The organism is Micromonospora sp. RHAY321, from assembly GCF_023896955.1.
In the GTDB taxonomy this organism is placed as follows: Bacteria; Actinomycetota; Actinomycetes; order Mycobacteriales; family Micromonosporaceae; genus Micromonospora.
The window spans coordinates 339,536-454,878 of the sequence record NZ_JAMHIW010000004.1 but is presented as its reverse complement, the minus strand read 5'-3'; the positions used below and the strand labels follow the sequence as shown (position 1 = coordinate 454,878).

General features: G+C 72.7%; 103 protein-coding genes and 1 pseudogene (2 of these 104 running past the window's edge). 76 read left to right on the top strand and 28 right to left on the bottom strand.

Features of this window, described 5'->3' with window-relative positions; genetic code table 11:
- From M8C17_RS13205 to M8C17_RS13175, 7 genes are all read left to right on the top strand, one after another.
- Window positions 1–550 carry the final stretch of an ammonium transporter gene (locus M8C17_RS13205; RefSeq protein ID WP_252416720.1) on the top strand. 863 nt of this gene lie to the left of the window's left edge, so only the last 550 of its 1,413 coding nucleotides appear in the window; the start codon falls outside the window, past its left edge; it ends in the stop codon at window positions 548–550.
- Between the two features lie 25 nt (window positions 551–575).
- Window positions 576–914: a P-II family nitrogen regulator gene (locus M8C17_RS13200; protein WP_174537509.1), complete on the top strand. Its 339-nt coding sequence runs from the start codon at window positions 576–578 to the stop codon at window positions 912–914.
- Between the two features lie 17 nt (window positions 915–931).
- Window positions 932–3,262, top strand: coding sequence for a [protein-PII] uridylyltransferase (locus M8C17_RS13195; protein WP_252416719.1), 2,331 nt, complete (start codon window positions 932–934; stop codon window positions 3,260–3,262).
- A gap of 266 nt (window positions 3,263–3,528) precedes the next feature.
- Window positions 3,529–4,695 carry a sensor histidine kinase gene (locus M8C17_RS13190; RefSeq protein WP_252416718.1) on the top strand — a complete coding sequence of 389 codons (1,167 nt, stop codon included), beginning with the start codon at window positions 3,529–3,531 and terminating at the stop codon, window positions 4,693–4,695.
- Window positions 4,692–5,348, top strand: a complete 657-nt coding sequence (locus tag M8C17_RS13185) for a response regulator transcription factor (RefSeq protein WP_252416717.1) — start codon at window positions 4,692–4,694, stop codon at window positions 5,346–5,348. Before M8C17_RS13190 ends, M8C17_RS13185 begins: the two co-directional genes overlap by 4 nt.
- Before the next feature lie 159 nt (window positions 5,349–5,507).
- Entirely contained in the window at window positions 5,508–7,067 is a 1,560-nt protein-coding gene (gene ffh, locus M8C17_RS13180; RefSeq protein WP_252416716.1) for a signal recognition particle protein, read from the top strand.
- A 59-nt stretch (window positions 7,068–7,126) separates the two neighbouring features.
- Window positions 7,127–8,206 (top strand): amidohydrolase family protein, encoded by a 1,080-nt coding sequence (locus M8C17_RS13175; protein ID WP_252416715.1) that lies wholly within the window; start codon window positions 7,127–7,129, stop codon window positions 8,204–8,206.
- Between the two features lie 135 nt (window positions 8,207–8,341).
- On the opposite strand, the gene M8C17_RS13170 is transcribed toward M8C17_RS13175, so the two are convergent.
- Complete coding sequence (locus M8C17_RS13170) at window positions 8,342–8,944, bottom strand: TetR/AcrR family transcriptional regulator (protein ID WP_252416714.1); 603 nt, start codon at window positions 8,942–8,944, stop codon at window positions 8,342–8,344.
- A gap of 142 nt (window positions 8,945–9,086) precedes the next feature.
- Between M8C17_RS13170 and proS the strand changes: the two genes are divergently transcribed.
- The 12 genes from proS (at window position 9,087) to M8C17_RS13110 (ending at window position 17,357) form a co-directional block, all read left to right on the top strand.
- Window positions 9,087–10,493: a proline--tRNA ligase gene (gene proS / locus M8C17_RS13165; protein ID WP_252416713.1), complete on the top strand. Its 1,407-nt coding sequence runs from the start codon at window positions 9,087–9,089 to the stop codon at window positions 10,491–10,493.
- A 49-nt stretch (window positions 10,494–10,542) separates the two neighbouring features.
- Window positions 10,543–11,163: a DUF402 domain-containing protein gene (locus M8C17_RS13160; RefSeq protein WP_252416791.1), complete on the top strand. Its 621-nt coding sequence runs from the start codon at window positions 10,543–10,545 to the stop codon at window positions 11,161–11,163.
- Window positions 11,164–11,405: 242 nt separating this feature from the next.
- The gene (rpsP, locus tag M8C17_RS13155; protein WP_252416712.1) at window positions 11,406–11,909 is read left to right on the top strand and encodes a 30S ribosomal protein S16; all 504 of its coding nucleotides are present in this window, start codon (window positions 11,406–11,408) and stop codon (window positions 11,907–11,909) included.
- On the top strand, window positions 11,884–12,144 hold the full coding sequence (locus tag M8C17_RS13150; RefSeq protein WP_172862164.1) for an RNA-binding protein: 261 nt from the start codon (window positions 11,884–11,886) through the stop codon (window positions 12,142–12,144). Before rpsP ends, M8C17_RS13150 begins: the two co-directional genes overlap by 26 nt.
- Window positions 12,144–12,704, top strand: coding sequence for a ribosome maturation factor RimM (rimM, locus tag M8C17_RS13145; protein ID WP_252416711.1), 561 nt, complete (start codon window positions 12,144–12,146; stop codon window positions 12,702–12,704). The genes M8C17_RS13150 and rimM overlap by 1 nt, the downstream gene beginning before the upstream one ends.
- 19 nt (window positions 12,705–12,723) lie before the next feature.
- A complete protein-coding gene (gene trmD / locus M8C17_RS13140; RefSeq protein WP_252416710.1) occupies window positions 12,724–13,497 on the top strand; it encodes a tRNA (guanosine(37)-N1)-methyltransferase TrmD in 774 nt (257 codons plus the stop codon).
- A 143-nt stretch (window positions 13,498–13,640) separates the two neighbouring features.
- On the top strand, window positions 13,641–13,997 hold the full coding sequence (gene rplS / locus M8C17_RS13135) for a 50S ribosomal protein L19 (protein ID WP_007456548.1): 357 nt from the start codon (window positions 13,641–13,643) through the stop codon (window positions 13,995–13,997).
- Between the two features lie 181 nt (window positions 13,998–14,178).
- Window positions 14,179–15,048: a signal peptidase I gene (lepB, locus tag M8C17_RS13130; protein ID WP_252416709.1), complete on the top strand. Its 870-nt coding sequence runs from the start codon at window positions 14,179–14,181 to the stop codon at window positions 15,046–15,048.
- A 10-nt stretch (window positions 15,049–15,058) separates the two neighbouring features.
- The gene (lepB, locus tag M8C17_RS13125) at window positions 15,059–15,694 is read left to right on the top strand and encodes a signal peptidase I (protein ID WP_252416708.1); all 636 of its coding nucleotides are present in this window, start codon (window positions 15,059–15,061) and stop codon (window positions 15,692–15,694) included.
- A gap of 48 nt (window positions 15,695–15,742) precedes the next feature.
- Entirely contained in the window at window positions 15,743–16,231 is a 489-nt protein-coding gene (locus M8C17_RS13120) for an NUDIX hydrolase (RefSeq protein ID WP_252416707.1), read from the top strand.
- The gene (locus M8C17_RS13115) at window positions 16,225–17,037 is read left to right on the top strand and encodes a ribonuclease HII (RefSeq protein WP_252416706.1); all 813 of its coding nucleotides are present in this window, start codon (window positions 16,225–16,227) and stop codon (window positions 17,035–17,037) included. The genes M8C17_RS13120 and M8C17_RS13115 overlap by 7 nt, the downstream gene beginning before the upstream one ends.
- Window positions 17,034–17,357: a DUF2469 domain-containing protein gene (locus M8C17_RS13110; protein WP_007075222.1), complete on the top strand. Its 324-nt coding sequence runs from the start codon at window positions 17,034–17,036 to the stop codon at window positions 17,355–17,357. Before M8C17_RS13115 ends, M8C17_RS13110 begins: the two co-directional genes overlap by 4 nt.
- A gap of 54 nt (window positions 17,358–17,411) precedes the next feature.
- Here the strand turns inward: M8C17_RS13110 and M8C17_RS13105 are convergent, their stop codons facing one another.
- Window positions 17,412–18,590 carry a sulfite oxidase gene (locus M8C17_RS13105; RefSeq protein ID WP_252416705.1) on the bottom strand — a complete coding sequence of 393 codons (1,179 nt, stop codon included), beginning with the start codon at window positions 18,588–18,590 and terminating at the stop codon, window positions 17,412–17,414.
- A gap of 71 nt (window positions 18,591–18,661) precedes the next feature.
- Complete coding sequence (locus M8C17_RS13100; RefSeq protein WP_252416704.1) at window positions 18,662–19,294, bottom strand: class I SAM-dependent methyltransferase family protein; 633 nt, start codon at window positions 19,292–19,294, stop codon at window positions 18,662–18,664.
- 142 nt (window positions 19,295–19,436) lie between these two features.
- Between M8C17_RS13100 and M8C17_RS13095 the strand changes: the two genes are divergently transcribed.
- Entirely contained in the window at window positions 19,437–20,105 is a 669-nt protein-coding gene (locus M8C17_RS13095) for a murein hydrolase activator EnvC (protein ID WP_252416703.1), read from the top strand.
- Here the strand turns inward: M8C17_RS13095 and M8C17_RS13090 are convergent.
- The 5 genes and pseudogenes from M8C17_RS13090 to M8C17_RS13070 form a co-directional block, all read right to left on the bottom strand.
- The gene (locus M8C17_RS13090; protein WP_252416702.1) at window positions 20,039–21,220 is read right to left on the bottom strand and encodes an aminotransferase class V-fold PLP-dependent enzyme; all 1,182 of its coding nucleotides are present in this window, start codon (window positions 21,218–21,220) and stop codon (window positions 20,039–20,041) included. The two genes, M8C17_RS13095 and M8C17_RS13090, sit on opposite strands and share 67 nt — an antisense overlap.
- 140 nt (window positions 21,221–21,360) lie before the next feature.
- Window positions 21,361–22,413: a tyrosine recombinase XerC gene (locus tag M8C17_RS13085; RefSeq protein WP_252416790.1), complete on the bottom strand. Its 1,053-nt coding sequence runs from the start codon at window positions 22,411–22,413 to the stop codon at window positions 21,361–21,363.
- 96 nt (window positions 22,414–22,509) lie between these two features.
- Window positions 22,510–23,835 (bottom strand): annotated as a pseudogene (locus M8C17_RS13080) (DNA-processing protein DprA); the annotation flags it as partial.
- Entirely contained in the window at window positions 23,745–25,265 is a 1,521-nt protein-coding gene (locus M8C17_RS13075) for a YifB family Mg chelatase-like AAA ATPase (protein WP_252416701.1), read from the bottom strand. The gene M8C17_RS13075 and the pseudogene M8C17_RS13080, both read right to left, overlap by 91 nt.
- A gap of 48 nt (window positions 25,266–25,313) precedes the next feature.
- Window positions 25,314–25,673 carry a YraN family protein gene (locus M8C17_RS13070; RefSeq protein WP_252416700.1) on the bottom strand — a complete coding sequence of 120 codons (360 nt, stop codon included), beginning with the start codon at window positions 25,671–25,673 and terminating at the stop codon, window positions 25,314–25,316.
- Window positions 25,674–25,968: 295 nt separating this feature from the next.
- Between M8C17_RS13070 and M8C17_RS13065 the strand changes: the two genes are divergently transcribed.
- The 8 genes from M8C17_RS13065 (at window position 25,969) to M8C17_RS13030 (ending at window position 35,095) form a co-directional block, all read left to right on the top strand.
- A complete protein-coding gene (locus tag M8C17_RS13065; RefSeq protein ID WP_252416699.1) occupies window positions 25,969–27,162 on the top strand; it encodes a hypothetical protein in 1,194 nt (397 codons plus the stop codon).
- 275 nt (window positions 27,163–27,437) lie between these two features.
- Complete coding sequence (gene rpsB, locus M8C17_RS13060; protein ID WP_252416698.1) at window positions 27,438–28,328, top strand: 30S ribosomal protein S2; 891 nt, start codon at window positions 27,438–27,440, stop codon at window positions 28,326–28,328.
- A gap of 135 nt (window positions 28,329–28,463) precedes the next feature.
- Window positions 28,464–29,291 carry a translation elongation factor Ts gene (gene tsf / locus M8C17_RS13055; RefSeq protein WP_252416697.1) on the top strand — a complete coding sequence of 276 codons (828 nt, stop codon included), beginning with the start codon at window positions 28,464–28,466 and terminating at the stop codon, window positions 29,289–29,291.
- Window positions 29,292–29,452: 161 nt separating this feature from the next.
- The gene (pyrH, locus tag M8C17_RS13050) at window positions 29,453–30,220 is read left to right on the top strand and encodes a UMP kinase (protein ID WP_252416696.1); all 768 of its coding nucleotides are present in this window, start codon (window positions 29,453–29,455) and stop codon (window positions 30,218–30,220) included.
- 88 nt (window positions 30,221–30,308) lie between these two features.
- Window positions 30,309–30,866 carry a ribosome recycling factor gene (gene frr / locus M8C17_RS13045; RefSeq protein WP_252416695.1) on the top strand — a complete coding sequence of 186 codons (558 nt, stop codon included), beginning with the start codon at window positions 30,309–30,311 and terminating at the stop codon, window positions 30,864–30,866.
- 368 nt (window positions 30,867–31,234) lie between these two features.
- Window positions 31,235–32,638, top strand: a complete 1,404-nt coding sequence (locus tag M8C17_RS13040) for a phosphatidate cytidylyltransferase (RefSeq protein ID WP_252416694.1) — start codon at window positions 31,235–31,237, stop codon at window positions 32,636–32,638.
- Window positions 32,639–32,742: 104 nt separating this feature from the next.
- A complete protein-coding gene (rlmN, locus tag M8C17_RS13035; RefSeq protein ID WP_252416693.1) occupies window positions 32,743–33,903 on the top strand; it encodes a 23S rRNA (adenine(2503)-C(2))-methyltransferase RlmN in 1,161 nt (386 codons plus the stop codon).
- A gap of 31 nt (window positions 33,904–33,934) precedes the next feature.
- Window positions 33,935–35,095, top strand: a complete 1,161-nt coding sequence (locus M8C17_RS13030) for a DivIVA domain-containing protein (RefSeq protein ID WP_252416692.1) — start codon at window positions 33,935–33,937, stop codon at window positions 35,093–35,095.
- Between the two features lie 85 nt (window positions 35,096–35,180).
- Here M8C17_RS13030 and M8C17_RS13025 read toward each other — a convergent pair whose 3' ends face one another.
- A complete protein-coding gene (locus M8C17_RS13025; RefSeq protein WP_252416691.1) occupies window positions 35,181–35,402 on the bottom strand; it encodes a DUF2631 domain-containing protein in 222 nt (73 codons plus the stop codon).
- A 198-nt stretch (window positions 35,403–35,600) separates the two neighbouring features.
- On the opposite strand from M8C17_RS13025, the gene M8C17_RS13020 reads away from it, so the two are divergent.
- Together M8C17_RS13020 and M8C17_RS13015 are read left to right on the top strand one after the other, a co-directional pair.
- Window positions 35,601–37,181: a Rieske 2Fe-2S domain-containing protein gene (locus M8C17_RS13020; protein WP_252416690.1), complete on the top strand. Its 1,581-nt coding sequence runs from the start codon at window positions 35,601–35,603 to the stop codon at window positions 37,179–37,181.
- A 9-nt stretch (window positions 37,182–37,190) separates the two neighbouring features.
- A complete protein-coding gene (locus M8C17_RS13015; protein WP_252416689.1) occupies window positions 37,191–37,889 on the top strand; it encodes a TMEM175 family protein in 699 nt (232 codons plus the stop codon).
- Here M8C17_RS13015 and M8C17_RS13010 read toward each other — a convergent pair.
- Window positions 37,878–39,473, bottom strand: coding sequence for an NAD(P)/FAD-dependent oxidoreductase (locus M8C17_RS13010; RefSeq protein ID WP_252416688.1), 1,596 nt, complete (start codon window positions 39,471–39,473; stop codon window positions 37,878–37,880). The genes M8C17_RS13015 and M8C17_RS13010 overlap by 12 nt on opposite strands.
- A 111-nt stretch (window positions 39,474–39,584) precedes the next feature.
- On the bottom strand, window positions 39,585–40,424 hold the full coding sequence (locus M8C17_RS13005; protein ID WP_252416687.1) for a YhjD/YihY/BrkB family envelope integrity protein: 840 nt from the start codon (window positions 40,422–40,424) through the stop codon (window positions 39,585–39,587).
- Between the two features lie 51 nt (window positions 40,425–40,475).
- On the opposite strand from M8C17_RS13005, the gene M8C17_RS13000 reads away from it, so the two are divergent.
- The 6 genes from M8C17_RS13000 to ispG all read left to right on the top strand — a co-directional run bounded on the left by M8C17_RS13000 (window position 40,476) and on the right by ispG (window position 49,626).
- Complete coding sequence (locus M8C17_RS13000; RefSeq protein WP_252416686.1) at window positions 40,476–41,027, top strand: GNAT family N-acetyltransferase; 552 nt, start codon at window positions 40,476–40,478, stop codon at window positions 41,025–41,027.
- A 438-nt stretch (window positions 41,028–41,465) separates the two neighbouring features.
- Window positions 41,466–45,389 carry a CARDB domain-containing protein gene (locus M8C17_RS12995; RefSeq protein WP_252416685.1) on the top strand — a complete coding sequence of 1,308 codons (3,924 nt, stop codon included), beginning with the start codon at window positions 41,466–41,468 and terminating at the stop codon, window positions 45,387–45,389.
- A 142-nt stretch (window positions 45,390–45,531) separates the two neighbouring features.
- Window positions 45,532–45,939: a Uma2 family endonuclease gene (locus M8C17_RS12990; RefSeq protein WP_308209418.1), complete on the top strand. Its 408-nt coding sequence runs from the start codon at window positions 45,532–45,534 to the stop codon at window positions 45,937–45,939.
- Window positions 45,940–45,982: 43 nt separating this feature from the next.
- Window positions 45,983–47,194: a 1-deoxy-D-xylulose-5-phosphate reductoisomerase gene (gene dxr / locus M8C17_RS12985; protein WP_252416683.1), complete on the top strand. Its 1,212-nt coding sequence runs from the start codon at window positions 45,983–45,985 to the stop codon at window positions 47,192–47,194.
- On the top strand, window positions 47,194–48,444 hold the full coding sequence (locus M8C17_RS12980; protein ID WP_252416682.1) for an RIP metalloprotease: 1,251 nt from the start codon (window positions 47,194–47,196) through the stop codon (window positions 48,442–48,444). Before dxr ends, M8C17_RS12980 begins: the two co-directional genes overlap by 1 nt.
- 9 nt (window positions 48,445–48,453) lie before the next feature.
- The gene (gene ispG, locus M8C17_RS12975; RefSeq protein WP_130408231.1) at window positions 48,454–49,626 is read left to right on the top strand and encodes a flavodoxin-dependent (E)-4-hydroxy-3-methylbut-2-enyl-diphosphate synthase; all 1,173 of its coding nucleotides are present in this window, start codon (window positions 48,454–48,456) and stop codon (window positions 49,624–49,626) included.
- 108 nt (window positions 49,627–49,734) lie between these two features.
- On the opposite strand, the gene M8C17_RS12970 is transcribed toward ispG, so the two are convergent.
- Window positions 49,735–50,316 (bottom strand): PadR family transcriptional regulator, encoded by a 582-nt coding sequence (locus M8C17_RS12970; protein ID WP_252416681.1) that lies wholly within the window; start codon window positions 50,314–50,316, stop codon window positions 49,735–49,737.
- Between the two features lie 109 nt (window positions 50,317–50,425).
- On the opposite strand from M8C17_RS12970, the gene M8C17_RS12965 reads away from it, so the two are divergent.
- Together M8C17_RS12965 and M8C17_RS12960 are read left to right on the top strand one after the other, a co-directional pair.
- Entirely contained in the window at window positions 50,426–51,649 is a 1,224-nt protein-coding gene (locus M8C17_RS12965; RefSeq protein WP_252416680.1) for an MFS transporter, read from the top strand.
- 57 nt (window positions 51,650–51,706) lie between these two features.
- Window positions 51,707–52,546 carry a DUF4081 domain-containing GNAT family N-acetyltransferase gene (locus tag M8C17_RS12960; RefSeq protein WP_252416679.1) on the top strand — a complete coding sequence of 280 codons (840 nt, stop codon included), beginning with the start codon at window positions 51,707–51,709 and terminating at the stop codon, window positions 52,544–52,546.
- 102 nt (window positions 52,547–52,648) lie between these two features.
- Here the strand turns inward: M8C17_RS12960 and M8C17_RS12955 are convergent, their stop codons facing one another.
- A complete protein-coding gene (locus M8C17_RS12955; protein WP_252416678.1) occupies window positions 52,649–53,212 on the bottom strand; it encodes a hypothetical protein in 564 nt (187 codons plus the stop codon).
- Window positions 53,213–53,798: 586 nt separating this feature from the next.
- On the opposite strand from M8C17_RS12955, the gene M8C17_RS12950 reads away from it, so the two are divergent.
- The 4 genes from M8C17_RS12950 (at window position 53,799) to M8C17_RS12935 (ending at window position 61,029) form a co-directional block, all read left to right on the top strand.
- Window positions 53,799–54,575: an ATP-binding cassette domain-containing protein gene (locus M8C17_RS12950; RefSeq protein ID WP_252416677.1), complete on the top strand. Its 777-nt coding sequence runs from the start codon at window positions 53,799–53,801 to the stop codon at window positions 54,573–54,575.
- Complete coding sequence (locus M8C17_RS12945) at window positions 54,572–56,806, top strand: YhgE/Pip family protein (protein ID WP_252416676.1); 2,235 nt, start codon at window positions 54,572–54,574, stop codon at window positions 56,804–56,806. The genes M8C17_RS12950 and M8C17_RS12945 overlap by 4 nt, the downstream gene beginning before the upstream one ends.
- Window positions 56,807–56,816: 10 nt before the next feature.
- Window positions 56,817–57,410: a TetR/AcrR family transcriptional regulator gene (locus M8C17_RS12940; protein ID WP_252416675.1), complete on the top strand. Its 594-nt coding sequence runs from the start codon at window positions 56,817–56,819 to the stop codon at window positions 57,408–57,410.
- 94 nt (window positions 57,411–57,504) lie between these two features.
- The gene (locus tag M8C17_RS12935; protein WP_252416674.1) at window positions 57,505–61,029 is read left to right on the top strand and encodes an ABC transporter ATP-binding protein; all 3,525 of its coding nucleotides are present in this window, start codon (window positions 57,505–57,507) and stop codon (window positions 61,027–61,029) included.
- Between the two features lie 46 nt (window positions 61,030–61,075).
- On the opposite strand, the gene M8C17_RS12930 is transcribed toward M8C17_RS12935, so the two are convergent.
- The 4 genes from M8C17_RS12930 to M8C17_RS12915 form a co-directional block, all read right to left on the bottom strand.
- Window positions 61,076–62,143, bottom strand: coding sequence for an NADH:flavin oxidoreductase/NADH oxidase (locus M8C17_RS12930; protein ID WP_252416673.1), 1,068 nt, complete (start codon window positions 62,141–62,143; stop codon window positions 61,076–61,078).
- A 74-nt stretch (window positions 62,144–62,217) separates the two neighbouring features.
- Window positions 62,218–63,522 (bottom strand): dicarboxylate/amino acid:cation symporter, encoded by a 1,305-nt coding sequence (locus tag M8C17_RS12925; RefSeq protein WP_252416789.1) that lies wholly within the window; start codon window positions 63,520–63,522, stop codon window positions 62,218–62,220.
- A gap of 201 nt (window positions 63,523–63,723) precedes the next feature.
- Window positions 63,724–64,419 carry a DUF998 domain-containing protein gene (locus tag M8C17_RS12920; RefSeq protein ID WP_252416672.1) on the bottom strand — a complete coding sequence of 232 codons (696 nt, stop codon included), beginning with the start codon at window positions 64,417–64,419 and terminating at the stop codon, window positions 63,724–63,726.
- Entirely contained in the window at window positions 64,412–65,377 is a 966-nt protein-coding gene (locus M8C17_RS12915; protein WP_252416671.1) for a glutathione S-transferase family protein, read from the bottom strand. The genes M8C17_RS12920 and M8C17_RS12915 overlap by 8 nt, the downstream gene beginning before the upstream one ends.
- Before the next feature lie 106 nt (window positions 65,378–65,483).
- Between M8C17_RS12915 and pcaF the strand changes: the two genes are divergently transcribed.
- The 10 genes from pcaF to M8C17_RS12865 all read left to right on the top strand — a co-directional run bounded on the left by pcaF (window position 65,484) and on the right by M8C17_RS12865 (window position 80,860).
- The gene (gene pcaF, locus M8C17_RS12910; protein ID WP_252416670.1) at window positions 65,484–66,689 is read left to right on the top strand and encodes a 3-oxoadipyl-CoA thiolase; all 1,206 of its coding nucleotides are present in this window, start codon (window positions 65,484–65,486) and stop codon (window positions 66,687–66,689) included.
- Between the two features lie 152 nt (window positions 66,690–66,841).
- Window positions 66,842–67,654 carry an SAM-dependent methyltransferase gene (locus M8C17_RS12905; RefSeq protein ID WP_252416669.1) on the top strand — a complete coding sequence of 271 codons (813 nt, stop codon included), beginning with the start codon at window positions 66,842–66,844 and terminating at the stop codon, window positions 67,652–67,654.
- A gap of 4 nt (window positions 67,655–67,658) precedes the next feature.
- Window positions 67,659–69,821 (top strand): EAL domain-containing protein, encoded by a 2,163-nt coding sequence (locus M8C17_RS12900; protein WP_252416668.1) that lies wholly within the window; start codon window positions 67,659–67,661, stop codon window positions 69,819–69,821.
- A 108-nt stretch (window positions 69,822–69,929) separates the two neighbouring features.
- A complete protein-coding gene (locus M8C17_RS12895) occupies window positions 69,930–70,430 on the top strand; it encodes a DUF456 family protein (protein WP_252416667.1) in 501 nt (166 codons plus the stop codon).
- 367 nt (window positions 70,431–70,797) lie between these two features.
- The gene (locus M8C17_RS12890) at window positions 70,798–72,384 is read left to right on the top strand and encodes an amino acid permease (RefSeq protein ID WP_252416666.1); all 1,587 of its coding nucleotides are present in this window, start codon (window positions 70,798–70,800) and stop codon (window positions 72,382–72,384) included.
- 157 nt (window positions 72,385–72,541) lie between these two features.
- Window positions 72,542–73,906 (top strand): glutamine synthetase family protein, encoded by a 1,365-nt coding sequence (locus tag M8C17_RS12885; RefSeq protein ID WP_252416665.1) that lies wholly within the window; start codon window positions 72,542–72,544, stop codon window positions 73,904–73,906.
- Between the two features lie 54 nt (window positions 73,907–73,960).
- Window positions 73,961–75,373, top strand: a complete 1,413-nt coding sequence (locus M8C17_RS12880) for an aldehyde dehydrogenase family protein (protein WP_256482541.1) — start codon at window positions 73,961–73,963, stop codon at window positions 75,371–75,373.
- A gap of 5 nt (window positions 75,374–75,378) precedes the next feature.
- Window positions 75,379–76,146, top strand: coding sequence for a 3-oxoacyl-ACP reductase (locus M8C17_RS12875; RefSeq protein ID WP_252416663.1), 768 nt, complete (start codon window positions 75,379–75,381; stop codon window positions 76,144–76,146).
- Window positions 76,143–76,898 carry a gamma-glutamyl-gamma-aminobutyrate hydrolase family protein gene (locus M8C17_RS12870; protein WP_252416662.1) on the top strand — a complete coding sequence of 252 codons (756 nt, stop codon included), beginning with the start codon at window positions 76,143–76,145 and terminating at the stop codon, window positions 76,896–76,898. Before M8C17_RS12875 ends, M8C17_RS12870 begins: the two co-directional genes overlap by 4 nt.
- Before the next feature lie 302 nt (window positions 76,899–77,200).
- On the top strand, window positions 77,201–80,860 hold the full coding sequence (locus tag M8C17_RS12865) for a SpoIIE family protein phosphatase (RefSeq protein ID WP_252416661.1): 3,660 nt from the start codon (window positions 77,201–77,203) through the stop codon (window positions 80,858–80,860).
- Between the two features lie 57 nt (window positions 80,861–80,917).
- On the opposite strand, the gene M8C17_RS12860 is transcribed toward M8C17_RS12865, so the two are convergent.
- The gene (locus M8C17_RS12860) at window positions 80,918–81,232 is read right to left on the bottom strand and encodes an STAS domain-containing protein (RefSeq protein ID WP_252416660.1); all 315 of its coding nucleotides are present in this window, start codon (window positions 81,230–81,232) and stop codon (window positions 80,918–80,920) included.
- Between the two features lie 95 nt (window positions 81,233–81,327).
- On the opposite strand from M8C17_RS12860, the gene map reads away from it, so the two are divergent.
- Together map and M8C17_RS12850 are read left to right on the top strand one after the other, a co-directional pair.
- The gene (gene map / locus M8C17_RS12855; RefSeq protein WP_252416659.1) at window positions 81,328–82,185 is read left to right on the top strand and encodes a type I methionyl aminopeptidase; all 858 of its coding nucleotides are present in this window, start codon (window positions 81,328–81,330) and stop codon (window positions 82,183–82,185) included.
- A complete protein-coding gene (locus M8C17_RS12850) occupies window positions 82,182–82,895 on the top strand; it encodes a VIT1/CCC1 transporter family protein (RefSeq protein WP_252416658.1) in 714 nt (237 codons plus the stop codon). Before map ends, M8C17_RS12850 begins: the two co-directional genes overlap by 4 nt.
- A 6-nt stretch (window positions 82,896–82,901) precedes the next feature.
- Here M8C17_RS12850 and M8C17_RS12845 read toward each other — a convergent pair whose 3' ends face one another.
- The 7 genes from M8C17_RS12845 to M8C17_RS12815 all read right to left on the bottom strand — a co-directional run bounded on the left by M8C17_RS12845 (window position 82,902) and on the right by M8C17_RS12815 (window position 89,495).
- Window positions 82,902–83,639, bottom strand: coding sequence for a nucleotidyltransferase domain-containing protein (locus M8C17_RS12845; RefSeq protein ID WP_252416657.1), 738 nt, complete (start codon window positions 83,637–83,639; stop codon window positions 82,902–82,904).
- Window positions 83,640–83,788: 149 nt separating this feature from the next.
- Window positions 83,789–84,289, bottom strand: coding sequence for a nitroreductase/quinone reductase family protein (locus tag M8C17_RS12840; RefSeq protein ID WP_252416656.1), 501 nt, complete (start codon window positions 84,287–84,289; stop codon window positions 83,789–83,791).
- A 71-nt stretch (window positions 84,290–84,360) separates the two neighbouring features.
- Window positions 84,361–87,135, bottom strand: coding sequence for an FtsX-like permease family protein (locus M8C17_RS12835; protein WP_252416655.1), 2,775 nt, complete (start codon window positions 87,133–87,135; stop codon window positions 84,361–84,363).
- Between the two features lie 11 nt (window positions 87,136–87,146).
- On the bottom strand, window positions 87,147–87,881 hold the full coding sequence (locus M8C17_RS12830) for an ABC transporter ATP-binding protein (protein WP_252416654.1): 735 nt from the start codon (window positions 87,879–87,881) through the stop codon (window positions 87,147–87,149).
- Window positions 87,878–88,480, bottom strand: coding sequence for a PadR family transcriptional regulator (locus tag M8C17_RS12825; protein WP_252416653.1), 603 nt, complete (start codon window positions 88,478–88,480; stop codon window positions 87,878–87,880). Before M8C17_RS12825 ends, M8C17_RS12830 begins: the two co-directional genes overlap by 4 nt.
- 53 nt (window positions 88,481–88,533) lie before the next feature.
- Window positions 88,534–88,971 (bottom strand): DUF4439 domain-containing protein, encoded by a 438-nt coding sequence (locus M8C17_RS12820; protein ID WP_252416652.1) that lies wholly within the window; start codon window positions 88,969–88,971, stop codon window positions 88,534–88,536.
- Window positions 88,968–89,495 (bottom strand): hypothetical protein, encoded by a 528-nt coding sequence (locus tag M8C17_RS12815; RefSeq protein WP_252416651.1) that lies wholly within the window; start codon window positions 89,493–89,495, stop codon window positions 88,968–88,970. Before M8C17_RS12815 ends, M8C17_RS12820 begins: the two co-directional genes overlap by 4 nt.
- Before the next feature lie 154 nt (window positions 89,496–89,649).
- Here M8C17_RS12815 and rimP point away from each other — a divergent pair, with 154 nt between their 5' ends.
- From rimP to M8C17_RS12730, 17 genes are all read left to right on the top strand, one after another.
- Window positions 89,650–90,339, top strand: a complete 690-nt coding sequence (rimP, locus tag M8C17_RS12810; protein WP_252416650.1) for a ribosome maturation factor RimP — start codon at window positions 89,650–89,652, stop codon at window positions 90,337–90,339.
- On the top strand, window positions 90,336–91,379 hold the full coding sequence (gene nusA, locus M8C17_RS12805) for a transcription termination factor NusA (RefSeq protein WP_252416649.1): 1,044 nt from the start codon (window positions 90,336–90,338) through the stop codon (window positions 91,377–91,379). The genes rimP and nusA overlap by 4 nt, the downstream gene beginning before the upstream one ends.
- Window positions 91,380–91,395: 16 nt before the next feature.
- Entirely contained in the window at window positions 91,396–91,728 is a 333-nt protein-coding gene (locus tag M8C17_RS12800; RefSeq protein WP_252416648.1) for a YlxR family protein, read from the top strand.
- Window positions 91,729–91,821: 93 nt separating this feature from the next.
- The gene (gene infB / locus M8C17_RS12795) at window positions 91,822–94,839 is read left to right on the top strand and encodes a translation initiation factor IF-2 (RefSeq protein ID WP_252416647.1); all 3,018 of its coding nucleotides are present in this window, start codon (window positions 91,822–91,824) and stop codon (window positions 94,837–94,839) included.
- A gap of 90 nt (window positions 94,840–94,929) precedes the next feature.
- Complete coding sequence (locus M8C17_RS12790; protein WP_252416646.1) at window positions 94,930–95,226, top strand: DUF503 domain-containing protein; 297 nt, start codon at window positions 94,930–94,932, stop codon at window positions 95,224–95,226.
- Window positions 95,227–95,352: 126 nt separating this feature from the next.
- Complete coding sequence (rbfA, locus tag M8C17_RS12785) at window positions 95,353–95,838, top strand: 30S ribosome-binding factor RbfA (RefSeq protein ID WP_252416645.1); 486 nt, start codon at window positions 95,353–95,355, stop codon at window positions 95,836–95,838.
- Entirely contained in the window at window positions 95,835–96,893 is a 1,059-nt protein-coding gene (locus tag M8C17_RS12780) for a bifunctional oligoribonuclease/PAP phosphatase NrnA (RefSeq protein ID WP_252416644.1), read from the top strand. Before rbfA ends, M8C17_RS12780 begins: the two co-directional genes overlap by 4 nt.
- A gap of 90 nt (window positions 96,894–96,983) precedes the next feature.
- The gene (locus M8C17_RS12775) at window positions 96,984–97,391 is read left to right on the top strand and encodes a hypothetical protein (RefSeq protein ID WP_252416643.1); all 408 of its coding nucleotides are present in this window, start codon (window positions 96,984–96,986) and stop codon (window positions 97,389–97,391) included.
- Window positions 97,391–97,600: a DUF6186 family protein gene (locus M8C17_RS12770; protein WP_252416788.1), complete on the top strand. Its 210-nt coding sequence runs from the start codon at window positions 97,391–97,393 to the stop codon at window positions 97,598–97,600. Before M8C17_RS12775 ends, M8C17_RS12770 begins: the two co-directional genes overlap by 1 nt.
- A 537-nt stretch (window positions 97,601–98,137) precedes the next feature.
- The gene (locus M8C17_RS12765; RefSeq protein WP_252416642.1) at window positions 98,138–99,451 is read left to right on the top strand and encodes an MATE family efflux transporter; all 1,314 of its coding nucleotides are present in this window, start codon (window positions 98,138–98,140) and stop codon (window positions 99,449–99,451) included.
- A 118-nt stretch (window positions 99,452–99,569) separates the two neighbouring features.
- Window positions 99,570–100,454 (top strand): tRNA pseudouridine(55) synthase TruB, encoded by an 885-nt coding sequence (gene truB, locus M8C17_RS12760; protein ID WP_308209416.1) that lies wholly within the window; start codon window positions 99,570–99,572, stop codon window positions 100,452–100,454.
- 76 nt (window positions 100,455–100,530) lie between these two features.
- A complete protein-coding gene (locus M8C17_RS12755) occupies window positions 100,531–101,460 on the top strand; it encodes a bifunctional riboflavin kinase/FAD synthetase (RefSeq protein WP_252416641.1) in 930 nt (309 codons plus the stop codon).
- Window positions 101,461–101,662: 202 nt separating this feature from the next.
- Entirely contained in the window at window positions 101,663–101,932 is a 270-nt protein-coding gene (gene rpsO, locus M8C17_RS12750; protein ID WP_030337594.1) for a 30S ribosomal protein S15, read from the top strand.
- A gap of 227 nt (window positions 101,933–102,159) precedes the next feature.
- A complete protein-coding gene (locus M8C17_RS12745; protein WP_252416640.1) occupies window positions 102,160–104,556 on the top strand; it encodes a polyribonucleotide nucleotidyltransferase in 2,397 nt (798 codons plus the stop codon).
- Between the two features lie 47 nt (window positions 104,557–104,603).
- Window positions 104,604–106,001: a pitrilysin family protein gene (locus M8C17_RS12740; protein WP_252416639.1), complete on the top strand. Its 1,398-nt coding sequence runs from the start codon at window positions 104,604–104,606 to the stop codon at window positions 105,999–106,001.
- A 71-nt stretch (window positions 106,002–106,072) separates the two neighbouring features.
- Window positions 106,073–106,840 carry a 4-hydroxy-tetrahydrodipicolinate reductase gene (dapB, locus tag M8C17_RS12735; RefSeq protein WP_252416638.1) on the top strand — a complete coding sequence of 256 codons (768 nt, stop codon included), beginning with the start codon at window positions 106,073–106,075 and terminating at the stop codon, window positions 106,838–106,840.
- A gap of 64 nt (window positions 106,841–106,904) precedes the next feature.
- On the top strand, window positions 106,905–107,465 hold the full coding sequence (locus M8C17_RS12730) for a GNAT family N-acetyltransferase (protein ID WP_305884689.1): 561 nt from the start codon (window positions 106,905–106,907) through the stop codon (window positions 107,463–107,465).
- On the opposite strand, the gene M8C17_RS12725 is transcribed toward M8C17_RS12730, so the two are convergent.
- Window positions 107,462–109,567, bottom strand: coding sequence for a glycogen debranching N-terminal domain-containing protein (locus M8C17_RS12725; protein ID WP_252416637.1), 2,106 nt, complete (start codon window positions 109,565–109,567; stop codon window positions 107,462–107,464). The genes M8C17_RS12730 and M8C17_RS12725 overlap by 4 nt on opposite strands.
- Before the next feature lie 145 nt (window positions 109,568–109,712).
- Between M8C17_RS12725 and M8C17_RS12720 the strand changes: the two genes are divergently transcribed.
- From M8C17_RS12720 to M8C17_RS12705, 4 genes are all read left to right on the top strand, one after another.
- Window positions 109,713–110,702 (top strand): LacI family DNA-binding transcriptional regulator, encoded by a 990-nt coding sequence (locus tag M8C17_RS12720; protein ID WP_252416636.1) that lies wholly within the window; start codon window positions 109,713–109,715, stop codon window positions 110,700–110,702.
- A gap of 24 nt (window positions 110,703–110,726) precedes the next feature.
- Window positions 110,727–111,977 (top strand): extracellular solute-binding protein, encoded by a 1,251-nt coding sequence (locus tag M8C17_RS12715; RefSeq protein ID WP_252416635.1) that lies wholly within the window; start codon window positions 110,727–110,729, stop codon window positions 111,975–111,977.
- Window positions 111,978–112,049: 72 nt separating this feature from the next.
- Window positions 112,050–113,171 carry a carbohydrate ABC transporter permease gene (locus tag M8C17_RS12710; RefSeq protein ID WP_252416634.1) on the top strand — a complete coding sequence of 374 codons (1,122 nt, stop codon included), beginning with the start codon at window positions 112,050–112,052 and terminating at the stop codon, window positions 113,169–113,171.
- A gap of 1 nt (window position 113,172) precedes the next feature.
- Window positions 113,173–114,063, top strand: coding sequence for a carbohydrate ABC transporter permease (locus M8C17_RS12705; RefSeq protein ID WP_252416633.1), 891 nt, complete (start codon window positions 113,173–113,175; stop codon window positions 114,061–114,063).
- Window positions 114,064–114,105: 42 nt separating this feature from the next.
- On the opposite strand, the gene M8C17_RS12700 is transcribed toward M8C17_RS12705, so the two are convergent.
- Together M8C17_RS12700 and M8C17_RS12695 are read right to left on the bottom strand one after the other, a co-directional pair.
- A complete protein-coding gene (locus tag M8C17_RS12700) occupies window positions 114,106–114,486 on the bottom strand; it encodes a VOC family protein (RefSeq protein ID WP_252416632.1) in 381 nt (126 codons plus the stop codon).
- Between the two features lie 38 nt (window positions 114,487–114,524).
- The gene (locus tag M8C17_RS12695; protein WP_252416631.1) at window positions 114,525–115,109 is read right to left on the bottom strand and encodes a GNAT family N-acetyltransferase; all 585 of its coding nucleotides are present in this window, start codon (window positions 115,107–115,109) and stop codon (window positions 114,525–114,527) included.
- 35 nt (window positions 115,110–115,144) lie between these two features.
- On the opposite strand from M8C17_RS12695, the gene M8C17_RS12690 reads away from it, so the two are divergent.
- Window positions 115,145–115,343, top strand: partial view of a glycosyltransferase family 87 protein gene (locus M8C17_RS12690; protein ID WP_252416630.1) — the 5' portion only. 1,076 nt of this gene lie beyond the right edge of the window; the window shows 199 of its 1,275 coding nt (coding positions 1–199); the start codon lies at window positions 115,145–115,147; the stop codon falls past the right edge of the window.

Here is a 115,343-nt window from a genome sequence, read left to right as displayed (position 1 = left end):
GGCCTGTGGCTTCGTCGCCCCCTGGGCGGCCGTCCTGCTCGGTATCGTCGCCGGGGTCGTGTGCGCGCTCGCCGTCAGCCTCAAGTACAAGCTCGGCTACGACGACTCCCTCGACGTGGTCGGTGTGCACTTCGTCGGCGGTTGGATCGGCTCGCTGTGGCTCGGTCTCTTCGCCACCAACTCGGTCAACGCCGCGATCAGCGACGTGGTGGGTGCCTCGGACGGCCTCTTCTACGGCGGCGGCGCGACCCAGCTGGGGCGGCAGGCGCTCGCCGGCCTGATCGTCACCGTCTGGTCGTTCGGCATCGCCTGGGTGCTCGCCTTCGTCATCGAGAAGACGATCGGCTTCCGCGTCAGGGGCGAGGCCGAGGTCGAGGGCATCGACATCGCCGAGCACGCCGAGAGCAGCTACGACCTGTCCCCGGCGGGTGGCGGCACGGGCAGCGCGTTCGCGATGGCCGGCATCGGCACCCCCGGTGGCGGCGCGACGAGCGGTGCCAAGCCGGAGGCGGACTCCGCCGAGCCGGTCAGCGCGAAGGTCGCCGGTTAACGTTCCTGGGATGGAGGGGTTGGACATGAAGCTGGTGACCGCGGTCATCAAGCCGTACCAACTGGACGCGGTGAAGGAGGCTCTGCACGCCCTCGGGGTGGCCGGGCTGACCGTCAGCGAGGTGCAGGGGTACGGACGGCAGAAGGGGCACACCGAGGTCTACCGGGGTGCCGAGTACACGGTCGAGTTCCTGCCCAAGATCCGGGTCGAGGTGCTCACCGACGAGATCGACGTGGACAAGATCGTGGACGCCATCGTCGGTGCTGCCCGTACGGGCAAGATCGGCGACGGCAAGGTCTGGGTCACCGGTGTCGAGGAGGTCGTCCGGGTCCGTACGGGCGAGCGCGGCCTCGACGCCCTCTGACCAGGACGACGACCGACATGACCTCGTTGATCAGGGGAAACGCGTCAGGGAACGCCGGTGACGGCGAGGCGCACCTCCTGATCAACGAGGTCGTCGGCGTTCCCGGGGGGATCGGCGAGCCGGCCCGGCTGGCCCGGGCGGCGGCGTACGACGAGTTCCTGCGGGGGTTGCTGCCCGCACGCGAGGGGGTGGCGCTGCTCGCCGTCGGCGGGCTGGGTCGACGGCAGTGCGCCCCGTACGGCGACCTCGACCTCGTGCTGCTGCACTCCGGGGTGCCCGGCACGGACGAGCTGGCCGCCTCGGTCTGGTACCCGATCTGGGACGCCGGCCTGCGGCTGGACCACTCGGTGCGCACCGTCGCCGAGGCGCTCTCGGTGGCCCAGGACGACGTCAAGGTGGCCCTCGGGTTGCTCGACGCCCGGCTGGTCACCGGCGACCGGGCGCTGGCCGACGCGCTGATCCGTACCGCCGCCGACCACTGGCGGCGGACCGCCGTCCGCCAGTTGCCCGGCCTGCGGGAGGTCACGGCCGCCCGCTGGCAGGCCCACGGCGAGCTGGCCTTCCTGCTGGAGGGCGACCTCAAGGAGGCCGCCGGCGGGCTGCGCGACGTGGGGTTGCTGCGCGCGATCTCCGCCGCCGGGATCACCGACGCGCTACGCCCCGCCGTGCGCGCCGCCCACCTGCGCCTGCTGGACACCCGCGACGCCCTGCACCAGCAGGTCGGCCGCCGCGTCGACCGGCTGGTGGCGCAGGAACGTGACGGGGTGGCCGCGCTTCTCGGCCTCCGGCAACTCCAGCTCGGCACGTCCGACGCCGGGCGGGGCCCGGGCGCCGTCGTCGAGGACGGCGACACTCTGCTGCGCCGCGTCGCCGGCGACGCGCGCACGGTCAGCCACGCACTGGACGACGCCTTCCGGGCCGCCGACCGGCTGCGCTCCGGCCGCTCCCGGGGCGGGAACGGCCACCCCGTGCGCCGCCCGGTGGCCCGCGACGTGGTCGAGCACGACGGCGAGCTGGTCCTCGCCCGCACGGCGATCGGCGCCCGCCCCGACCCGAGCCTGTCACTGCGGGTGGCCGCCGCAGCGGCGGCCACCCGACTGCCGATCGCCCGGGCCACCTGCGAGTGGTTGGCGGCGTACTGCCCGCCGCTGCCCGCGCCCTGGCCGGCCGAGGCCCGGGCCGCGCTGACCACCCTTCTCGGCGCCGGGCCCGGCCTGGTGCCGGCCTGGGAGACCTGCGACCGGTACGGGCTGATCGACGGCTGGCTGCCCGAGTGGACCCGGCTGCGGAGCCTGCCCCAGCACAACCCGGTGCACCGGTACACCCTCGACCGGCACCTGGTGCAGACCGCCCACGAGGCCAGCCGGTACGCCCGCGAGGTGGAACGACCGGACCTGCTGCTGCTGGGCGCCCTGCTGCACGACATCGGCAAGGGGTTGCCCGGCGACCACAGCACGGTCGGTGTGCCGGTGGCCGAGGCGGTGGCGACCCGGATCGGTCTGCCCGCCGGGGAGGCCGAACTGATCGGCACGCTGGTCCGGCTGCACCTGCTGCTGCCCGACGTGGCCACCCGCCGGGACCTGGCCGACCCGGTCACCATCGCCTCGGTGGCCGAGGCGGTCGGCGACACCGGCACCCTCGACCTGCTGCACGCGCTGGTCCGCGCGGACGCGGCGGCGACCGGGCCGGCGGCCTGGTCGGACTGGAAGGGCCGACTGGTCGCCGAGCTGGTCGCGCGGGTCCGCACCGCCCTGGACACCGGCGTGCTGCCCGAACCGCCGGCCCCGGACCCGGCGCTGCTGGCCGGGCCACTGCCGGTCGTCCACCTGACCGGGGACCGCGTGGCGGTGGCGGCGGCGGACCGACGGGGCCTGCTCGCCACGGTGGCCGGCTGCCTGGCCCTGCACCGGCTGGAAGTGATCTCCGCCGACGCCTCCGCGGTCGACGGCCGTGCCCTGGTCGAGTGCCGGGTGCAGCCCCGCTACGGGCTGCCGCCGGACCCGGTCCCGCTCCGCGCCGACCTGCGTCGGGCGGTCGCGGGCGACGTGTCGGTCACCCAGCGGCTGCGCGGCCGTGCGCTCGCCGCCCGGGGCGGTGGCGCGGCCCCCCGGGTGGTCTGGCACCGCGAGGCTGCCACCGACGCCGTGCTGCTGGAGCTGCGCGCCGCCGACGCCGCCGGGCTGCTCTACCGGGTCGCCTGCGCGCTCGACGAGGCGGGCGCCCTGGTCCGCGCGGCCCGCATCTCCACGCTCGGAGCCGACGTGGTCGACGCCTTCTACCTGGTGGGCGGCTGGCCGGACGACGCCACCCGAGCCCGCCTGGAGGCCGCGGTCCTGGCCGCCGTGTGACCCACGCCGGAATATGGCTCGCCGCCGGATCCCGTCCCGCTGGGTCACCGACGCTCGTGCCGGCCGGTCACTTCCGGGAGCGTGATACCTCACGGTCGTATTTATGCCTCTGAGGTATCACGCCTCGCGAGACCCACCGGGCCAGGAGAGCGACGGCCGGCGGGAGGCGCGGTCGACGCTCCGGCGGCGGGTACGTCCGGGGGCGTAGTGGCGGTGCCGCCCGTGGACGCACGCCGCCCGGCCTCGACGCCGGCAGAATGGCGGCCATGCGGTGGTCACATGGGCAATGGGTGCGCCAGGCGGCTCCCGACGCCGTGCTCGCCCTGGTGCTGCTCGGCTTCGGCCTGCTCGCCACCGGCCTGGCCGGTGACAACCAGCCGGGGTCGAGAGCGGTGGACGCCACCTGCCGGGTGCTGATCGCGCTGGCCGCGTTGGCCCTGCTGGCCCGGCGGCGTGCCCCGGTTGCCACCCTCGCCGTGGTCACCATGGCGACGGCGACGTACCTGGTGCTCGGCTACCCGTACGGGCCGATCCTGCTCACCTTTCTGGTGGCGGTCTACACGGTGGCGGTGCGGCTGCCGGTGCGCCCGGCGGCGCTCGCCACCGGTGGCGCGTTCCTGCTGCTGCTGGCCCACGTCTTCTGGTCCCGGGGCCCGGCGCCGGGCTGGGCCGGAGTGCTGCCCGCGTCGGCGTGGGTGGTCGTACCGTTCGCGGTGGGGGTGGTCGTGCGGGTCAACCGTGAGGCGGCCGAGCGCGATCGCGCCGAGCAGGCCCGCAACCGTGCCGAGCAGGCCCGGCGACAGGCCGACGAGGAGCGGCTGCGCATCGCGCAGGAGGTGCACGACGTGGTGGGACACGGCCTGGCGGCGATCAGCATGCAGGCGGAGATCGCCCTGCACCTGCTGCCGAAACGGCCCGAGCAGGCGGAGACCGCGTTGACCGCGATCAGTCGGACCAGCCGGGAGGCCCTCGACGAGCTGCGGGTCACCCTGGGCGCGGTACGGCGGGGCGCCGAGCGGGGACCAGTCCCCGGCCTGGCCCGGCTTCCGGCGTTGCGCGACCGGCTCGCCGGTGCCGGGCTCGCCGTCGACCTGCACGTGGACGGTGATCCCCGGGAGCTGCCCGCGGCGGTGGACCTGGCCGCGTACCGGGTGGTGCAGGAGGCGCTGACGAACGTGCTGCGGCACGCCGGCGTGCCCGACGCGGAGGTGACCGTCGGCTACCGCCCCGACGAGGTGACCGTCGAGGTGGCCGACCGGGGCACGGGCGCCTCCCGCAGCGGGACCGATCCGGCCGGCGGGGACGGCGGCGGGCACGGGCTGGCCGGGATGCGGGAGCGGGTCGACGCGCTGGGCGGGCGGCTGGTCGTCGGCCCACGACCCGGCGGTGGTTTCCGGGTGCACGCCCGGCTGCCGGTGGAGCCGACCCGATGATCCGGGTGCTGATCGCCGACGATCAGGACCTGGTCCGGCTCGGGCTGCGCGCGCTGGTGGAGAGCGAGGACGACCTGGCGCTCGCCGGGGAGGCGGCCGACGGGCTGCGCGCGGTGGAGCTGGCCCGCCGGGAACGGCCGGACGTGGTGCTGATGGACATCCGGATGCCCGGCATCGACGGGATCGAGGCGACCCGGCGGATCGTCGCCGACCCCGACCTGGTCGGTACGCGGGTGGTGGTGCTCACCACCTTCGAGCTGGACGAGTACGTCTTCGACGCGCTGCGGCACGGCGCGAGCGGCTTCCTCACCAAGGACACCCGACCCGCCGAGCTGCTGCGGGCGATCCGGCTGGTCGCCGAGGGGGAGGCGCTGCTGTCGCCGTCGGTGACGCGTCGGGTGGTGCGGGAGTTCGCCACCCGTCCGTCGCGGGTGCCCCGTCCGCACCCGCGACTGGACGCGCTCACCGACCGGGAGCGCCAGGTGGTCGGGTTGGTCGGTGAGGGGCTGAACAACGAGGAGATCGCCGCGGCGTTGGTGGTCAGCCCGGCGACCGCGCGGACACACGTCAGCAGGGCGATGGGCAAGCTGGGAGCCCGGGACCGGGCCCAGCTCGTCGTGTTCGCGTACCAGTCGGGGCTGGTGTCGGGGTGAGGTCGCGCGGGCGCCGGCGGGGCACGGCCGGGGTGCCCGGTAGGCGGGCAGGGCCGGGCGACAGCGGCCGTGCGGCCGGCCGGCTACCCTTGCGGTGGCCGGACTCCGCATCACCGGCCGGGTTGTGCCCGCCGAAACACTGACAAACGGGATGTTCGCGTGTTTGACACCTTGAGTGACCGCCTGTCCGGGATCTTCACCAAGCTCCGTGGCAAGGGTCGGCTCACCGACGCCGACATCGACGCCACCGCGCGCGAGATCCGCCTCGCGCTGCTGGAGGCGGACGTCGCGCTGCCGGTGGTCAAGGGCTTCATCGCGAACGTCAAGGAGCGGGCGCGCAGCTCCGAGGTCTCCCAGGCGCTGAACCCGGCCCAGCAGATCATCAAGATCGTCAACGAAGAGCTGATCAACGTGCTCGGCGGTGAGGGCCGGCGGCTCCAGTTCGCCAAGCAGCCGCCGACGGTGATCATGCTGGCCGGTCTCCAGGGCTCCGGTAAGACCACCCTCGCCGGCAAGCTGGCCCGCTGGCTCAAGGGTCAGGGGCACCAGCCGCTGCTGGTCGCCGCCGACCTCCAGCGCCCCAACGCCGTCGGGCAGCTCCAGGTGCTCGGTGGTCGGGCCGGCGTCGAGGTGTACGCCCCGGAGCCCGGCAACGGCGTCGGTGACCCGGTGCAGGTGGCCCGCGCCTCGATCGAGCACGCGAAGCGGGCGGCACGCGACATCGTCATCGTCGACACCGCCGGTCGACTCGGCATCGACACCGAGATGATGCAGCAGGCCGCCGACATCCGCGACGCCGTCGACCCGGACGAGGTCATCTTCGTCATCGACGCGATGGTCGGTCAGGACGCCGTCCGCACCGCCGAGGCGTTCCGCGACGGCGTCGGCATCACCGGCGTCGTGCTCTCCAAGCTCGACGGCGACGCCCGCGGTGGTGCCGCTCTGTCGGTGCGTGAGGTGACGGGTCAGCCGATCCTGTTCGCCTCCACCGGCGAGAAGCTGGAGGACTTCGACGTCTTCCACCCCGACCGGATGGCCAGCCGGATTCTCGGCATGGGCGACGTCCTCACTCTGATCGAGCAGGCCGAGCAGGCCTTCGACTCCGATCAGAAGGAGAAGATGACCGCCAAGCTGATGGGCGGCGAGCAGTTCACCCTGGAGGACTTCCTCGACCAGCTCATCGCGGTGCGGCGGATGGGCCCGATCGCCAACGTGCTGGCCATGATGCCCGGCATGGGGCAGATGAAGGACCAGCTCGCCGATCTGGACGACACCCACTTCGACCGGGTCACCGCGATCATCCGGTCGATGACCCCGGCCGAGCGCACCACCCCCAAGATCATCAACGGCTCCCGGCGGGCGCGCATCGCCAACGGCTCCGGGGTCACCGTGATGGACGTCAACCAGCTGCTCAACCGTTTCGCCGACGCGCAGAAGATGATGAAGCAGATGGGCGGCATGATGGGCCTGCCCGGTGGCGGCCGGCGCAAGGCGACCAAGAGCCCGAAGAACAAGCGCAAGGGCACCAAGGGTGGCGGTCGGCCGCGTACCGGGGCGGGCGCCGGGATGCCGGGCGGCTTCCCGGGTGGCATGCCGCAGCTCCCGCCGGGGATGGACCCGAACGACCTGGCCGGCGGTCAGGGCCTGCCGCCCGGCTTCAAGCTCCCGAAGATCGACTTCAACAAGCTCGGCAAGGGCGGCGACAACCGTCCCCGCTGACGGGTCGGTGACGGCGGGCGACGTCGCAGACGGCCGGATGATCCGGTAGGACTGTGCACATGGCTCTTCACGTGCGCGGTGTGCTGCTTCCCGACGACGAGGTCCGGGATCTCTGGCTGGTCGGCGACCGGGTGACCTTCACCCCGGTGCCCGGAGCGGAGACGGTCTCCGACGGTGGCTTCGTCCTGCCCGGGCTGGTCGACGCGCACTGCCACATCGGCATCGCCCGTGGCGGGGCCCCGATCACCTCCCTGGACCAGGCCCGCGAGCTTGCCCACGTCGACCGGGACGCCGGGGTGCTGGCGATCCGCGACGCCGGCTCGCCGTACCCGTACCCGGAGTTGGACGACGAGCCGGACCTGCCGCGACTGGCCCGCGCCGGCCGGCACGTCGCCCCGCCGAAGCGCTACCTGCGCGACATCGGGGTGGAGGTCGGCGCCGCCGAGGTGGCCGCGACGGTGGCCGCACAGGCGCGGGCCGGCAACGGCTGGGTCAAGCTGGTCGGCGACTGGATCGACCGCGGCGTGGGCGACCTGGCGCCGGCCTGGGACGCGGACACCCTCACCGCGGCCGTGCGGGCCGCGCACGACGCCGGGGTACGCGCGGCCGTGCACACCTTCTCCGAGTCGGCCGTGGAGATCATGGTGCGGGCCGGGGTGGACTCGGTGGAGCACGGCACCGGGCTGAGCCTCGGTCTGATCGACGAGATGGCCAGCCAGGGCACCGCACTGGTCCCCACGATGATCAACATCGCCACGTTCGGCGGGATCGCCGAGCAGGCGCGGGCCAAGTTCCCCGGGTACGCCGACCACATGCTCTCGTTGCGGGACCGCTTCCCGGAGGTCGTGCGAGCGGCGCACGAGGCGGGCGTGCCCATCTACGTGGGCACCGACGCGGGCGGCGGCATCAATCACGGGCTGGCCGCCGAGGAGATGCTGCTGCTGCACGAACAGGCCGGCATGGCGCCGCTCGACGTGCTCGCCTCGGCCTCCTGGGCAGCCCGGGAATGGCTCGGCTTCCCCGGCCTGATCGAGGGCGGCCTCGCCGACCTGACCGTCTACCCCGAGGACCCCCGCCAGGACCTGCGCGTCGTCCGCGCCCCGTCCCGGACCATCCTCCGCGGCCGCGTCATCCGCTGACGGGGCTGCGCGCCCGCCTCGCCTCGCCTCGCAAGATCGCGCTCGATCCTGGAAGTAGGGGCCTCGGGGCCACGCGGATACCACTACTGCCGGGAAGCAGCGTGATCTTGCGGGCAGCCCTCGTGTGCCGGGTGGTCAGCGGGGTGGGCGGGCGGCCGCCGCGAAGAGGCGTACGGCCAGGTCGGCAAGGGCCGCTGCGGTCTGGTCGATCGGGTCGCGGGGGAGCACGATGTGGCTGACCACCAGGCGGACGATGGTGTCGGCGGCGAAGGCCAGTGCGGCCGGGTCGGCTCCCGGCAGGTGGTCGCCGACCCACTCGATCAGCGCACAGGACGCCTCGGTGAGCACCACCTCGGCCCGGGTGGTCAGGTACGGCAGCAACTCGTCCGAGCCACCCCGTGCGCTCGTCAGGATGGCCTTGACCAGAGGGTTGTCCGCCGCCGCGGTGAGGGTGTGTGCGATCGCCGCGTACGCGCCGGCCCGGACGTCGGGACCGTGCGCCACCAGAGCGGCCCGGACGTCGCCGACGAACCGGTCGACCTCCTGCCGGGCGAGCGCCTCGGCCAGGCCGGCCTTGCTGCCGAACTCGTTGTAGACGGTCTGCCGGCTCACCCCGGCGGCGGTGGCGACCCCGCCCATCCGGACCGCGTCCCAGCCCGCGGCGATGGTCCGTGCGCGCGCCGCGTCCACGATCGTGTCCCGCAGCCTCTGCCGCGACGAGGTCGTCGATTCAACCATGGTGGTCGAAGTCTACGGTCGTCCCGCGCGCCAGCCCAGGGGCCGTGATGGCGGCGGCGCAGGGGGAACCGGCTCGGGCGCGACACGGCGCGACGCCTCCCGGGCGCGGCCGCACCCCGCACGACGCATAGGATGTGCGGTCATGGCACGCGTGCTCACTCCCCGTGCGGAGGACTTCCCCCGCTGGTACCAGGACCTGATCGCCAAAGCGAAGCTGGCCGACAACGGCCCGGTCCGCGGCACCATGGTCATCCGACCGGCCGGCTACGCCATCTGGGAGCGGATGCAGGCCGAGATGGACGCCCGGATCAAGGCGGCCGGGGCGGAGAACGCGTACTTCCCGCTGTTCATCCCGGAGAGCTATCTCAAGCGCGAGGCCGAGCACGTCGAGGGCTTCTCGCCGGAGCTGGCGGTGGTCACCCACGGTGGCGGCAAGCAGCTCGCCGAGCCGGTGGTGGTGCGCCCCACCAGCGAGACGGTCATCGGCGAGTTCATGGCCAAGTGGATCGACTCGTACCGGGATCTGCCGCTGCTGCTCAACCAGTGGGCCAACGTGGTCCGGTGGGAGCTGCGCCCGCGGATCTTCCTGCGTACCAGCGAGTTCCTCTGGCAGGAGGGGCACACCGCCCACGCCACCCGTGAGGACGCCCGCGCCTACGCCCGGCGGATCCTGCACGAGGCGTACGAGGACCTGATGGTCAACGTGATCGGCATCCCGGTGGTGGTGGGTCTGAAGACGGCCCGCGAGCGGTTCGCCGGGGCGACCGCCACGTACACCTGCGAAGGCATGATGGGCGACGGCAAGGCGCTGCAGCTGGGCACCAGCCACGAGCTGGGCCAGAACTTCGCCAAGGCGTTCGACATCAGCTACTCCTCGGCCGAGGGCGGCCGGGAGCACGCGTGGACCACCTCCTGGGGCACGTCGACCCGGATGCTCGGTGGCCTGATCATGACCCACGGCGACGACAACGGCCTCCGCGTGCCGCCGAGGCTGGCGCCGGTGCAGGCGTACGTCATGATCGTCAAGGACGGCGACGGCGTGGGTGCGGCGGCGGCCAAGCTGCGCGACGGCCTGCGCGACGCCGGTGTCCGGGTCGTCCTCGACGACCGGACCGACACCCCGTTCGGCCGCCGGGCCGTCGACGCCGAGCTGCGCGGCTATCCGGTACGCGTCGAGGTCGGCCCCCGCGACCTGGCCGCCGGCAACGCGGTGGTGGTGCGCCGGACCGACGGGTCGAAGACTCCGACGCCGGTGGCCGACGTGGTCGGCGCGGTGCTCGCCGCCCTGGAGACCGACCAGCAGGTGCTGCACGACCAGGCGCTGGCCAACCGCGAGTCGCGCACGGTGGAGGTGGCCACGCTCGCCGAGGCGATCGAGGCCGCCGCGACCGGCTGGGCGCGGGTGCCGTGGTCGGCGGTCGGCGTGGCCGGCGAGGCCGAGGCGAACGGTCAGGGCGTCACCGTGCGTTGCCTGTTGCGCGCCGACGGCTCGGTGCCGGATTCCGAGGACGAGCCCGACCTGGTCGCGATCCTCGCCCGCTCCTACTGAGGTGCGCCCGGGCGACCCCGTCGACCGGTTCGCGCCCGGTCGGCTGATCATGCACCGCAACGTGCGGCACGGCCGGATCGGATGGGTCCGGCCGGGCCGGGTGGTCAGTGACGACGAGCGCGGCCTGCTGGTCTGGATCGCCCGGGACTCGCCGGTCGCCCACGAGGTGACCGAGGCGGGGCTGGGGATGCGGGCCATGCCGTTCGCCGAGTGGATCTCGTCGGCGTACCGGCTGGCACACGGCCGCTGGAACGGGCCGCCGCTGCTGAAGTTCCTGCCCACCGGGGCGGCGCACTCCGTCTGGTGGTTCCGCGACGAGCAGGACCGGTTCGCCCAGTGGTACGTCAACCTGGAGGAGCCCGGTGTCCGCTGGGACGACGGCACGGTGGCCGGCGTCGACGTGGTGGACCAGGACCTCGACGTGGTGGTTCGTCCGGATCGCAGCTGGCAGTGGAAGGACGAGGACGAGTTCGTCGAGCGTCTCGCCTTCGGGGACGACTACTGGGTGACCGACGAGAAGGCGGTCCGGGCCGAGGGGGAGCGGGTGATCGCGCTCGCCCAGGCGGGTGAGTTCCCGTTCGACGGCACCTGGTGTGACTTCACACCGCCCGCCGACTGGGACGTACCGGACGAACTTCCACCGGGCTGGGACCGTCCGCCGGTGCGCTGAGAGGTGTCGCCGGTCACCGCTCGGGGCGAGCCGGGGCGTGGTGTCCGGGTCCGGTGCGAGAGATCGGCTCCGGATCTGGCAGAATGGGTCGCTGGTATCCGGCACGCGTCCGGCGCCCTCTAACCCGGGCGCGTCGCCAGTCCACCGAGTAGTCTCCGGCCCAACCCCACTGTGCCGTCGGCGCTCACCCATACACACCGCCCGTGCCGGGCTGGTGAGATCGCAACAGGAGCGAAACAACTGTGGCCGTAAAGATCCGGCTCCTGCGGATGGGTAAGATCCGCAACCCGCAGTACCGCATCGTCATCGCCGACTCGCGCACCAAGCGTGACGGCCGGGCGATCGAGTTCGTCGGGGTGTACCAGCCGAAGGAGGACCCTTCGGTCATCGAGGTCAAGTCGGAGCGGGTCCAGTACTGGCTGTCCGTCGGCGCTCAGCCGAGCGAGGCGGTGCAGCGGCTGCTGGAGCTGACCGGTGACTGGCAGAAGTTCAAGGGCCTGCCGGCCCCGCCGCCGCTGCTGGTCGCGCCCGAGCGGGCCGACCGCAAGGCGGCGTACGAGGCTGAGGCGAAGGCTGCCGCCGGGCTCGCCCCGGAGACCCCGGCCAAGCCGGCGAAGAAGGCCGCCAAGGCCGCCGAGGCTCCGAAGACCGAGGCTCCGGCCGAGGCTCCGAAGACCGAGGCTGCGAACACCGAGGCTCCGGCCGAGGCCCCGGCTGCCGCTGCCGACGCCGGTGAGCAGGCCTGACATGCCTCTGCGTCCGGCGTTGGAGCACCTGGTCAAGGGCATCGTCGACCACCCGGACGACGTCCGGGTGCGGATGGTTGATTCCCGTCGGGGCAAGCGGCTGGAAGTCCGCGTGCACCCCGAGGACCTCGGCACGGTGATCGGGCGGTCCGGTCGGACCGCCAAGGCGCTGCGCCAGGTGATCGGCTCCATCGGCGGGCGCGGGGTACGCGTCGACATCGTCGACTCGTACTGATGCAGCTCGTCGTCGGCAGGATCGGCAAGCCGCACGGTGTCCGCGGTGAGGTCACCGTGGAGGTGCGGACCGACGAGCCCGAAGCGCGGTTCGCCCCCGGCCTGGTGCTGCGCACCGAGCCGGGGGCGGTTCCGCCGCCCGAGCCGGCGGACGGGCAGCCCGGTGTGCCGTTCCGGGTTCCCCCGGAGCTGACCATCGAGGCGGCCCGCTTCCACCAGGGCCGGATGCTCGTCGCGTTCGAGGGCGTGCTGGACCGCGACGGCGCCGAGGCGCTGCGCGGCACCCTGCTCCTGGTGGACAGCGCGGACGTGGAGCCCCCGGAGGACCCGGAGGAGTTCCACGACCACCAGCTGGTCGGGCTCGCCGTGGTCACTCCGGCCGGTGAGCGGCTGGGCGAGGTGGCCCGGATCGACCACGCGCCCTCCTCCGACCTGCTGGTGCTGCGGCGCCCCGAGGGTCGTACCGCGCTGATCCCGTTCGTCCGGGCGATCGTTCCGGAGGTCGACCTGGCCGGTGGACGAGTGATCGTCGACCCGCCGGCCGGACTGCTCGATCTCTAGCCCGCTGGAGCACCCCCGCATGCGCGTCGACGTCGTGTCGATCTTTCCGGAGTACTTCGCCCCGCTGGACCTGTCGTTGATCGGGCGTGCCCGGGCCAACGGCGTACTCCAGTTGGCCGTGCACGACCTGCGGACCTGGACCCACGACGTGCACCGCACGGTCGACGACACCCCCTACGGCGGCGGGCCGGGAATGGTGATGCGCCCCGAGCCGTGGGGTGAGGCGTTGGACGCGCTCGCGCCCGCGCAGGCCCCGCCGCCCCGGCTGGTGGTGCCCTCGCCGGCCGGTGTCCCGTTCACCCAGGCCATGGCGTACGAGCTGGCCGCCGAGCCGCACCTGCTCTTTGCCTGCGGCCGGTACGAGGGGATCGACCAGCGGGTGCTGACGCACGCCGCGACCCGGATGCCGGTCACCGAGGTGTCGCTCGGTGACTACGTGCTCTTCGGCGGCGAGGTGGCCGTCCTGGTGATCCTGGAGGCGGTCACGCGACTGCTGCCCGGGGTGCTCGGCAACGCCGGTTCGCTGGACGAGGAGTCGCACGCCCACGGGCTGCTGGAGGCGCCGATCTACACCAAGCCGCCGAGCTGGCGCGGGCACGAGGTGCCGGAGGTGCTCCGCTCCGGCGACCACGGCAAGATCGCCCGCTGGCGGCGCGAGGAGGGGCTGCTGCGTACCGCCGCCCGGCGCCCGGACCTGCTCGCCGCGCTGCCCGCCGATCAGCTCGACAAACGGGACATCGCGGCACTGGACCGGGCCGGATTTCAGTCACCCCCGGGGGATGTGGCAAAGTAGGGGGGTTGCCGCATCTGCCCGCGCCCGCGGGTGGCTGCGAGGATCACCGACCGGGGTCGGCCCGCCGACCGCCACCCGGGGATCAGAATCACCCACCCGCGCACCGAGTGACGGTGCGCCGTGAGCCTTACGAGGACGCAGCGATGAACATCCTGGACGCCCTTGACGCCCAGTCGAAGCGGACCGACCTTCCCGACTTCCGGGCCGGTGACACCGTCAAGGTGCACGCCCGCGTCGTCGAGGGCAACCGGTCCCGTGTCCAGATCTTCCAGGGCGTCGTCATCCGCCGCCAGGGTGACGGGCTGCGCGAGACCTTCTCGGTCCGCAAGGTCAGCTTCGGTGTCGGCGTCGAGCGGACCTACCCGCTCAACGGCCCGGGCATCGACCGGATCGAGATCGTGACCCGCGGTGACGTGCGCCGCGCCAAGCTGTACTACCTGCGCGAGCTGCGCGGCAAGAAGGCCAAGATCAAGGAGAAGCGGGAGAAGCAGCCCAGCTGACTTCCCGCTCGCCACGCCGCGTGCGCTGCGCGTATGCCGTACCGACCGGACCGCACTACCCTGGTCGTACGGGCGCAGCGAGGCGGCGGCCCCGCCCACGTGGCGGGCAGCCGTCCACAACCGCCCGTGGAGCCTCGACGAGGCTCCCGGGCGGTGGTGTTTCTGCGGACCGGGGAGTGGCGTGGTGCAGACGCTTGACGAGGACGGCACCGTCGATCCGTGGCGCCGTCGAGCGCGCCGTGCGCGCCGGCAGATGCCCCTCTGGCAGGAACTCCCGCTGCTGCTGGTCGTCGCGTTCTGCCTCGCGGTGCTGATCCGCACCTTCCTGCTCCAGGCATTCTTCATCCCGTCCGGCTCGATGGAGGACACCCTCCTGATCGGCGACCGGGTGCTGGTCAACAAGGTCGTCTACGACGTCCGTGACCCGCAGCGCGGCGAGGTGGTGGTCTTCCGGGGCACCGACCGCTGGGCGCCGCAGGTCGACGAGCAGCCGGAGCCGGGCTTCGTCGGCAAGCTCACCCGGACCGTCGGTGACCTGGTCGGGGTGAGCCGCCCCGGCGAGAAGGACTTCATCAAGCGGGTGATCGGCCTTCCCGGCGACCGGATCAAGTGCTGCGACAGCCAGGGCCGGGTCACCGTCAACGGCACCCCGCTCAACGAGTCGTACGTGCTGCGGGACTCCCCGCTCGACCTGCCGCCCAACCCGGGGGAGTGCCGCTCCCGGCGTTTCGACGAGGTGGTCGTGCCGCCCGGCCAGATCTTCGTGATGGGCGACCACCGCGAGGTCTCCCAGGATGCGCGCTGCCAGGGCCCGGTGCCGATCGACAACGTGGTCGGCAGGGCCTTCATGGTGGTCTGGCCGTCGTCCCGGTGGGACACGCTGCCGGTGCCGTCGACGTTCGACGACGTGTCCGCGCCGGCCACCGCCGCCCCCGGTGCGCCTCCGGTCCGGCCGACCCCGCAGGGCGGTGTGCTGCTGCTTCTCCCGTTGGTCGCCGCGCTGCGGGGTTCCCGCGCGTTCCGGACGGTGACGTCCGGTCCGGCAACGTAGGCTCCTTGGCGTGATTGACGAGCAGACCGACAAGCCCCGCAGCTCCTTCTGGAAGGAGCTGCCGATCCTGTTGGGTGTGGCGATCCTGGTCGCGGTGCTGGTCCGCGCCTTCGTGCTGCAGACCTTCTTCATCCCCTCCCCGTCCATGGAGAACACGCTCAAGATCGATGATCGGGTGCTGGTCAACAAGCTGGTCTACGACTTCCGGTCACCGCACCGCGGCGAGGTGATCGTGTTCAAGGCGCCGACGGAGTGGAGCGGCAACCCCGACGGCGAGGACTTCATCAAGAGGGTCATCGGCGTCGGCGGCGACCACGTGGTCTGCTGCGACCCGCAGGAGCGGCTGATGATCAACGGCAAGTCGCTCGACGAGCCGTACATCTTCTCGATGGACGGCGTCCGCGACAAGCCGGCCGACCAGGAGTTCGACATCACCGTGCCGAAGGGTCGGCTGTGGGTGATGGGCGACCACCGCTCCGCCTCCGGTGACTCGCTGGAGCACTGGCAGCAGTCCGGGCAGAACATCACCGAGGCCACGATCCCGGAGGGCGAGGTCGTCGGGCGGGCGTTCACCGTCTTCTGGCCGGTCGACCGGGCCACCTGGCTGACCGTGCCGGAGCAGTACGAGGGCATCCCGAAGCCGTAGTCCGACCGGGGCGTGGGCGATCCGCCGCCGGTCTGGCAGGCTGGGGCCGTGACCGTCTACACCCCTCGACGCGCGGCCCGCGTGCTGCTCGTCGACGCGGCCGGCCGGGTGCTGCTCTTTCACGGCTTCGACCCGGCCCGACCCGGGCACCACTACTGGTTCACGCCCGGGGGCGGACTGGACCCTGCGGAGGAGCCGGCGGCCGGCGCCGCCCGGGAGTTGGCCGAGGAGACCGGGTTGCGAATCGACCCGGCCGAGCTGGGCGAACCGGTCTGGTCCGACACGACCGAGTTCCCGTTCGACGGCCGGTGGTACCGCCAGGAGCAGGACTTCTTCCTGCTCCTGGTGCCGTCCTGGCAGGTCGACACGGCGGGCTTCGACGACATCGAGCAGCGCAGCATCGCCGGTCACCGCTGGTGGCCGCTGGACGAGCTGGCGGCCAGCGGCGAGCGGTACTACCCGCCCGACCTGCCCGCCCTGCTGACCCGCCTCCTGCCTCCGACCGCCGACGCCGCCCGGGACGAGGCGTCGTGCTGACCCCGCCGCGCACCGTCGTGCGCCGGGAGGCCGGGCTGTACGCGCTGGAGCGGGCGCTGCAGCGGCGCGGGTTCCGGCAGGTGGCCGGCGCCGACGAGGCCGGCCGGGGGGCGTGCGCCGGCCCGCTGGTGGCCGCCGCGGCGATCCTGCCCGAGGGGCGGCGCGGCGAGATCGAGGGGCTGGCCGACTCCAAGCTGCTGACCCCGGCCAGCCGGGAGCGGGTGTACGCGGAGGTCGTGGACCGGGCGCTGGCGTACGCCGTGGTGGTCATCCCGGCCGAGGAGGTCGACGCCCGAGGGCTGCACGTGTGCAACCTGGCCGCGATGCGCCGGGCTCTCGCCCTCCTCACGACCCGCCCGGAGTACGTGCTGACCGACGGCTTCGGCGTCGACGGCCTGGGCGTGCCGGGGCTGGCGGTGTGGAAGGGCGACCAGGTGGCCGCGTGCGTGGCGGCCGCCAGTGTGCTCGCCAAGGTCACCCGGGACCGGATCATGGTGGAGCTGGACGAGGTGTTCCCGGCGTACGGCTTCGCCGAGCACAAGGGCTACATCACCCCGGAGCACACCGCGGCGCTGCGGGAGCACGGGCCGTGCCGGGAGCACCGTTTCTCGTACGTCAATGTCGCGACGGTCTCCGGCCGTGACGGCCGGCCGCCGCGTGCCCGTCGGCCCGTCGGACCGGGCCCGGACGAGCCGATGGAGCGCTCCTCGGCGTCAGGGGGTACCGTCGGCGTGGCGTTGGGCGAGCAGCCTCGGCCTCCGGCGCCGGTGGGGGAAGATGTGGTCATGGAAGGCGGAGTGCGATGAGCGCGGAAGATCTCGAAAAGTACGAGACCGAGATGGAGCTGCAGCTCTACCGGGAGTACCGCGACATTGTCCGCCAGTTCTCCTACGTGGTGGAGACGGAACGCCGGTTCTACCTGGCCAACCAGGTCGACCTGCACGTGCGTAACTCCGACGGCGAGGTCTACTTCGAGGTCGAGATGCACGACGCCTGGGTGTGGGACATGTACCGTCCTGCCCGCTTCGTGAAGAACGTCCGAGTAATGACTTTCAAGGACGTCAACGTCGAAGAGCTGGAGAAGCCCGACATCTCGCTGCCCGCCGACTCCGGCTTCGGCGGCTGACCGTACCCGGCCCCACCACGGGCCCCCCACCCGTGGCGTAGCCCACGAGGCCGGTCACTCAACCGGCACCACGACCTCGACCCGCTGGACCAGGTTGTTGGCGAAGCCGCCACGGTTCCACGGCTGCTCGACCGGCTGGGTCCGCCCGGACGCGTCGGTCGCCCGCGCGCCGAGGACGTACCGGCCCGGCGTCGCGGTCCACTCGTGCCGCCACCGCCGCCAGGCGAACTCGCCGCCCACCGCCGGGTCCAGCTCGGCCGGCGCCCAGCTCGCCCCGCCGTCGGTGGTCACCTCCACGGCGACCACCGGCGCGTGCCCCGACCACGCCCGACCGTCCAGAGTGCACGGCCCCGGGCGCAGCACCCGGCGGCGGGACATGAAGTCCGGGAAGCCGGGTGGCCGGACCAGCGCGCGTGGCTCGATCCGGGTGACCGGCACGCCCGGGTCGTCGGCGTCGCGGCGCACCCGGTAGGCCACCGCGTTCTGGTAGCCCTCGAACGGCTCGGTCCGGACGTCCACCGAGTGGACCCACTTCACGTGCGCCATGCCGTACCAGCCCGGCACGATCAGCCGCAGCGGCGCACCGTGCTGCGGCAGCAGGGGAGCGCCGTTCATCTCGTACGCCAGCAGCACCTCCTCGCGCAGCGCGTCGGCGACCGGCAGCGCCCGCTGGTAGTCCTGCTCCACCCCACGCTCGACGCCGTGGTCGGCGCCGGTGAAGACCACGTCGACGGCGTCCGGCCCGAGGCCCGCCTCGCGCAACAGCGGCGCCAGCGGAGTGCCCGTCCACTCGGCGTTGCCGACCGCCTCGACCAGCCACGGCTGGCTGACCGGCCGCGGGTGCAGCAGAGCGCGACCGTTGCCGGCGCACTCCAGGGTGACCTGGTGGGTGACGCGAGGCCGCTCGCGCAGCTCGGCCAGGGTGACGGTCAGCGGCCGTTCCACGGCGCCGCCGATGCTCAGCGCGTGCGTGGCCGGGTCCAGCTCCGGGATGTCGTAGTGGATGAGCAGGTAGTGCAGCCCCGCCGGGGTGACGTCGTAGCGCAGCGCCTCCAGCGGGATGCCGTGGTTGCGGGCGGCGAGCTGCAACTCCTCGGCACTGATCGCCTCGTCCGGCTCGGCCAGCCGCGACGGGCCGCTCACGTCGGCCACCGTCGGCCCGCCGAGCGCCCCGCCGAACGGCGGACGGTCGTCCTGATCCGGCCCCGGCGTCCGGTCATCGACAGTGGTCACAGTGGCCTCCCCGGTCCGAACGGCGGCGTCACGCCGTACGCGGCCCAGCCTAGGCCCTTGCCAACGCGGGGTCAGCGGGCCAGGAAGCGGAACATCGTCACACCGGGCGGCAGCGGCCGGGGCCGGCCGAGCTGACGGTGCACGCCCACGCCCACCCGGTCCGCCGGGGTGCCCACCGCGACCTGTGCGAACCCCTCCTGCGTGAACCAGTCACAGATGGTGGGTACCAGATCGGGCGCCCGTCGGTGCCTGGTCCAGATCACCGTGCCGCCACTCGCGCACAGCGCGGCGCTGTGCCCGACGGTGGCACGCACGTCGGCGTCCGAGACGTTGCCGAACACGCCGCAGAGCAGCACCAGGTCGGCCGGAGCCAGATCGGCGTACGTGTCGGTCGCGGCCGCGTCGCCGACCACCACCTGCACGCCGGTGAGACCGGCCGCCTCGGCGGCGTCGACGGCAACCGTGACGTTGCGCGGGTCCAGCTCGACCAGACGGGCGGTCACGTCCTCGCGGCGCGGGTGCGTGGCGAGCACCGGGATCAGGTCCCGGCCCTGGCCGGCACAGGCACTGATCACGCGCAGCGGCCCGGCCGGTGCCCGGTCCAGGGCCGCCCGCACCTGCCCCTGCACCTCGACCAGGCGGGCCGCCAACGCCGACCCCGGCCGGTCATAGTCGTCGTGCCAGGCGAGCCAGTCCCGGTCCATCGGCCCAGCATAGGTAGCCTCGGGCGACCTCCGACATAGCAGATCGTCGACGGCTCCGGGTGGTTGTCCACAGCACCGCCGGTCATCCACAGCTTCGGCACTCGGGGTGGTGGGCGTGCCGGCGCGGTCGGAGGCTGCCCTCATGCGACCGCCACCCGCCCCGCGTACCGGCGCGATCCGCCGCACCCTGTTGCTCTGCGCCGCGTTGCCGCTCGCGCTCACCGTCCAGCTCTGCTGCCTCGCGGTGCTGGACGCGGCGCTGCTCGACCGTCCAGCGGCACCGGTCGTGCCGGTCGCGGTGGTCGCGCCGGTACCGGCGGATGGCGGGCCGGGGCGGTTCCGGTGGCCGCTCGACGGGCCGCCACGGCCGGTGCGCCGGTTCGACCCGCCGCCCCGGCCGTGGCTGGCCGGGCACCGCGGAGTGGACCTGGCGGCGCCGGCCGGAGCGGTGGTCCGCAGCGCCGGGCCGGGCACGGTGCTCTTCGCGGGCCTCGTCGCCGGCCGACCGGTGGTCACCGTGGGGCACGCCGGCGGCCTGCGGACCACCCACGAGCCGGTGCGACCGGCGGTACGCGCCGGCCAGCCGGTCACCGCCGGTGCACCGCTCGGCGAGCTGCTGCCCGGTCACCCGGGCTGCCCGGCCGTGGCCTGCCTGCACTGGGGGCTGCTGCGGGGCACCGAATACCTCGACCCGCTGGCACTGCTCGGCCTCGGGCCGGTCCGACTGCTGCCCGTCGGCGGGGGTCAGCGCTGGGCGAGCAGCGCCGGCAGCCTTACGGCCAGCCGTTCGTACTCGTCAGCGGTGTTGTAGACCTGACCGGCGAGCCGCAACCACCCTCGCCCGTTCCAACTCATCACCGCCACCTCGGCGGCCAGCCGCTCGCCGATCCGCGTCTGCAGCGCCCGCGCCGCGTCGATGGTGGTGGCGGTGCCGTCCGGCAGCGGAATGAGACGCAGAGCAACCGCCGGCCCGCCCGGGTCGGGCAGGTGAGCGGGCGGCACCCCCAGGGCGTCGCCCACCACCCGCTGGCCGTACGCGGCGAGCGCGGCGTTGTGCGCCCGCACCCGGTCGACGCCGAGACTGCGCAACGTGAACAAGCCCGCCGGAGCGGCCAGCCAGGACGTGTAGTCGAGGGTGGCCTGCCACTCGACCCGAGCCGGGAAGCCGGCCTCCTGCTCCCAGGAGACCACCAGCGGCTCGATCCGGTCCCGCCACTGCGCGGCCACCGCCAGCAGGGCGGTCCCGCGCGGGGCGTACGCCCACTTGTGCAGGTTGCCCGCCCAGAAGTCGGCGCCGATGCTGCTCACCGGGGTGGGCAGCATGCCCGGCGCGTGCGCGGCGTCCACCAGGACCGGCACGCCGTGTTCATGGGCCACCCCGACGATGGCTGCGGTCGGGAAGAGCCTGGCGGTCGCCGAGGTGAGCTGGTCGACGACGAGCAGACGGGTCCGCCCCGGGCGCAGGCCCGCGCGGATGATCTGCACGACCTGCTCGTCGGTCGCGGCCAGCGGGACCGGCAGCACCCGGCTGACGGCTCCCGTGCGGCGGCACTCCCGCTGGATGGCCAGGCTCACCGCGCCGTACCCGTGGTCGGTGCTGAGCACCTCGTCGCCGGATTGCAGGCCCAGCGACTGGAGCACCACGGCGACGCCCGTGGTGGTGTTGCCGACCAGGGCGCTGCCGTCCGGGTCCGCACCAAGGAACCCGGCGAGGTGCCGGCGGGTGTGCGCGATCCGGTCGACCAGCCCCTGCGTGAAGAAGCGCAGTGGGTTGGCCTCCATCTCGTCGCGCAGCCGCTGCTGGGCCCGCTGCACGCCGATCGGCACCGCCCCGAACGAGCCGTGGTTGAGGTGGCTGACCGCCGGGTCGAGGGAGAAGAGCAGGCGGGCGCCCGGGATCGGCTCAGGGGGCTGCGGGACGCTCACCCGATGATCGTAACCGTCGGTCGATCAACGCCCACCGGTTCGCCGACTGGGTGCGCGGGCGGCGACCAGCCCTTAGACGCCGCGGGCTCCGTGCGTGTCCCGCGCGTGCCGCCGCCTCGCGGCGGGCCGGCCCGCTCGGGTCAGGCGCGGGGGTGGGCCTGGCGGTAGGCGGCGCGCAGCCGCTCGACCGAGACGTGCGTGTAGATCTGGGTGCTCGCCAGCGACGAGTGGCCCAGCAGCTCCTGCACGGCACGCAGGTCCGCACCGCCCTCCAGGAGGTGCGTGGCGGCGGAGTGGCGCAGGCCGTGTGGACTGGTCGGGGGAAGGCCGGTGGCTTCGGCGTACCCGCCGACGATCTGGCGGGCGGTGGTCGGGTTGAGCCGGCCGCCCCGCGCGCCGAGCAGCAGGGCGTCACCCGAGCGGGTGCCCGCCAGCGCCGGCCGCCCTCGACGCAGCCAGTCGTCCAGTGCCCGCTGTGCGGGCACCCCGTACGGCACCGAACGTTCCCGGCCGCCCTTGCCGAACACCCGGATCACCCGGCGGCCGTGGTCGACGTCCCCGACGTCCAACCCGCAGGCCTCGCTGATCCGCACACCGGTGGCGTAGAGCAGCTCCAGCAGCACCCGGTCACGCAGTGGCAGCGCCTCGGCCGCCGCCTCCAGTGCGGTGCCGGGCCCCGCCGCGCTCGGCGTCGCCTCAGCCGGTGACGGCCCTGCCTGCGTCGGAGCAGTCGGTGGGTGACCCGTCGACACCGGGACCGGTAGCCGGCTCGGTGCTTCGACCAGGGCGGCGGCCTGATCGGCGCGCAGGACGGTGGGTAGCTCCCGGTGGGCACGAGGGCTGGCCAGCGCGGCGCCCACGTCGGCGGGGAGCAGGCCCGCCCGATGCGCCCACGTGCTGAACGCCCGCGCCGAAGCGGCTCGCCGTGCCAGTGACGTACGGGCGGCACCGGTGGTCCGCTGTCGGGCCAGCCAGCTACGCAGCATCGACAGGTCCAGCTCGGCCAGGTCGACGCAACCCATCCGGACGGCATGGTCGAGCAGGGAGACCAGGTCGGTGACGTACGCGCGGACGGTGTGCGCCGACCGGTTGCGAACCCGGGACAGGTGTTCGGCGAAGTCGTCGACCGCGTCGCGCAGCGCGGGCGGCAGCTCCTGGTGGGTGACCCGGGTGCTCCGGGCGGGCCGGCTCATCGACGCCGGACCGGTGGCGTCCCGGCCCGGCGACCGGCCCGCGTAAACCCGCTGACAGCTGGCACGGCACCAGCCTACGGCTGTGCGCTGTCCATCGCCGGCCGCGCCGCTGCCGGTGTCGTCGGCGTCCGGGGCGCTGGTCCGGGCGTCCCGCGTTTCGGGCGGGCGGGCGGGCGGGACGAGGGCGTAGCCGTCCTCGCGGCGCACCACCAGGGACAGCTCCTCCAGAAGGGACAGCTTGCGCAACGCGGTCCGCACGTCGACCCCGGCCCGGGAGGCGAGCCCGTCCACGCCCAGCGTGCCCCGGCGGGGCAGCGCCTCCAACAGCGACCGGGCGTCGTCGTCGAGCCCGTCGGCGGGCCGCTGCGGCCCCCGGGCCAACGGTGCCAGGTCGGCGCCGATCCGGCCCACCTCCTCGAGCACATGGCCCACCCCGGTGACCAGCCGGGCCTTGGGAAACTCGCGGAGCAGTTCGTGCGCGCCGACGGACATCGCCGAGGTCACCGGCCCGGGCACCACCATGGCCGCCCGGCCGGTGTAGATGGCCCGTCGAGCCGTCTGTGTCGCGCCGCTGCGCGCCGACGCCTCGACCACGACGGTGCCCAGGGTGCCGCCGGCGATCACCCGGTTGCGGATCAGGAACCGGGGCCGCAGCGGCTCGGCGCCGGGCGGCCACTCGCTGACCAGCAGGCCGGTGTCGGCGATCCGGTCGAAGAGCGCGGTGTTGCCCACCGGGTACGGCCGGTCCAGTCCGCAGGCCAGCACCGCGACGGTCAGCCCGCCGGCGTTGAGAGCGCCCCGGTGCGCGGCCGCGTCGATGCCGAACGCGCCACCGGAGACCACCGTCCAGTCCCGCTCGGCCAGCCCGTATCCCAGCTCGGTGGCGACGTGCTGGCCGTAGCCGGTGGCCGCCCGCGCCCCGACGACGGCCACCGAGCGTTCCAGCGCCTCGCCCAGGGGCCAGCCTCCGCGCACCCAGAAGCACAGTGGCGGCGCCGTCTCGCCGTCCACCCGTCTGGTGGTGTCCGGCAGTTGCAGCGTGGCCAGGCCGGCCACCCGGGTCGGCCACTCCTCGTCGTCCGGTGTGACCAGCCGGGCGCCGAGACGGTCCGCCCGGTCCAGCGCCTCGGCTGCCACCGCCCGGGCGTCGCCGGCGGCGGAGCGGGCGGCCACCGTGGTGTGCAGCCAGCCGTCCGGGCTGCCGCCGTCGAGCAGCAGGTCCAGCGTCGCCACCGGGCCCAGCCGCTCGACCAGACGGTGCACGGCGCGGGTGCCCGGCTCGGCCAGCCAGGTCAGTGCGACCCGGGCCAGCCTGTGCTCCTCGTCGCTGCTCACGTCGCCTCTCCTGTCCGTAGTTGGATCGCCTCCCGCACGTCGTCCTGGTCCGGGCGGTCCCGGCCGTCCAGATCCGCGATCGTCCAGGCCATCCGGATCACCCGATCGAAGCCACGTGCGGACAGCGAGCCCGAGTCGAGCCGTCCGCGCAGCTCGGCGGTGTCCCGGTTGGGCAGCCGCCAGGGCGGTCGGCGCAGGAGGGGCCCGTCCACCTCGGCGTTGAGTCGCCGCCCGAGGCCGGCCCAGCGAGCGGCCGCCGCCTGCCGGGCCACCAATACCCGTGCCGCGACCGTGGCCGAGGACTCGGCGTCGCTCGCGGCCGCCATCAGCTCCGCCGCCCGCACCGGCATCAGCCGCACCTGGACGTCGATCCGGTCGAGCAGTGGCCCGGAGAGCCGGCCCAGGTAGCGGCGGCGGACCAGCGGGGTGCACTCGCAGTGCGCGTCGCCGGCTGGCTTCGCGCACGGGCAGGGATTGGCGGCCAGCACCAGTTGTGTCCGGGCCGGATACTCGGTGGCGCCCCCGCTGCGGGCCAGTTGGACGCGGCCGTTCTCCAGCGGCTGGCGCAGCGCCTCCAGCGCGCCCTTGCTGAACTCCGGCGCCTCGTCCAGAAAGAGCACCCCACGGTGGGCCAGTGACACCGCGCCGGGCCGGGCCAGCCCCGAACCGCCACCGACCAGCGACGGCACTGTCGCCGTGTGGTGCGGTGCCTGCAGCGGTGGGCGGCGCAGCAGCCGGCCGCCCGGCGGCAGCAGCCCGGCGACCGAGTGCAGCGCGGTGACCTCCAGCGCGGCCTCGTCGTCCAGCTCCGGCAGGATCGACGGCAGTCGTTCGGCGAGCATCGTCTTGCCGGCGCCCGGTGGGCCGAGCAGCGCCACGTGGTGCCCGCCCGCAGCGGCCACCTCCAGGGCCCGTCGCCCCAACTGCTGCCCGGCGACCTCCGCCAGGTCCGGGCCACCGGTGACCGCGGTCGGGGTGTCCGGTGGGGGCTCGATCAGTGGGCTGCCGTCCCGGACGAAGGCGACCAGCCGGTGCAGCGTGTCGACCGCCCGCACCCGTACCCCGGGGATGACCGCGGCCTCGGCGGCGTTGCCGGCGGGGACGATCACCCGCCCGATGCCCGCCTGGGCGGCGGCGGCGACCATCGGCAGCACCCCGCGCACCGGCCGGACCGTCCCGTCCAGGCCCAGCTCGCCGAGGACCACCACCCCCTCCAGGGGAAGCAGCGGCAGTTCGCCCGACCCGCCCAGCAGCGCTGCCGCGATGGCCAGGTCGAACGCCGAGCCGAACTTCGGCAGCGTGGCCGGCAGCAGGTTGAGGGTGATCCGCCGGTTCGGCCAGCGCTGGCCGGAGTTGACCACGGCGGCCCGGACCCGGTCCCGGGCCTCGTGCAGGGCGGTGTCCGGCAGCCCGGAGATCACCACCGCCGGCAGGCCGGCGGCCAGGTCGGCCTCCACCTCGACAAGGTGACCGGTGACCCCGACCAGCCCCACGCAGAGCACCTTCGCGTAGCTCACGGCCCGTCACCGCCCGGCGTGCCCGTCCGACCTCGCGCGGCGCGCACCTCAGAAGGCGCCCTTCAGGTGGTCGACCCGGGCCGGGCCGGCGTCGGGCAGCCGGACCGACAGCACGTCGAACCGCACCTCGTCGGCCGTCGTCCCGGTCTCGGCCAGCCAGCGGGCGGCGAGCCCTCGCAGCCGGCGAGCCTTGGTCGGCACGATCGCCTCGGCCGGGGTGCCGAAGCTGTCGCCCCGGCGGGTCTTCACCTCGCAGAAGGCGAGCACCGGCCCGTCCCAGGCGATGATGTCGATCTCCCCGTCCGGGCAGCGCCAGTTCCGGGCGATGGGCCGCAGCCCCGCGCCGATCAGGTGCCGGGTCGCACAGCGCTCGCCGTACGCGCCGACCGCCTGGTTCCGCTTCGTCATGCCCGGCACGGTGCCTTCCGAGGCACGAGAACCGCGACCCTGGCGTCGGTCCGCTGTGGACAACCGGGGTCCTGTGGACGACCGAACGATCAAGCCCGACCTGTGCTAGCCACGCGCGGGGAACCGGCCACGATCGCCCGTGGTCAGGTGGCGGAACCCTGCTCCACGCGGCGTCGTCCACCACCCCGCTCGCGTGACCTGCCACACCGCCGCACCCGTCTGCGGGTCGGCGGCGGCGGTGGCCAGCGCCGGGGTGAGATGGCGCGGGCGCAGCCGGTCGCATACGGTGCCGGACGTGGACGGACGACGGAGCTTTCCGGAAGATCAGGAGTCGCGCTGGTATCCCGACGAGCGGGGTCGCGGCTACGGCGAGTCGGAGTGGCGTGGCGCGGGTGAGCCGCGGTACCGGGACAACGACGTTCCCGAGCAGCGCGGTGCCGGCGACGACCGCTACGGCGAGGACACCGCCGGCGGCAGGCGCCGGGAGTCTGCTCGGGCCGGCTCGACCGGGAGCGACCTGACGCCGCCGGAAAGCGACTCCGGCCGGTTCGCGGCCGTGCCCGACCGGCTCGGGGAGCCCGACTCCGGGCGCTTCGCCGCCGTGGACAGCGGTCGCTTCGGCACCCCGGAGCCCGACTCCGGTCGCTTCGCCGCAGTCGACAACGCCCGCTTCGGCACCCGCGAGCCGGACTCCGGGCGCTTCGGCGCCGTCGACGCCCAGGCTGGCCGTTTCGGCACGCCCGAGGGTGACTCGGGACGGTTCGGTGCGGTCGACCCGTTGACCGACCGGCCGGAACCCGACGCCTACCGGGCCGTCCGCTCGCGGCGGGCCGACCGCGACCCGTCCGAGGTCTCCGGTGAGCTGCCCGGTCGCCGGGCCGCCCGCGAGGCGTCGGCGGGCTCGCCGCTGACCGCAGGCCGGGAGTCGACCCCGCAGGTCGCCGCCCGGGAGACGCCCCTGGCCGGTTCCCGCGAGGCGACGCCCGCCGGAGAGGTGCCAGCCGCTGTGCTCGCCGACCAGACCCGTCCCGCCCCGCTCGGCGGGTACCCGATCGTCGAACCCGCCCGGAGTGGCGACCAGCCGCACCCGCTGGAGATGCCGACCGGCCCGATGACGCCGATCGGCCCTCGGGGCGGCGAGCTGCCGGTGGCAGGGGAGCCCTCGGCGTACCCGCCGGTGGCCGACGGCGTCTACCGGACCCGCCGCCCGGCGCTCGCCGTGCTCTTCGCCCTGCTGGTGCTGATCTTCGAGGTGCCGGCGTTGCGGGTGCTGCTGGCCGGGGTGACGGGCGATCCGCTCTCCGCCGGGAACGTGGTGGTGGGCATCGCCCTGGTCGCCGGGCTGCCGATCTTCGCAACCGGGCTGTACGGGCTACGAACCGGCGGTCTCGCGCTCTCCGACAGCGGTCGGGGCTGGCTGCGCCCGCCGACGGCCTACCTGACCGTCGGCCTGGTGCTCTTCATCGCCGCCGCGCTCGCCGCCGGCTGACCCGCGCGGGTCACGTTCGCACGCAGTAGTGCGGATCATGGGCGCCAGCAGCCCGCCGCGCACCCCGGGGCGGTCGGGCGGGTGAGGGGCGTACACTGGCCAACTGGCGACCGCCTTGCGCGGTCGACCTCGCGCGCCCTCTTCACGAATCGTCGTGAAGCGACGGCCTCCCTGGTCCCGATCTTGGTCGGGAACACCATGGCCGGCGACCAGGCGCCAGGACGCCCGGCCACCGGCCGGGCGTGACAACCAGGGATCTTGAGGAGTACCCCACCATGGCCGTCGTGACCATGCGTCAGCTGCTGGAGAGCGGTGTCCACTTCGGGCACCAGACCCGGCGCTGGAACCCGAAGATGAAGCGCTTCATCATGACCGAGCGCAACGGCATCTACATCATCGACCTGCGCCAGACCCTCGACTACATCGAGAAGGCGTACGAGTTCGTCCGTGGCACCGTCGCCGAGGGCGGCAGCATCCTGTTCGTCGGCACCAAGAAGCAGGCCCAGGAGGCTATCGCCGAGCAGGCGACCCGGGTCGGCCAGCCGTACGTCAACCACCGCTGGCTCGGTGGCATGCTGACCAACTTCCAGACGGTGTACAAGCGGCTCCAGCGGATGAAGGAGCTGGAGGGTCTGGGTGACCTCAGCGGCACCGCCGCCGGGTACACCAAGAAGGAGACGCTGCAGCTCTCCCGCGAGAAGATCAAGCTCACCCGCACGCTGGGTGGTCTGCGGGACATGCAGAAGCTGCCGGCCGCGGTCTGGATCGTCGACACCAAGAAGGAGCACATCGCCGTCGACGAGGCCCGCAAGCTGGGCATCCCGGTGATCGCGGTGCTGGACACCAACTGTGACCCGGACGAGGTCGACTTCCCGATCCCGGGCAACGACGACGCGATCCGCTCGGCCGAGCTGCTGACCAAGGTCGTCGCCGCCGCCGTCGCGGACGGTCTGATCGCGCGTTCCGGCCGTCGCCGGGGCACCGACGAGAAGCCCGAGCCGGGCGTCGCGAGCGACGAGCCGCTGACCGAGTGGGAGCGCGAGCTGCTCGAGCCGAAGAAGGCCGACGAGTCGGCCGTCCCGGCCGAGCAGGCCGCCCCCGCCGCCGTCGAGCAGCAGCCGGCGCAGGCCACCACCGAGCAGCCGGCGGCCGCCACCGCGGAGTGACCGCACCGTCGCTGCCCCGCCGTCCGTTTTTGCGTACGGCGGGGCAGCGGCGGTACGCCGGGCACGATCGGCCCGGATCCGGGTAACCGGCACCTCTGACCATCCACACGCCGTCTCAACACCGAAGAGAGAGCCATGTCCCAATTCACCGCCGCGGACGTCAAGAAGCTCCGCGACCTCACCGGCGCCGGCATGATGGACAGCAAGAAGGCGCTGACCGAGGCCGAGGGCGACTTCGAGAAGGCCACCGAGATCCTGCGCGTCAAGGGCGCCAAGGACGTCGGTAAGCGGGCCGGCCGGACGGCCGCCAACGGCCTCGTCGCCCACTCGGGCCAGGCGCTGCTGGAGCTCAACTGCGAGACCGACTTCGTGGCCAAGACCGAGTCGTTCATCGCCCTGGCCCAGCAGTTGGTCGAGCACGGCGAGCGCTCCGGCGTGACCAACGCCGAGGAGCTGCTGGCCAGCGAGCTGAACGGCAAGCCGGTCGCCGACCTGATCCAGGAGCAGTCCGCCAAGATCGGCGAGAAGCTGGTGCTCAACCGCTTCGCGAAGCTGGACGGCACCACCGCCGTCTACCTGCACCGCAAGGCCCAGGACCTGCCCCCGGCGGTCGGCGTGCTGGTGCAGTACGCGGGCAAGTCGGACGAGGCCGGTGACGCCGACGCTCGTGGCGTCGCCATGCAGATCGCCGCGATGCGGCCGAAGTACCTCACCCGTGACGAGGTGCCGGCCGAGGTCGTGGAGTCCGAGCGGCGCATCGCCGAGCAGACCGCCCGCGAGGAGAACAAGCCCGAGGCGGCGCTGCCGAAGATCGTCGACGGCCGGGTCAACGCCTTCTTCAAGGACTACGTCCTGATCGAGCAGGCGTCGGTCACCGACAACAAGAAGTCGGTGAAGCAGGTGCTGGCCGAGGCCGGCATCGAGGTCACCCGCTTCGTGCGGTTCGAGGTCGGCCAGGCCTGAGCCGCCACCGGGCGCCGCACGCGCCCGTGGGCAGGAAACGTCGACGAGGAGGCCGCCGGTGTACGTGACAGGCACCGCGGCCTCCTTGTCACATAGGGTCGGCAGCGGCAGGTTCGCGGTACGCGGCGCGCGGGGCGTACGCGTGGGGAAGGGCGGGGCGGATGACGCAGGTTGTGAGTGACCGGACGCTGGCGGTGGACGATCCGACGGCGCCGCCGCCCGGTCGGGCCCGCCGGGTGGTGCTGAAGCTCTCCGGTGAGGTGTTCGGTGGCGGCGCGATCGGCGTCGACCCGGACGTCGTCCAGGCCATCGCCCGCCAGATCGCCACCGTGGTCCGTCGCGGCGTGCAGGTCTCCGTGGTGGTCGGTGGGGGCAACTTCTTCCGCGGCGCGGAGCTGCAGAAGCGTGGGATGGACCGGGCCCGCGCCGACTACATGGGCATGCTCGGCACCGTGATGAACTGCCTCGCCCTGCAGGACTTCCTGGAGAAGGAAGGCATCGAGACCCGGGTGCAGAGCGCCATCACCATGGCCCAGGTCGCCGAGCCGTACATTCCGCTGCGGGCGATCCGGCACCTGGAGAAGGGCCGCGTGGTCATCTTCGGCGCCGGCGCGGGCATGCCGTACTTCTCCACCGACACCGTTGCCGCTCAGCGGGCGTTGGAGATCCGGGCTGACGTGGTGCTGATGAGCAAGAACGGGGTGGACGGCGTGTACACCGCCGACCCCCGGCTCGACCCGACCGCCAGCAAGTTCGACTCGATCACCTTCTCCGAGGTGCTGCGCCGCAACCTGCGGGTTGCCGACGCGGCGGCGTTCAGCCTCTGCATGGAGAACGGCCTGCCGATGCTGGTCTTCGGCGCGCAGGGTGACGACACCATCATCCGCGCGGTGGGTGGCGACAAGATCGGCACCCTGATCACCGCCTGAGCCCCGCCCCGCCCGCGGCGACGGCAGCGGCGGTCCCGGCGACTTTCAGCAGAGCCCACGACGAGCACAGAAGGAGGCGAGGAGACCGGTGATCGACGACACCCTCCTCGAGGCCGAGGAGAAGATGGAGCGTGCGGTCGAGCACGCCAAGGAGGAGTTCGGCGCCATCCGTACCGGTCGCGCCAACGCCGCCATGTTCTCCAAGGTCATCATCGACTACTACGGCACGCCCACGCCGCTGACCCAGATGGCGTCCATCGCCGTCCCCGAGCCGCGGATGGCCCTCATCAAGCCGTACGACAACTCGCAGATCAACGCGATGGAGAAGGCGATCCGCGACTCGGACCTCGGGGTGAACCCCAACAACGAGGGCAACCAGCTGCGCATCCTGCTCCCGCAGATGACCGAGGAGCGCCGCCGCGACATGATCAAGGTCGCCCGGCACAAGGGTGAGGAGGCCAAGGTGGCGATCCGCAACGTCCGCCGCCGTGGCAAGGAGGAGCTGGACCGGATCGTCAAGGACGGCGAGGCCGGCGAGGACGACGGCCGCCGCGCCGAGAAGGAGCTGGACGACCTGACCCAGCGTTACGTGGCGAGCATCGACGACCTGGTCAAGCACAAGGAGACCGAGCTGCTGGAGGTCTGACCACCGGCCCGGGTGTCCGCCCGGCACGCAGTCGACGTGAGGCCCGACCCCGCTTTCGGGGACGGGCCTCGTGCCGTTTGTCAGTGCGGGACCCGGACGGTCCGGGTGGTCTCGGGTCAGGGTCGTTCCGAGGTACGCGTGGGCGCCGTCGTCCCGCTCGCCGCCCGGGTGGGAGGCCGGGGCCGATCGTCCACCTCGCCCCGGCGGCGGGTGCAGTAGGCTCGGCAGGATTCCCGGCCACCGGGCGGTGAACACCGGGGATCGACCGACCGTAGGGGCGGTCGACCGGAGGAACAAAAGTCACGCGTGTAGGGGATGCTTGTGGTCTTGCGTCATGTGGTGGTACTCGTGCCGCGTCGCGGTGCGTGATGTCCCACCCCGACCCCTACGGTGGCGAGCCTCGCGGCTGGGACCGGCCGGAGCGCCCGACGGCCCTGCCCTGGCCAGAGCCGGAACTCGAACCGGGCCAGTGGAGCCGCCGTCCGGCCGCCGGCGCTGAGCTGTACGCCGAGCCGCGTACCCGCCCGCCCGCCGACCCGTACCCCGCGGATCCCTACGACGACCGTGGGCGGCCGGCCCGCCCGGACGACCGGGACCGGTACCAGGACGACCGCAACCAGCCCGACCGGTACGACGAGCGGGGCCGGGGCGGCCGGTACGACGCCCGCCCGCCCGCCGGCGGCGACGGCCCGTCCCGCTTCGACGGCCCACCCGGTCATGCCGGTCCGGAGCGCTACGACGAGCCCGGCCGGTACGACGGTCACCCGATGCGCCACCACGACCCGGTCCGCTACGACGACGATGCCGGCTATCCGACCGCGCAGCTCGCGCCGATCGGCGCCGACGTCGGCCCGGACGAGGACCTGATGTCCGAGCCGGAGCCTCCGGCCGGCCGACGGTCGAAGGGCCGACGCCGGGCGAGCGCCGACCGACCGGCCACCCAGCAGGTGGGCTCCGGGCGCGCCGGCCGTAACCTGCCGGCGGCGATCGGGGTGGGTCTGGGGCTCGGCGCGCTGATCGTGGTGCCGCTGGTCTTCTACCCGCTGGCGTTCCTCGTCGTGATCGCCGCGGCGATCGGCGTCGGCATCTGGGAGATGGCCCGGGCGGTCCGGCGCAGCGGCGCCCACCCACCGCTGGTGCCGCTGGTCGCCGGCGGCGTGCTGACCGTGGGTCTGGCCTGGTTCGCCGGCCCGGACGCGCTCAGCCTGGGGCTGCTGGTCACCGTCCTGGGCACGATGATCTGGCGGTTGGGCGACGGCCCGGGCGGCTTCCAGCGGGATCTCACCGCCGCCACCCTGATCGCCGTCTACGTGCCGTTCCTCGGCGGGTTCGCGGCGCTGCTGGCGGCGGCCCCCGACGACGGCCGGCTGCGCATCCTGGCCACACTCATCGCGGTGGTCCTCTCCGACACCGGCGGGTACGCCGCGGGCGTCTCGTTCGGTCGGCACCCGATGGCGCCGTCGGTGAGCCCGAAGAAGTCGTGGGAGGGCTTCGCCGGCTCGGTCACCGCGGCGGCGCTGGGCAGTGCCCTGCTGCTGTGGCTGATGTTCGACCTGGCGCCGTGGTGGGGTGCGGTGTTCGGGGTGGCCGTGTCCTGCGCGGCGGTCCTCGGCGACCTCGCCGAGTCGATGATCAAGCGCGACCTCGGCATCAAGGACATGAGCAACCTGCTGCCGGGCCACGGTGGCCTGATGGACCGGCTGGACTCGATCCTGTTCGCGGTGCCGACCGCGTACCTGTTGCTGGCGATCTTCGTGCCGATGGTGAAGTGAGGCATGGATCACGCCGGCACGGTGAACCCGATCCCGCGGTCGGGGCCGGTTCGACACCTCCGGACAGGTACGTGTCGCCGAGAGCGTGACACACTGGACCAGCCATGACGAGCCTGCCGTTGATCCCCGTTACCTCGGACGCCCCCGCCGCACGCCGGGCCTCCATGCCACCTCAGCACCTCGCCGACCTGGACCTGGCCGGCCGCCAGGCGCTGGTCGCCGGGCTGGGCGAGCCGGCCTTCCGCGCCAAGCAGGTCTCCAACCACTACTTCGGGCGGCTGGTCCGCGACCCGCAGGCGATGACCGACCTGCCCGCGGCGACCCGGGAGCGGCTGGCCGACCAACTGCTGCCGAAGCTGCTCACTCCGGTGCGCGAGCTGGCCTGTGACGACGGCGCCACCCGCAAGGCGCTCTGGCGGCTGCACGACGGCTCGCTGGTGGAGAGCGTGCTGATGGGCTACCCGGACCGGGTCACCGTCTGCATCTCCAGCCAGGCCGGGTGCGGCATGGCGTGTCCGTTCTGCGCCACCGGCCAGGCCGGGCTGACCCGCAACCTGTCCACCGCCGAGATCGTCGACCAGGCCGTGTACCTGGCCGGGGTGGCGGCCTCCGGTGCGGTCGCCGGCTCCCCGCCGCGGCTGTCGCACGTCGTCTTCATGGGCATGGGCGAGCCACTGGCCAACTACTCCCGGGTGATCGGCGCGATCCGTCGCCTGGTCAGCCCGGCTCCCGAGGGGCTCGGCCTGTCCCAGCGGCACATCACCGTTTCCACGGTCGGCCTGGTTCCTGCCATCCGCCGACTGGCCAGCGAAGACCTCTCAGTGACCCTTGCGCTGTCGTTGCACGCCCCCGATGATGATCTGCGCGACGAACTCGTGCCGGTAAACCAGCGCTGGAAGGTTTCCGAGGTGCTGGACGCAGCGTGGGACTACGCCGCCCGGACGGGCCGTCGCGTGTCGATCGAGTACGCGATGATCAAGGACGTGAACGACCAGCCGTGGCGGGCCGACCTGCTCGGGCGGCTGCTGGCCGGCAAGTTGGCGCACGTGAACCTCATTCCACTCAATCCGACGCCGGGCAGTCGCTGGGACGCGAGCCCGAAGCCGGTAGAGCGGGAGTTCGTCCGGCGGTTGCGCGACGCCGGGGTGTCCACCACCGTACGGGACACCCGGGGTCGCGAGATCGACGGCGCGTGTGGCCAGCTCGCCGCCGCCGAGGACGACAACGACACCAACACCGACCGCGCCGGAGAGGCACCGGCGTGACCGGGCGTGGCGAACGAGACCAGGAGACATAGTGGCGAGTCAGGGTCAGCGTTTCCGGCGCAAGGCGCTCCGCCGGGGATACAAGGTCGACGAGGTGGATGCCTTCCTCGACCGGGTCGAGGCGACGCTCGACGGCCGACAGGTCGGCGCGCCGGTGGCCTCCCAGGAGGTCCACGACGTCGTCTTCCGGGTCCGGTTCAACGGCTACGACGAGTGGCAGGTCGACCTGCACCTGGACCGGGTCGAGCGGCAGCTGGCCGAGCTGGAGGAGCGCAACGCCGCCGGGCGCGGTGGCGACCCCCGCATGGGTGACCGGATGGGCCCGCCGGACCGGCTGGGTCCGCCGATGCGCGACGAGCGCGGCATGGTTCCGCAGCCCATGCCGCCCCGGCCGATGCCGGCGCAGGCCGGCCCGCCCGCCGACCGCTACGGCCGCTACGACGAGCCGACCGGCGCCTTCGCCGGTGGGTACGACGCCCCCCGCGGCGGTTACGACGCGCCGCGCGGCCCGGGTGGTCCCGGCCCGATGGGTCCGGGCGGCCCGATGGGTGGGCACGGTGCCCCGCCGCGCGGCCTGCCCGCCGGCCCGGGTGGCTACGGCCAGGACGACCAGCGGATGCCCGGTGGTTACGGTCCCCCCGACGATCAGCGCATGCCCGGTGGCTACGGCCCCCCGGACGACCAGCGCTCGCCCGGCGGCTACCCGCCGGAGGAGCCGCGCTTCGACGGCTTCGAGGCCGGTCGGCACGGCCGCGCCGACATGACCGCCGAGATCCGGATGCCCGAGCGGGACCTGCGCGACATGCGCCGTGGCCCGGCCGGCCCGCCCCCGATGCCGCAGCAGGGCATCGGCGGCCCGCCGATGGCCGGTCCGCCCGCCGTCGCCGGCCCGCCGGTCGGGGGTCCGCCGATGGGTGGCCCGCCGATGGCCGGCCCGCCCGGCAGCGACCTGTACCGGGTCGACCAGATCCGGCGCAGCTTCCAGGTGCGCCGGTTCGGCAGCGGGTACGACCCGGACCAGGTCGACCGCTTCTTCGACACGCTGCTCGGCGGCATGCAGGGCCGCAACCCGATGCCGGTCAACCCGAAGGACCTGGACACGCTCCGGTTCGGCCTGGTGCCCGGCGGCTACTTCGAGGCCGAGGTCGACGCCGCGCTCAAGGACGTGCAGGACATCCTCTTCGGGCGCTGAGCCCGACGCGTACGGACGAGGGCCCGTCCCCGGGTGGGGGCGGGCCCTCGGCGTACGTCGGCCGGTCGTCCGGCGGCCGGTCGGGTCAGGAGCGCAGACCGTTGCGCCGCAGCACGGCGTCGCCGATCACGATGATCAGCAGCAGCGCGGCCAGGCCGACCAGCCAGATGTCCTCGACCCTGCCCTCGTGGTTGCCGCAGATCATCGCCAGCAGCGCCAGCGCCGTGAGCACCGCGCCGATCCGCCCGGACTTGCGGTGCCCGGGCTTGTGCTGGTCTGGCGACGTTACCGGCTCGCTTCCTGCCACTGTCGGTCCTTCCCTCGCGATCGGATCTCCGGTTAGTCTGGCACGCCTCCTGCCCGGGTCGGCGCGGTGGGGGTTTCCCCGACCCGGGGTCCCGCCCGGTGGGGCCGGACGGCACTACCGGCGTCGCGGGGCGGCGGTCAGACTCCCTCCGGTAGCGTTTGGCGTACACCTGATTGTCTGTTTGAGGGGGACTGTGCGGTGCGAGTGACCGGAACCGGGCACGCCAGCATGCGGATCGACACGGCCGCGGGCAGTATCCTGTGCGACCCGTGGGTCAATCCTGCCTACTTCGCCTCGTGGTTTCCGTTTCCGGACAATTCGCTGCTCGACTGGGAGAGCCTGGGCCAGGTCGACTACCTGTACGTCTCCCACCTGCACCGGGACCACTTCGACGCCAAGCACCTGCGGGACTTTGTCTCCAAGGACGCCACGGTCCTGCTCCCCGAGTTCCCCACCTCCGAGATGGAGGACGAGTTCCGGGCGCTGGGCTTCACGAAGTTCCTGAAGGCGCCGAACGAGCAGGTCGTGGAGCTGCCCGGCGGCCTCAAGATCATGATCCAGGCGCTGACCAGCCCCACGGACGGCCCGATCGGCGACTCGTCGCTCTGGGTGGAGTACGACGGGGTGCGGCTGCTCAACCAGAACGACGCCCGACCCACCGACCTGAGCGTCTTCGCCGAGCTGGGGCACGTGCACGCCCACCTGCTGCAGTTCTCCGGCGCGATCTGGTACCCGATGGTCTACGAGCTCCCGCAGGCGGCGAAGACCGCGTTCGGCAAGCAGAAGCGCGACCGGCAGTTCGACCGGACCTGGCGCTACATCGACGACCTGAAGGCGTCGCACGTCTTCCCGATCGCCGGCCCGCCGTGCTTCCTCGACGACGCGCTGTGGCAGTTCAACGACATCCACGGCGACGAGGGCAACATCTTCCCCGACCAGTCGGTCTTCCTGGCCGAGTACGCGAAGGTCGGCGGCACCAACGGGATCGTGCTGCTGCCGGGCAGCGTCGCGGAGGTCACCACCGACGGCGCGACCACGACCCACCCGATGCCGGTCGAGGAGTTCTTCGCGAACAAGGTCGCCCACCTGGAGGAGATGCGGGAGCGCAAGCGCCCGATCATCGAGGCCGAGAAGGCGTCCTGGCGGCATCCCGAGGTGGACGTGCTCGGGCAGATGAAGAGCCGGATCGAGCCGCTGCTCGACGAGTCGATCTACCTGGCCAAGGGTGTCGGCGGCCCGGTCCGCTTCGACCTGGTGGGCTACGACGGGGAGAGCGTCGAGTCGATCGTGGTGGACTTCCCGGGCAAGGAGGTCCGGCCGTACGCCGACGAGAAGGTGCGCTACCGGTTCCGCACGGAGCGGTCGCTGATCGAGCATCTGCTCTTCATCGACGAGGTGGACTGGGTCAACTCGCTCTTCCTCTCCTGCCGGTTCTCGGCGGCCCGGATCGGCCAGTACAACGAGTTCGTCTACGCGTTCTTCAAGTGCCTCTCCGAGGAGCGGCTCCAGTACGCCGAGGGCTGGTACGACGAGCACGAGCGGAGCACCGACGCCGAGGACATCACCCTGGGTGACTGGGTGGTGCAGCGGCGCTGCCCGCACCTGAAGGCCGACCTGACCCGGTTCGGCATCGTCGAGGGCGACCAGCTCACCTGCCAGCTGCACGGCTGGCGCTTCGACCTGGCCAGCGGCCGCTGCCTCACCAGCGTCGGCCACAAGGTCCGCGCCCACCGGGTCGACGCCGAGGCTCCCGCCCCGGCCGGCGAAGCCGTCATCTGACGAGCGGACGTGGCGGGGGCCGGCGCTCAGGAGGACGGGTACCGGTACGGGCGCGGCCGGGAGAAGGCCCGCGACGCCGCCCGGGTGGAAACGTTCAGCGACGGGGTCTTCGGCGTCGTGCTGACGGTGATGGCCGTCGAACTGCTCCAGACCGGGCCGGCCCGGGAGAGCGGGCGGGAGCTTCCGGACGCCCTCGCCCACGCCTGGCCGTCCTACCTGGCGTACGTGATCACCTTCGCGATCGCCGGGCAGGTCTGGATCGCCCACCACAACCTGTGGCGGTACATCGTGCGGGTCGACCAGCTGCTGCTGGTCTTCAACCTGTTCGTGCTGCTCTTCATCGCCACGATCCCGTTCACCGCCGACCTGCTGTCGGACAACCTGCGCGGTAGTGCGACCGAGCAGCGGCTGACGGCCGCCCTCTACGTCGGCACCGTGCTCGGTGAGGCGCTCTTCGTCAACCTGAGCTGGTGGTGGGCCCGCCGACGCGGGCTGCTCCACCCCGACCTGGATCCCCGGCTCGCCCGCGCGGTCGCACGGCGGATCCTGCTGAAGCCCCTGCTCTACCTGCTCGCCTTCGCCGTCGTCTTCGTCGACCCCATCCTCAGCCTCTGCGCGTACCTCCTGCTGGTCGCCTTCTACCTGATCGGAGGCCCCGGCGACCTTCGGCCGTCGGCCCGCCCGTCCGGGGGCGGGTCAGCGGCCTAGGTCGGCGAGGATGCGGCGGGCGGCGTTGTGGCCGGCCGCGCCGATCACGCTGCCGGCCGGGTGGCAGCCGGCGCTGCCGGCGTACACGCCGTCGACCCCGGTGGCGTAGGGCATCCGGTCGGTGAACGACACGGTGTTGTCCACGTGGTGGATGTGCCCTCCGGTGATGCCGAAGTGGGCCTCGATGCCCGGCGGGGGCAGGGGCACCGCGTCGGCGATCAGGTCGCCGGTGCCGGGGGCGTACCGCTCGACGATCGCGATCAGCCGGTCGACGTAGCCGGGCAGCGCCGCGTCCCACGTGGTGCCGGCCAGGTCGTAGGGGACCGACTGCACGAAGAGCGCAGACGAGTGGTGCCCGGCGGCGTCGGAGAGCGACGGGTCGACGGTGGTGTGCAGGTACCACTCGATGGTCGGTTCGGCCGGTAGCCGGCCGGCCTGCACGTCCGCCCACATGGCGCGCAGCGCGGTCATGGGCGAGGTGGCCTCCCCGCCGACCAGCGACGCGGAGCCGGGCAGCAGGTGGATGGTCGAGCCGAACGGGCTGGGCGCGTCGGCCGGCAGGCAGGAGAACCGGGGCAGCCCGGTCAACGCCAGGTTGAGCTTCAGCGTCGTGCCGGGGCGGCGGACCGCCGCCATCCGCTCGCCGAGCGGCGCCGGGAGCGCGCCGTCGGGCAGCAGGTCCATCAGCCGGTACGGGTCACACGCGCCGAGGACCACCCGGGCGGCGACCTGCCGGCCGTCGGCGAGCACGACACCGCTCGCCGCGCCGCCGTCCAGGGTCACCGCGGTCACCGGCGTACCGGCCAGGATGGTCGCGCCGGCGGCGCGGGCGGCGTCGGCGAACGTGCGCGACACGGTGCCCATCCCGCCCTCGGCGATCATCCAGGTGCCGCCGGAGCCGGGCAGCCGGCACATGTTGTGGACCAGGAAGTTGTGGCCGGTGCCGGGGTCGTCCGGGCCGGCGTTGAGCCCGGAGAGCCCGTCGGTGACCGCGTACATGCTGACCAGCAGCTCGGAGCGGAACTCGAAACGGGCCAGGTAGTCGGCGACCGAGCCCTGGACCAGGTCGACGAAGACCTGTCGCAGCGCAGGGCGGACGTGCCGCTCGGCGGTCTCCTCAGGGGTCAGCGGCTCGGCCAGCCAGGCCGGCGCGAGGTCCTCGCGCAGGGCGGCCAGCTCGGCCTGCATGGCGTCGTCGGCGGCCACGTCGGCGGGGGAGAAGAACTCGGCGAGCTGGGCGCGGGTGGCGGCGGTGTCGCTGCCGAAGAGCAGGTACGGCGAGCCGAGGCCGCCGGGCGTGGGCAGGAAGTAGTGCGGGTCGCGGCGCAGCACCGGGATCCGCACGTCGAGCGTGGCGAGCAACTCCGGTGGCATCAGCCCGAGCAGGTACGAGCCGGTGGAGTGCCGCAGCTCGGGCACCTTCGGGAACGGGTTCTCGGTGCGGGTCGCGCCGCCGATCACGTCGGCGGCCTCCAGCACCAGGACGTCGAGGCCGGCGCGGGCCAGCAGGATGGCGGAGACCAGGCCGTTGTGCCCGGCACCGACGATCACGACGTCGGCGCGAGCGGGAAGTTCGCTGCTCATGCCGCCGCAGCCTAGCCCTCATCCCCACCCCAGGTCAGCCCCTCGGCCCCACCGCCGTTGATCGAGAGGTTCGGGTCAGCGGAACGGCGCTTGGTGACGGAAACCTCTTGATCAACTCGGCTGGGAGGTGCGTTGGGCGCGCCAGCGGGAGAGGACCAGGGTGGCGGAGTAACCCGAGAGGACGATGACGTGGAACAGGTAGAGCCAGAGGAGTACGGCCACGCCGGCGCCGATCTCGTCGAAGCCGCCGAACGGAACGCCCAGGTCCAGTGGGAGCGAGGCGAAGAGCACGAAGCCGTGCAGGAAGCCGGAGAGGTTCGCCGCGGTGAACGACCCGAGCCCGAGGGTGGACAGCCAGTCCGGTGAGGCCGGCCCGACCACCCGGAACACCCACACCAGCACCGGCGTGAGCACCAGCCAGACCGCCAGGAAGGACAGCACCACGCCCAGCGCACCGACCCAGCCGCCCTGCCGGACGAGGCCGGTGGTGAGCGGCAGCGCCAGCAGGATCGACAGCAGCAGCGCGGGGGCCGGCGCGAGCAGCGGCAGCAGGAGCAGCCGGCCCCGCCAGCCGACCAGGTGCTCGTCGGACCGGGGTGCGGCCACCGAGACGAACGCCCGTCGCAGGCCCTCGCCGTACAGCGACGCGGGCAGCAGCGAGGCCAGCGCCAGCAGCGGGGTCAACTCCACCCCGGCGTCGACCAGGGCGGCCACCGCCCGGGGCGTGCCGATGGCGGTGGGGAGCGCTTCGACGGCGTACGAGGTGAGCCGGCGTACCCGGTCGGCCCCGGCGATCAGCGAGGTGAGCCAGATCGCCAGCAGGGCCACCGGCACCACCGCGATTGCTCCGTAGAAGGTGATGGCGGCGGCGTGCAGCGACAGGTCCCGGCCACGGACAGGGCGGAACGCGGCATTGATGATCCGCTTCGTCCGCTGCCAGCCGCTGTCCATCGCGATCCTTTTCCCCGTCGTCGCGTCCGCCACTCATTAAGATCGCCCGCCATGACCGTCCTCACCACCGAACGCCTGATCCTGCGCGACTGGACCGCCGACCCGGCCGACCTGGCCCGGATCTACGACATCTACTCCCGTTCGGAGATCGCCCGGTGGCTGGGTGTGGCATCCGGGCTGCCGTTGACCGACCCGGCGCAGGCCCTCGACCGGCTGCGTTACTGGCAGGACCGCCACGCCGCCGACCACGGCCGGTACGGCACCTGGGCGATCGAGGTGCGGGACACCGGCGCGGTGGTGGGCACGTTGCTGCTCAAGCCGCTGCCGGGGCGGGACGAGGCGCTGCGTACCGAGGACATCGAGGTCGGCTGGCACCTGCACCCGGACGCGTGGGGTCACGGCTACGCGACCGAGGCGGCTCGTGCGGCCGTGGCACGGGAGTTCGCCGCCGGCACGTCGGAGATCTACGCGGTGGTCGCGCCGGGAAACGAGCCGTCGATGGCGGTCTGCCGGCGACTGGGCATGACCCACGTGGGTCGGCGCACCGACTGGTACGGCGGCGAGGACCTGGAGACGTTCGTCCTGTCCGCCCCGAGCGGCTGAACGGCCACGCCCGCCGCGACGAAGGAGGGGCCCCTCATCAACGCCAGGCGTTGGTGAGGGGCCCTTTCGTTGCGCCGTCGAAACGCATGCGTGGCTGTCAATAGTGACGATGGTCGAACTGTTGACGCCCTCGTAGCACCTCAGTAACATTTGGTCAACGTCATGCAAGATCTCGACAAAGGCGTGTTTGATTCGTTGCATGGCCCCGCAAATTCTCGCGGACCCCCTTCTACGGCGGCGCTTCCCCCAGCCCGCCACCACCACCTCGCCTCTTCGGCACCTCAGCCACCAGCCACGCGCGTTCATCGCGTCGGCTGGCGATGCGCCGACTCACGCTCCACGCCGTGGTCCAGCCATCCGCGGCACCGTCCCCCCAACGACAGGACAGTGATGAGACGAACGAACCGGTTCAGGATGGTGGCGGCGACAGTCGCCGCCATGATGATCGCGACGGCAGGGTCGACGGCTGTCGCGAACCCCGCAGGCGCCGCCAGCCCCGCCGACACGACTGCCGCGACGAGCACCGCCTTCGCCCCGGCGGCCACCAACCTCGCCCAGGGGCGCCCGACCCAGGAGAGCGGCCACGCCGACGTCTACGACTCGTCGAAGGTCGTCGACGGCAACGCGGGCAGCTACTGGGAGAGCACCAACAACTCGTTCCCGGAGTGGGTGCAGGTCGATCTCGGCTCGTCGCAGGCCGTCAACCAGGTCGTGCTGAAGCTGCCGACCTCCGGTTGGGCGACGCGCACGCAGACCCTGAGCGTGCAGGGCAGCGCCACCGGATCGTCGTTCAGCGACCTGGTCGGGTCGCAGACCTACACCTTCAACCCGGCGACCGGCAGCACGGTCACGATCAACTTCAGCCAGACCTCCACCCGCTACGTGCGGATCACCATCACGGCCAACAGCGGCTGGCCGGCCGGGCAGCTCTCCGAACTGGAGGTCTACGGCAGCGGCGGTAGCGTCCCGGACACCACCGCGCCGAGCGTGCCGGGAAACCTCTCGTACACCCAGTCCGGCACGACGATCACCCTCAACTGGGTCGCGTCGACCGACAACCCGGGCGGCAGCGGCATCGCCGGCTACGACGTCTACCGCAACGGTGCGTTCCTCCAGTCAATCGGGAACGTGACCACCTTCAACGACACGCAGCCGACGACGGCCACCGTGTCCTACCACGTCCGGGCGCGCGACGCCGCCGGCAACCTGTCGGGCAACAGCAACACGGTGACCCGCACCGGCGGTGGTGACACCACCGCGCCGAGCGTTCCCGGGACGCTGTCGCAGAGCACGTCGGGCAGCACGATCACGCTCAACTGGGGTGCCTCCACCGACTCCGGCGGCAGCGGGCTGGCCGGCTACAACGTCTACCGGGGCGGCAACCTGATCGCGACGCTGGGCACCGTCCTCAGCTACCAGGACACCCAGCCGGCGACGGCGACCGTGTCGTACTTCGTCCGCGCCCGTGACGGCGCCGGCAACCTGTCCGGCAACAGCAACACCGTCACCCGGACCGGCAGCAATCCGCCTGCCTGCACCAACGTGGCGCAGGGCAAGAGCATGACGGCGAGCGGCTCCACCTTCACGTTCACCCCCGAGAAGGCGAACGACGGGCAGCTCACCACCTACTGGGAGGGCGCGGCGAGCTACCCGCAGAACCTGACCGTGGCGCTGGGCGCGAACCACTCCATCTCGTCCGTCACCGTCAGACTGAACCCGGACCCGGCCTGGGGCACCCGTAGCCAGACCATCCAGGTCCTCGGCCGCGACCAGGCGGCGTCCGCGTACACCAGTCTGGTGTCGGCGGCGAGCTACCAGTTCCTCCAGGGCACCAACGTGGTGAGCATCCCGGTCACCGCGACCACCGCCGACGTGCAACTGCGGTTCACCGCCAACAGCGGTGCGCCGTCTGGCCAGGTGGCCGAGCTTGAGGTGTGCGGCACGCCGGCACCCAACCCGGACCTGGTCATCAGCTCGGCGACCTGGTCCCCGGCGTCGCCCAGCGAGGCCAGCCCGGTCACCCTCTCGGCCGTCGTGCAGAACATCGGGTCGGCGGCGGCCGCCGCCACCACGGTGAACTTCAGCCTGGCCGGCGCGGTCGTCGGCAGCGCCGCCGTGGGAGCACTCGCCGCGGGAGGCTCGACCACTGTCTCGTTCAACGCCGGCACCCGCCCGATGGGCAGCTACAGCGTCTCGGCGGTGGTCGACCCGACGAACACGATCGTCGAGCAGAACAACGGCAACAACAGCTTCACGGCACCCACGCCGCTGGTGGTCACGCAGGCGCCAGGGCCCGACCTGCAGGTCCTCAGCATCAGCTCCAACCCGCCGAACCCGGCCGTCGGGGCCTCGGTCACGTTCACCGTGGCGGTTCGCAACCGCGGCACCACCGCGACCGGCGCGACCACGGTCACCCGGTTGACCGCGGGCAGCACCACGCTCAACACCAACACCGCCTCGATCGCCGCCGGGGCGACGGTCAACGTGGCCGTCGCCGGAAGCTGGACCGCCACCAGCGGCGGAGCCACCATCACCGCCACGGCCGACGCGACGAACACCGTCGCCGAGACGAACGAGACCAACAACTCGTTCAGCCAGTCGATCGTGGTCGGGCGTGGGGCGGCGGTCCCGTACGTCTCCTACGAGGCGGAGGCCGCCCAGTACCAGGGCACGCTGCTGGAGACCGACCCCCTGCGTACGTTCGGCCACACCAACTTCGCCACCGAGTCCTCGGGCCGCAAGTCGGTGCGTCTGAACAGCACCGGGCAGTTCGTCCAGTTCACCTCGGCCAACCCGGCCAACGCCATCGTGGTGCGCAACTCCATCCCGGACGCTCCGGGCGGTGGCGGCATCGAGGCGACGATCAGCCTCTACATCAACGACGTCTTCTCCCGGAAGCTGACCCTCTCGTCGCGGCACAGCTGGCTCTACGGCAACACCGACGGGCCGGAGGCACTGACCAACACGCCACAGGCCGACGCCCGGCGGCTGTTCGACGAGTCGAACGCGCTGCTGGCGCAGTCGTACCCGGCCGGCACCCGCTTCAAGTTGCAGCGCGACGCCGGTGACAACGCCTCGTTCTACGTCATCGACATGATCGACCTGGAGCAGGTGGCGCCGGCGGCGAGCCAGCCGGCCGGATGCACCTCGATCACGTCGTACGGTGCGGTCCCCAACGACGGGCTCGACGACACCGCGGCCATCCAGCGGGCGGTGACCGACGACCAGAACGGGGTCATCGGCTGCGTCTGGATCCCGGCGGGGCAGTGGCGGCAGGAGCAGAAGATCCTGACCGACGACCCGCTGAACCGGGGTACGCACAACCAGGTCGGCATCAGCAACGTCACCATCCGGGGTGCCGGTATGTGGCACTCGCAGCTCTACACGCTGACCGAGCCGCAGAACGTGGTGGGCGGCATCAACCACCCGCACGAGGGCAACTTCGGCTTCGACATCGACAAGAACACCCAGATCTCCGACATCGCCATCTTCGGCTCGGGCCGGATCCGTGGCGGTGACGGCAATGCAGAGGGCGGCGTCGGTCTGAACGGTCGCTTCGGCACCGGCACCAGGATCAGCAACGTCTGGATCGAACACGCCAACGTGGGCGTCTGGGTGGGCCGCGACTACGACAACATCCCCGACCTGTGGGGGCCGGCCGACGGGCTGGAGTTCACCGGCATGCGGATCCGCAACACCTACGCCGACGGCATCAACTTCAGCAACGGCACGCGGAACTCGCGGGTGTTCAACTCGTCCTTCCGCACCACGGGCGACGACGCCCTCGCCGTCTGGGCCAACCCGTACGTGAAGGACCGCAACGTCGACATCGCCCACGACAACCACTTCGTCAACAACACCATCCAGCTGCCCTGGCGGGCGAACGGCATCGCCATCTACGGCGGTTACGACAACTCGATCGAGAACAACCTGATCTACGACACCGCGAACTACCCGGGCATCATGCTGGCGACCGACCACGACCCGCTGCCCTTCTCCGGGACGACGCTGATCGCCAACAACGGGCTCTACCGGACCGGTGGCGCCTTCTGGAACGAGGACCAGGAGTTCGGTGCCATCACCCTGTTCCCCGCCACCAGGGACATCGTCGGGGTGACGATCCGGGACACCGACATCATCGACTCGACCTACGACGGCATCCAGTTCAAGAACGGCGGCGGCAACATGCCGAACGTCGCGATCACCAACGTGCGGATCGACAAGTCCAACAACGGTGCCGGCATCCTCGCGATGGGCGGCGCGCGCGGCAACGCCAACCTGACCAATGTGACCATCACCAACTCGGCCGACGGCAACATCGTCATCCAGCCGGGCTCGCAGTTCGTCATCAACGGCGGCTGATCCCGACCGGGGGCCGCTCCGGCGGCCCCCGGCCAACGGTTGCTCTTGATCAACACGGTTTCCATGAAGTCGGGGTGTCCGCATGCTGCGGATACCCCGACTTCCATGAGCCCGAGTCGATCATCGTCGGGCGTCGTCGCGCATCGAGCTCGTCGCTGCGCTGGCAGCGGCCCGCGCCGTCGAGCTGGATGATCTCTTCATCCCGGACATTGCTGTGCTGCGTAACTCGGGCGGTGGTCGCACGACGGTTCCCATCGCCGAGGCGGTGCTGCTGGGGGAGATCGTTTCACCGGGTAATCGGCGCAAGGACGTGATCGACCGCCCCCGGGAGTACGGGGCTGTCGGGGTGCCCTTCTTCCTCCGGGTGGACCTGCGTAACCGGGTGCCGACCATGGCCCTGTTCGAGTTGGTCGACGGTGAATACCGACCGTTGGCCGCCGCTGCGGCGGGAAGCACCTTCGCCATGCGGGAGCCGTTCGAGTTCGCCATCGATCCGGCGGAGCTGTTGGACGAGGAGGCGCCAACGGAGCAGGTGGACGGGGAGGGCTGAGGCTCCCAGTGGGCGTTCAGCGACGGTGGGAGAGAATGGCCCAGTGACCTCCCCCCGCGACCTCGTCCTGCTCGGGTCCACCGGTTCGATCGGTACCCAGGCCATCGACATCGTCCGGCGCAACCCGGACCGCTTCCGGGTGGTGGCGCTCGGCGCCGGTGGCGGCAACGTCGCGCTGCTCGCCGCTCAGGCCCTGGAACTCGGGGTCGACGCGGTCGGGGTGGCCAAGGCGTCCGCCGCACAGGACCTCCAGCTCGCGTTCTACGCCGAGGCGAGCCGGCGCGGCTGGGCCACCGGCGACTTCAAGCTCCCCAAGATCGTGGCCGGCCCGGACGCGATGACCGAGCTGGCGCAGTGGCCGTGCGACATCGTGCTCAACGGGGTGGTCGGCTCGCTGGGCCTCGCTCCTACGCTGGCCGCGCTGCGGGGTGGTCGTACCCTCGCGTTGGCCAACAAGGAGTCGCTCGTGGCCGGCGGCCCGCTGGTCAGGGCCGCAGTGACGCGGCCGGGGCAGATCGTGCCGGTCGACTCGGAGCACACGGCGTTGGCTCAGTGCCTGCGCTCCGGCTCGCGCCCGGAGGTGCGTCGGCTGATCGTCACGGCCAGTGGCGGCCCGTTCCGGGGCCGGAGCCGCGACGAGTTGACGCAGGTCACACCCGAGCAGGCCCTTGCCCACCCGACCTGGAACATGGGAAAGGTCATCACGATCAACTCGGCCACCATGGTCAACAAGGCGCTTGAGGTGATCGAGGCGCACGAGCTGTTCGACGTGCCCTACGCCGACATCACCGTGATGGTGCACCCGACCTCGGTGATCCACTCGATGGTCGAGTTCGTCGACGGGTCGACGATCGCCCAGGCCAGCCCACCGGACATGCGGTTGCCCATCGCGGTCGCGCTCGGCTGGCCGGACCGGGTGCCCGGAGCCGCGGCCGCCGTGGACTGGACGGCCTCGCACACCTGGGAGTTCGCGCCGCTCGACGACGAGGCGTTCCCGGCCGTCGCCCTGGCCAAGGCCGCCGGGGAGGCCGGGCGCTCCCGCCCGGCGATCTACAACGCGGCGAACGAGGAGTGCGTCGAGGCGTTCGTGGGGGGCCGGCTGCCGTTCCTGGGCATCGTCGACACCCTGGAGCGCGTGTTGGAGGACGCTCCGGACTTCGACGAACCAGGTACCGTCGAGGACGTGCTCGCGGCCGAGTCGTGGGCACGCGCCCACGCGCAGAAGATCATCGCGGGTTCGGTGGAAGGAGCTTGATGTCGTACCTGCTCGGGGTGGTCCTCTTCGCCCTGGCCATCCTCATCTCGGTGAGTCTGCACGAGGCGGGGCACCTGCTGACCGCCAAGATGTTCGGGATGAAGGTCACCAAGTACTTCGTCGGATTCGGCCCCACCCTCTGGTCGTTCAAGCGGGGCGAGACCGAGTACGGCGTCAAGGGGATCCCGCTCGGCGGCTTCTGCAAGATCGTGGGGATGACCCCGCAGGACGACGACGTCGAGCCGGGTGACGAGTCGCGGGTGATGTGGCGCTACCCGGTCTGGAAGCGGACGATCGTGATGGCCGCCGGGTCGATCACGCACTTCGCGCTCGCCCTGATCACGATCTGGATCCTCGCCGTCTCCGCCGGCCTGCCCAACCCCGACTTCCCGACCACCGACGCGCAGGCCCGCCAGGAGCCGGCGGTCATCCAGCTCAGCGAGTGTGTGGTGCCGGAGAACGCGGTGCGGGCGTGCACGCCCGCCGACGCGGCCAGCCCCGCCGCCCAGGCGCAACTGCGCGACGGTGACCGGATCACCTCGGTCAACGGCACCCCGATCGGCAACTACGGCGACCTGCTCACCACGCTGCGCAGCCTCAAGCCGGGGGACACCGCGCAGATCCAGTACGTCCGCGACGGGCAGCCGGGCAGCACCAGCACGGTGCTGGCCCAGACCGAGCGTCCGCCGCTGGACGACCCGAACGGCGCCGCCGCACCCGTGGCCGCCCTCGGCGTGGGCCTCGTTCCCAGCACCCCCACCCGGGTGACGTACGGGCCGGTCGGTGCCTTCGGCGCGACCGCCGACTTCACCGGCGAGCTGGCCGTCGGCACCGCGCAGGCGCTGCAGCGGCTCCCGCAGAAGGTCCCCGCCCTGTGGACCGCCCTCACCGGCGGCGAGCGGGACGTGGACACCCCGATCAGCGTGGTGGGCGCCAGCCGGCTCGGCGGCGAGGCCGTGGAGAACAACGCCTGGCTGGTCTTCTTCATGCTCTTCGTGTCGCTGAACTTCTTCATCGGCGTGTTCAACCTGCTGCCGTTGCTCCCCGTGGACGGCGGCCACATCGCCATCGCCTGGTTCGAACGGGCCCGCTCCTGGGTCTACGCGCGGATCGGCCGGGCCGACCCCGGCCGGGTGGACTACCTCAAACTGATGCCCTTCACGTACGTGGTGATCCTGATCGGTGGCGCGTTCACGCTGCTGACCATCGCCGCGGACGTCGTCAACCCGATCACGCTCTTCTCAAGGTGAGTGCCTGAAGTGACCGCAATCAGTCTCGGTATGCCCGCCGTGCCGCCGCCGCCGCTCGCTCCCCGTCGGGCCAGCCGCCAGATCATGGTCGGTTCGGTCCCCGTCGGTGGCGGTGCGCCGGTGTCCGTGCAGTCGATGACCACCACCCTCACCTCTGACGTCAACGCCACTCTCCAGCAGATCGCCGAGCTGACCGCGTCCGGCTGTCAGATCGTCCGGGTGGCGGTGCCGTCCCAGGACGACGTCGAGGCCCTGCCGGCGATCGCGAAGAAGTCGCAGATCCCGGTGATCGCCGACATTCACTTCCAGCCCAAGTACGTCTTCGCCGCGATCGACGCGGGCTGCGCGGCCGTCCGGGTCAACCCGGGCAACATCCGCCAGTTCGACGACAAGGTCAAGGAGATCGCCAGGGCCGCCGGCGACGCCGGCGTGCCGATCCGGATCGGCGTCAACGCCGGCTCGCTGGACAAGCGGCTGCTCAGCAAGTACGGCAAGGCCACCGCCGAGGCGCTGGTCGAGTCGGCGCTCTGGGAGTGCTCGCTGTTCGAGGAGCACGGCTTCCGCGACATCAAGATCTCGGTCAAGCACAACGACCCCGTCGTGATGATCCGTGCGTACCGGCAGCTGGCCGAGCAGTGCGACTACCCGCTGCACCTGGGCGTCACCGAGGCCGGCCCGGCCTTCCAGGGCACCATCAAGTCGGCGGTCGCGTTCGGCGCCCTGCTCGCCGAGGGGATCGGCGACACCATCCGGGTGTCGCTCTCCGCCCCGCCGGTCGAGGAGATCAAGGTCGGCAACCAGATCCTGGAGTCGCTGGGCCTGCGCGAGCGGGGCCTGGAGATCGTCTCCTGCCCGTCCTGCGGGCGGGCCCAGGTGGACGTCTACAAGCTCGCCGAGGAGGTCACCGCCGGTCTGGAAGGGCTGCCGGTGCCGCTGCGGGTCGCCGTCATGGGCTGCGTCGTCAACGGCCCCGGTGAGGCCCGCGAGGCCGACCTCGGTGTCGCCTCCGGCAACGGCAAGGGCCAGATCTTCGTCAAGGGGCAGGTCGTCAAGACGGTGCCCGAGGCGCAGATCGTGGAGACGCTCATCGAGGAGGCGCTGCGGATCGCCGACGAGATGGGCGCCGAGCTTCCCGAGGAACTGCGCGGGCTGGTCACCGGCCCGACCGTCACCGTGCACTGATCCACCCGCCGGCGCGCTCTGTCGCGCCGACGACGCACAGCGAAGAGAGCGGCCGTCTCCCGTGGGGAAACGGCCGCTCTCTCGGTGTTCCGGTGGTGCTGCCTCGTGTCACTCGGATTCGGCGAGGATCGCGTACAGCTTGCGTCGGGTCTCGTCGAGCACCTTGGCGGCCCGCTCACGCTGGTCGTCGGTGCCGTTCATCATCACCTGGCGCAGCGCGCTCATCGCCTGCGTACCGGCGTCACGGATGTCGTGCCAGCTGTTCACCGTGCCCTCGGCGAACTCCGCCCACGGTGGGGTCTGCGCGGCCTCGGTGGCCTCGGCCTGACCGGCCTCGGTGACCGTGAACCGCTTCCGTCCGCCGCCGGACTCCTCCGTGCTGGCGACGATCACGCCCTCGTCCTCCAGCAGTTGGAGGGTGGGGTAGATCGAACCCGGGCTCGGGCGCCAGGCGCCGCCGGTGCGGGAGTCGATCTCCTGGATCATCTCGTAGCCGTGCATCGGCCGCTCGGTGAGCAGGGCCAACACCGCGCCCCGGACGTTGGGGCGTCGGCCCCGACCCCGTCCGCGGCCGCGCCCACCCCAGGGGCCACCGTGGCCGTGGCCGTGGGGGCCGGGCGGGACCGGCGGGAAGCCGAAGCCGCGCATCCGGGCCTCGTGCATCGGGTGCTGCTGTCGATGGAATCTCATTGCTGTTCCTCTCTAGGACTGTCGCTGATGCATCAACGATATATCGCCAACGCATCGCCGACAAGTTCGGGTTCACAAACCGTACGTACGTCTTGGTATGGTGACGGTCATGCGGCTGCTTCCCCCGCCGGGCCCGGCCCGGACCCTCACCCTCGGCACCCTGGTCAAGACCGTCGGGCGGGGCCTCTGGCTGGTCTCCAGCGCGCTCTTCCTCACCCGGTCCGTCGGCCTCTCGCCAACCCAGGTCGGCATCGGGCTCACCATCTCGGCGTTGGCCGGCGTGCTCGCCAGCGCACCCAGCGGCTACCTCGCCGACCGCATCGGGCCGCGCGGCGCGCAGGTCGGCGGGCTGATCGTCGCCGGCACCCTGACCGCCGGTCTGATCACCGTCCGCTCGTTCGCCGCCTTCCTGGTGGTGGGCGCCGCCACGGCACTCGCCGACGCGGTCGAGCGCGGCGCCCGGGGCGCGCTGATCGCCGGCGCGATCCCCGCCGACCAACGGGTGCACACCCGCGCCTACCTGAGGGCCACCACCAACGTCGGCATCTCCGTCGGCGCCGTCCTCGGCGGCTTCGCCATCGCCGCCGACACCCGCGCCGGGTACGTCGCGCTGATCCTGACCGCGGCGGCCGCGTCGCTGGGCGCGGCGGCGGTCTTCCTCCGGCTGCCCACCGTCGCGCCGGTCGCCGCCCCGACCCACGGACCCCGGCTGGTCGCCCTCCGGGACCGCCCGTTCCTCGTCTTCACCCTGCTCGACGGGCTGATGTCCATGCACTTCAGCCTGCTCACCATCGCCCTGCCGCTGTGGATCGCGGGGCACACCCGGGCGCCAGCCTGGATGATCTCCGCGTTGACGCTGGTCAACACCGTGCTGGTGGTGCTCCTGCAGGTACGCGCCGCGCGCAGCGCCGTCACCCTGCCCGGGGCCGCCCGCGCCTCCCGTCGGGCGGGGGTGGCCATCGCCCTGGCCTGCGTACTCTTCGCCGCCAGCGGGGCGCTGCCCACGGCCGCCGCCATCGGCCTTCTCTGCTGCGGGTCGCTGGTGCACGTGATCGGGGAGCTGTGGCACTCCGCGGCCGGCTGGGGGATCTCCTTCGGCCTGGCGCCGGCCGACGCGCAGGGGCAGTACCAGGGCACGTACGGCATGGGCTACGAACTGGGCAAGATGCTCGCACCGGTGGTCGTGACCAGCCTCGCGCTCGGCTGGGGCGTACCGGGGTGGCTGCTGCTCGGTGGGCTGTTCCTCCTGCTCGGTGCCCTCGTGCCCCCGGTCGTCCGGTGGGCCGGCCGCACCCGGTCGACCAGCCTGGAAGCCGAGCCGGTGACCGTCTGAGGCCGGGCTCGTCACTCGGCCGGCGGGGTGGGGGGACCATCTGGCAGGCTGGTACACGTGCTGACGGTGCCGGTACGGCAACTGGGAGAATCGGAGCGCCGCGCGGTCGAGCGACTGCTCGACCTGGACCCGTTCGCGGGCGCGCAGGTCGCCGAGCGTGTCGCCGCGCGCGGACTCTCCTGGTGGCGGGCCGAGGGCAGAATCCTGGGGTACGGCTCGCGCCGCAACCTCGAATCGCTCTGCTGGCTCGGCGGCAACCTGACCCCGGTGCTCGCCACCGAACCAGCCATCGCGGCCTTTGCCGACCTCCTCGCCGGCGAGGAGCGGATCTGCTCCTCCATCGTCGGCCGCGCGGACGCCGTCCTCGGCCTGTGGGACCGCCTCTCCGACACCTGGGGTCCGGCCCGGGACGTCCGCCCCAACCAGCCGCTGCTCGCCACCGACGCGCTGCCGCCCGTGCCAACCGACCCGGAGGTACGCCGCGTCCGCGCCGGTGAGGTCGACCGGCTCTTCCCGGCGGCCGTGGCCATGTACACCGAGGAGGTCGGCGTCTCCCCGCTGGCCGAGGACGCCGGGCGCAGCTACCGCCGGCGGGTCAACGACCTGGTCCGCGCCGGTCGGGCGTATGCCCGGTTCGTGGACGGCAAGGTCGTGTTCAAGGCCGAACTGGCCGTGGTGACCAAGCGGACCGCGCAGGTCCAGGGCGTCTGGGTGGCACCGGAGTGGCGGGGCCGGGGCATCGCCACCGCCGCGATGGCGGCCGTCGTCCGCGACGCGCTGCTGCGGGTCGCCCCGACGGTCAGCCTGTACGTCAACGACTTCAACCAGCCGGCCCGCCGGGTCTACGAGCGCTGTGGCTTCCAGCCGATCGGCACGCTCGCCACGGTCCTCTTCTGACCGTCGGTCCTGGCTCCTGCCAGGATTCGCCACCGGGTCCAGACATGCCGCTGGCCGGCACCCGTGTCGGGTGCCGGCCAGCGATCAGATTGCTCTATCGGGTCAGCTGTTCCAGTACTGGGCGACGAGGTCGGTGGCCTGCTGCTCCCACTGGGCGTAGGCATCCGGGTACGCCGACACCTGCACGGTCTGCGCGGCGTCGGTCAGTGGCATGTCCTGCCACCCGTCGACCTGCTTCAAACCCTTCAGGAACGCCGTCGTCGAGTAGGCCGGATCGGTGATCTGCTCCGGGGTACCCCAACCCGAACTCGGCCGCTGCTGGAACAGGCCCAGCGAGTCGTGATCGTTCATGTCGCCGAGGTGGCCCAGGTTCTCCAGCTTCGACTCCTGCAGGCTCGTCGCGATCGAGATGACCGCGGCCCGCTCGGGCAGGCCCGCCTTCTTCGTCGCGGCGATGATCGCCTTCACGTTGGCGGTCTGCTCGTCGTTCAGGTCGATGTGCGACTGCTCGCCCTGCGGGCTCGGCTTGGCGGTCTGCACGGCAACCGCGGCCGCCTTGCCGTCGACGGGGGCGTTGGCGTGGGCGGCGATCGGGCCGGCGAACACACCACCGGCGAACGCGAGACCAGCAACGGACAGCATGCTCTTACGGATGATCGTGTTCATGGGGGTAGCTCCTTCACGGGGGTAGACACCCGGTCGCTCGGGGGAACGACACGCAGGGTGCAAGCACCTCGTCCGGCGCTTCTCAAACACGGGGGGAAAGTCTTTTCGGCGGCTCACGGGCGGGGGGCTCGTGGCGCCGGGTCTGTGTGTAACGACCGCCGGGCCGGAGTCATTCCGGGGTGCGGCACCCTGACGTGCGGGTGCTGGTGCGGTCGTTCAGGGGATGTGTAACGACCGGCTGGGGCCTGGCATTCCAACCCTGGGGGTCGGGGCGGCGGGCCGTGGTGCTGCGATCGTCAGGGTATGTAACGACCGCGGGCCGGCCCCCATTCCGGCGCGCGGATGCAGCCGGTCACACGGCAGGGACCCCCGAAATCAGACATGGGACTCCAGACCACCCGAACCAGACCTCGGGGGCGGTCGCTGTCATCGGCGCCATACCTCAGAGGCATAAATATGCCTCTGAGGTATCACGCTCACTGCCGCCTTCGGCCCGACCCCTCCCTCACGGCCGACCGGAGCCGACGTGACTATGCTGAACATGTTTTTAGACTGACCAGTCAGTACAGAGATGCAGGGTGGAGCAATGGTGGTCCTCGAAGCGAGCGGGCTCGGCCTGCGTACCCGCCGAGGGTGGGTGTTCCGGGACGTCGACCTCACGGCGAACGCCGGGGAACTTCACGCCATCGTCGGCGCGCCAGGCAGTGGCCGTACCTCGCTGCTGCTCGCGCTGGCGGGCCACTTTCCCACCAGCCAGGGACGGCTGCGGCGGCACGGCCGGGGGGCGCTCGGCCACGTGGCCGGGGTGCACGAACCGGACCCGGAGCTGACAGTCGCCGAGCACATCGCCGAGAGGCTGCTGCTGCTCGGCCGGACTAGCCTGCCGGCCGGATCGGCGACGCCATCCAGTCAGCAGGGCCGTCTGCGTGGTGGCCGGCGGATGGTGTCGCTGCGGCACCGGCGGGCGGAGCGGCGGGACGCGGCGGCGGCCGTGATCGAGGGTGCTGGGCTGGGTGCGGAGACACCGCTCGACCCGGCCAGCCGGGGGAGGGACCTGACCCCGGTGCAGCGGCAGGTGCTGGGCCTGGTGCTGGCCACTCTGAGCGGGCCGGATCTGATCGTCGCCGACGACATCGACGCGGGCACGGACGGGACGGAACGCGCCCAGCTCTGGACCACTCTCGGCCGGCTGGCCGAACAGGGCTACGCGGTGGTGGTCACCGCCCGTGAGGTGGAACCGCGCTCGGTGTCGGTCGTGCACCGGCTCGGCGAGCCGGCCGCCCTCGACCGGGCCGCCGAGCCCGTCGATGCGAACGAAGCCGCCGGGACCGCTGGCACCCGCCAGATTGAGGTGAACCTATGAACTCCGTCCGACTGGCCCGGTTCGAGCTGCGCCGGATGACCCGGGGACGGCTGCCCCGGGCCGCGCTGGCCGTGTTGACCGTCGTCCCGCTGCTCTACGGCGCGTTGTACCTGTACGCCTTCTGGGATCCGTACGGGAACCTCGACCGGATTCCGGTCGCGTTGGTCAACGCCGACCGGCCGGCGAAGGCCGACGACGGTTCGGTGGTGCACGCCGGGCAGGACCTGACCGACGAGCTGATCGATCGGCGCGTGTTCGGGTGGCAGGTCACCGACGCCGAGGACGCGGCCGCTGGGCTGCGCAGCGGCCGCTACCACCTGGTGTTCTCCATCCCGGCGGACTTCTCCGCCACGCTCGCCGCGAGCCCGCAACCAGGTCAGCCGGCGCACCGGGGCGAGTTGAAGGTGGTCAACGACGACGCCACCAACTACCTGTCGGGGCTGCTCGCCCGCTCCGCGTTCGGCGAGATCAGGGCTGCCGCCGCGGAGAGCACCGCCTCGGGCTACTTCGCCAGGATGCTGGTCGGCTTCACCGACGCCAAGGCCGAGACCGGCCGGGCCGCCGACGGTGCCGCTCGTATCGCCGATGGGCTGGGCAGCTCCGAGTCCGGCGCGGGCCGGATCGCCGACGGGTTGGACAGCTCCGCCTCCGGCGCGGGGCAGGTCGCCGACGGGTTGGACAGCTCCGCCGCCGGAGCCGGCCGGCTCTCCGGCGGCCTGGACCAGAGCGCGCAGGGAGCCGACGAACTCGCCGCCGGGCTCGACCAGTTGCGGACCGGGGCGGCGCAGTTGGCCGACGGCACCGCACGGGCGGCAACCGCCACCAGGGCGGTCGCCAGCAAGGTGAACGGTGCGGCCGCCACCGTCGAACCGGTGCTGCGGGACAACGCCGAGCGGATCGAGGAATCGGCGACGGCCATCGCCGACGGCGCGCAGACGCTCGCCGACGGCCTCGACGCGCTGCCGCAACGGGCGCAGGCGGCTCTGACCCAGGCGCAGAGGGTGCGTGACCAGCTCGACGCCCTGGTCGCCGCGCATCCGGACCTGGCCGACGACCCGAACGTCAGCGCCGCCCGAACGGCCGCGGCGGCCACCGTCGAGGCGGCGCGGGCCGTCGTAGGTGGCCTCGACGATGCCGACCTGGTGGCGCTGCGGGAACGGATGACCACCGTGGCCGCCACGGCGCGGCAGATCGCCGACGCCGCACCACACCTGGCCGACGACGTGGCCGCGGCGCGCGGCAAGGTCGACGAGCTGGCCGCCGGGCTGGGCACCCTCGCCGACGGCAGCGCCGAGCTGCGCGACGGCCTCGGCGACGCGGCGACCGGCGCCGAGCAGCTACGCGGAGGGCTGTTCCGGCTGGCCACCGGCGCCCGCCAGCTGGACGGCGGGCTCAACCAGCTCAGCACCGGCAGCGAGCGGCTCGCCGACGGCCTGGTCCGGCTGGAGAACGGCGCCGGTGAGCTGGCCTCCGGGCTGACCCGGCTGGGCGGCGGCGCCGGCGACCTCGCCGACGGCCTCACCGCCGGCGAACAGAAGATCCCCGGGTACGACGACGCGGACGCCCGCGCCGGGATCCTCGGTGACCCGGTGTCGCTGGACCGGTCGACCCGTCACCCGTCCGGCTCGTACGGGGTGGGCTTCGCCCCGTACTTCCTCGGGCTGGCGCTCTGGGTCGGCGCGATGATCACGTACATGTTGCTGCGGCCGGTCAACCGGCGGCACGTGATGTCCGGCGCACCCGCCTGGCGGGTCGCGCTCGCCGGCTGGCTGCCCGCCGCGGCGGTCGGGTTGGCCCAGGCCGGGGTGCTGTTCGCGGTGGTGACGCTGGTGCTCGGGCTGGACCCGGCACGCCCCGCCGCGACGCTGGGCCTGCTGGCACTGGTCTCGCTCGCCTTCACGGCGATCATGCAGTGGCTCGGCGCCCAGCTCGGCGCGGCCGGGCGGCTCGGCGCGCTGGCCCTGCTGATGCTCCAGCTCACCTCCTCCGGCGGCACCTACCCGGTGCAGACCTCGCCCGGCTTCTTCCAGGCGATCCACCCGTGGCTGCCGATGAGCTATGTGGTGGCCGGGCTGCGGCACACCATCAACGGCGGTCCGGTCGGCCCGGTGGTGGTGGGCGTGCTCGTGCTGCTCGGGTTCGGGGCGGCGGCGGTGGCCCTCACCTCCGTCGCGGCCCGCCGCTCGCGCCGTCTCACCCCGGCGAAGCTGCACCCCGAGCTGACCATGTGAGGATGGGCGCGTGACGGACGGACGGTCGAGGCGGCGCGAGGACACCCGTCAGCGCCTCTTCGTCGCGGCGGTGGAACTCATCGCCGAGCAGGGCTTCTCCGCCACCACCGTGGACGACATCGCGGCCCGCGCGGGGGTGGCGAAGGGCACGGTCTACTACAACTTCGAGTCCAAGACCATGCTCTTCGAGGAGCTGCTGCGGCACGGCATCGGCCTGCTCACCGCCGAGTTCCGGGCGGCGGTCGCCGGGCTGCCGCCGCGCGCCGCGCTGGCTGCGCTGGTCCGCGCCGAGCTGGAGTACATCCGCCGGTACCGGGCGTTCGCCCAGCTGCTGCTGTCGGAGATGTGGCGGACGAACAGGGAGTGGCAGCAGACCCTGCGGCTGCTGCGCGGCGAGGCCATCGCGGTGATCGCCGAGACGGTGCGCGCCGGCGTGGACAGCGGCGACCTACCGGCCGACCTGGACGTGCCCACCGCCTCCTCGGCGTTGTTCGGCGTGGGCCTCGTGGTGGCAGTGGACTGGCTGGTCTTCCAACCCGACCGGCCGATCGCCGAGGTGCAGGAGGCGCTGCTCGGCATCGTGCGCCGGGTCGCCCAGACCTGACCGGAAACCCTGCTCAGAGCGGGTAAATCGGTTGAGCCGACGGGGCCGCAACCGGCACGCTGAGGTCTCCGCCACCCACGTCCGGAGGACACCGATGCGCCTGCTCCGTGATCTGTGGGGCACCTCACCACGCCGCATGACGGTCGTCGCCGTCCTGATCGTGCTCGGTGCCGCCGGCCAGGCGGGTGCGTCGGCGCTGGCCGGCGCGGTGCTGGTGCACCGGTCGGCCGGCTTCTTCGCCGTACTGGCCGCGGCGCTGGTCGCCGCCGTGCTCAGTGACCTCGCGGTGAGCCTGCTGATGGCCGGGCTGACCGCCGACTGGTCCGCCGACGTGCGCCGCCGGCTCTGCCGGGTCGCGTTCGGGCAGGACCTGCCCACCCTGGAGACGACCCCGGTGGGCGAGTTGCTCGACCGCATCGACGGGGACGTCTACCAGGTGGCGTCGGCGGTCCGCAACCAGGTAGCCCGGCTCGCCCAGAGTCTCTGCGTCGGCCTGCTGTCGGTGGTCGTCGCGCTGGTCGTGTGGTGGCCGGCCGGGATCGCGATGCTGCTGCTCACGATGGTGCTGGCTATCGGGCTGCGCGGGCCCACGGCGCGGATCGGTCCGGCCCGGATGGCCGAGGAGGAGGCGTGGTCGGATCTGGCCGCCGTGATGGAGGAGGCGGTGCACGGCCAGGACGACGTACGCACCAGCCTCGCCCGGCCGTACGTGCTGCGCCTGTACGCGCGGCGCGCTGCCGCCGTGCTGTCCCGGGGCCGCGTGGTCTGGGTGCTGTCCGCCCGGGTGGCCGCGGCCGCGACCGCGACGATCCGGGTGGGCATCGGCGTGGTGGTGCTCGGCGGGGCCTGGGCGTTGGCCACCGACCGGGTCGACGCCGCCCGGCTCACCGCGATCTGGCTGCTCGCGCTGGCCTTCGGGGCCACCGCGGAACACGTGAGCCGGATGGTGCCCGAGCTCCAGGAGGCTCTCGGCGCGTGGGCGCGGGTGCAGTTGCTCCAGGGTGCCCGGCAGGAGCCCGTGGGTGGAGCCAGCCCGGCCGAGGGCGACCTGCGCATCCGCGACCTGACGTTCGGCTACCAGGTGAGCGGCCCGGAGAGCGACCGGGGCTCCGCGCTGCGCGGGGTCAGCCTCACCTTCGCGCGGGGCCGCTCGTACGCGTTGATCGGGCGGACCGGTTCGGGCAAGTCGACGCTGGCGAAGGTCCTCACGAGGGCGGTCGACGTGCCACCGGGTTCGGTGTTCCTGGGCGGCACCGACCTGTGTGACCTCGACGTGGAGCAGCTGCGCCGCTGGGTGGCGCTGGTGCCGCAGCGCACCGAGATCCTGGCCGGCACGCTCGCCGAAAACGTCGCTCTCTTCGACCCGACGCTGCTCGACGCCGCCGCCCGGGCGTTGGACGAGCTGGGTCTGGCCGGCTGGATCGCCGAGCTGCCCGACGGGCTGGCCACCCGGCTGGGGGAGGGCGGGCACGTGCTGTCCGCCGGTCAGGAACAGCTGGTGGCGTTCGCCCGGATCCTGGTCCGTGACCCGCACGTGGTGATCCTCGACGAGGCCACCGCCCGACTGGACCCGGTCACCGAGGCGAGGGTGCAGCGGGCCACCGAACGACTGCTGCGGGACCGGATCGGCATCGTCATCGCGCACCGGCTCTCCTCGGTGCGTCGCTGTGACGAGGTGGTCGTGCTGGCCGACGGCGCGGTGGTCGAGGCCGGCCCGTTGGAGACGTCGACGCGCTTCGCCGAGCTGCTGGCGACCAGTCACGCCGCCGCGTACGCCGCCGCGGCACCGGTCGGCCGCACCGGCGTCGGCACCGACCTGCTGGTCGGCCCCGACCCGGCGGACGCCTGGCCGAGCGGGCCGGTGACCGCGCCTGTCGAGCCGGTCGCGTCGGCCGACCCGGTCGGGCCGACGCGGGCCGCCCCGCCGCCGCTGCCGCCGGTCCCGCGGGCCCGGACGCTGCGGGAGATCTTCCGGCTGTGCACCAACGATCCCCGGTACGGGCTGGCCGCGATCGTGCTGTTCCTCGGGCTCAGCCTGCTCGGGTTGGACGGCCCGGTGCTGCCGTGGCTCTGGGCCGACCTCGTCGACGGGACCGGCAACCCGTACCTGCCGGCGTTGGGGATCGTGGCCGGGCTGCTGGTCACCCTGCCGCTGCCGTACTACACCCATGTCTGGTTCCCGCAGTGGTGGGTACGGCAGATGCTGCGGATCGGCCTGCGTCTGGTGCACGGCCAGACCGGGCCGCGCCGGGTCAGCTCCCACACGCCGGCCGAGGTGGTGGCGCAGGGCGGTGACACCGAGCGCGTGGTCCAGCTCGCCGACAACGTGCTGGACCAGGCCGTCGCGCTGGTCCTGGTGGTCGCCATGACGGCGGTCACCGGCAGCGTCGTACCGGGGCTGTTCTTCCTCGGCACGATGGTCGTCTCCGGTCTGGCCGCGACGCTGTTCGGGCCGAAGCTGGAACGCGCGGCCCGGGCGACGGTGGCGGCGCGGGCCTCCTTCGCCACCGCGCTGGTCTCCGCGCTGTCCGCGGCGCGGACGGTGAAGCTCGCGGGCGCCACCGCCGCGGTGCTGCGCCACCTGGCCGACCTGGACGTGCTGCGCAGCGACCGGCAGCGGCACGAGATCTCGGTGCAGGTGTGGTCGCGCTCCACGCCGGCGGTGGCCAGCGGGCTGCTGCCGATCGGCGCGTGGGCGCTCTACCTGGCCGGCGGGCTGTCCGCCGGGGCGGTGCTGGTGGCGGTCTCCACCCTGGGCGCGGCCCGCTGGTTCGCCTGGACGACGGCGTCGTTGATCTCCCAGCTGCCGTCCGCGCGGGTCTGGACCCGACGCACGGTGGCGATGACCGGGGCCGACGCGTACTCGGCGGGGGTGCCGGCGGTGGACCTGTCCGCCGGCACGGCGCCCGCGCCGACGCCACCGCCCCGGCATCCGCTGCGCCGGCTGGAGCTGCGCGGCTTCGGGGTGGTGCACTCCGACGGCACGGTCGCCGTCCGGGACGTGGACCTGACCGTGCAGCGCGGGCAACTGGTGCTGGTCGTCGGGCCGGTCGGCTCGGGCAAGTCGTCGCTGCTGCGGGCACTGGCCGGGATCGTGCACCACACCGGCGAGCTGTCCTGGAACGGCGACCCGGTCACCGAGCCGGAGCTGTTCCTGCGCCCCAACCAGGTCGGCTACGTCGGCCAGTTGCCCCGGGTGCTCTCCGGCACGGTGGCCGACAACATCGCGCTCGGCCACCAGGTGGACGCGGCCGGGGCGGTCAGCACCGCCCAGCTCGACCATGACCTGGCCGCCGCCGGCGGTGGGCTGGGTCTGCTCATCGGGCACAAGGGCACCCGGCTCTCCGGCGGCCAGCTGCAACGGCTGGCGCTGGCCCGGGCACTCGCGCCGCGTACCGAGCTGCTGGTCGCCGACGACGTGTCGTCGGCGCTGGACGTCACCACCGAACTGGCGTTGTGGCAGGCGCTGCGTGCGCACGGGGTGACCGTCGTGGGCTCGACCGCGAAGCGGGCCGCGCTGGTCCGCGCCGACCACGTGGTGGTGCTGCTCGGCGGCGCGGTGGCGGCCCAGGGGGCCTGGCGGGACCTGGAGGGGGACTGGTCGCACCTGGCCGGTTGACGGCCGGTGGGCGGCTGCCGGCTCGGCAGCGGCCCACCGGTGGCGGTCAGGCGGCGCGGGCGTACTGGGCGGGCCCGGTGTACGCGAGGCCGAGCTTGGCGGCGGCGCGGCGCGGCCAGTACGGGTCGCGCAGCAGTTCCCGGCCGAGCAGGACCAGGTCGGCCTCGCCGCCGGCGACGATCTGCTCGGCGTGCTCCGGCTCGACGATCAGGCCGACGGCACCGGTCGGCACTCCGGCCTCGCGGCGGATCCGGGCGGCCAGCGGCACCTGGTAGCCGGGGCCGAGCGGAATGCGCGGGTTCGGGTGCGCGCCGCCGGAGGAGGTGTCGACCAGGTCCACACCGGCACCGGCCAGCTCCGCGGCGAGCACGACGCTGTCCTCGGCGGTCCAGCCGCCCTCGACCCAGTCGGTCGCGGAGATCCGGGTGAGCACGGGTACGTTCTCGCCGACCGTCGCGCGTACCGCCCGGGCCACCTCCAGGGTGAGCCGCATCCGGCCGGCCCGGTCGCCGCCGTAGGCGTCGGTGCGGTGGTTGGTCAGCGGCGAGAGGAACTCGTGCAGCAGGTAACCGTGCGCGGCGTGGATCTCCACGGCGGCGAAGCCGGCGTCCAGTGCCCGCCCGGCGGCGGTGGCAAACGCCTCGACCACTCCGGCGATCCCGGACGCGTCGAGGGCCGTCGGCACCCGGTAGCCGGCGACGAACGGCTCCACCCCGGGAGCGACCGGCGTCCAGCCGCCCTCGGAGTCCGGCACGCCGCCACGGACCGGGGCCCACGGCCGGTAGGTGGACGCCTTGAAGCCGGCGTGTGCGAGCTGCACGGCGGGCACCGCGCCCTGACCGGCGACGAACGCGGTCACCGGCCGCCACGCGTCCACGTGCGCGTCGGACCACAACCCGGTGTCCTGGGGGCTGATCCGACCCTCCGGCACCACGGCGGTCGCCTCGGTCAGCACCAGCCCGACCCCGCCGACGGCACGGGTGCCGAGGTGGATCAGGTGCCAGTCGGTGGGCAGACCGTCCGGTCCGGCCGAGTACTGGCACATCGGGGCCATGGCGATCCGGTTGGGCAAAGTGACGGCGCGCAGGGTCAGCGGCGTGAACAGGGAACTCATCTCGGCATCCTCTCGGAAAAGCCCGCGACGGGCCTCTCGGCGTGAGAGGCCCGTCGCGGATCGGTGCGCGGTGGTCAGGCGGGGACGGGGCTGAGCTCGTCCTGCCGCTCGGGCCGGGTGTCGGCGACCGGCTCCGGGTCGGTCAGGTCCCGCCGGCCGGCGGACTCGTACGCGGCCCGGTCGAGGGTGCCCTCCCGGGCGGCGACCACGGTCGGCACCAGTGCCTGCCCGGCCACGTTCGTGGCCGTGCGGATCATGTCCAGGATCGGGTCGATGGCCAGCAGCAGGCCGGCGCCGGCCAGGGGCAGGCCCAGCGTGCTGAGGGTGAGGGTGAGCATCACGATCGCGCCGGTCAGACCGGCGGTGGCCGCCGAGCCGACGACCGAGACGAAGGCGATCAGCAGGTAGTCGGTGACGCCGAGCTGAACACCGAACACCTGCGCCACGAAGATCGCGGCGAGTGCCGGGTAGATGGCGGCGCAGCCGTCCATCTTCGTGGTGGCGCCGAACGGCACGGCGAACGAGGCGTACTCGCGGGGCACGCCGAGCCGCTCGACGGAGCGCTGGGTCAGCGGCATGGTGCCCACCGAGGAGCGGGACACGAAGGCCAGCTCGATCGCCGGCCAGGCGCCGGCGAAGAAGCGCAGCGGGTTGAGCCGGCCGGCGAGGATCAGCACCAGCGGGTAGACCACGAACAGCACGAGGGCGCAGCCGACGTAGACGGCGGTGGTGAACTTGGCCAGCGGGGCCAGCAGGTCCCAGCCGTACGAGGCGACGGCGTTGCCGATCAGGCCGAGGGTGCCGATCGGGGCGAGCCGGATGACCCACCAGAGCGCCTTCTGGACGATCTCCAGCAGTGAGCGGTTCAGCGCCACGAACGGCTCGGCGGCGTCGCCGACCAGCAGCGCCGCGGCACCGACCACGAGGGCGAGGAAGACGATCTGGAGCACGTTGCCCTCGACGAACGCGCCGACCGGGTTGGTGGGCACGATGCCGGTGAGGAAGTCGGTCCAGGAGCCGGTGTTCTTCGGCGGTGTCGCGCCACCCAGGTCGAGGGTCACGCCGCGGCCCGGGTTGGTGAGCAGGCCGAGGCCGATGCCGATGCCGACCGAGATCAGCGCGGTGATGCCGAACCACAGCAGGGTCTTCAGGGCGAGCCGGGCGGCGTTGGCCACGCCACGCAGGCTGACCACGCTGACGACGATGGCGGTGAAGACCAGGGGCGGCACGGCCAGCTTGAGCAGCTGGACGAAGAGGCCGCCGACGGTGTGCAGGGTGCTGGTCAGCCAGCTCAGGTCGTTGCTGCGGGCGAGGAAGCCGAGCGCCACGCCGAGCACGAGGCCGAGCAGGATCTGCACGGAGAAGGGAATCTTGCGCAGGCCGAAAGGCATGAGGGTCTGTCCAATTGTCTGGTCTGGTCGGGGGTAGGCGTGAAAGCGCGGCTACGCCGGACAGACGCCGCTGGCCTGCAGTCGGAGATCGACATACAGGCGGACGGTGAGGTCCCAGACATTGGTCATCGCTCGCCGACGATACGCCGACGATCGGCCATTGGAAGGTGCCGATCGGCGTGACGCTCCTTACATGCGCCCGCCGTCCGAGCGTCCGGAGGGTGCCCTCCCCGGGGCGAGGGCGAGCACGGTGGCGGTGGCCAGGCCCCACAGCGTCGCGAGCGCGAGGATCAGCCGCTCCAGCACGCCCACCAGGTCGCCGCGCCCGACGACGAGCATGGCCAGCCCGACCGCGGCGCAGAGCGGGAGCGCCAGCGTTGCGGCCCCGCCGGCCAGCCGGCGCACCGCCGGGCCGACCGACCCGGACACGGCGAGCGCGACCATCGCGAAGACCACCGCCGCGGTCGCCGCGATGCTCGCCCCGCCGTGCACCAGGTCCGCCGCCGTGGATCGCTCGAACGGCGGCAGCGGGCAGCCGGCGGAGCAGGTCACCGCCCCGGACACGGCGGAGGACACGGCACCGACGGCGAGCAGCGCCGGCGCCGCCGCCCACACCCCGGTGGGCAGCGCCGCGGCGAGCAGCAGCAGCGCGCCGGCCAGTGCCAGGATCCCGATCCGGTACGTCGCGGCGTGCCCGCTGCCCGCGATGCCCGCCTCACTGACGTACCCGGTGAGTGCCGGGTCGGGACCGGCGAGCACCGCGACCGTCACCGCGACGGCCCCGGCCAGCGTGCAGCCGGCGGCGGCCGACGCGGCGACCCGGCGTGCGATGTCCGCGCGGACGGCGGGCGCGGTCGTGGTGCCGGGCCGAGCGGGCTCAGCCACGCCCGTGCGGCGTGGTCCAGCCGGCCTCGTCGGGACCGAACGGCACGATGCCGGTCGGGTTGATCTCCCGGTGGGTGCCGTAGTAGTGCCGCTTGATGTGGTCGAAGTCCACCGTCTCGCCGAAGCCCGGGGTCTGGAACAGGTCCCGGGCGTACGCCCACAGCACCGGCATCTCGGTGAGCTTCTGCCGGTTGCACTTGAAGTGCCCGTGGTAGGCGGCGTCGAAGCGGACGAGCGTCGTGAACAGCCGCACGTCGGCCTCGGTGATCGCGTCGCCCATCAGGTACCGCTGCCCGGCCAGCCGCTCGGAGAGCGCGTCCAGCCGGGCGAAGAGCGCCCGGAACGCCTCGTCGTACGCCTCCTGGGAGGTCGCGAAGCCGCACCGGTACACGCCGTTGTTGACGTCGGTGTGGATCTCGGCCATCAGCGCGTCCATCTCGGGGCGCAGGTCCGCCGGGTACAGATCCGGTGCGTCGGGGGCGTGCAACCGCCGCCACTCGGTGGAGAAGTCGAGCGTGAGCTGCGGGTAGTCGTTGGTGACCACCCGACCGGTCAGTGTGTCGACCAGCGCCGGCACGGTCACCCGCCCGGTGTAGTCCGGGTCGGTCGCCAGGTACGCCTCGGAGAGGAAGCTGACGCCGAGGACGGGGTCGAAGCCGTCCGGGTCGAGGGCGAACGCCCAGCCCCGCTCGTCCCGGATCGGGTCGACGGTGCCCAGCGAGATCGCGTCGTCCAGCCCGAGCAGGCCCCGCACGATCCGGGCGCGGTGCGCCCACGGGCAGGCGCGGCACCAGATCAGGCGGTAGCGGCCGGCCTCCAGCGGCCAGCGGTCCTGCTCGTCGGGGCCACCGCCGGGCGGGGAGGTCGAGTCCGGTGTCACGCGGCCGGTGAACCGGTTGGGCTGGCGGACGAAAGCACCACCGCCGCTGGTCTCTGCGCTGAACTGGGCCCGGGCCATGCCGTCAACCTATCCGCTGCCGGCGCGGATATCCTGGCCCTCGGTAGCCCACCCGACCCCGGTGGGTGCCACCACCCCCCGCCGCCCCCACCCCGAAGGACTCGCGATGACCGTGGCATACCTGGTGGCCGGTGTCCGCACCCCGATCGGCCGGTACGCCGGCGCGCTGGCCGGCGTCCGCCCCGACGACCTGGCCGCGCACGTGATCCGCGAACTGGTTGCCCGGCACCCGTCGGTGGACTGGGCCCGGGTGGACGACGTCGTGCTCGGCTGCGCCAACCAGGCCGGCGAGGACAACCGCAACGTGGCCCGGATGGCGGCGCTGCTGGCCGGCTTGCCCGAGGAGGTCCCGGGCAGCACGGTCAACCGGCTGTGCGGCTCCGGGCTGGACGCCCTGGCCACCGCCGCTCGGTCCATCGTGGCCGGGGAGGCGGAGCTGGTGGTCGCCGGCGGCGTGGAGAGCATGAGCCGGGCGCCGTTCGTCATGCCGAAGGCCACCTCGGCGTACTCCCGCTCGGCCGAGGTGTACGACACCACCCTGGGCTGGCGGCTGGTCAACCCGCTGATGCGGGACGGCTGGGGGATCGACTCGATGCCGGAGACGGCGGAGAACGTCGCCGCCGAGTACGGCGTCAGCCGGGCCGATCAGGACGCCTTCGCGTACCGGTCACAGCAGCGCGCGGCCAAGGCGCAGGCCGACGGCCGGTTCGCCGAGGAGATCGTGCCGGTCTCCGTGCCGGCCGGTCGCCGGGAGACCCGCCTGGTCGAGGTCGACGAGCATCCCCGGGAGACCTCGCTGGAGAAGCTGGCCGCGCTGCCCACCCCGTTCCGGGAGGGCGGCACCGTGACCGCCGGCAACTCCTCGGGGGTCAACGACGGCGCGGTCGCGCTGCTGGTGGCCGGTGAGGCCGCGGTCGCCCGGTACGGCCTCACCCCGCTGGCCCGGATCGGCGGCGCGGCGGCGGCCGGTGTGCCGCCCCGGATCATGGGGATCGGCCCGGTGCCGGCCACGCGCAAGCTGCTCGACCGGGTCGGCGTCGAGGTGGGCGCGGTCGATGTGATCGAGCTGAACGAGGCGTTCGCCGCGCAGTCGGTGGCGGTGCTGCGGGAGCTGGGCTTGCCCGTGGACGCCGAGCACGTCAACCCGAACGGCGGGGCCATCGCACTGGGCCACCCGTTGGGTGCCAGCGGTGCCCGGCTGGCGCTGACCGCGGCCCTGGAGCTGCGCCGTCGCGGCGGCCGTCGGGCGCTGGCCACCATGTGCATCGGGGTCGGGCAGGGCATCTCACTGCTGCTGGAGTCGGCGAGCTGAGCACGGAAAGAGCCTGAAGGGATCTCCCGGACGCGGCAGTCGGCGGCCTAGAGTGGTCCACACCACACGACCCGCGGGTCGGCCGGTGGTCGTGCGCGCCCGCCGACGCCGGTGCCGTCCCGCGCCGCGGCGATGAACTGGGGAGCACGCTCATGCCGGACGCACTGCCGACCGAGATCGATCTGACCAGGCCGAGCGCGGCCCGGGTGTACGACTATTTCCTGGGCGGTGCGCACAACTTCGAGATCGACCGACAGTTGGCCGAGCAGATCGCCAGCATGACCCCGAACCTCGCCGCCACCATGCGCTCCGGCCGGGAGTTCCTGCGCCGGGCCGTCCGGGCCCTGCTCGATGCCGGCATCGACCAGTTCCTCGACATCGGCTCCGGAATTCCCACCGTGGGCAACGTGCACGAGGTGGCCCAGGGGGCGAACCCCAAGGCCCGGGTGGTCTACGTCGACATCGACCCGGTGGCCGTGGCGCACAGCCGGGAGCTGCTCGCCGGCAACGAGTTGACCGGGGTGATCCACGCCGATCTGCGCGAGCCGGAGCGGATCCTCGCCGAGACCCGGCGGCTCGGGTTGATCGACTTCAGCCGGCCGATGGGCATCCTGCTCGCCGGGGTGGTGCACTTCGTCCCGGACGCCGACCGGCCCGAGGACATCCTGGCCACCCTGCGGGCCGCCGCCGCGCCCGGCAGCTTCCTGGTCATCTCGCACTCCACCTTCGAGGACCAGCCGCAGGAGATGCTGGACGCCCAGCGGCTCTCCGCACGGACGGACACCGAGATCACGCTGCGCTCCCGCGCGCAGGTGACCGGCTTCTTCGGCGACTGGACGATCCTCGAACCGGGCGTGGTGCACATGCCGCTCTGGCGTCCCGACTCACCGTCGGATGTGGACGAACACCCCGAGCGGTTCGGCGCGTTCGGGGCAGTCGCCCGGTACGACCAGCCCGCCGGCTGATCCCGTGGCCGCCGTCCCGGATCCCGTCGGGGTCGACGTCGGCCGTGCCGATGCCCAGGGCTACGCCGCCGACTGGGCCCGCGCGGTACGCCGCCTCGGTTTCGTGCCGCACAGCGCGGCCGAGATCGAGCGGCTGCTGCTGGTGCACACGGTACGGCTGGCCCAGGCGGTACGGGCCGAGCCGTTCTCGGCCCGTCCCGCCGAGGAGGTCGGTCGGGCCCTGGTGGAGGCGCACCTGACCGAGCCTCGGGCGCTGGAGTGGTCGCTGCGGGCCCTCGGTGAGGACTTTCCCCGCCGCGTGCTGGCCGCCGACGACCGGCCGGCGGACCTGACCGAACGGATCGCGGCGGTGCAGGGCGGGCTGGCCGCCGGGTTCGCCCGCGCGCTGCGCGACCGCACCTTCACCCAGCAGGAGCGGATCGCCCGGTCGGCCTGGCAGGCGCGCGACGAGGTCGAGCAGGCGTTGCGCGACAGCGAGGCGCGGTTCCGGGCGGTCTTCACGGGTGCCGCGATCGGGATCGGCATCGCCGGGGTGGACGGCCGGATCATCGACGTCAACCAGTCGTTCGCCGACATGCTCGGCTACTCGATCGAGGAGCTGCGCGACACCAACGTGGCGGGGCTGTTCCACGCCGACGACGCCGCCGGGATGTGGGAGCTGTACCAGGAGCTGATCGAGGGCAAGCAGGACTCGGTCCGGGTGGAGAAGCGCTACCACCGCAAGGACGGCAGCGTGGTGTGGACGGATCTGGCGGTCTCGCTGATCCGGCACGACGACGGCCGGCCCCGGTTCACGGTGGCGATGATCGAGGACATCACCGAGCGGTACGAGCTCCAGCAGCGGCTGCGCTTCCAGGCGCTGCACGACCCGCTGACCGGGCTGCCCAACCGGACGCTGTTCTTCGAGACGCTGGGCCGGGTCCTGGACACCGCCGGGCCGGGTCGGCGGGTCGGCGTGTGCTTCCTCGACCTGGACGGCTTCAAGACGATCAACGACAGCCTGGGCCACGATCTCGGTGACCGGCTGCTGGTGATGATCGCCCGGCGGCTGGCCGCGTGTGTGGCCGACCACGGCCACCTGGTCGCCCGGATGGGCGGCGACGAGTTCGTCATCCTCGTCGACGGCGGGGACGACATCGACGACGCGGTGGCCGTGGCGAAGGCCGCGCTGGCCGCCGTCGCCGCCCCGATGCACGTCGGCGACCAGCAGTTGGCCGTCTCGGCGAGCGTCGGCATCGTGGAGTGCCCGGCCGGGGAGACCACCGCGTCGGAGCTGATGAAGGCCGCGGACACGACGCTCTACTGGGCCAAGGCGGCGGGCCGGGGCCGGTGGGCCGTCTACGACCCGGAGCGCAGCGCCCGGGACATCGCCCGGTCGGCGCTGGTCGCCGGGCTGCCGGCGGCGCTGGACCGGGGCGAGTTCGTGCTGCACTACCAGCCGATCGTGTCGCTGCTGGAGGGCACCATGCTCGCGGTGGAGGCGCTGGTCCGCTGGGAGCACCCGGAGCTGGGCCTGATCGGGCCGGACCGGTTCATCGGCCTGGCCGAGGAGACGGGGCTGATCGTGCGGCTCGGTGAGTGGGTGCTGCGGCAGGCCTGCCGGGACGCCGAGCGGTGGCGGCAGGAGTTCCCCGACGCCCGACTGGTGGTCAGCGTCAACCTGGCTGCCCGACAGGCCGACGACCCGGCGATCGTGGACACCGTGGCCGACGCGCTGCGTACCACGGGGCTGCCGGCGGAGTTGCTCCAACTGGAGCTGACCGAGAGCGCCGTGATGGGCAGCACCGACGAGCCCCTGCGCAGCCTGCACCGGCTGGCGGCGCTGGGCGTCCGGCTGGCGGTGGACGACTTCGGCACCGGGTACTCCAACCTGGCGTACCTGCGGCGGCTGCCGATCCACTGTCTGAAGCTGGCCGGGCCGTTTGTCGAGGGCATCCGCGCCGACGGGACGGACATCGCGGCTGACCACCGCGACGAGCGGATCGTGGACGCGCTGGTCCGCCTGGCGCACGCGCTGGAGCTGTGGGTCACCGCCGAGGCGGTGGAGACCGGGGTGCAGGCGGAGCGGCTACGGGCGCTGCGCTGCGACACCGGGCAGGGGCGGTTCTTCGGCGCGCCGGCCCCGGCCGAGACGATCACCGCCCGGCTGGCTCTGGCGATGGCGTGATGCCTGTCGGCGGGCCGGGGCGCGAGCTGGCTGTGCGGCGGCCGGCGGCGTGAGCGGGGGATCCGTCCGGCCGGGTGGGCCGCGACGGTGGCGACGGAAGGTGGCGGCGTGGACCTGACGGACTCGCAGACGGCGGTGACCGTGGTGGCCGCGCTGGCCATCCTCGCCGGGTTGGCGGGCGTGGTGGTGCCCGGCCTGCCGGCGCTGCCACTGTGCTGGGGCGGCGTGCTGCTCTGGGCGATCTTCGGCGGCGCCGGCCCGGGCGGATGGGCGGTGTTCGCCGCCGCGACGCTGGTCGCCGCCGGCGGCACCGTGATCAAGTACGCGTGGCCCGGGCGGAACCTGAAACGTACCGGCGTGCCGACGTCCACGCTGCTCGCCGGCGGGGTGCTCGGAATCGTCGGGTTCTTCGTGGTGCCGATCGTCGGGCTGGTGCTCGGCTTCGTCGCCGGGGTCTGGGCGGCGGAACGGCTTCGGCTGGGCAGCAACCAGCTCGCCTGGCCGTCCACCGTGCAGGCCCTCAAGGCCGCCGGCCTGTCGATGCTGGTGGAGTTCCTCGCCGGCCTGATGATCGCAGCCCTCTGGACAACCGGCCTCCTCCTGACCTGAACCCTCCCTTTTTCACCCTGTTGATCAAGAGGTCCGCGTCATATCCCGGGCCGCGCCTGACGCAGACCTCTTGATCACGAGGGAAAAGGGGAGGGCGGGCGCGGGGCACTTTTGGGTACGGCTGATGCCGTAGGTGAGAGAGAGGTGTGCCCCGCGCCGCCGCGGTGCCGGGCGGTCCGAGTGCCCGGCGGGGGCCCGTCGCGAACGGGCCTGGTCACGAGGTCAAGGATGCCGTCCGGGCTGGCCGGGCGGCAACGCAATTAGCCGGGCCGGCGGTGAGATTCCCACCGACTACGTATTGACCGTCTTGATCGACGGGACGACACTTTGCCCACTCGCACGCGGAACCACCTCAGGGAGGTGTGCAGTGGCAACGACCCCCGTGCCAACCGCCGAGCAACCGATGGACGACGACGCCCGACGGCTCGCCGAACTCGGCTACAAACAGGAGCTGCGCCGCAAGTGGAGTGGCTTCTCCAACTTCGCCATCTCGTTCTCGATCATCTCGATCCTGGCCGGCTGCTTCACCACGTTCGGCCAGGCGTGGAACAACGGCGGTCCGGTCGCCATCTCCTGGGGCTGGCCGCTGATCTCGCTCTTCATCCTGATCATCGGCTTCTGCATGGCGGAGCTGGTGTCGGCGTACCCGACCGCCGGCGGGATCTACTGGTGGGCGGCGACCATGGGCCGCCCGGTGCACGGCTGGTTCACCGGCTGGTTGAACCTGATCGGCCTGGTGGCGGTCACCGCCTCGGTCGACTACGGCTGCGCCACGTTCCTCAACCTCACCCTGTCGGCGCTGTTCGACGGTTGGGCGGGCACGCTGCGTCAGGCGTTCGTCCTCTTCGTGATCATCCTGGTGCTGCACGGGCTGATCAACGTCTTCGGGCACCGGATCATCGACGTCCTGCAGAACGTCTCGGTCTGGTGGCACGTGGCCGGGGCGGCCGTCGTGGTGGCCATCCTGATCCTCGTCCCGGACAACCACCAGAGCTTCCAGTTCGTGTTCACCGAGCGGTTCAACAACTCCGGCTTCGGTGACGGGGACACCGGCGGGCTGATCTTCTGGTTCTACGTGTTGCCGCTGGGCTTCCTGCTCACCCAGTACACGATCACCGGCTTCGACGCCTGCGCGCACGTCTCGGAGGAGACCCGGGGCGCGTCGCAGGCCGCCGCGCGCGGGCTCTGGCAGTCGATCTTCTACTCGGCGGTCGGTGGCTGGATCCTGCTGCTGGCGTTCCTCTTCGCCGCCACCGACGTCGAGGCGGTCAACGCCGCCGGCGGCTTCTCCGGCGCCATCTTCGAGTCGGCGCTGACCCCGGTCTTCTTCAAGATCGTCATCATCATCTCCACCATCGGGCAGTTCTTCTGCGGGATGAGCTGCGTGACCTCGATGAGCCGGATGGCGTACGCGTTCAGCCGCGACCGGGCGGTGCCCGGCTGGCGCCTCTGGTCCAAGGTGGACCGCAACGGCACCCCGGCCAACGCGATCATCGGTGCCACCCTGGCCGGCCTGGTCCTCACCCTGCCGGCGCTCTACGAAAGCTCCGCCGGCATCCCGATCGCCTTCTACGCGGTCGTCTCCGTCGCGGTGCTCGGGCTCTACCTGTCCTTCCTCATCCCGATCGCGCTGCGGCTGCGCATGGGCGACCGGTTCGTCCCCGGGCCGTGGACGCTCGGGCGGAAGTACAAACTGCTCGGCTGGATCGCGGTGATCGAGATCGCGGTCATCGCGGTCTACTTCGTGCTGCCGATCGTGCCCGCCGGCGTGCCCGGCAACGACGGGTTCACCTGGTCGTCGGTGAACTACGCGCCGCTGGCCGTGGGCGGGGTGCTGCTCGTGGTCGCCGTGTGGTGGTACGCCTCGGCCCGGAAGTGGTTCACCGGCCCGGTGCGTACCGTCGAGCACCGCTCGCCGGCGCCCGACCCGGCGCCGGTCGACGGGCCGGGCTGACCCGGACGTCCCGGTCCGCCGCCCGGCGGGCCGGGACGCGGTACGGCCCCGGCCCACCGCCTCCGCACATCCGGGCGATCCCGTTTGCGGGGGTGACCGCAGCGGGCATTGACGATGATCCGCTCGACCGGTAGACCTTGGTGATGGAGGCCCGCGAATGAGGAAAGCTCCGCTCACGCTGGAACAACTGCGGGTCGCCGTCGCCGACGGTGAGATCGACACGGTGGTGCTGGCCCTCGTCGACATGCAGGGCCGCCTGCAGGGCAAACGCTTCCACGCTCCCTACTTCCTCGACCAGGTGGTGGCCAACGGCAGCGAGGGCTGCAACTACCTGCTCGCCGTGGACGTCGACATGAACACCGTCGACGGGTACGCGATGTCGAGCTGGGAGAGCGGCTACGGCGACTTCGCGATGGTGCCGGACTTCGGCACGCTGCGCCGGACGCCCTGGCAGCCCGGGTCCGCGCTCCTGCTGGCCGACCTGGCCTGGCTGGACGGCTCCGGCGACGTGGTCGCCTCGCCCCGACAGATCCTGCGCCGCCAGTTGGACCGGCTGGCCGGGCACGGGCTGACCGCGTACGCGGGGACCGAGCTGGAGTTCGTGCTGTTCCGTGACTCGTACGAGGACGCCTGGCGCCGCGGGTACCGCGACCTCACCCCGGCCAACCAGTACAACGTGGACTACTCCCTGCTCGGCACCGCCCGGGTCGAGCCGCTGCTGCGCCGGATCCGCACCGAGATGGCCGGCGCGGGGCTGACCCCGGAGAGCGCCAAGGGCGAGTGCAACCTCGGCCAGCACGAGATCGCCTTCCGCTACGACGAGGCGGTGGCCTGCGCCGACCAGCACGTGATCTACAAGAACGGGGCGAAGGAGATCGCCGCCCAGGAGGGCATGGCGATCACCTTCATGGCCAAGCCGAACGAGCGGGAGGGCAACTCCTGCCACATCCACTTCTCGCTGCGCGACCGCACCGGGGCCTCGGCGATGCTCGGCGACGGCCCGGCGCACCTGTCGGCGACCGGGCAGCGGGTGCTCGCGGGGCTGCTGGCCACCATGCGCGAGTTCAGCCTTCTCTTCGCCCCGAACATCAACTCCTACAAGCGGTACCAGCCAGGATCGTTCGCGCCGACCGCCCTGCGCTGGGGGGTGGACAACCGCACCTGCGCGCTGCGGGTGGTCGGGCACGGGCAGGGGATGCGGGTGGAGAACCGGGTGCCCGGCGCCGACGTCAACCCGTACCTGGCGATCGCCGGCCTGGTCGCCGGCGCGCTGCACGGCATCGACCGCGAACTGGAGCTGGGCGAGGAGTGCACCGGCAACGCGTACGACGACCCGGAGGCCGAGCGGGTGCCCGGCACCCTGCGGGAGGCTCTGGCCCTCTGGGAGTCCTCCGCGGTGGCCCGGGACGCCTTCGGCGACGAGGTGGTCGCCCACTACGCCAACCAGGCCCGGGTGGAGATCGCCGCCTTCGACGCCGCCGTGACCGACTGGGAGCTGACCCGTGGCTTCGAACGGCTCTGACCCACCCCCATCCCCCGCGATCTTGCACTTCGGGTCGCTGGTGTGCGGTGAATCATGGCTTTTGTCGCGGCAGCAACTGCACGATCGCGCGGGGGAGGGGTGGGTGAGGGCGTGACTCTTGTTGTGGATCCGGCTTCCGGGGAGGGGTTTCGGGAGGTTGCCGGGGCGTCGGTGGCGGAGGTCGATGCCGCGATCTCGCGGGCTGCGATCGCGTTCGAGGCGTGGCGGGGGGTGGCACCGGGGGATCGGGCGCGGCTGTTGCGGCGGTTCGCCGCGATGGTCGACGCGCACCTGGACGATCTGGCCGCACTGGAGGTCCGCAATTCCGGGCACACGATCGGCAACGCCCGCTGGGAGGCCGGCAACGTCCGGGACGTGCTCGACTACTACGCCGGAGCGCCGGAGCGGCTGACCGGGAGGCAGATCCCGGTGGCCGGCGGGCTGGACGTCACCTTCCACGAGCCGCTCGGTGTGGTCGGCGTGATCGTGCCGTGGAACTTCCCGATGCCGATCGCCGCCTGGGGGTTCGCTCCCGCCCTCGCCGCCGGCAACACGGTCGTGCTCAAGCCCGCCGAGCTGACCCCGCTCACCGCCCTGCGCCTTGCCGAGCTGGCCCGCGAGGCCGGCCTGCCCGAGGACGTGTTCGTCGTCGTCCCCGGCGAGGGCGCGGTGGTGGGGGAGCGGTTCGTCAGCCACCCTGCCGTCCGCAAGATCTGCTTCACCGGATCGACCGAGGTCGGCACCCGGATCATGGCCGGCTGCGCCGCCCAGGTGAAGCGGCTCACCCTGGAGCTGGGCGGCAAGAGCGCGAACATCGTGTTCGCCGACGCCGATCTGGAACGCGCCGCCGCGACCGCGCCCGGCGCGGTCTTCGACAACGCCGGCCAGGACTGCTGCGCCCGCTCGCGGATCCTGGTCCAACGCCCGGTGTACGACCGGTTCCTGGCACTGCTCGAACCCGCGGTACGGGCGGTGCGGGTGGAACACCCGGCCCGGGACACCGCCGAGATGGGCCCGCTGATCTCCGCCGGGCAGCGGGACCGGGTCGCCGACTACGTGGCCGACGCGCGGGTCGCGTTCACCGGCTCCTGCCCCGACGGCCCCGGCTTCTGGCACGCCCCGACGGTGCTGCTGGCCGAGTCGCCGGCCGACCGGCACTGGCGGGAGGAGATCTTCGGCCCGGTGGTCTCGGTGCTCCCGTTCGACGACGAGGCCGACGCGGTCCGGCTCGCCAACGACACCGAGTACGGCCTCTCCGGCTCGATCTGGACCCGGGACGTGGGCCGCGCGCTGCGCATGGCCCGTGCGGTCGACTCGGGCAACCTCAGCGTCAACTCGCACTCCTCGGTGCGGTACTGGACCCCGTTCGGCGGGATGAAGCGCTCCGGGCTGGGTCGGGAGCTCGGCCCGGACGCGTTGCACGCCTTCACCGACGTCAAGAACGTGTTCATCGCGACAGAGGAGTGACGCCAGTGCAGGGTCGGTTGCAGGACCGGGTGGCCGTGGTCACCGGAGCGGGCAGCGGCATCGGGTTGGCCACCGTCCGGCGGTTCGCCGCCGAGGGTGCCCGGGTGGTCTGCGTGGACATCGACGCGGCGGCCGGCGAGCGGGCCGCGCAGGAGTGCGGCGGCGAGTTCGTCGCCACCGACGTCGCCGACGAGGCGGCGGTGCGGGACCTGTTCGACGGGGTGGCGGACCGGCACGGCCGGGTCGACATCGCGTTCAACAACGCCGGCATCTCCCCTCCGGACGACGACTCCATCCTGGACACCGGCCTGGACGCCTGGGAGCGGGTGCTGCGGGTCAACACGACGAGCGTCTACCTCTGCTGCAGGTACGCGATCCCGCACATGCGCCGTCAGGGCAAGGGGTCGATCATCAACACGGCCTCGTTCGTGGCGCTGATGGGCGCGGCGACGTCGCAGATCGCGTACACCGCCAGCAAGGGCGGGGTGCTGGCGATGACCCGGGAGCTGGGTGTGCAGTTCGCCCGCGAGGGCATCCGGGTCAACGCGCTCTGTCCCGGCCCGGTGGCGACCCCGCTGCTGCTGGAACTCTTCGCCGCCGACCCGGAGCGGGCCGCCCGTCGTCTGGTGCACGTGCCGATGGGCCGGTTCGGACAACCGGAGGAGATCGCCGCCGCGGTGGCGTTCCTCGCCAGCGACGACGCCTCCTTCATGACCGCGGCGCAGTTCGTGGTCGACGGCGGCATCACCGGCGCGTACGTCACCCCGCTGTGACCAGGCCGCTGATCGGGATCAGCGCGTACGTCGAGCCCGCCGACTGGGCGGCTTGGCGGGCCGTGCCGGCCGTGCTGGTGCCCGAGGCGTACGCGCGGGCGGTGCGCGCCGCCGGCGGTCGGACGGTGGTGCTGCCGCCCGACGACGAGGACGGCGACGTGGTGGGGGTCCTCGACGGGTTGCTGCTGGCCGGCGGTGCCGATGTCGGCCCTGGCCGGTACGGCCAGCCACCCGACCCGCGCACCGAGGACCGGCCGGACCGGGACGCCGGCGAGCTGACCCTGCTGGCCGCCGCGCTCGACGCCGATCTGCCGGTGCTGGGCGTCTGCCGGGGGATGCAGTTGCTCGCCGTCGCCTACGGCGGCACCCTGCACCAGCACCTGCCGGACGTGGTCGGTCACGAGGCGCACCGCCCGGCGCCCGGTGTCTACGGCGCGCACCCGGTGCGGTTCGCCCCGGAAAGCCTGGCCGCGACGGTGCTGGCCGGCGTCGACGAGGTCAACTCGTACCACCACCAGGCGGTTGCCGACCCGGGGCGGCTCAGGGTCACCGGCTGGGCGGCGGACGGGGTGATCGAGGCGGTCGAGGACCCGCGCCGGGCGTTCGTGCTGGGCGTGCAGTGGCATCCGGAGAACGAGGCGGACCCGCGGCCGATCGCCGCGCTGGTGCGGGCCGCCGGCCAGCGACCGTGGGGGACACCGGTGGCCGCGCGCGAGGATCCCGCGGGTCGCGCGGGGTCCTCGGCGACCTGACTCGCGGCCGCGCCCGGGTGTGACGTACATCGCTTCACCGCGCCCGGATCGCGCCGATATTCTGCGCCTCGACGCACCGCCCAAGATCCGCCAGCGACCCGGCCGAGCAGCACTGTTGTGGTGAGCGGGAACGGGCGCCGACTCCCCGCCCGCCGATCACCGTCGGGTGGCCGACGGGGTGCGGCGGGCTAAACAGCGTCGGGCGGGCGGCATGCGTTACGTTGCTCGTCCACCTGGGTACAAGTCCGAACACGGCGGGTGAAGATCAACGGCTGGGGGGCACGGCCGGAGCGGGAGGCTTTATGAGCTCGGCCCTGGGGGGCGCGGACGCGGGGCACGTCCTCGCGGACGACAGCGAAATCCCCCCGCTGCTGACGGCAGCCTTCGCGGCCGGCGGCGAACTGGGCGAGCGGCTGAGCGGCCTCGACTGGTCCGCCGTCCCGCTGGGCGCGCCCGTTCGCTGGCCGGTGGCGCTCTCCAGTGCGGTCGGCATGATGCTCGCCTCCAGCGCGCAGATCGTCCTGTTCTGGGGCGACGACCAGCTCACCTTCTACAACGACGCCTACCGGCCGACGATCGGCAGCAAGCACCCGGACGTGCTGGGTCAACCGGCCCGGCTGCACTGGGCGGAGACGTGGGAGGTGCTCGGCCCGCTTCTGGACGGGGTCCGGCGCACCGGGCAGTCCTACCGAGGCGAAGATCACCCCTTTCTGCTGGACCGGCACGGCTTCGTCGAGCAGACCTACTTCGACGTCTCGTACGACCCGATCCGGGGCTCGGACGGCTCCGTCCACGGCGTCTACTGCATCGTCAACGAGACCACCGGGCGGGTGCTCGGTGAGCGCAGGCTGCGGGCGCTGGCCGAGTTGGGCAGCGAGTTGGCCGACGTGGGCAGCGCCGTCGAGCTGGGCCGGACCGCCGCCGAGGTGCTGAGCCGGCACCGGGCGGACGTGCCGTTCGCGCTGATCTACCTTGCCGACGACGAGGGCCTGTTCAGCCTGGCCGGCTCCGAGGGCACCGGATCGGCCGCCATCGAGATCGCCCCCGAGGTGCTGGCCCGGGTGGCCGACAGCGGCACGCCCGCCACGGTCGACGTGGCAGGGCTGCTCGACCCGCCGCCGGCCGACGCCGCCGGCCAGGCCCTCCTGCTGCCCATCACGGCCACCAACGAGGCGGTCGGCGTTCTGGTGGCCGGCGTGTCCCGCCGGCTGGCCCTCAGCGACGAGTACCGCAACTTCCTCGACCTCGTGGCCGCCCAGATCTCCCGCGCGGTGGGCGTGCAGCGGGCGTACGAGCAGGAGCGGGCCCGGGCTGCGGCACTGGCCGCGCTGGACCGGGCCAAGACCGACTTCTTCGCCAACGTCAGCCACGAGTTCCGTACGCCGTTGACCCTGGTGCTCGGTCCTCTGGAGGATCTGCTGGCCGACTCGGCGCTGCCCGTCGGCTACACCGATCGGCTCACGATGATGCACCGTAACGCGCTGCGTCTGCTCAAGCTGGTCAACACGGTCCTGGACTTCTCCCGGCTGGAGTCCGGTCGGCTGGCCGCGAACTATCAGCCCACCGACCTGTCCGGCTACACCGCCCGGCTGGCCAGCACCTTCCGCTCGGCCACCGACCGGGCCGGGTTGCGACTGGTGGTGGACTGCCCGCCACTGCCGGCGCCCGTCTTCGTCGACCGGGACATGTGGGAAAAGGTCGTCCTCAACCTGATGTCGAACGCGGTGAAGTTCACCTTCGACGGCGAGATCCGGGTCCGGGTCGGGGTCGTCGACGGCGCCGCCCGGCTGGAGGTGACGGACACCGGCGTGGGGATCGTGCCGGCCGAGTTGCCGCACGTCTTCGAGCGGTTCCACCGCGTGCCGGGGGTGCGTTCCCGGACCCACGAGGGCACCGGGATCGGCCTGGCGCTGGTCCGGGAGCTGGTCGAGATGCACGGCGGCGAGGTCGGGGTGACCAGCCAGGTCGACGGGGGTAGCACGTTCACGGTGACCCTGCCGTTCGGATCGGCGCACCTGCCCGTGGACCGGGTGGCGCCGTTCGGCCCGCAGCCGACGGGTGAGCCGGGACAGGCCCGGCTCTACGTCGCGGAGACCGCACTGTGGACCGACGGCGAGCTGCCGGAGGTCGCCGGCCAGGCGGCGGAGAGCGTCGCGCCGGCCGGTCGGATCCTCGTCGTCGACGACAACGCGGACCTGCGCGAGCACGTCACCCGGTTGCTCTCCCCGACCTGGGAGGTGGTCACCGCGAGCGACGGGCTGGCAGCCCTGCCACTGGCCCGTGAGGGCGGGTTCGATCTGGTGCTCACCGACGTGATGATGCCCCGGCTGGACGGCTTCGGGCTGGTCGGCGCGCTGCGGGCGGATCCGCGCACCCGGCACGTGCCGATCGTGCTGCTCTCCGCCCGGGCCGGCTCCGCGGAGGCGATTGCCGGCCTCTCCGCCGGCGCTGACGACTACCTGACCAAGCCGTTCTCCAGCCAGGAGCTGGTGGCCCGGGTCCGGGCCAACGTCGAGCTGGGCCAGCTGCGGGGTCAGATCATCCGCCGGCTCCGCGCGCTGGCCGACGCGGCGGTGGCGGTGAACACCGCCCGGTCCACCGCCGACGTGCTCCAGGTCGCCGCCCGGCACGCACTCAGCCTCGCCGAAGCCGCCCGGGTGGTGGTCGCCGCGACCGGGGCCCGAGCCGAGGCGGACGACGGCGGCACCAGCGCCACCGACCCGTCCTTCGTGGCCGAGCTGACCGGCACCAGCGGCGAGCGGCTCGGGGAGTTGCGGGTCTGGCGGTCGGCCCGCGACGACGCGCAGGCCGACGAGGCCGCGCTGACCCAGCTGGCCAGGCTGGTGGGGGTACGGCTGGAGAACGCCCAGCTCTACGAGGCCGAACACCGCATCGCCACCACGTTGCAGCACAGCCTGCTGCCCCAGTCGTTGCCCCAGCTGCCCGGCGCGGTGGTGGCCAGCCGGTACCTGCCGGGCAGCGCCGACGTCGAGGTCGGCGGCGACTGGTACGACGTCATCGCCCTGGAGGGCGAGGAGCTGGTGCTGGTCATCGGCGACGTGGTCGGCAAGGGCGTCCAGGCCGCCGCCGCGATGGGGCAGCTCCGCAACGGGCTGCGCGCGTACCTGCTGGAAGGTTTCGACCCGGGTGAGTCACTGACCCGGCTCAACCGGCTGGTCGGGTCCACCGATCGCCGCTCCTTCGCGACCGTGTTCTGCCTGGTGTTCAACCCCCGTACCGGTCGGTTGCGGTACGCCAGCGCCGGCCACCCGTCCCCGCTGCTGATCAGGGGAGGTCACGTGGCGTTCCTGCACGACCGGGCACTCGGCCCGCCGGTCGGCGCCATCCCCGACGCGACGTACCAGGCGGTCGAGGGGGAGCTGCCCGCCGGCAGCCGGCTACTGCTCTACACCGACGGCCTGATCGAGGACCGGCAGCTCGACATGGACGCCGCGCTGGCCCAGCTGCGGGCTGACGCGGCCACCCCCGGCGAGCACGTGGCGGACCTGGTCGACGCGGTCGTCGAACGGGTCGCCGGTCGCCCGCGCCGCGACGATGTGGCGGTGCTCGCCCTGGAGGCCGCGGAGCTGAACCGGTTCGCGTTGCGGCTGCCCGCGGACCCGACCCGGTTGAGCGTGCTGCGCAAGCGCCTGGAGGACTTCCTGGTCGCGCACGGGGTCGGCGAGACGGACCTGTTCGACCTGACCGTGGCGGTCTCCGAAGCCGCCGCGAACGCCATCGAGCACCCGATCCACCCCGCCGAGCCGGTGATCAGCGTGCAGGTGGCCATCGAGAACCGGACGGTGACCGCCACGGTGCGCGACAGCGGGCGGTGGCGGGAGTCGACCGGCGCCGGGTTCCGGGGGCGTGGGCTGACCCTGATCAAGGCACTGGGTGACCTGACGGTACGGCGTACCGAGGAGGGCACCGAGGTGACACTGCGCCGGCAGTTGCACGACTGACGGCCCGCCCGACGGCGGCCGGCACGGCCACGACCGACCGCACGGGTCGCGGGCGGCTCAGGGCGGGCTCAGCCAGCTCTGCTCGCCCAGGCCGGAGATGTCCAGCACCCGGCGGACCTGCCGGGACGGCAGCACGGTCAGCGTGCCGGAGAACTGCTGGGCGAGCCGGACAAGGGCGTGAATGGCGGCCGAATCGAAGAAGGTGACAGCGGTCAGGTCGAGCGTGATCCGCTCGGAGGGCTCCCGCAGGGCCGTTTGGAGCATGGTGTCGGCGGTGGCCATGTCGACCTCGCCGGCGACAACCACCTGGAGGTGATCACCGTCGATCTCCGCGCTGGCGGAGAAGACGGGTGGTGCTCCCCCTTGATCCACGCAGACACCATGGCACAGCCGACCTGGCACGGCAACAACCGGTCCCGAGCGGCCGTGGCGCGGGTCACCAGCCGGCCCGGCGATAGGCTTGCGGCATGACCGTCCGTCCGCCGCTGACCCCAGGCACGCTCTCCCCGATGCGACCGGTGCCCACCCACATTCCCCGACCGGAGTACGTGGGCAAGAAGCGCCCCCAGGAGTGGCGTGGCTCGCACGTGCAGACGCCGGAGACCATCGAGAAGATGCGGATCGCCAGCCGGTTGGCCGCCCAGGCCACCCAGCTCGCCGGCGAGCACTGCAAGCCCGGCGTGACCACCGACGAGATCGACCGGGTGGTGCACGAGTTCCTCTGCGACCACGACGCGTACCCGTCGACGCTGGGCTACAAGGGGTTCCCCAAGTCGTGCTGCACCAGCCTCAACGAGGTCATCTGCCACGGCATCCCCGACTCCACGGTCCTCAAGGACGGCGACATCATCAACGTCGACGTCACCGCGTACATCGGTGGGGTGCACGGCGACACCGACGCCACCTTCTGCGTCGGTGAGGTCAGCGAGGAGGCCCGCCTGTTGGTCGAGCGGACCCACGAGGCGATGATGCGCGGCATCCGCGCCGTCGCCCCGGGCCGCCAGATCAACGTCGTGGGCCGGGTCATCGAGTCGTACGCCAAGCGGTTCGGCTACGGCGTCGTGCGTGACTTCACCGGCCACGGCATCGGCGAGACGTTCCACAGCGGGCTGTACGTGCCGCACTACGACAGCCCGCGCCCCACGGACCTGATGGAGCCGGGGATGACGTTCACCATCGAGCCGATGATCACGCTCGGCACCTACCAGTACGACATGTGGGACGACGGGTGGACCGTCGTCACCAAGGACCGGAAGTGGACCGCCCAGTTCGAGCACACCATCGTGGTGACCGACGACGGCCACGAGATCCTCACCCTGCCGTGACCGACACCCCTGCCGCCCTGCGCGAGGCGCACCACGCGGACGTCTCCGGCGGCTGGCTGCGCCCGGCCGTCTTCGGCGCGATGGACGGGCTGGTCACCAACATCGCCCTGATCGCCGGGGTCGGCGGCGGCGGGGTCTCACCGCGCAGCATCGTGCTGACCGGCAGCGCCGGTCTGGTGGCCGGTGCGATCTCCATGGGGCTCGGCGAGTACACCAGCGTGCGCTCGGCCAACGAGCAGGTCGCCGCCGAGGTGGCCAAGGAGCGGCGCGAACTGGAGCGGCACCCGGAGGCCGAGGCCCGCGAGCTGGCCGACGCGTGGGTCGCCCGTGGCCTCTCCCGGGACCTGGCGACCCAGGTCGCGGAGGCCGTGCGGCGCGACCCGGAGGAGGCGCTGCGGGTGCACGTCCGCGAGGAGTTGGGCGTCGACCCCGACGACCAGCCCAACCCGTGGGCGGCGGCGATCTCCTCGTTCCTGTTCTTCTCGGTGGGGGCGCTGGTCCCGCTGCTCACGTACCTGTTCGGCGCCACCGCGCTGTGGCCGGCGCTCGCCGTCGGCGGCCTCGGGCTGTTCGCCGCCGGCGCTGTCGTGGCCCGATTCACCAACCGACCCTGGTGGACCAGCGGGCTGCGCCAACTGCTGCTCGGAGCCGCCGCCGCCGGTGCCACCTACCTGGTCGGCACCCTGATCGGCGTGCACGGCGGGCTGTGACGCCGGTCAGCCGGTGAGCAGCTCGTCGACCGTGCCGTCCACCGGGCGGCCCCGGGCGGCGAGCTCCTCGGCCTGCCGGCTGAGCACCAGCCCCACCTCGGTCATGTCCGCACCGGCCAGGCCGGTGCGGCGGACCGCGTCACCCGGGTCCCGGAAGTAGGTGCGGCTCAGCAGCCCGGTCACCGTGGCCGCCGCCAACCGCGCCTCGCCGAGCATCAGCAGCGCCTGGTCGGTCTCGTACCACTCGGCCAGCCGGGCGGCCCGCGCGTGCGCCGCGCTGCCCCGGTACCAGGCCTGCCGCGCCGCGGTGCTGAACTCCGCCGGCCGCGCCCGGGCCAGCCGGCCGAGGTGCTCGTCGCGCAGCGTCCGCAGCCAGCCGGTCGGGTCGTGCAGAGCCCGGGTGGTGACGTACCGGTCGGCGGTCAACGGCCAGAGCGGCGAAAGAACCCGGGCCTGCCCGAGGTAGTCCTCGGCGGCGGCCACGGTCAGGTCGACCAGCACCCCGTCCACCCGCCGGGTGGCCGGCGGCGGGCCGGTGCCCGGTCGGTAGGTGACCACCAGCATCCCCACCTCGCCGTCCCCGCCGCCGTCGTCGTCGCCGTGCGCCAGCGGGCCGTGCACCGCGACCGCGAACACGTCGGCGGGGAACCGCCGCCGGGCCGCCTCGGCGACCCGTTCCGCCACCGTCCACCGTCGATCGTCGAAGCCCCGGTCGACGTCGGCCGGCTCACTCCTCGCGCTCACCGGCCCGCCCTTTCGTTCGCGACTGCGGGGCTCGCAACACCGGCTCACTCCTCGCGCTCACGGGCCCGCCCTTTCGTTCGCGACTGCGGGGCTCGCAACACCGGCTCACTCCTCGCGCTCACGGGACCGCTTCGTGACTCAGCGTCAGACTAGCCAGCCGGTGGCGGGCTGGCCGGTGCGCCGCGCCCGGTCGGCACGAGCCGGAAGATGGGGATGTCCCGACCGCCGGCCCGCCGCACGTACGTGCGGTACGCCGGCCACTCGCTGACCAGGAGCGCCCACAGCCGGTCCCGCTCGACGCCGGTGGCCCGGTCGGCGCGCACCGGAACCCGCCGACCCTTGATGTCCACCTCGGCGGTCGGCTCGGCGAGCAGGTTCATCGCCCAGCCGGGTTGCTGGGTCTGCCCCCAGTTGGAGCCGATCACCACGTACGCGTCGCCGTCCGGCACGTAGAGCAGGGGATTGCTGCGTGGTCTGCCGGAGCGGCGGCCGGTGGTGGTGATCACCAGGGACGGGATCAGACCCAGCGCGACCACCCGCCCGCGGGTGAGCCGGCCGACCATCCGGTCGGCGGGGACCAGCAGGCGGGCGGCGGCGCCGAACCAGCGGTGGTGGCCGACTCGGCGGGTGAGGGTTCCCAGCACTGACACGCGCTCAGTCTGCCGGCTGCCGCCCCCCGAGGGCACCCCCCTGCGGCCCGGGTCGATGCCTGGGCGGCGGATCAGTCCAGTCGCCGCTCGATGGGCAGCCGAGCGCGGGTGAACAGGCCCGCGCCGAGCATCGCCACCATCGGGACCAGCACGAGGACGCCGAGCACCGGCCACGGCATCAGGAAGGGATACGGCTCGCTGAGGGGCCAGCTGGTGGCGTACCGGCGGTTGACGGAGAACAGTACGATCGCGGCGGTGCCCAGCCCGGCCACGATGCCGAGCACCGAGCCGAGACCGGCGATGACCCCGGCCTGGCAGATCGCCAGCAGTCGACGTACCGCCGGGGCCGCGCCGACGGCCGCGAGGGTGGACAGCTCGGCGCGCCCCTCGGCGGCGGCGAGTGCGGTGGCGATCCCGGCCGAACCCACCGTGATCAGGCCGGCCGCCGCGGCGAGCAACAGCAGCAGCGGTGAGACGTCGCGGGGGGCGGCGCCCTGCTCCACGATCACCGACAACGGCCCGGCGGACCGCAGCGCGGTGGTGAACCGCTCCTGCCGGTCCTGGTCCGGCGGCGCCGGGGTGCCGATCACCCAGCCGGTCGTCGACCAGCGCAGGCCGAGCTGTCGGGCGGCGGAGGGGGACAGCAGCATGCGGGGCTGCCCGATCGCCGCGGGCAGCGCGTACCCGGGCAGTTCGCCGACGGTGTCCGGCTGGTCGGGGCCGGCCTCCACCCGGCTCACCTGCACGGACACCAGGCCGTCGCGCAGGTAGCGCGGGTCGGTCACCACGACGCCCCCGGCGCGCAGCACCGCGGTGGCCTCGGCGGTCACCGCCGGGTCCGCGCCGGTGAGGATCGGCAGGGCGCTGCCGTCGTCCACCAGCGTCTCGACGTAGCCGCCGTAGTAGTCCGTGTCGTGCAGCTGGCAGCGCGGGTCGGCCCGGGCCTGCCGGCGTTCCGCTGCCGGGAGGTCGTCCGCGGGCAGCCATGGGCAGGCCCGCTCCGGTGGCAACCCGGGCGCGACGTAGCAGTAGCCGGCCGAGTCGCCCTCCGGTGCGCACGTCACCGCCTGCACCGCGGCCACCGGACCGGCACCGAGCTGTGCCCGAGCCGCGGCGGTGACCTCGGCCAGCGTGGGTCGGGGCAGCGGTGTCGGGGCGACCGGGTTGACCAGCACGTGCCCCGTCGGCAGCACCGGCTGGTAGGCGCGCGCGTCGCGGGCACCGTCGCTGGTCAGGTATCCGCCGAGCGCGACGCTGCTGGCCACCGCCGCCATCACGGCGCAGATCGCCGGTGCCGCGGCCGCCCGGTTGCGGCTGGCGTCGCGCAGCGCGATCCGGGGCGCCAGCGGCAGCACCCGGCCCAGTCGGGCGAGCGCGCCGATCAGCGTGGGGGTGCAGCAGACCAGGCCCAGTTCGCCGAGGATCAGACCGGTCAGGATCACCGCCGGTGAGGTCCGGGTCGCGCCGAAGGCCGCGAGTGCCGCCCCGCCGGCCACCAGAGCCAGCCCGAGGGCCAGCCACCGGCCTCGGGGCGGGGGTGGGGTGCGTCGCCCGGCGAGCCCGGCGAGGACGTCCTGCCGGGCGGCCGTCCACGCCGGTGCGAGCGCGGCGAGCACCCCGGTCAGCACCGCGACCCCACCGAGCAGCAGCAGCGCCGACGGCCAGCAGCGGTATCCGCCGAAGCGGGCGCCGAAGACGTACTGCTCCACCAGTGGACGGCTGGCGAACGCCGCGCCGACGCCGAGAACCAGCCCGGCGGCGGCACCCAGCACACCCAGTACCACGCCGTCGGCGAGCACGACCCGACGCAGCTGGGCGGCGTCGCCGCCGGCGACCGCGACCAGCGCCAGGTCCCGCCGCCGCCGGCGGACGCCGACCGCGAAGGCCGGCCCGACGAGCAGCACCACCTCCAGCAGCCCGAGGCCGGCGATCAGTACGCCGGTGCTCAGGTCCGTGGTGTCGCCCGGTCGGATGGACCCGAACCACATCCGGGACGATCCCGCCGTCGGCGTCGTCGGGTGGCGCGGGGTGACCACCACGCCGTGCTCGTTGAGCCGGGACACCAGTGCGGCGTCGACGGTGCCCCGCACGTCGACCAGCCAGCTGCTCTCCAGCAGTGCATCGTTTCGTGGCACGGCGCCCGGGTGCAGCGCCACCACCGGGCCGAGGTCGTCGGGAAACTCGACCAACCCGACCACGGTGTACGCCCGCGTCCGGTCGGCGGTGACCAGGGCGTCACCCAGGCGCAGGTCGAGGCGCCGTGACGCATCCGGGCTCACGGCGACCTCGCCGGGCTGCCGGGGCGCCCGCCCGGCCTGGAAACGCACCAACCCACGGGCCAACGGGTCGGTGAGGTCCAGCACCCGTCCTTCGACGTTCTCGTCGCGCTCCGGGCCGCGGACCGTCAGGGGGAGCCGCGCGCGTATCTCGGTGACCCGGCTGCCCGGGCCGAGCAGCGTGGTCAGCTCGGCGGCGGTGGTCACGCGGCCGGTCGCCGGGTGGTCGCCGTCGCGGGAGTACCAGGAGTCGCCCCACTCGTCCTGTCCGACCGGGGTGTCGGCGAGCCAGCGCAACTCCGCGTCGGCGACGCCGAGCCGGCGGTCGACCCGCTCCTGCGGGGTCAGCTCGGCCATGTCGTAGCTGGCGGCCAGGAAGGCCAGCACCAGCACCGGCAGGGCGATCATGGCCAGTACCAGGGCGGTCCGCTTGCGGGACCGGCGCGACTCCCGCCGGGCGATCCGCAGCGCCGCCCGCCAGGAGCCGGTCAGCTCGGCCCACCGCCTCCGGCGCGGGGGTACGGGCGGCGGGACCGCCGGGACGTCGGTGCGCCCGAGGGCCCGCGACACCCGGCGGATGGTCACCGGTCGCTTCCGGACAGCAGTTGCTCGACGCTGCCCAGCGGTGCCGTCGTGTCGACCAGCACTCCGTCACGCAGGAACACCACCCGGTCGGCCCAGCCGGCGTGCCGTGCCTCGTGGGTGACCAGGACGCCGGCGGCTCCCGCGTCGACCCGGCGGCGCAGCAGATGCAGTACGGCCTCGCCGGTCTGCGAGTCCAACGCCCCGGTCGGCTCGTCGGCGAGCACCAGCCGCCGATCGCCGACCAGCGCCCGGGCGATGGCCACCCGCTGCTGCTGCCCGCCGGAGAGCTGGTCGGGGAAGCGGTCACCCAGCGCCGGCAGACCCACCTCGGCCAGCGCGGCCAGGGCCGCCGAGCGGGCCCGCCGGCCGCCGGCGCCGTCGAGTTCCAGCGGGAGTGCGACGTTCTCCACCGCGCTCAGGCTGCCCAACAGGTTGAGCTGCTGGAAGATGTAGCCGATCCGTCGGCGGCGCAGCTGGGCCAGCCCTCGGCGGTCCAGCGCCCCCAACGGCTGCCCCTCGACCCGGACCTCGCCCCGGGTCGGGCGGTCCAGACCGCCGGCGAGGGCCAGCAGCGTCGACTTGCCGGAACCGGACGGACCCATCACGGCGACCAGCTCACCCGGCCGGACGACCAGGCTGACGCCGCGCAGCGCGTGCACCGCCGCCGGGCCGGCCCCGTGGGTGCGGTGGACGGCGCGAAGCTCCAGCACCGCGTCGTCCGCTCCGCTCACCGTCGCGCCTCCTCGTCGGCCCACCGCGCCGCGTCGGACGCGTCCGCGTCACCCGGCCTGGGTGCGGGCGGCGCGGGGACGCCGGGCTGGTGCCGGACCAGACTGGTCTCGCAGTGGTCCAGCCAGCGCACCTCCGCCTCGGCCTGGAAGACCATCGAGTCCAGTACGAGTCGCCAGGGCAGGTCCTCCGGCCGGTCGCTGCGGTACTTCAACCGGGTCAACTCCTGCAACGCCCGCATCGTCGCGCTGCGCTGCGCCTGGACCACCGAGCGGACGTCCACGCCGGGGGTGGTCAGCGCCAGCGCCAACTTGATCGCCAGCTCGTCGCGGGGCCGGTCGGTGCGGCTGATCGGGGTGGCGAACCACAGTGCCAGGTCCGCCCGGCCGGCGTCGGTGATCTCGTACGGGCGTTGCCCGGCCTCGCTCTCCGGCAGCGGGCGCACCAGACCGTCCCGCTCCAGCCGGGAGAGCGTGGTGTAGACCTGCCCGATGTTCAGCGGCCAGGTCGAGCCGGTCGACTCCTCGAACGCGGCGCGCAGCTGGTAGCCGTACATCTGGCCGCGTTCGAGCAGGGCGAGCAACCCGTGACGGATGGACATGGCAACGGAGTATGCATACCTGGTATGGCGCTCCGCAACCGGAGCGCACCGACTCAGGCCGGGCGGCCGGGAAACGCGACAGTTTGCGGTGTCAGCCCCGCCGTCTTCCGCCACCGGGTGGCGCGCACGGCGTACTCGACCAGGGCGGCCAGCGCCTGGTCCCGGTCGGCGCCGGTCGTTGACGCCAGCGCCGCCCGCCAGTGCGCGGCGGTGCGCTCCTCCACCTCGACGGCCAGCCGCAACGCGCTCGCCCGATCGGTGACCGGGAACGGCAGCGCGTACCCGGCCCGGTCCGGCGGCACACTGCCTCCGCTGGTGCTGAGCTGCACCACCAGGGCGTCGCGCCGGCGCCGGTGCGCGGCCTCCGCCTGACGTGCGGCGTCCCGCGCCGCCCCGCTGAGCCGGACGCCGATCCGCCCGTAGGCGTAGATGGCCGCGTACTCGGCGGAGAGGGCGGCGGCGAGCGCCTCCCCGGCGGATGGCTGCCTCACTTGAGTGCCTCCTGATGGGTCGCGCGGGCGGCGACGATCGACCCGAGCAGCGCCGCCCTTTCCGCCGGTGCCGCCGCGCAGGCGAGGGTCGCGGACTTCTGGCCGGACTTCTCCAGCGTCCGCAGGGCGGCCAGAGCGGCGGCGGGGGTGGCCGCCGGGGCGGTGGTCGGAGTGGCGGCGGGTGGCGACGGCAACGCGACGCCGATCACGCGGGCCAGTTCGGTGGCGTGCGCGGTGTGCGCCTCGGCGATCGGGCCGAGCCGGTCGGCCAGTTCGGGGTGCGCCGTCGCGGCGGCCTGGTGTGCCGCGGCCAGCCGAAGCGACTCGTCCACCATCGGTCGCAGCGGGTCGGGTGGCGGCGACGGCTCGTCGTCACGGTCGAAAAGATCACAGCCGGTCAGCGGCGCCGCGGCACCGCCGAGTGCCAGCAGTGCCCCGACGCGCAGGAGCTTTCGCCGTGTATGTCCGGATGCCTGGTCGCGCTGTATCGTTCTGCCGATCCCCACCGGGCAAGTCAACACCATCTGTGCCGATCCAGGGGCCACCGGCGTCGGTGCGCCGCCCGGTCCGACAGCGGGCAGGCGCGTTACGCTCTGCGCAACCACCGGCGCGTCCGCTCCGGTGGCGCGCCGGCATGGCGGGACGACCGTCGCCGTCGACCAGGGAAAGGGTGCGGAGATGACGCAGCGTGGCCGTGCCACCAGGTCGACGGACCGACCCCGCAGTGGTGCGGGTCCCCGCGGCGGTGATCTCGCCGCGCGGCGTACCCGGCTGCGGGCCGTGATCGAACCCGTCGTCAACGGTGTGGGCTACGACCTGGAGGACCTGACGGTCTCCCGGGCCGGCCGCCGGCACGTGGTCCGGGTGATCGTGGACGCCGACGGCGGGATCGACCTGGACGCCGTCGCCGACGTCTCCCGTGCGGTCTCGACCGCGCTGGACGCCGCCGAGGAGACCGGCGGCGACATCGTCGCCGGGGAGTACCAGCTCGAGGTCAGCTCGCCGGGCGTGGACCGGCCGCTCACCCTGCCCCGGCACTGGCGGCGCAACGTGGGCCGGCTGGTCAAGGTCACCGTCCGGGGCGCGGCCGTGCTGCCGGACCAGCGCGGGGAGCAGCCCACCGGCGACCGTCAGCTGACCGGCCGCGTGGTCGGGGCCGACGACGAGGGCATCCAGCTCGAGACCGACGACGGCCGCGCCTCCTGGGCGTACGCCCAGCTGGGCCCGGGACGGGTGCAGGTCGAGTTCACCCGGCTCGCCGAGCTGGGTGAGCCGGACGAGCTCGACGACGCGGACGACGACGCGGACGACATTGACGATTCAGACGACATCGACGACGAAGATGATGTGGAGGACGAGGAGAGGTGAACATCGACCTCGCGGCGCTGCGCGCACTCGAGCGCGAGCGGGAGATCCCGTTCGACACGATTCTCGCGGCGATCGAGACCGCGTTGCTGACCGCCTACCGGCACACCGACGGTGCCGAGCCGCACGCCCGGGTGGAGATCGACCGCAAGTCGGGCGCCGCCCTGGTGTACGCGCAGGAGATGGACTCCGACGGCAGTCTGGTGCGGGAGTGGGACGACACTCCCCACGACTTCGGCCGGATCGCCGCCATGACCGCCAAGCAGGTGATCCTCCAGCGGCTGCGGGAGGCCACCGACGAGGTGCACTTCGGCGAGTACGTCGGCCGCGAGGGTGACCTGGTCACCGGCGTGGTGCAGGCGCACGAGACGCGGACCGAGAAGGGCATCGTCAGCGTCGACCTGGGCAAGCTGGAGGGCGTGCTGCCGCAGTCCGAGCAGGTGCCCGGCGAGCGGTACGTGCACGGCGAGCGGGTCCGCTGCGTGGTGGTGCACGTGGCCAAGGGCATGCGCGGTCCGCAGATCACCCTGTCCCGTTCGCACCCGGCGCTGGTGAAGAAGCTGTTCGCGCTGGAGGTGCCGGAGATCGCCGACGGCACGGTGGAGATCGGCGCGATCGCCCGTGAGGCAGGTCACCGCACCAAGATCGCCGTACGCTCCACGACCCCCGGGGTGAACGCCAAGGGCGCCTGCATCGGCCCGATGGGCCAGCGGGTGCGCGCCGTGATGAGCGAGCTGCACGGTGAGAAGATCGACATCATCGACTGGTCGGACGACCCGGCCACCTTCGTCGGCAATGCGCTGTCGCCGGCCAAGGCGCTGCGGGTCGAGGTGGTCGATCTCGCCACCCGGACCGCCCGGGTGACCGTTCCGGACTTCCAGCTCTCTCTCGCCATCGGTCGGGAGGGGCAGAATGCCCGCCTCGCGGCCCGCTTGACCGGTTGGCGGATCGACATCCGCTCCGACGCTGAGCAGACCAGCCCCGCCGCACGCGGGGCTGCTGATCACGTGCGGGAGCCGGGCGGCGCGATCTCGGGCAGCTAGGGGTAGACTTCCTCCAGTGGTACGACGCGCGCAGCCGGAGCGCACCTGTGTGGGTTGCCGGCAACGTGCGCCGGCCAGCGAATTGCTGCGGGTCGTAGCGATCAGGGACGAGGCTGGTCACAGCCTTATTCCTGATCCGTTCCGCAGGCTGCCGGGTCGGGGAGCGAACATGCACCCGGATCCGGCCTGCTTCGCGCTGGCAGTGCGGCGTCGCGCCTTCGGGCGTGCGTTGCGCATCACCGAGGTCCTCGACCACGGTGCGCTGGCGGAACACGTCGATGCGCCAACCACTACGTCCGGTCAGCCCGACCGGGCGAGGGTCGCTAGCAGGGTAGGACGACCGACATGAGCACACGATGAAGTCCCTGAAATGACCAGGCTTCAAGTGCACGAGTGAGGTCGCTGCGGGTGCTGCCCGCACGACCTCGGAGTGAGGAGTGCAGTGGCAGGCAAGGCCCGCGTACACGAGCTTGCAAAAGAGCTCGGGGTCGAGAGTAAGACCGTTCTCGCCAAGCTGAAGGAAATGGGCGAGTTCGTGAAGTCCGCGTCCAGCACCGTCGAGGCGCCCGTCGCCCGGCGGCTGCGTAACGCATTCGTCGCGTCCGCCGGTACTCCGGCGCCGGCCGCCCCGTCGGCGCCCGCGCCGGCACCGGCCTCGACCCCGACGCCGTCTCCGACCCCGGGCGCGCCCCGGGCCTCGGTCTCGGCCAAGCCGATGCCGCCGCGGCGGCCGTCGGCCCCGGCCCCGGGTCCGAAGCCCAAGGGTCCGGTTCCCGGTGCACCGCAGCCGGCGGCCCCGGTCGCCAAGCCGGCGAGTGCCCACGACATCGAGGTGGCGGCCGCGGAGGCGCGTGCCGCCGCGCTGAAGGCTGAGCAGGAGGCCGCGGTCAAGGCCGCGCAGGCCGCCCGCCAGCAGCAGCGGGACAACGTCCGCCGGGAGCCTCCGGCCGACGGTAACCGTCCCGGTCCCGGCCCTCGGCCGGGTCCCACGGCGATGCCGCCCCGTCCCGGTTCGCCGGCCGCTCGTCCGAGCACGCCGGCCCCGGGTCCTGGTGCGCGACCGGGCGGTCGCCCGCCGGCGCGCGGCGCCGGTAACAACCCGTTCGGCATCCAGGGTGGCCAGCAGCAGCGGCCGCCGGCCGCGGGCGCGGGTGGCCCCCGGCCCAGCCCGGCGGGCATGCCGCCGCGGCCGAGCCCGAACTCCATGCCGCCGCGGCCCAGCCCGGCGTCCATGCCGAGCCAGCGTCCGGCTGCCGGTCGCCCCGGCCCCGGTGGCGGCGCAGGTCGTCCCGGTGGCGGCGCGGGTCGTCCCGGTGGCGGCGGCGGTGGCTTCCGTGGCGGTCCCGGCGGCGGTGCCGGTGGCGGCGGCGGTTACCGCGGCGGCCCCGGTGGCGGCGCGGGTGCCGGCGGTGGCGGTGGCTACCGTGGCGGTCCCGGCGGCGGTGGCGGTGCTCCCGGTGGCGGTTTCCGGCCGGGTGCTCCGTCCGGTGGCGGTGGTCGTCCGGGTGCCGGTGGTCGTGGCCGTGGCGGTGGCGCCGCGGGTGCCTTCGGGCGTCCGGGTGGCCGGCCGACGCGCGGTCGCAAGTCCAAGAAGCAGCGCAGACAGGAGTTCGACAACCTGTCGGCTCCGACCATGAGCTCGGGTGCTCCCCGGGGTCAGGGTCAGGTCGTCCGGCTCTCCCGTGGCGCCTCGCTGTCGGACTTCGCCGACAAGATCAACGCCAACCCGGGTTCGCTGGTCCAGGAGATGTTCAACCTGGGCGAGATGGTCACCGCGACCCAGTCCTGCTCGGACGACACCCTGCAGCTGCTGGGTGAGCACCTCGGCTTCGACATCCAGATCGTGAGCCCGGAGGACGAGGACCGCGAGCTGCTCGCGCAGTTCAACATCGACCTCGACGCGGAGGTGGCCGAGGAGCGTCTGGTCAGCCGTGCGCCGGTGGTGACCGTCATGGGTCACGTCGACCACGGTAAGACCAAGCTGCTCGACGCGATCCGCAAGGCGAACGTCGTGGCCGGCGAGGCGGGTGGCATCACCCAGCACATCGGTGCCTACCAGGTCCACGTCCCGCACGAGGGCGAGGACCGCGCGGTGACCTTCATCGACACCCCGGGTCACGAGGCGTTCACCGCCATGCGTGCTCGTGGTGCCCAGGTGACGGACATCGTGATCCTGGTGGTCGCGGCCGACGACGGCGTGATGCCGCAGACCATCGAGGCGTTGAACCACGCCAAGGCGGCCGACGTGCCGATCGTGGTCGCGGTCAACAAGGTCGACAAGCCGGAGGCCAACCCGGACAAGGTCCGCCAGCAGCTGACCGAGTACGGCCTGGTCGCCGAGGAGTACGGCGGCGAGACCATGTTCGTCAACGTGGCAGCCAAGCCGGGCATCGGCATCGAGGAGCTTCTCGAGGCTGTCCTGCTGACCGCCGACGCGTCGCTGGAGCTGACCGCTCCGATCGACGGGCCGGCGCAGGGTGTGGCCATCGAGGCGCACCTGGACAAGGGCCGCGGTGCGGTGGCGACGGTGCTGGTGCAGAAGGGCACCCTGCGGGCGGGCGACTCGATCGTCGCCGGCGGGGCCCACGGCCGGGTCCGGGCCATGCTCGACGAGAACGGCAACCAGGTCGCCGAGGCCGGGCCGGCGCGTCCGGTCATGGTCCTGGGTCTGACCGCGCCGCCCGGCGCGGGTGACACGTTCCTCGCCGCGGCGGACGACCGTACGGTGCGGCAGATCGCCGAGCAGCGCCAGGCACGGCGACGGGCGGCGGCATTCGCCAACTCCCGTGGTCGGGCCACCCTCGAGACGCTCATGGAGCAGCTCAAGGAGGGCGAGAAGACGTCGCTCAACCTCATCCTCAAGGGCGATGTCTCCGGTTCGGTGGAGGCCCTCGAGGACGCGCTGTTCAACCTCGACATCCCCGAGGAGGTCCAGCTCAAGGTCCTCGACCGGGGCGTCGGCGCGATCACCGAGAGCAACGTCATGCTCGCGAGCGCCTCGTCCGAGCCGGTCACGATCATCGGCTTCAACGTGCGGGCCTCGAACAAGGTCCGTGAGATGGCCGACCGCGAGGGCGTGGAGATCCGGTACTACACCGTCATCTACCAGGCCATCGAGGAGATCGAGGCTGCGCTCAAGGGCCTGCTCAAGCCGGAGTACGAGGAGGTCGAGCTCGGCAGCGCGGAGATCCGCGACGTCTTCCGCTCGTCCAAGATCGGCAACATCTCCGGTTGTATCGTCCGGTCGGGTGTCATCCGGCGCAACGCGAAGGCGCGCCTGCTGCGGGACGGGACGGTCGTGGCGGACAACCTCACGATCACCTCGTTGAAGCGGTTCAAGGACGACGCCACGGAGGTCCGCGAGGGCTTCGAGTGTGGTCTGACCCTGGGTGGTTACAACAACGTCCAGGTCGGCGACGTCATCGAGACGTTCGAGATGCGGGAGAAGGTTCGCGCCTGATCCGGCAGTGACACGCTGATCAAGGGGTTTACGCCGACCGGCGTAAACCCCTTGATCATGCGGGGCGGGTTCCCGGTATCGTCCAGGGCGATGTTCACTGGAACCGCGGTCTTCGACCTGCTGCTGCCCGGCGACTCCCGGTCGCTCAAGGCCAAGAGATCATATGTACGGCCGATCGTGGCGGCGCTGCGCCGTTTCGAGGTGTCGGCCGCCGAGGTGGGAGCGCTCGACCTGCACGGGCGAGCGCAGATAGCGGTGGCCGTGGTGGCCGCCGAGGCGGCGCACGTCCGCGAGGTGCTGGACTCCTGCGAGCGCCTGGTGGCGGGTCGGCCCGAGGTCGAGCTGCTGTCGGTCGGGCGCCGGCTGTACGGCGGGGACGACGACTGACCGGGGTGCCGGCTGTGCCGAGGCCCCGGACGGGCCGCGAAGGTAGTGTTCGAGATGTTGGCCGGTCGGCTGGCGCCCCACGGGTCGCCGGGTCGGCCGGGAGCAGGACGCCGTGGAGGTGGCGAGATGTCTGATCCGGCCAAGGTACGCCGGCACGCGGAACGGGTGCGTGAGCTGGTCGCGTCGGTGGTGCGGAGCCAGATCAAGGACCCGCGGCTCGGCATGATCACCATCACCGACGCCCGGATCACCGCCGACCTGCGTGACGCGACGGTCTTCTACACGGTGCTCGGCGACGCGGCCGCCCAGGCGGGCACCGCGGCAGCGTTGGAGAGCGCCAAGGGCCTGCTGCGCAGCACGGTCGGCAAGGCGCTCGGGTTGCGGCACTCGCCGACCCTCACCTTCGTCCTGGACGACGTCCAGGACCAGGTCAAGCACATCGACGATCTGCTCGCCGCGGCCCGTAACGCCGACGCCGAGGTGCAGCGGCTCGCCGCCCAGGCGGAGTACGCGGGCGAGCCGCAGCCGTACCGCGTCGACGACGACGAGGCCGACGAGACCGACGAGGCCACCGACGCGGACGAGACCCCCCGGGGTGGGGAAGCGCGGTGACCGGCACCGCCGGCGCTGAACTCGACAGGACGGTCGGCGCCGGCCCCACCGGTGCGGACTGGGCCGCGGCCGAGGCGTTGCTCCGTGCGCTTCCGCCGACGGCCCGGGTGCTGCTGATCTGCCACGTCAACCCGGACGGCGACGCGCTGGGCAGCATGCTCGGCTTCGGTCTGGGCCTGCGTCAGTTCGGCGTACACCGGTTGCAGGCGACCTTTCCCGGGCCTCCGGAGGTGCCGGAGCCGTTCCGTGGGCTTCCGGGGCTGGATCTGCTGGTCCCTGCGGGTGCCGCGGACGCCGACCCGGACCTGGTGATCTGCTTCGACGCGGCGAGCGAGTCGCGTCTCGGCGAGTTGGCGGGGCGGTTGTCGTCGGCCGGTGCGGCGCTGGTGCTCGACCACCACGCCTCCAACGCCGGCTTCGGCACGGTCAACCTGATCGACCCGACCGCCGCGGCGACCTCGGTGGTGGCCGAGCACCTGCTGGCCCGGCTCGGCGTGACGCTGGATCCGGCCATCGCCGAGTGCCTGTACGTGGCGTTGACCACGGACACGGGCTCGTTCCGGTTCGAGGCGACCACCCCGGCGGTGCACGAGCTGGCCGCCCGGCTGCTGGCCACCGGCATCTCGCCCGGCGACATCTCCCGTCGGGTCTTCGACACCCGGCCCTTCGGCGCGGTCCGGCTCTTCGGCGAGGTGCTGGGGCGTGCCCGGCTGGAACCGGCCGCGGCCGACGGTCGAGGGCTGGTGTGGACCTTCGCCACGCTGGACGACCTGGCCCGGCACGACCAGCGGCCGTACGTGCTGGAGGCGCTGATCGACTCGGTGCGGTGCACCGCCGAGGCGGACGTGAGTTGCGTGCTGAAGCAGACCGTGCCCGGCCAGTGGGCCGTGTCGATGCGCAGCAAGGGCGCGGTCGACGTCAGCCGGGTGGCGGTCGTGCTGGGTGGCGGTGGCCACCGGTTCGCCGCCGGGTTCACGGGTCGGGGCACGGTCGAGCAGGTAATCGAGGCGATCCGCGGCCAGCTCGACGCGGCGTTGATCCATCCCGACGCCTGACCTCGGCGCGTCGACCCGGCAGGAAGATCAGGGTCAACTCCGGGGAGTGTTGGTCTTCCCGCGTTCCGTGAGACCGGGAAGAATTGCGGGATGGAGCAGCCGCACGACCTCACCGTGGAGGCCCCCCGCACCTGGGACCGGCCTGCCGTCTCCGTGCCAGTCCTCGTCTGCCTGTCGCTCGTCGGTGGCCGGTTCGCGTCGTTCTCCACCGAAGCCAATCTTTACACCCTCGGCACCGGCGGCGTGCTGATCTGGCTCGGTCTCAGCAATCGGGTGGCCCGCCGCCCGGCGCCGCGCCGGTTGGGCGCGGGCGCGGCCTGGTGGGCACTGCCCGTGGTGGTCTTCGGGGTCTTCGAGGGCGTCACCTTCGTGCTCGCGGTGGGCGACGACTTCCCCACCTTCTCCCGGCTGGCTGATCCGCTGTTGGAGGACCAGCTCACCCGGTCGGCGGCCTGGTTCGCCTGGCTGGCCGCGTTCTGGGGGTTGGTGCGGCGATGATGCGGGCACTGGCGATCGGCGGTTTCGTCGCCGCGCTGGCACTGTTCGCCGTGGTCGAGTGGCTGGCACGGCGGGAGGGCTCCCGCATCCCCACGCTCGGTGAGGTCTGCGCGTACGTGATGCGCTACGAGGTGGGTCCCGTGCCGGTGGGCCGGATCGGTCTGTTCGGCTTCTGGTGGTGGCTGGGCTGGCACTTCCTGGCCCGCTGAGTCGGGTCCCGGCCTGTCCAGATGGCGGGAACCCTGAGCAGTATGTGGACCTGAACGATAACTTGGGAGACGGCCGGCACCGCGTTGCGGTGCAGGTCATGGGCGGTGGTGCCACACCTCGCGCCGCCTCCCTCCAGGGTCGGACCGACCCGGGCTCACGCTGCCCGACCGGCTGCTCCGGTAACCCCGGACCGCCGTGGGGCGCTCAGCACGACCGCCCGTGAGGGCCGCCGCGTGCCGGTGGCTCGCACCCTGGAAGGAGCGCCACCATGCCGAACAAGCCCAAGCCGGAGACCACCGCCGACGACGCCCGCGAGCAGGCCCGCCGCGCGCTGCAGACGTCGATGGACACCCGCCAGTGACCCGACCCGTCCGGCGGTGACGCCGCAGACGGCCCCCGTCGACCGCGTCACCGCCCGACCGGCCGTGGTCCGCCGCGTCCACCCACCGATTCCACCCCGCCCGACGGGGCAGCGCCGCCGGTAAGCGCTGACCATCCTTGCGATCCTTACCTGGCCCGTGACAGGATCGCCGGCGATGGACACCAGCACGCTGACCGCGTCCCCCCGCCGGATCGCCGGCCTCGCCCTGCCCGCGCTCGTGGTGCTCGCCGCCGAGCCGCTCTACGTGCTGGTCGACACGGCCGTGGTCGGTCACCTCGGCCGGGTGCCGCTCGCCGCGCTCGCCGTCGGCGGCACGGTCATGACGCTCACCGCGTGGCTGGGCACCGTGGTCGCGTACGGCACCACCGGGCGGTCGGCCCGCCGCTTCGGCGCCGGCGACCGGGCGGCAGCGGTGGCCGAGGGCGTCCAGTCGTCCTGGCTCGCGTTCGGCGTCGGGCTGCTGGTCGCCATCGGCATGCAGATCGGCGGGGGAGCGCTGGCTCGTACCCTCGCCGGAGGTGGTGGCGAGGTGGGCGACGCCGCGGCGCAGTGGCTGCGGATCGCGGCGCTCGGCGCGCCCGGCCTGCTGCTCGCCGCCGCCGGCAACGGCTGGCTGCGCGGAGTGCAGGACACCCGCCGCCCGCTGGCCTTCGTGCTCGGCCCCAACCTGCTCTCCGCGGTGCTCTGCCCGCTGCTGGTCTATCCCCTCGGGCTCGGCCTGGTCGGTTCGGCGGTGGCCAACGTGGTCGCGCAGACTCTCTCCGGGGTGCTCTTCGCCGGGGCGCTGGTCGCCGAGCGCGTGTCGCTGCGACCCCGGCCCCGGCTGATCCGCCAGCAGTTGGTGCTCAGCCGGGACCTGTTGATCCGTGGCCTGGCGTTCCAGGCCAGCTTCCTGTCCGCGACCGCGGTCGCCGCCCGCTTCGGCGCCGCCGCCGTCGGCGCCCACCAGATCGCCCTGCAACTGTGGTTCTTCACCGCGTTGGTGCTCGACGCGCTGGCCATCGCGGCGCAGTCCCTGGTGGGCGCCGCCCTCGGGGCCGGCGACGAGGAGGGCGCCCGCGCGCTGGCCCGCCGGATCGGCGTGCTCGGCGGCATCTGCGGCGTCGGCTTCGCGCTGGTCATCGCCGCCGGCGCCGGCGTCGTGCCGTCGTGGTTCAGCTCCGATCCGGGGGTACGCGAGCAGGCCATGGTCGCCTGGCCCTGGTTCGTCGCAATGCAGCCGCTGGCCGGGGTGGTGTTCGCGCTCGACGGCGTGCTGATCGGCGCCGGCGACGTGCGTTACCTGCGCAACCTCACCATCGTGGCGGCACTCGGCGGCTTCCTGCCGGCCATCTGGCTGGCGTACGGGCTCGACCTCGGGCTCGGCGGCATCTGGGCCGGGCTCACCCTGTTCGTGGTGATCCGTCTGGTCGCCCTGCTGCTGCGGCTGCGCACCGGCCGCTGGGCGGTGGTCGGCGCGACCCGCTGAGGGTCCTCTCCCACAGCCCCGGCCCGACGTGCCGACATCCGTCCCGCCTCCGCGCCGTCCGTCAGCCGAGCACGCCCAGACATCTGCCCGTCCGGGGCATCTGGCAGGCTTGGCCGACGTGAGCACCGATGGTCTGATCGTGGTCGACAAGCCCGGCGGCATGACGTCGCACGACGTGGTGGCGCGGATCCGCCGGCTGGCGAAGACCCGGCGGGTCGGGCACGGTGGCACTCTCGACCCGATGGCCACCGGTGTGCTGGTGATCGGCGTGGGCCGTGCCACCCGGCTGCTGACGTACGTGATCGGCGCCGGTAAGAGCTACACCGGCACGGTCCGGCTCGGTCAGGCCACCGTCACCGACGACGCCGAGGGCGACGTGATCGCCTCCACGCCGGCCGGTCTGGTCACCGACGACGCGATCCGTTCAGCGCTGGGGGCGCTGACCGGTGAGATCGACCAGGTGCCGAGCGCGGTCAGCGCCATCAAGATCGACGGGCAGCGGGCGTACAAGCGGGTGCGCGACGGGGAGAGCGTCGAGCTACCGGCCCGGCGGGTCACCATCTCCCGGCTGGAGGTGCTGGCGATCCGCCGTACCGAGCCGGACGTGGTGGACGTGGACGTGGACGTCACCTGCTCCTCCGGCACGTACATCCGGGCCATCGCCCGGGACGCGGGCCTGGCGCTCGGTGTCGGCGGCCACCTGACCGCGCTGCGCCGGACCGCGGTGGGCGGCTTCACCATCGCCGAGGCGGCCACCCTCGAGGAGCTGGAGCAGCGCGCCCCGGACGTGGTCAACCTGCCACTGGACGCGGCGGCCGACCGGTTCTTCCCGCGCCGGGAGGCCACACCCGACGAGGCCCGGGTGCTGGCCCACGGCGGGCCGTTGGACCCGACGGGCCTCGTCGGGCCGTACGCCGTCTTCGGGCCGGCCGGTGGCCTGATCGCTATCGTCAGCGAGCGGGACGGCCGGGCCCGCGCGGAGATCGTGCTCGCCCCGGCCTGACGGCGGGGCGCAGGTGCGCCGGCCAGCGGCCGGCGGTTGACGTCCGCCGGTCGGCGGGCCAGCAGGGAGGAGCGGCATGCAGCGGTGGCGGGGGTACGACGCGGCGCCCGGTGGGTGGGGGCGCTCGGTCGTCACCATCGGCGTCTTCGACGGCGTGCACAAGGGGCACCAGGCGACCATCGGCCACGCCGTGGCCCGGGCCCGGGAGCTGGGCGTCCAGTCGGTGGTGGTCACCTTCGACCCGCACCCGGCCGAGGTGGTGCGCCCCGGTTCGCATCCGGCGGTGCTCACCGAGCAGGCCCGCAAGGCGGAGCTGATCGAGGCGCTCGGCGTGGACGTGCTCTGCGTGGTGCCGTTCACCCCGGAGTTCTCCCGGCTGCCCGCCGAGCAGTTCGTGCACGACATCCTGGTGGAGCACCTGCACGCGGCGCTGGTGGTGGTCGGCAGCAACTTCCGCTTCGGGCACCGGGCGGCCGGTGACGTGGCACTTCTGGAGCGGTTGGGCCGCACCTTCGGCTTCGGCGTGGAGGGTGGCCCGCTGGTCGCCGAGGACGGCACCGTCTTCTCCTCCACCTACATCCGCTCCTGCGTCGACGCGGGCGACGTGGGCGCGGCGGCGGCCGCACTGGGCCGCCCGCACCGTCTGGAGGGCGTGGTGGTCCGCGGCGACCAGCGCGGGCGGGAGCTGGGCTTCCCCACCGCCAACCTGCTCTGCCACCGGTACGCGGCGGTGCCCGCCGACGGGGTGTACGCGGCCCGCCTGGTCCGCCGCGGGCAGCGCGAGCCGCTGATGGCGGCGGTGTCGGTGGGTACCAACCCGACCTTCTCCGGTCGGGAGCGGCGGGTGGAGGCGTACGCGCTGGACTTCGACGGCGACCTCTACGGCGAGCGGCTGGCCCTGGACTTCGTGGCGCACCTGCGCGGACAGATCCGGTACGACTCGATCGAGCCGTTGATCGCCCAGATGGAACAGGACGTCGAGCGCACCCGGCGCGCCCTGTCCTGATCGTCGGGAAGATCGACGCGGCCCCGGCCGAGGCCCTTGACCGGGTGCTACCGGCGAGTGCTGGTAGTCTTGCGGAGACGTCGGGTGACCGGCGTGGGGCCTCGCGTGCCTGCTCGACGCCGCGGGTGCGAGGTACCGGTCCGTTCCCGGTCCATCGGGACGACGGACACCTACTTGATCAACCCATCGAAACAGGGAGAACATGGCGCTCGACCAGGAAGCCAAGGCCAGCATCCGCGCGGAGTACGCGACCGCCGAGGGCGACACCGGTTCGCCGGAGGTCCAGGTCGCGGTCCTCACCAAGCGGATCGCCGAGCTGACCGAGCACCTGAAGGTGCACAAGCACGACCACCACAGCCGCCGTGGGCTGCTGCTGCTGGTCGGCCGTCGCCGTCGGCTGCTCAACTACGTCCAGAAGAAGGACATTGCGCGCTACCGGTCGCTCATCGAGCGGCTCGGCCTGCGCCGGTGACGTGACGGGGGAGTGGCCGACCGGCCGCTCCCCCGTACCGCGTCCCACCTGAAGAAACACGGGCCGCGCGACCACCCGAGAGGGAGCCGGTCAGCGTACCGGTCTCCGGTAGTGGCCCCCGGGAACTCCGGCATCATGCCGGCCACCCGGGCGCTTCGATCGAAGACCGGCCGGCTGAGCAGCTCCCCGATGTCGTGGGCCCACGACGCGAAGGAGCACGACAGCACATGACCGAGACCAAACTCGGCACCGAATCCCGCACCGCCGTGATCGACAACGGGTCCTTCGGCACCCGTGAGATCACCTTCTCCACCGGTCGGCTGGCTCGCCAGGCCGCCGGTTCCGTCATCGCCCAGCTGGGCGAGACGGTCGTTCTCTCCGCCACCACCGCCGGTAAGCACCCGAAGGAGCAGTTCGACTTCTTCCCGCTGACCGTCGACGTCGAGGAGCGGATGTACGCCGCGGGCCGCATCCCCGGCTCGTTCTTCCGCCGCGAGGGCCGGCCGAGCGAGGACGCGATCCTCACCTGCCGCCTGATCGACCGGCCGTTGCGCCCGTCCTTCGTGAAGGGCCTGCGCAACGAGGTCCAGGTCGTCGAGACCATCCTGGCGCTCGACCCGCAGCACCCGTACGACGTCGTGGCGATCAACGCCGCCTCGATGTCGACCAAGCTGTCGGGCCTGCCGTTCTCCGGCCCGATCGGTGCGACCCGGGTCGCGCACATCGACGGCCAGTGGGTTGCCTTCCCGACCCTGGAGGAGCTGGCCCGGGCCACCTTCGACATGGTCGTGGCCGGCCGCACGCTGGACGACGGCGACGTCGCGATCATGATGGTCGAGGCCGAGGCCACGCCGAACGCCGTCGCCCTGATCTCGGCCGGCGCCACCGCGCCGACCGAGGAGATCGTGGCCAGCGGCCTGGAGGCCGCGAAGCCGGCGATCCGCGAGCTGTGCCGCGCGCAGAGCGAGCTGGCCGAGGTCGCCGCCAAGCCGGTCACCGAGTTCCCGGTCTTCCTGGACTACCAGGACGACGTGTACGACGCGGTCGCCGAGCTGGTTCGTGGCGAGGTCGCCGAGGCGATCACCATCGCCGGCAAGGCCGACCGCGAGGAGGCCCTGGACCGGGTCAAGGCCCGGGTCGCCGACGAGCTGTCCGGTCGGTTCGAGGGCCGGGAGAAGGAGCTCAGCGCCGCCTTCCGGTCGCTGACCAAGTCCGAGGTGCGCAACCGCGTACTGCGCGAGCAGGTCCGCATGGACGGCCGCGGCCCGCGGGACATCCGCCCGCTGACCGCCGAGGTCGGCGTGCTGCCGCGCGTGCACGGTTCGGCGCTGTTCGAGCGGGGCGAGACCCAGATCCTGGGTGTGACCACGCTGAACATGCTCCGCATGGAGCAGATGGTGGACACGCTGTCCCCCGAGAACCGCAAGCGCTACATGCACAACTACAACTTCCCGCCGTACTCGACCGGTGAGACCGGCCGGGTCGGCTCGCCGAAGCGGCGCGAGATCGGCCACGGCGCTCTCGCCGAGCGGGCACTGATCCCGGTGCTGCCGTCGCGCGAGGAGTTCCCGTACGCCATCCGGCAGGTCTCCGAGGCGCTCGGCTCCAACGGCTCCACCTCGATGGGTTCGGTCTGCGCCTCGACGCTGGGCCTGCTCTCCGCGGGTGTGCCGCTGAAGGCGCCGGTCGCCGGCATCGCGATGGGGCTCATCTCCGACGAGGTGGACGGCAAGACCCAGTACGTGACGCTGACCGACATCCTCGGTGCCGAGGACGCGTTCGGTGACATGGACTTCAAGGTCGCCGGCACGCCGGAATTCGTCACCGCGCTCCAGCTCGACACCAAGCTCAACGGCATCCCGTCGGACGTGCTGGCCGCCGCGCTGCAGCAGGCGAACGAGGCCCGGCAGGTCATCCTCGGCGTCATGAAGGCCGCGATCGAGGCTCCGGCCGAGATGTCGGACTACGCGCCGCGGGTCACCACCGTCAAGATCCCGGTCGACAAGATCGGCATGGTGATCGGCCCGAAGGGGCAGACCATCAACGCGATCCAGGACGAGACCGGCGCCGAGATCTCCATCGAGGACGACGGCACGATCTACGTCGGCGCCACCAACGGCCCGTCGGCCCAGGCGGCCGTCGACCGGATCAACGGGATCGCCAACCCGACGCTGCCGAAGCAGGGCGAGCGGTTCCTCGGCACGGTGGTCAAGACCGCCGCGTTCGGCGCGTTCATCTCGCTGCTGCCGGGCCGTGACGGCCTGCTGCACATCTCCAAGGTGGGCGACGGCAAGCGGGTCGAGCGCGTTGAGGACTTCCTCAACGTCGGCGACCGGGTCGAGGTCGAGATCGCGGACATCGACGCCCGCGGCAAGATCTACCTCGACAAGGTCCGTCCGGAGGGCGCCGAGGCGCCGGCCGCCGGCGAGTCCGCCGGTGAGGCTGGCGGCGACCGGCCGGCTGGCCGTGACCGGGGCGACCGCGGTCCGCGTGACCGGGGCGACCGCGAGCGCGGTGGCGACCGGGGCGGTCGTGGCCCGGAGCGCGGCGACCGTGGCGAGGGCGGCGGCGGCGAGGGTGGCGAGGGCGGCGAGCGTCCGCGCCGCCGGACCCGGCACAGCTGACCGTTCACCATCGCATCACCCACCCCTCGTCGATCTGGGAGCAGTACGTGAGTCGGGCCTTCAGTGCGCCGTTTCCACCGGATCGACGGGGGGTGGCTGCGTCCCGGGACACCGGGGCGGGCCGCTCCGGCGGCACCGCCCGGGCGGTGACCCGGACGCTCAGCGACGACCCGCTGGGTGGCACGGTACGACGTACCGTGCTGCCCAGCGGCCTGCGCGTGCTCACCGAGGCGATCCCGGCGATGCGCAGCGTCTCCTTCGGCGTCTGGGTGTCGGTCGGCTCGCGGGACGAGACCCGGCCGCAGGCCGGCGCCGCGCACTTCCTGGAGCACCTGCTCTTCAAGGGCACCCACAAGCGCACCGCCCTGGAGATCTCCTCGCAGATCGAGGCGGTCGGTGGCGAGACGAACGCCTTCACCACGAAGGAATACACCTGCTACTACGCCCGCGTGCTGGACGAGGACCTGCCGCTGGCGATCGACGTGATGTGCGACCTGGTCGCCGACTCGTTGCTGGAGCCGGCCGACGTGGAGACCGAGCGCGGCGTGATCCTCGAAGAGATCGCCATGCACGACGACGAGCCCGGTGACGAGGTGCACGACCTCTTCGCCCGCGCCGTCTACGGCGACCACCCGCTGGGTCGACTGATCTCCGGCACCGAGGAGACCGTCACGCCGATGACCCGGCGGCAGATCCAGAGCTTCTACCGCCGCCACTACACGGCGCCGGAGATCGTCATCGCCGCCGCCGGCAACCTCGACCACGCCACCGTGGTCAAGCTGGTCCGCCAGGCGGTGCGCGGCACCCCGCTGGACAGCGACCCGGCGACCCCGGCGCCGCACCGCGGGGCCACCCCGGCGGTACGGACGCGGCCGGCCACCACCCTGGTGGAGCCGAAGGAGACCGAGCAGGCGCACGTCATCCTCGGCTGCCCCGGCATCGACCGCCTCGACGAGCGGCGCTTCGCCCTCGGCGTGCTCAACAACGTGCTCGGCGGCGGCATGTCCAGCCGGCTGTTCCAGGAGATCCGTGAGCAGCGCGGCCTCGCCTACTCGGTCTACTCCTACGCCAGTCAGTACGCCGACAGCGGCCTGTTCGCCGTCTACGCCGGCTGCGCGCCGGGCAAGGTGGACGAGGTGTTGGCCCTGACCCGCGCCGAGCTGGCCCGCGTCGCCGCCGACGGGCTGACCGAGGCCGAGGTGGCCCGGGGCAAGGGGATGAGCAAGGGCTCGTTCGTGCTCGGTCTCGAGGACACCGGCTCCCGGATGAGCCGGTTGGCCAAGGGGGAGCTGCTCTACGGCGATCTGATGCCGGTCGACGAGTTGCTCCGCCGGGTCGACGAGGTCACCGTGGAGGACGTGAACGTCCTCGCCGCCGAGCTGCTCAGCCGGCCGATGTCGCTGGCCGTGGTGGGCCCGTTCGGCGCTGGCGACTTCGCGGTCTGAGGGCTGCGAGCGCTGGTCGGGGAAAACGTCCCGGCCGAAGGGGCACGTCCTGATTGGGATAGGTTGTGCCCGTGACTGACGAGCAGCGAAAGACCCCGGCCGAGCCGCTGCGGGTCGGCGTGTTTGGTGCGCGCGGCCGGATGGGCATCGAGGTCTGCAAGGCGGTCGACGCCGCCGACGATCTCGCCCTGGCCGCGGCGATCGACCAGGGCGACAGCCGCTCCGCCGTCTCCATCGCCGAGGTGGTCGTCGACTTCACCACGCCGGACGTCGTCATGGACAACCTCCAGTGGTGCGTCGAGCAGGGCATCAGCGCCGTGGTCGGCACGACCGGCTTCACCGAGCAGCGGCTGGAGCAGGTGCGCCGCTGGCTGGCCGACAAGCCCGAGGTGGGCGTGGTCATCGCCCCGAACTTCGGCATCGGCGCGGTGCTGATGATGCAGTTCGCCGCGCGGGCCGCCCGGCACTTCGAGTCCGTCGAGATCATCGAGCAGCACCACCCGCGCAAGCTGGACGCCCCGAGCGGCACGGCCACGCACACCGCCCGGCAGATCGCCCGGGCCCGCGCCGAGGCCGGCCTCGGCCCGGTTCCCGACGCCACCAGGGACGAGGTACCGGGTGCGCGCGGCGCCGAGATCGACGGGGTACGCGTCCACGCCGTGCGCGCCACCGGGCTGGTCGCCCACCAGGAGGTGCTCTTCGGCACCACCGGCGAGACGCTGACCATCCGGCACGACTCGTACGACCGGGCGTCGTTCATGCCGGGTGTGCTGCTCGCCGTCCGCGCGGTGCGCAACCGCCCCGGCCTCACCGTCGGCCTGGACGCCCTGCTCGACTGACGGGCCGTCCCCGGCGGGCGAAACCTGCTCGCGGGACGGGTCCGGCCACCCCTAGGCTGCCCCGATGATCGATGGCGGACATGGTGACCGGGTCGGCCGCAGGGTGACCCTGCGGCCGGTGGACGACGACAACTGGCGGGCGGTGGCCGACGTCGCCCCGCAAGACGACCAGCGCCGGTTCGTGGCCGCGCTGGCCGCCCGCTACCTGCTGCTCAGCACCCGCTCCGAGGTGTGGACCTCGCTCGCGGTGTACGCCGACGAGACCGTCGTCGGCCACGTCATGTGGGGCGTGGACGACGACGGCTCACACTGGATCGGCGGGATGCTCATCGACGCCGCCGAGCAGAACCGGGGCGTCGGCCGAGCCACCGTCCAGACCCTGGCCCCGTGGCTGGCGGCCCGAAACGGCAACCCCCCGGTCCGCCTCTCGTACCACCCCGACAACACCCCGGCCGCCGCCCTCTACACCTCCCTGGGCTTCCACCCCACCGGCGCGTTCGACGACGACGAGCTGATCGCCGAGCTGAACCCCCGCGATCTTGCATTTTCTGTCGCGACAAAGGCGCATGTCCCGCATCTCGACGACCGAAACTGCAAGATCGCCGGGGTGTTCGGCCCGGCCTAGCGGGGGAGGGACGGGGTTGTGGGGCGGCGTTGGGTGGGGAGGGTTGGGGTCAGTGGGGTGGGGAGGCCGTCGATGGTGGCTTCGCCGGTGCGGTTGACCGTGACGTTTACCGGGGTGTTGGCCACGCGGAGGCCGTTGACCGCGATGGCACCCAGCTCTGCTCCCGCCAGGGGTGCCAGCCGGACCGTGCCGGACGGCACGTCGGGGTAGAGCCCGGTGGCGGCCTGGAGCAGCAGCACCGCGCTGGTGGCGGCCCACGCCTGTGGCCGGCACGCCGCCGGGTACGGCACCGGACGGTTCACCAGCGAACGGTCGTCGCCGCCGTACAGCTCGGGCAGCCGGTAGTCGAACGCCTCGGCGGCGCTGAGCAGCCCCTCGGCCAGGGCGAGAGCGGCGTCTCGGTGCCCGGCCCGCGCCAGCCCGGCGAGCACGATGGCGGTGTCGTGGGTCCAGATCGACCCACAGTGGTACGACAGCGGGCTGAAGCCGGCGTCGTCGGTGGACATGGTTCGCAGACCGAAGCCACCGGCCAGGGTGTCGGTGGTGAGCAGGCGGGCGACCTGGTCCTCCTCGTCGCCGGTCAGCAGGCCGGTGCCGAGCAGGTGACCGATGTTGCTGGTGAGCGAGTCGACCGGGCGCTTGTCGCGGTCGAGGGCCAGCGCGGGCTGCGGGCCGTACCGGCCGTCGACCCAGAAGCTCTCCCGGAAACGGCGGGCCAGCGCGGCGGCGTGCTCGCGCCAGCGGTCCCCGCCCGGGCGACCGAAGGCGTCCAGCAGGGCGGCGCCGTTCACGGCGGCCTCGTGCGCGTACCCCTGCACCTCGGCCAGCACGATGGGCGCGGTGGCCAGCGAGCCGTCGTGGAACCGGACGGCGTCGCCGGAGTCCTTCCAGCCCTGGTTGGACAGCCCGTGCCCGGTGGTGTCGACGTACTCGACCAGCCCGTCGCCGTCCGGGTCGGCGTGCTCGCCGAGCCAGCGCAGCGCCGTCTCCAGGTGCGGCAGCAGCGGCTCGATCTGCTCGGCCGGCAGACCCCAGCGCCAGGCGTCGTGCAGGAGGTTGACCCACAGCATGGTGGCGTCGACGGTGCCGAAGTAGGCCGGTGGCAGGCGCAGCCCGTCGTCGGGCAGCGCGAACTCGTGCCGGCGCAGCTCGTGCAGGATCTTGCCGGGGGCCTCGCCGGTGGCCGGGTCGACGCGGGTGCCCTGTCGCCGGGCGAGCGCCCGCAGTGTGCCGGCGGCCAGGTCGGTGCCGAGGGGCAGCATCATCCGGGCGGCCCAGAGGCTGTCCCGGCCGAACAGGGTGAGGAACCAGGGCACCCCGGCGCCGAGGAAGACGTCCTCCGGTGCCCCGGTCTCGGCCAGTCGCAGCCCGCGCAGGTCGTCGAGGCTGCGGTCGAGCAGCCGGGCCAGTCGCCGGTCGTCGGCGGTCACCTCGGGTCGGGACCACTCCGGCTCGCCGGCGGGGCCGACCACCACGGCGTGCGGGTCCTCGACGGTCAGGTGCCAGCGCAACACCGTCTCGCCGCCCGGGGGCAGCTCGACGGGCCAGGAGAGCCGGGGGGCGGTGATCCGCTCTCCGGTCGCGAGCACGTCGGCGCCCGCGCCGGTGACGGTGACGCTGATCCCCTCCGCCGACCAGGTGAGGACGCCGGGCTGAGCGGTCCTGGCCTCCAGCGGCGACACGGCGCCACCGGACTTGACCACCTCGATGGGTGCCAGGTCGCAGCCGAGGTCGATGCTCACGGTGGCGCGTACGCCGACGGTGGCCGTGGAGACGATCCGCAGCTCCTCGGTGAGGCCGTTGCCTGTGGCTCGGCGGAGCCGGTCGACCCGGACGGTGGGGTCGGGCACGGGGTCGCCGAGCCAGCGCGCCAGGCTCACGAAGCGGGCGCCGTGTGGCCCGTCGTCGCCACGGGTCAGCCCTTCGGGCTCCCGGTCGTCGACGCGTAGCTCGGCTCGGGAGAGCACCCGGGCGTCGGCGTGGAAGACGCCCTGGACGCCGGTCGGGCGGATCTGCCCGGTCGCTTCCCCCAGTGCGCTGGTCGGGGCGAGGACCACCCCCACCAACTCGTGCAGAAGGGGTTGCAGCTGGCGTTCGATCACGGTGCGGCTCCAGATCCTGAGGGTGCGGGGCGGACGTCTTGACAACCCGCCCCCGGCGGTGCAAAGTGCGAAACATTCCAGAAACTTGAACGATCTAATCCTGCCTTATCCGAATTGGATCGTTCAAGATGGCGAGAGGGATTAAGTGGCCGACAAGGTGACCATCGCGACGGTGGCCCGGCACGCCCGCGTGAGCCGCCAGACGGTGTCCAACGTGCTCAACGCCCCGCACATCGTGCGCGAGGAGACCCGGCTGCGGGTCCAGGACGCGATCAGCGCACTCGGCTACCGGGCCAACCAGGCCGCCCGTCAGATGCGTACCGGCCGGTCCCGGCTCATCGCCGCCCGGATCGAGCCCACCCGGGACGGCATCAACGGCTCGGTGCTCGACCGCTTCCTGCACGGCCTCACCGAGACCGCCGACGCCGCCGGCTACCGGGTACTGCTCTACACGGCCACCGACGACGAGCGCGAGATCGCCACGTACGACGACCTGCTCGGCACGTACGAACTGGACGCGTTCGTGCTCGTCGGGACGAAGCACGGCGACCCGCGTACGGCCTGGCTGGCCGGCCGGGACGTGCCGTTCGTGACCTTCGGCCGGCCGTGGGACGCCCTCGACGCCCACCCCTGGGTGGACGTGGACGGCGCCGCCGGCACAGCGCAGGCCACCCGGCACCTGCTGGCCGCCGGGCACCGGCGGATCGCGTTCATCGGCTGGCCGCTCGGATCCGGCGTCGGTGACGACCGCCGGGCCGGCTGGCGCGACGCACTGCACGCGGCCGGCGTCGACCCGACCGGGCTGCACCGGGAGACCGAGGACGGCATCGCCGAGGGCGAGCGACTGATGCGCGACCTGCTCGCCGCCGTCGAGCCGACGGCCGTGGTCTGCGCCAGCGACTCCCTGGCTCTCGGCGCCCTCCAGGCGATCCGCGGCACCGAACCGCCCGTGTCGGTGATCGGCTTCGACGACACGCCGGTGGCCGCCGCCGTCGGCCTGGCCAGCGTGAGCCAACCGCTGGGCGAGGCCGCCGCCCGCTGCGTGGACCTGCTCACCGGGGTCCTCGACGGCAACCACGAGACCCCCACCCACGTGCTGCTCCAGCCCGCGCTGGCGCTCCGGCACACCGCGTAGTCCCTTCCCCCACCAGGAGAACCCATGGCACCTCGACACCTGACCCGGGTGGCGGTGGCCGGCCTCGCCGCCGTCGCCCTTCTCGGCTCCGCGGCCTGCGGCAGCGGCTTCGACGACTCCTCCGGCGACGCCGCCCAGTCCAGCGGCCCGGCGAGCCTGCAGATCCTGATCGGCTCCTCCGGTGAGGCCGAGACCAAGGCCGTGCAGGACGCCGCGGCGAAGTGGGCCGGCAGTTCCGGCAACACCGCCACGGTCACGCCCGCGCAGGACCTCACCCAGCAGCTCGGCCAGGCCCTCGCCGGTGGCACCCCGCCGGACGTGTTCTACGTCGACGCGGCCCGGTTCGCCGACTACGCCAGCGTCGGCGCCTTGGAGCCGTACGGCGATAAGATCAGCAACTCGGGCGACTTCTACGAGAGCCTGCGCACGACGTTCTCCTACGACGGCAAGCTCTACTGCGCGCCGAAGGACTTCTCCACCCTGGCCCTGCAGATCAACACCGACCTGTGGACCAGGGCCGGGCTGACCGACGCCGACGTGCCCACCACCTGGGAGCAGCTCACCGCGACCGCCCAGAAGATCAAGGCCAAGGGGCAGGTCCCGCTGGCCCTCGGCGACACCCGGGACCGGATCGGCGCCTTCATGGTGCAGAACGGCGGCTGGCTGCTGAGCAAGGACGGCAAGCAGGCCACGGCCGACACCCCGGAGAACCTGGCCGCCCTCCAGTACGTCAAGACCATGCTCACCACCGGCCTGGCCAAGTACCCGAAGCAGCTCGACGCCGGTTGGTCCGGTGAGGCGTTCGGCAAGGGCAAGGCCGTGATGACCATCGAGGGCAACTGGATCAAGGGCGCCCTGCAGAACGACTTCCCGAACATCAAGTACCGGGTCGTCCCGCTGCCGGCCGGTGCGAAGGGTCAGGGCACGCTCTCCTTCACCCAGTGCTGGGGCATCGCGGCGAAGAGCAGGTACAAGGAGCAGGCGATCAAGTTCGTCGAGGCGATGACCAGCGGCGAGCAGCAGATGGCCTTCGCCAAGGCGTTCGGCGTGATGCCGTCCCGCCAGTCGGTACGCGACCAGTACACCACCGCCTTCCCGGCCGACAAGCCCTTCATCGACGGTGCCGCGTACGCGCAGGGCCCGGTGAACGCCCCGAAGATGGACAGCGTCCTCCTCGACCTGGACACCGGCCTGCAGGGCCTGGCCAACGGCGACCCGAAGACGGTGCTGCAGAACTTCGACAAGAACGCCAAGGCGGCGCTCGGCACCAGCTGAGGTGACGGCGGGGGTCCCGGGCGCACCGGGGCCTCCGCCTCATCGTCGGCCCGAGGGAGGAGGGGAGGGGAGATGGCAACCGAAACACTGACCGCCGTGGGGACCGCGCGGGGGAAGAGCCCGCGCCGGCGTCGGCGCGGTATCCGCCGCGACGAGACGGTCGCCGGCTGGCTCTTCGTCGCGCCGGTGATCGTCATCCTGGGGTTGTTCCTGCTGCTGCCGATCCTGATGGCGTTCTGGGTCAGCCTGACCGACTGGAACGGCCAGGGCAGCCCGTTCACGAGTGAGGTCCCGTTCGTCGGCGGGCACAACTACACCCAGTTGTTCACCGAGGACGGGCTGGCCCGCCGCGACTTCATGACCAGCATCCGCAACAACATCTACTACGTGGCGATCGTGGTGCCGGCGCAGACCGTGCTCGCCCTCGGGCTGGCGCTGGTCGTCAACAACCGGATGCTCAAGGGCAAGAGCTTCTTCCGCAGCGCCTTCTACTTCCCGTCGGTCACCAGCTCCGTCGCGATCAGCGTGGTGTTCCTGTTCCTCTTCGCCAACTCAGGCGCGGTCAACGCGCTGCTCGCCTTCCTCGGCATCGACGGCCCGGAGTGGTTCGCCGACTCCCGAGGGGTGCTGCACCTGCTGCTCGGCACCGTCGGCGTCGACTCGCCCCCGGCGGGGCTGACCGGCGGCGGCCCGTTCGGGCTCAGCTGGTGGGACTGGCTGGCCGGACCCAGCGTGGCCATGATGTCGATCATCACGTTGGTGGTCTGGACCACCTCCGGCACCTTCATGCTGATGTTCCTGGCCGGGTTGCAGAACGTGCCGGTGGCCCTCGACGAGGCGAGCATCCTCGACGGCGCGTCCCGGTGGCAGCGGTTCCGGCACGTCACCCTGCCGCTGCTCAAGCCGACCACCTTCCTGGTGCTCACCCTCGGCCTGATCGGCTCCTGGCAGGTCTTCGACCAGGTGTACGTGATGAGCCAGGGCGACCCGGCCAAGACCACGCTCACCCCGGCCTACCTGTCGTACCGGACCGCCTTCCGGGACTTCGACTACGGCTCGGGAGCGGCGATCTCCTTCGTGCTGTTCCTGATCATCATCGTGTTCACGCTGATCCAGCGCCGGGCGCTGGCCGAGCGGGACACCGACCGGCCGCGCCGCGGCTGGCGGCGTCGGCGCGTACCGGAGAGGTCCTGAGATGGCCGTGCTGACCGACCGCCCGCCGGCGGCGGCGCCCGCGCGGCGCGACCAGCGCGTGGCCCGCACCCTGGCCACCCGCTTCCTGGGGTACGCCACGCTGATCTTCTTCGGGCTGGTGTTCCTCTACCCGTTCGTCATCCAGATCGGCAACGCGCTCAAGACCGAACCGGACGCCGCGGCCAACCCACTGTCGCCGATCCCGGACCCGCTCACGCTGGCCGGCTTCGAGCGGATCTTCGCCGGCACCAACTTCCCGCTCTGGCTGGGCAACTCACTGCTGGTCACGGTGCTGGTCACCATCGGTCGGGTGTTCTTCGACTCGCTCGCCGGGTACGCGCTGGCGCGACTGCGGTTCCGGGGACGCAGCGGGCTGTTCGCCGCGGTGATCGCGGTGCTGGCGGTGCCCGGGGTGGTGCTGCTGATCCCGAAGTTCCTGGTGCTCAACCAGCTCGGCATCTACAACAGTTACGCCGGTCTGGTGGTGCCGCTGCTGGCCGACGCGGCCGGCGTGTTCATCATGAAGCAGTTCTTCGAGTCGATCCCGTTGAGCGTCGAGGAGGCCGCCCGCATCGACGGGGCGAGCATCTTCCGTACCTTCTGGTCGGTGGTGCTGCCGATGGCGAAGCCGGCGCTGATCACCCTGACCATCCTGTCGTTCCAGGGCTCGTGGAACGAGTTTCCGCACAGCCTCGTGTCGGTGCAGGACCCGGACCTGTTCACCCTGCCGCGAGGGCTGGCCGACCTGGTCAGCGGCTCGCTCGGCAAGGGCACCCAGTACCCGCTCAAGCTGGGTGCCGCCCTGCTGGCCACCATTCCGGTGGCGATCATCTTCGTGGTGTTCCAGCGGTATTTCGTCCGGGACGCCAACGACGGATCGGACAAGGGCTGACGTGGCGGGTGTGGCGGCCCCGCGAAGGGGCCGCCACACCGCTCAGCCCTGCTGGAGCACGGACAGGATGTTGCCGGCCGGGTCGGTGAACCAGGCGATCGCCGGTCCCTGCCCGCGCAGGACACCCTTCTCGTCCTGCGGCATCCCGTCGTAGCGGGCGAAGCTCACACCTCGAGCGATCAGCTCGTCGACCGCCCGGTCGATGTCGTCGACCGGGAAGTTGAGCACCGTGAAGGTGGCGGGGATGTGGTCCTTCTTCGGATAGACCAGCACGGGTCGGTCACCGGCGATGTGCAGGGTCAGCAACCCGCCCATCGCGTCGTCCCGGGTGACCCGCAGACCGAGTGTCTCGCCGTAGAACCGTTCGGCGCGGTCGGTGTCGTCGACCGAGAACCCGCTGAACGCCCTGGTGTCTGTGAACACGATGCTCTCCTCGCTGTTGCGGTACGAGGGGTGGAAGGTCAGTCGTCGGCCGGCACCTTCTCGGCCGGCACGCCCACGTGCAGGCGAACCTGAGGCACCAGCATGTCATCGACGTCCAGCGCGCGAGCCGCGCCGTCGGGTTCCCAGCCCGTGCTGGTGAGGAACTTCCGGGTCGCCTCGTCACCCTCGAACGTCCAGGCCACCGCCCGGGTCAGGCCGTCGGACCGCCACAGGTCGACGGCGGCGGCGAGCAGCCGGCTGCCGTGCCCACGCCGACCCCAGCGCGGCTCGACCAGCAGGTCGGTCACGGCGGCCACGTCCGCGCCGAGCGCGTCGGCCGGCTCGCCCGGGGCGAGCGCCTCGGCGTCGGCCGGGCCGGAGGCGGCGAACCCCACCAGATACGATTGCTCGGCCTGTTCGACGGCGACGAGCACCCGGTGCGCGCCCGAGGGCGGCTCCAGCACCGCGGCGCTCCACCGCCGGGCGAGGAAGGCCTCGTCCAGGTTGTCGAGCACGTGCCGAGGCAGGATCCGGCGGTACGCGACCCGCCAGGTCGCGAGTTGGATGCGTGCGATTTCGCCGGCGTCCTCGGGACGCGCCGGGCGGACGTACCCGAGAGCCATGGGACGGAAGCCTACGCAGGGCCAGGGAGGCGACGGTGGCGCAGGGTGCCAACAGGACGGTCGGGCAGGTATCCAGCGTGGTCGGGCTCGCTGCCGCGGTCACCATCTTCCTCTCGATGGCGGCCGTCCGGCACGGCTTCTTCGACCTGAAGGTCTACTACGGCGCGTTGACCTGGTGGGTGCACGACGGCGGGGAGATCTACGACTACCTCAAGCCCGGCACCCAGTACGGCT

Bases quoted from the DNA above. Each gene is read 5' to 3' on its own strand.
- M8C17_RS13200 (WP_174537509.1), top strand. From the start codon at position 576: ATGAAGCTGGTGACCGCGGTCATCAAGCCGTACCAACTGGACGCGGTG.
- M8C17_RS13195 (WP_252416719.1), top strand. From the start codon at position 932: ATGACCTCGTTGATCAGGGGAAACGCGTCAGGGAACGCCGGTGACGGC.
- M8C17_RS13190 (WP_252416718.1), top strand. From the start codon at position 3,529: ATGCGGTGGTCACATGGGCAATGGGTGCGCCAGGCGGCTCCCGACGCC.
- M8C17_RS13185 (WP_252416717.1), top strand. From the start codon at position 4,692: ATGATCCGGGTGCTGATCGCCGACGATCAGGACCTGGTCCGGCTCGGG.
- M8C17_RS13175 (WP_252416715.1), top strand. From the start codon at position 7,127: ATGGCTCTTCACGTGCGCGGTGTGCTGCTTCCCGACGACGAGGTCCGG.
- M8C17_RS13170 (WP_252416714.1), bottom strand. From the start codon at position 8,944: ATGGTTGAATCGACGACCTCGTCGCGGCAGAGGCTGCGGGACACGATC.
- proS (WP_252416713.1), top strand. From the start codon at position 9,087: ATGGCACGCGTGCTCACTCCCCGTGCGGAGGACTTCCCCCGCTGGTAC.
- M8C17_RS13160 (WP_252416791.1), top strand. From the start codon at position 10,543: ATGCACCGCAACGTGCGGCACGGCCGGATCGGATGGGTCCGGCCGGGC.
- rimM (WP_252416711.1), top strand. From the start codon at position 12,144: ATGCAGCTCGTCGTCGGCAGGATCGGCAAGCCGCACGGTGTCCGCGGT.
- trmD (WP_252416710.1), top strand. From the start codon at position 12,724: ATGCGCGTCGACGTCGTGTCGATCTTTCCGGAGTACTTCGCCCCGCTG.
- rplS (WP_007456548.1), top strand. From the start codon at position 13,641: ATGAACATCCTGGACGCCCTTGACGCCCAGTCGAAGCGGACCGACCTT.
- M8C17_RS13110 (WP_007075222.1), top strand. From the start codon at position 17,034: ATGAGCGCGGAAGATCTCGAAAAGTACGAGACCGAGATGGAGCTGCAG.
- M8C17_RS13100 (WP_252416704.1), bottom strand. From the start codon at position 19,294: ATGGACCGGGACTGGCTCGCCTGGCACGACGACTATGACCGGCCGGGG.
- M8C17_RS13095 (WP_252416703.1), top strand. From the start codon at position 19,437: ATGCGACCGCCACCCGCCCCGCGTACCGGCGCGATCCGCCGCACCCTG.
- M8C17_RS13085 (WP_252416790.1), bottom strand. From the start codon at position 22,413: ATGAGCCGGCCCGCCCGGAGCACCCGGGTCACCCACCAGGAGCTGCCG.
- M8C17_RS13070 (WP_252416700.1), bottom strand. From the start codon at position 25,673: ATGACGAAGCGGAACCAGGCGGTCGGCGCGTACGGCGAGCGCTGTGCG.
- rpsB (WP_252416698.1), top strand. From the start codon at position 27,438: ATGGCCGTCGTGACCATGCGTCAGCTGCTGGAGAGCGGTGTCCACTTC.
- tsf (WP_252416697.1), top strand. From the start codon at position 28,464: ATGTCCCAATTCACCGCCGCGGACGTCAAGAAGCTCCGCGACCTCACC.
- pyrH (WP_252416696.1), top strand. From the start codon at position 29,453: ATGACGCAGGTTGTGAGTGACCGGACGCTGGCGGTGGACGATCCGACG.
- M8C17_RS13040 (WP_252416694.1), top strand. From the start codon at position 31,235: ATGTCCCACCCCGACCCCTACGGTGGCGAGCCTCGCGGCTGGGACCGG.
- rlmN (WP_252416693.1), top strand. From the start codon at position 32,743: ATGACGAGCCTGCCGTTGATCCCCGTTACCTCGGACGCCCCCGCCGCA.
- M8C17_RS13010 (WP_252416688.1), bottom strand. From the start codon at position 39,473: ATGAGCAGCGAACTTCCCGCTCGCGCCGACGTCGTGATCGTCGGTGCC.
- M8C17_RS13005 (WP_252416687.1), bottom strand. From the start codon at position 40,424: ATGGACAGCGGCTGGCAGCGGACGAAGCGGATCATCAATGCCGCGTTC.
- M8C17_RS13000 (WP_252416686.1), top strand. From the start codon at position 40,476: ATGACCGTCCTCACCACCGAACGCCTGATCCTGCGCGACTGGACCGCC.
- M8C17_RS12995 (WP_252416685.1), top strand. From the start codon at position 41,466: ATGATGATCGCGACGGCAGGGTCGACGGCTGTCGCGAACCCCGCAGGC.
- M8C17_RS12980 (WP_252416682.1), top strand. From the start codon at position 47,194: ATGTCGTACCTGCTCGGGGTGGTCCTCTTCGCCCTGGCCATCCTCATC.
- M8C17_RS12970 (WP_252416681.1), bottom strand. From the start codon at position 50,316: ATGAGATTCCATCGACAGCAGCACCCGATGCACGAGGCCCGGATGCGC.
- M8C17_RS12965 (WP_252416680.1), top strand. From the start codon at position 50,426: ATGCGGCTGCTTCCCCCGCCGGGCCCGGCCCGGACCCTCACCCTCGGC.
- M8C17_RS12955 (WP_252416678.1), bottom strand. From the start codon at position 53,212: ATGAACACGATCATCCGTAAGAGCATGCTGTCCGTTGCTGGTCTCGCG.
- M8C17_RS12950 (WP_252416677.1), top strand. From the start codon at position 53,799: ATGGTGGTCCTCGAAGCGAGCGGGCTCGGCCTGCGTACCCGCCGAGGG.
- M8C17_RS12945 (WP_252416676.1), top strand. From the start codon at position 54,572: ATGAACTCCGTCCGACTGGCCCGGTTCGAGCTGCGCCGGATGACCCGG.
- M8C17_RS12935 (WP_252416674.1), top strand. From the start codon at position 57,505: ATGCGCCTGCTCCGTGATCTGTGGGGCACCTCACCACGCCGCATGACG.
- M8C17_RS12930 (WP_252416673.1), bottom strand. From the start codon at position 62,143: ATGAGTTCCCTGTTCACGCCGCTGACCCTGCGCGCCGTCACTTTGCCC.
- M8C17_RS12915 (WP_252416671.1), bottom strand. From the start codon at position 65,377: ATGGCCCGGGCCCAGTTCAGCGCAGAGACCAGCGGCGGTGGTGCTTTC.
- pcaF (WP_252416670.1), top strand. From the start codon at position 65,484: ATGACCGTGGCATACCTGGTGGCCGGTGTCCGCACCCCGATCGGCCGG.
- M8C17_RS12905 (WP_252416669.1), top strand. From the start codon at position 66,842: ATGCCGGACGCACTGCCGACCGAGATCGATCTGACCAGGCCGAGCGCG.
- M8C17_RS12885 (WP_252416665.1), top strand. From the start codon at position 72,542: ATGAGGAAAGCTCCGCTCACGCTGGAACAACTGCGGGTCGCCGTCGCC.
- M8C17_RS12880 (WP_256482541.1), top strand. From the start codon at position 73,961: ATGGCTTTTGTCGCGGCAGCAACTGCACGATCGCGCGGGGGAGGGGTG.
- M8C17_RS12865 (WP_252416661.1), top strand. From the start codon at position 77,201: ATGAGCTCGGCCCTGGGGGGCGCGGACGCGGGGCACGTCCTCGCGGAC.
- map (WP_252416659.1), top strand. From the start codon at position 81,328: ATGACCGTCCGTCCGCCGCTGACCCCAGGCACGCTCTCCCCGATGCGA.
- M8C17_RS12825 (WP_252416653.1), bottom strand. From the start codon at position 88,480: ATGTCCATCCGTCACGGGTTGCTCGCCCTGCTCGAACGCGGCCAGATG.
- M8C17_RS12815 (WP_252416651.1), bottom strand. From the start codon at position 89,495: ATGGTGTTGACTTGCCCGGTGGGGATCGGCAGAACGATACAGCGCGAC.
- rimP (WP_252416650.1), top strand. From the start codon at position 89,650: ATGACGCAGCGTGGCCGTGCCACCAGGTCGACGGACCGACCCCGCAGT.
- M8C17_RS12790 (WP_252416646.1), top strand. From the start codon at position 94,930: ATGTTCACTGGAACCGCGGTCTTCGACCTGCTGCTGCCCGGCGACTCC.
- rbfA (WP_252416645.1), top strand. From the start codon at position 95,353: ATGTCTGATCCGGCCAAGGTACGCCGGCACGCGGAACGGGTGCGTGAG.
- M8C17_RS12775 (WP_252416643.1), top strand. From the start codon at position 96,984: ATGGAGCAGCCGCACGACCTCACCGTGGAGGCCCCCCGCACCTGGGAC.
- M8C17_RS12770 (WP_252416788.1), top strand. From the start codon at position 97,391: ATGCGGGCACTGGCGATCGGCGGTTTCGTCGCCGCGCTGGCACTGTTC.
- M8C17_RS12765 (WP_252416642.1), top strand. From the start codon at position 98,138: ATGGACACCAGCACGCTGACCGCGTCCCCCCGCCGGATCGCCGGCCTC.
- M8C17_RS12755 (WP_252416641.1), top strand. From the start codon at position 100,531: ATGCAGCGGTGGCGGGGGTACGACGCGGCGCCCGGTGGGTGGGGGCGC.
- rpsO (WP_030337594.1), top strand. From the start codon at position 101,663: ATGGCGCTCGACCAGGAAGCCAAGGCCAGCATCCGCGCGGAGTACGCG.
- M8C17_RS12745 (WP_252416640.1), top strand. From the start codon at position 102,160: ATGACCGAGACCAAACTCGGCACCGAATCCCGCACCGCCGTGATCGAC.
- M8C17_RS12730 (WP_305884689.1), top strand. From the start codon at position 106,905: ATGATCGATGGCGGACATGGTGACCGGGTCGGCCGCAGGGTGACCCTG.
- M8C17_RS12715 (WP_252416635.1), top strand. From the start codon at position 110,727: ATGGCACCTCGACACCTGACCCGGGTGGCGGTGGCCGGCCTCGCCGCC.
- M8C17_RS12710 (WP_252416634.1), top strand. From the start codon at position 112,050: ATGGCAACCGAAACACTGACCGCCGTGGGGACCGCGCGGGGGAAGAGC.
- M8C17_RS12705 (WP_252416633.1), top strand. From the start codon at position 113,173: ATGGCCGTGCTGACCGACCGCCCGCCGGCGGCGGCGCCCGCGCGGCGC.
- M8C17_RS12695 (WP_252416631.1), bottom strand. From the start codon at position 115,109: ATGGCTCTCGGGTACGTCCGCCCGGCGCGTCCCGAGGACGCCGGCGAA.